The following is a 107546-nucleotide window of genomic DNA, read 5'->3' as shown; positions in this document are numbered from 1 at the left end:
CTCATCGCGACGATCCAGAGAAGCTGGCGCTCGTCCTGCCGGACGCCGAGGCGCTGGTCGCGCCCACTCATTGGAGCTTCGGCCAGCTCGCGAGCCTGGTCAGCGCGCCCGCGGCCTATCTGCGTCAGCTTCCGGCGCCGCTCGCCGGCATCAACCTGCAATACGGGTTGACCAACCACCGCGCCGAGCAGGTGAAGACGATGGAGGTCGCCAACGGTCGGACAGAGCTCCGCGCCGTTACTGGCCCGGACTATGGCCGCATTTACGATCACGAACTCGTCTCCGCCGTGCAGCGCATCGCCGGCGACGGCGTCGGCGACACACGCTGGAAGGTGCCGGGGGTGCTCGACTGGTCGACGGGCGTCTACAACCCGATGGTCGATGTCACCAAGGACACGACCACGCTCTACGCCTCCGACCGCGACGTCTTCCTCTTCCTGGTCGACGATATAAATCCTATCGAGGCGGGCACGCTCCCCGACGGCTCGCCCGATCTCTTCTTCCGGGGCTTCTATTGCTGGAACTCAGAGGTCGGCGCGAAGACGCTCGGCATCGCGAGCTTCTATCTCCGCGCCGTCTGCCATAACCGCAATCTCTGGGGCGTCGAGGACTTCCAGGAAATCAGCATCCGGCACTCCAAATATGCCGCCAATCGCTTCGCGCATGAGGCGGCCCCGGCACTGGCAGACTTCGCGGACTCCTCACCGCAACCTTTCGTCCAGGGCATTCGCGCGGCGCGCGAGAGGATCGTTGCGTGCAACGACGAGGACCGCACCGATTTCCTGCGCAAGCGCGGGTTCTCGAAGGCAGAGACCGGCAAGATCGTCGAGACCGTTCTCGCCGAAGAAGGCCGCCCGCCCGAAAGCATCTTCGATTTCGTCCAGGGCATTGCCGCCGTCGCGCGGGGCAAGCCGCAGCAGGATGCCCGGCTCACCATGGAGACCCGCGCTAAGAAGCTTCTCGAACAGGCGGCATGATCGCCTGATCTCCCGATCCCGCCTCCGACCGAGAGGCGGGATACAAGCTGAACCGCCATTGGGTGGTATGGTATGGGTGGATCATGGAGCAGATGCCCGACATTCTGATCGCAGCACTTGCCTTGGCCGGACCGCCGCTCATCGCCGTCTACGGAACGCGGATGTCTGCACGACCGGCGGCGCTGTCGACCAACCTGTTATGCCAGGCAATGCTCCTCGGCCTCGTGGCGCTTGTCCTGGTATTGTTCAACTTTGGTGGCAGGTACTCCCTGAGCTCGATCGGCTTTCAGGCACCTGACCTGGGGACGCTTCTTTGGGCAGCCGGCATGGCCGCCTTCTTCATCCTCGCGCTCGGTCCGCTTCTCATGCGGCTCCCGCATTGGCTTGGCCTCTCGGGCTTCGAAGCGACACTCTCCGATCTTTCGCGCCTTCCAGTCTGGTATCTGATCATTGCAGTTCTGATCGGCGGCGCTGCCGAGGAAATCCTCTATCGAGGAGTGGCACTCGCCATCCTCACATCTTTGCTTGGCGATGCCTATGTGGCGGCTGCCGTCATCGTTCTCGCTTTCGGGCTGGCGCATCTTCCGTTGTGGGGGCCTGGCCCTGCGCTGACGACGGTGATCTCCGGCGCTGCGCTGACCGTCTTCTTCCTCTGGCATGGCGATCTCTTCGCCAACATCATTGCCCATGTTGCAACCGACTTCGTGGGGATCGTTCTCGGGCCGCTCCGGGAGGCGTTGCGAAGACGAGAGTGAGAGGGAGGCGGAATTTTTCGTGACGGGTTTGGAGGTCAGAGAGAGTCTCGTGTTCCTCCGTGACGACGCCCCACCCGGGGCGTCGCCTGCCCATTCTGGGCATCCGTCGTCACCCCGTACACGGAGAAAACTCATGACGAAGTCCAAGAAAATTACCCTCAGCGCCTCGCGCGACATCCCCTTCAACAAGCTGGTGCTCAGCCAGTCCAACGTCCGCCAGATCAAAGCCGGCGTCTCGATCGAAGAGCTGGCCGAGGACATCGCCCGGCGCACGCTCCTGGCGAGCCTGACCGTTCGCCCCGTCCTCGACGATAAGGGCGCGGAAACCGGCGTGTTCGAGATCCCGGCCGGCGGCCGCCGCTATCGCGCACTCGAACTGCTGGTGAAGCAGCGCCGTTTGAACAAGACCGCGACGGTGCCCTGCATCGTGCGGACCGAGGGTCTGGCGGAGGAAGACAGCCTCGCGGAGAACATCCAGCGCGCGCCGCTGCATCCGCTCGACCAGTTTCGCGCCTTCCACGCGATGCGCGAGAAAGGCAAATCCGAGGAAGAAGTCGCCGCAGCCTTCTTCGTCTCGGTGGGTGTCGTCAAGCAGCGCCTCAAGCTGGCCGCCGTCTCTCACGTCTTGCTCGACGCCTATGCCGAAGAGGAGATGACCCTCGACCAGCTCATGGCGTTCACGGTCAATCCCGACCATGAGCGCCAGGAACAGGTCTGGGAGGCGCTCAAGCAGCACTACAACCAGCAACCCTTTGAGATCCGTCGCATGCTGACCGAGGGCGCCGTGCGCGCGTCGGACCGGCGGGCGCAATTCGTGGGTCTGGACAACTACATCGAAGCCGGTGGCGAAGTGCTGCGCGACCTCTTCCAGACCGACGATGGCGGCTGGCTGCAGGACGCAGCGCTCTTGGAGACCATGGTCACCGAGAAGCTGAACGAGGAGGCCGAAGCGATCCGCGCCGAAGGCTGGAAGTGGATCGAGGTCGCAACCGACTTCCCCTACGGTCACACCTACGATCTGCGGCGCATTCGAGGCGAAGCCGAGCCGATGTCGGAGGAGGAAGACGCGACCTACACCGCGCTCAAGGCCGAGTACGACAAGCTCGAAGAGGACTATGCCGAAGCGGACGAACTGCCCGAGGAGGTCGATGAACGCTTGGGAGAGATCGAGACGGCGATGGAAGCGCTCCAGAACCGTCCGATCCGATTCGAAGCGGAGAACCATGCTATCGCGGGTGCCTTCGTCAGCATCGACAGCTCCGGCGGTCTGCGCGTCGAACGCGGCTATGTCAGGGCCGAGGATGAGCCGGTGGTGGAGACCGACGTCGATCCCGAGGACGACGCCGCTGATCCGATGAGCCATGACGATGCCGTCGACGGCACGGGCCAGGCCACCGATCCGGACGAAGAAGAGGACGACGACGGCACCAAGCCGCTGTCGGACCGTCTCGTCTGCGATCTGACCGTCCATCGCACGATGGCACTGCGCAATGCGCTGGCGAGCGATCCCGAACTCGCGCGGCTCGCCTGTCTCCACGCGATGGTTCTGTCACTCTTCTACCATTACGGCCAGGACAGCTGCGTCGAGATCACGTCCAAGAGCACACAGTTCGGCGCGCAGGCGGACGGCCTTTCGGACATGCCCTATGTGCAATCGATCGATCTGCGCATCGAGACCTGGGCGGGCAATCTGCCCAAAGCGCCGGAAGATCTCTGGGAGGCGCTGACCGAATGGGACAGCAACAGCCGCGACGCGCTCTTCGCCCATTGCGCGGCAATGACGGTCAACGCCGTGCATGAGCCGCATTACCGGAAACCGCGCCAGATCGCCCATGCGGACGTGCTGGCGGGCACGCTCGGTCTCGACATGGCCAAAGCGGGCTGGACGCCGACAGCGGACAGCTATCTTGGCCGCGTGACCAAGGCGCAAATCCTCGCCGCCGTGCGTGAGGCAAAGGGCGACAAGGACGCCGACCGGATCGCCGGGTTCAAGAAGCCAGACATGGTCGAGGCTGCCGAAGAACTGCTGGCCGAGAGCGACTGGCTGCCCGAGCCGCTGCGCACACCGCCGCTGGTCGAACAGCCCGATGAGCCGGAGTTCGAGATCGTCGATGATGGCGACATTGCGCCGGATGCAGAACCGGCGGACGACAAGGCAGTCGCCCTCGAAGCTGCAGAGTAGTCGCATAGCGACAGGTGTCCGGCGGCCCTCGGTCGATGGTGGATTTCAGCCGATTGGGCGATGATCTGACTGTCGTCGGGGCCGCCTTCGCCCAACCCTCTCGGAAACCAGCGACCACAAACCGAGGGATATCTTCCCCCCAAACTCCCTCGGCCTCGGGCCTGTCGGACGCGGCAGGCCCTTTTTTGTCGCAAGCACTGGAGGCGCCCATGGACAGTTCGGCATCATCCCTGTCGCAGAAGCTCAGCCGCGAGGCGGAAAATGTCTGCCGTCACTATCTCCCGAACGGCAGGAAGATTGGTCGCTATTGGCTGGTCGGTGACGTCCAGAACACGCCGGGGCGCAGTCTCTATGTCCGGCTCACCGGACCTTCATCCGGCCCCGGCGCCGCGGGAAAATGGACCGATGCCGCCACAGGCGAGCACGGCGATCTGCTGGACCTCATTGCCGCCAACCTCAATCTCTCGACCCTTCGAGATACGCTCGACGAAGCGCGACGGTTTCTCAGCCTGCAGAGACCTGATCCTCCTCGGCACGAGACACTGCCGCCCGTACCGACAGGTTCACCAGAGGCGGCACGACGGCTCTGGGCTATCTCTTCGCCGATCACAAACACATTGGCCGAGCGATATCTTAATCAGCGCGGCATCGCAGACTTGCAGGGACTACCAATGCTCCGGTTCCATCCCCGGTGCTACTATCAATTGCCTGCCACTGCAGAACAGCTTGGGCGTCAGATGTGGCCAGCGCTCATTGCCAAGATCACCGACACGGACGGAACGCTTACCGGATTGCATCGGACCTGGCTCGATCCTGACACTGCCACGAAAGCCCCGCTCGATCCGAACCGCAAGGCGATGGGCCATCTACTCGGAAACGCCGTGCATATGGGTCCACGCTGCGACGTGATCGCCGCTGGAGAAGGTCTCGAGACCATGCTTTCCCTGCGGCAGGTTTTGCCGAGAATGTCCGTCGCAGCGGCGCTCTCCGGCAATCATCTTGCGGCCTACCAGCCCGCAGCTTGGGTGCGGCGCCTCTATATCGCCGTCGACGCCGACAAGACGGGACGTATTGCTGCGAACAGGCTGCGTGACAGGACGTCTGAAGCGGGTCTCGAGACAATCATGCTGCGGCCCGCACGCGGCGATTTCAACGACGATCTCCGCGCACTCGGCATCGACCGGCTGCGCGATAACCTCAGGGCGCAACTGGCGAGCAACGACACTCCAGAGCGAGTGCCTGAGCGCACCGGCTGATCTCAACGGGAACAAGCCGTTCGGGCCAGAGGAGGATCGCTCGCCTTGCATCAAGAGCCGCGCCCACGGCCTTCCGAGAGGGGCGAGACGGAGCGCAAACCGCCCGGTCCGGCAATGGCTGCGGCGGCCCCGTTTTCCGCCGCCGGACCAGAGGTTCGGCTTTGCATCGCGAGCCAAAACGGCGCCGCCTTCGCCATCCTCCGCTGACGCTCCGGTCCCGCGAACGCGGGATGCAAGCCCGATCGGCCTCCGCTTGCCCATCGCCCGTGAAGGCCGCGCGAGGCACGGTCAGACAGCGAAGGAGATCGATCCCATGACAATACACGAACCGCAAACCCGCTCGGCCACCGCCCTGGTGCTCGACGAACTTCAGCTCTTCGGACACCGACCTTTCGCCGATGAACCGGACCCGCGACCGCTGCCTGAACCGGACACTGTCCAAGCCGCCATGACGGACATCTTCGACGCCCTCGTGGTCGCCCTCGGAGACACTCGGCTGGAACCCGATCTTGAAGACCTGCTCTGGTCTACGACCAACGTCTTCCACCGCATGGCCACTCGGATCGACCGGAAGCTTGACGGCAATGAGCAAGCGCAGAGGCGCGGCCAACGCAGCCAGGATGGTTCGGAAGTTCGGTCGGTTGAGCTGGAGCAATTGGTCGCCGAAGGGCTCACACTCACCGAACAGCGCAACGCCTATGAAAGCATGCGCGATCTCGCGGCCGATCTCTTCGAGGCCCATCTCGGGCAGACCTGGCACCCGCATTCAGGCTCACAGGTCAACCGCAAGCACATGACCGCCGCTCTGATCGACAGCCGCGACTACCTGGATGCCAAGCGGAAGACAGATCTTGAACCGCTGATGCCAACCGGCACCAAGATCGCGTTCACCGGCGGGCAGGACGTCACCGACACTGCAAGCATCTGGGCCGCCCTCGACAAGGTGCGCGCCAAGCACGATGACATGGTCCTGCTGCATGGCGGTTCGCCCAAGGGCGCCGAACGCATCGCGGCTTGCTGGGCCGACAACCGCAAGTGCCAGCAGATCGTCTTTAAGCCGAACTGGACCCGCCACGGCAAAGCCGCCCCGTTCAAACGGAATGACCAGATACTTGAGACTTTGCCCATCGGGCTCATCGTCTTCCCGGGCTCGGGCATCTCCGACAATCTCGCCGACAAGGCCAAGACGCTCGGCATTCCGCTCTACGATTTCCGGCACAAGAAAGGCGGGTCGTCATGACCCGTGATGCGCATTTCGCATCGCGTTGCGCTGCATCGGAATATTCCGAGAACAGCGCAATTGTGCTATGCTTTGTCAGCGCCACGGCGTTGGTGGCGGCGCAATCCATGAGAGGAGACCGCCCATGTTTTTGTCCGCATTTCTGAGCATCATTGGACTGGGCGTCCTCGTCTACGTCCTGTTCAGCCTCGCCGTTTACGCGCTGCCTTTCTTTGTCGCCATGACCGTCGGCCTGTATCTCTACGACACCGAAACTGGTCTCATCGTGGCGATCCTTGTGGGCCTGTTCGCGGGCGTCTTCACGCTTCTGATTGGACAAGTCGTTTTCGCCAAAGTGCAGTCCGTTCCGATCCGTCTCGCTATCGGCACGCTCTACGCCGCGCCGGCCGGCATTGCAGGATTCTCCGCGATCAGAGGTCTCTCCGAGATCGGCGGGGCGAGCGAAAGCTGGACACTCGCTTTTGCGACCATCGGAGGTGTCATAGTCGCCGGAACTGCGTGGGTACGGATCGCAGGTCTTGCCGGGCCGCCGGGAGGGGATGATTTATTGCACTCAAAAGCACATCAATCCGCACCATTCGCGAATGACCGGTGAGCGGGACGATAGGGACATTGGACGGAGGTGTCGGAATAATCGCTTCAGAAAGATCAACGACCTTGGAGGCACGGGTCGTACGACCTGAGCTCACATCGTCGCACCACCGTTTACCAGCATATGCTGGCAGGTGATCCACGCGCCGCCATCACCCGCCAGAAACGAAACAACCTCAGCAGTGTCTTGCGGCTCACCGAGACGTCCAAGAGGCGAAGCTGCGGCGGCCTCTTCGCACAGATCCGGCCCGGCAAAGTTGAACATGCCCGGTATCGTGGGGCCGGGCGAGACGGTATTCACGGTGATCTGTCGCGACCCTAATTCCTCTGCCAACACCTTTGCCCAGGTGCGGACGATAGCCTTGCTGCCAGCATAGGTCGCCATGCCAGTGCTGGGAAAATCGACAAGCGAAGATGAGATCGCAATGATCCTGCCGTGATCGGCTACTGTTTTTGCGGCCTGTCGCAATACTTTGAACGTCGCCTTGACGTTGGTGCCGAGGGCCGCGTCCAAATCCTCGTCGGTGATGTTGTGGAAGGCGGCGGCGGGCGCTCCTGTGCCAGCATTCGCCACGACGACATCCAATTGACCAAAGCGGTTCAGCACGGTCTGGAACAGGACCTCCACCTGTTTGGTCCGGCGCAGGTCAGCCTGAACGGAAATGGCTGTCCCGCCGCTCTTCTCGATGGTGGCGACACAGTCGTCGGCCCCGACCCGGTTCGTACTCCAATGGACAGCCACTGCCATCCCATCCGCTGCGAGTTTCTGCGCGATGGCGCTGCCGATGGCGCCACTGGCTCCGGTCACGAGGGCGACACGCGTCACCCTCGTTTCTGCGTTCCTCGACTGTTCCATATCAGGAACCAGCCGGGATCGCGCCGACCTGCTGCATCAGGCCAAGAGCATCGACGAACACGTTGTCTTCGGCGATCTTGCCGTCGCGCAGCCGGTAGAGGTGCATGACGTTCCAGAACAGCGGCTTGTGGGTCGCCTCGAACGGTCCCAATGGTCCCTCATGCGTTCCGCCAAAGCGGTCATAGACCATCACGATGTCGCCTTCCGCGATCATGTCGAGCGTTTCCGCTTTGACGTCGGGGAGGCCGTTGTAGAACCCCTCATAGACGGCGCGCATGCCCTCGGGGCCGTGGGCTTCTTCGGCCGGAAACGCCGCCACCGGCTTCAATACGAAGTCCCGCGTCAGCACCTCGGGCAGCAGGTCAAGGTTGCGGCCATTGAACACCTCTTCCAGCAGGCGGGTGACGACGGCTTTGTTGGCTTCGAGTGCTGTGTTGGTCATTGGTCTTCTCCGTTTGCTGTGGTGTGAAGAAGATATGGACCATTTGACTAATCGTGATAATCTGGCACTCTTGTGAATGACTATTCAGAATTATGCATAATGAGATTACGCCTGTATGAGTGACCTCCGCGATCGACGCGCCTTTTGCCGGGTGGCGGAGTTGACCTCCTTCGCGGCGGCGGCCCGCGATCTGGGATTACCGACTGCGACCGTGTCCGCCTCCGTCAAGCGTCTCGAAGATACGCTTGGTGTTCGACTGCTGGAGCGCACCACCCGCAAGGTCTCGGTTACTGAGGACGGGCGCGCCTATTATGACCAGATTGCCCCCTTGTTGGATGACATCACGGAAGTGGAGTCGCGGGTGCACAGTCGCGCCGATACCGTATCGGGCCGGGTCAGGATCGCAGCCCCCCGACATCTGGCCAGCGCCTTGCTGGTGCCGAACATCGCGACCCTTGTGCGCCAGCACCCGGGGATCGAGCTGGATTTCACACTGGCCGACGCCGCAGTGGATATGGTGGGCGAAGCCGTTGACATCGCTGTCCGCATTGGTCCGCTGCCGGATACCTCCGCGAGTGCAATCCGCATAGGTGCATTCGAACAAGTGCTCTGCGCCGCCCCGTCATGGATCGAAACGCATGGCACCATCGCACATCCCGGTGAGATACCTGATACACTTCCAATGGCCTACAGGTTCCCGGGATCAGCGCGCGGCTACCCTTGGGTGTTTACCAAGGACGACGAAACGATCGAGATTAACCCCCACGCCACCATCCGTTTTGACGATCTTGACACCTACGTCGAAGCCGGGCGCGCCGGGCTTGGGCCGATCTGCGTCCTGTCGTTCCAGGCGGCAAGCTATCTGGCCGGTGGAGACCTCATTCATATGCTGACGGACTGGCGTGGGGCAACCATCGACGTCAATGCACTCACCCCCGAACGTCGCCATAGATCCCGACGCGTCGAAGTTGTGCTCGATTGGTTGAGACTATGCGTTGCAATCTGAAGCTGATGCCTCACCGCTTTGGACGGTCACTCGACGAGGAGGCGCGCTCGAAAGCTGGCGCTTGATTCCGTCAATTTGGGCATGTCGCGTCTAGTTTTGTTCGAAACCATCGACCGGGTTCGATTTCCGAACCTACCGCCAATACCCGCAATTGGGAGCGTTTTCGCATTCCCTTGGACCTCTGGCGATAAGCCCGCTCCAGCCGTTCTGCACGCGGCTGCCTGTCTCCATACGACAAACGGCGCCGGTGGATTGTTGGAACCGAGCATGACTGTCATTTCTCTTTCTAAGGCTCTCATCACCCGCGTCCGTTGCGGTCTCTCCATGGGCTGATCTGACCGGGATCGGCTGACGCCTCGACCGCCTCAGCCGCAACGCCGGGTTCGGACTTTTTTCCCCTGGGCTCTGCCCATTCCTCGCGGGACGACCCTGACGGGTCCAAGAAAGTCCGCCCACGGCGTCCTCCGCTTACGCTGCGGGCCAAGGGCTGCGTCGGCGGATCGTCCCGGTCCTGACGATCGCCATCGAGACCGCGACGGGCGTGGGATCGAAAGCCAAAGGAGAAATGACATGGCCACCATCGGAACCTTCAAGAAGACCGGCAACGAATACGTCGGAGAAATCGTCACCCTCAACGTGCAGGCGCAGAACGTCCGCATCGTCCCCGAGGACAGCACCTCTGGCGAGAACGCTCCCTCCCACCGGGTCTTCGTCGGCCGCGCCGAAATCGGAGCCGCCTGGTCCAAACGCTCGAACGAGGATCGCGACTATCTGAGCCTCAAGCTGGACGATCCGAGCTTCACCCAGCCGATCTACGCAAACCTTTTCGATGACACCGTGGTCGAAGGCGGCGAAGAGACCTTCAGCCTCATCTGGTCTCGGGCTCGCCGCAAGAACGGCGAGTGAGGATCGTCCGACACGCCTCGCCCGGTCAACCGGGCGGGGCGTTCTTGGTCTACCTTTGATCCTGCCACCAGAAGTGGCTTCGATTCCCCAAAAATCTTGACCATTGCCGCGCGGCCAAAGCCCGCTCGCGAGCCTTCGCATTCGCTGGTTTTTCTGCCACTTAGGCGGCAGAGTTCAGCGACTTCGTAGCATTCTCGACGGTGTCGGTCGTGAGATGCTCATGCACAATCCGCCATCCGTCACCTTCGCGCACCCAGACATGTGTGCCGTGCTGCGCTGCCGACACTTTGTCCCCGTTGGTGGAGATGCCCTCGCCAGCAAAAGCGAATGTCACGACGGCCAGGTCGCCCGATATGCGGATCTGGGGCTCTCCGATGGGCGCGATGGACCAGCTGCGGAACCCCGACAAGGTCCAAGTGCGCGCGTATTCATCGAAGCTTTTCAGGACAACGACCTTGTCGTCAAAATTGTCCACGACATGGATTTCGCCGGTCGAGAACAGCGGGCGCAGCTTCTCGACATCGAATGCGCTTGTGCCGATGTTCCAAGCCGCGAACCATGTGTTCATGCCTTCGGTAATTTGTGCGTGCGGTGTCATGGTTTCAGCCCTTTCTATTGTAGATTGTTTCAGCCAGCTTCGATCCAGTGGCCGAAGCGCGCCATCAGATGCGGCATGATCCAAAAGTTCAGAAGCGGGACAACGATCAACGTCAGAACAAACGTTCTTGCGATCAGCGGCCAGTCCCCGATCACTGGCCCGGTCAGGGCCAGCACCAAGGTGATGAGGGGGAAGACGGCTGCCCAGAGAAGGGCAGTGCGCCGTAGCGATGATCTGTTGATCAGAATTGGAGTCGTCATGGCCTTGCTCCTCAATTGCGGTCATCGCTGATCAGCGACCGTGTGGTCTCTGGGTCCGGGAAGGGAACCGCCGAAGAGCCGTGCTCGTGGATGATCCGCCACGCCCCATCTTCCTGTTTTTCAAAGATCAGGGTCACGCGGGCCTCCGGAAAGGCAATTGGATCCCCGTTGGGCATCGCGCCCGATCCCGACAGCGATACGGTGGTCCAGGCGATGTCACCCCGGACCGTGACGCGCATGTCGTCCGCCGGGACCAGCGTCCATTCTGCAGGCAGCGCCATGAAACCTTCATAGTAGCGCGATGCGGCTTCCCAGCCTTCTACGCCATTATGCGGCCGGCCGAAGTCGTAGGAAAACAGGCGTTCGTCCTGGACGTAGAGATCGGCGATCTGGTCAATCGAGAACGGCGCGTCTGGGCTGGTGCTCCATCCCGCCACCCAGGCGCCGGTCAATTGGCGCAATTGCGCGTCGTCCGGAGTGTCCTGCGCCTGTCCCAATCCGGTGACGCCAAGCGCGAGTACGGCTGCCAAGGCGGTGGTTTTGAAAAACTGTGTCATGGTCTTGCTCCTTTCGATGTGTGTCAGGCGGCCACGGATGCGGCTGCCGCTTTGGTAAGTTGTTTGGCCAGTTGTGAAAGCGTTTGCGCCGCGGCGGCCTGCCGGTCTGGCAGGTGTTCCTTGTCGACGGCGGTCAGTTCGACGGCCACTTGCGTGACGTCTCGGATGCCGATGAACTTCAGCGCATAATCGAGATAGCGCGCCTGGAAATCCCAGTCTTCGACGCCGGTTCCGGGGGCGACGGTGCCGCCGCGCGCGGTGATCACCACAGCGGATTTGCCGCTGAGCAGCCCCCAATTCTCATAAGGCGCATCCGCACGGGGCTGATAGGTGTAGCCGGGTTGCGCGATGATATCGATCAGGTGCTTGAGGACATAGGGCACGCCGAAGTTCCACATCGGGGTCGAGATCACGATCAGGTCCGCATCGGCGATGCGATCAATGACCTGCGTCACGCTTTTCCAGGCACGCGCCTGATCGGAGGTCGGATCCTCACCATTCAGCAGGGCATATTTGGCATCGATCAGCGCACCGTTGAACGCGGGCAAGTCCGTGGCCCACAGGTCCATCCGGTCGATTTCAACGTCCGGATTCGCAGTCTGGATGTCCTTGAGAAATTGCGTCGCCAGCGCGATGGAATGCGAGCGCTCCTTGCGTGGCGAGGCTTCGATATAGACGATCTTGTTAAGCGGTTTCATTGTCATTTCTCCGGTTTGATCTGTTGTCTGGTCCTCACAAACATCGCGCTGCCGGGCCTTGATTGCCAATTCGAATGGCCCGTTCTGTGATAGGCATTGCTTATTAAAAGCCGCTCTGGCAGATTTGGTTCATGTCAGGGTTCAGGAGATACGAGTGTTTTGTGGCGGTCGCGGAGACGCTGCATTTCCGCAAAGCGGCCGAACAGGTCGCGATGACGCAGCCCGCGCTCAGTCAACAGATCGCTGCCCTGGAAAAATCCCTGGGTGCGAAGCTCTTTGATCGGGATCGGCGCAAGGTCAGCTTGACGGAGGCTGGCAAGGTCTTATTGCCTGCTGCCCGGGACGCCCTGAAGCGATTGAAAGAGGCCGAAGCGGAAATCGGACGCCTTGCAGCGCAGGACGACACGCTGCTGCGGATCGGCTTTCTTGAATATCTCAAGGTCCCGCATCTGAGCCAGGTTCTGGGTGATCTGAGGCAGAAACACCCGCAGATCGACGTCCGGATGTCAGAGCTGCATTCCGACGCTGTGCTGCATGCGCTTGTTGCCCGTGACATCGAGATCGGTGTCGGATTCCTGCCCCCGGATCATCCCGATCTTGCGGGGCGCGAGACCATGAGCGGCGTCTGGATGGCAGCGATCCCGGAGGACCATGACTTGTCTGAGTTCGACGAGATCCCGCTGGACCGGCTCGCCAGCGACAGCGTGATCACCTTTGCCCGGCATCTCAACCCACCGCTTTATGACAGGGTGCTGCGTCTGATGCAGTCCGCACATCCCGAGGCGCACATCGCCTATCACGTGTCCCAACCCTCGACGGGGCCGGAGTATGTGCGCGACGGGCTTGGGTGTTTCCTGCATGCGTCCTATGTCTTGCCCGATCTGCCACCGGGGGTGACCCGTCGACCCGTGTCCGGCTTCGATCCGATCTCCATCGGCCTGATGTGGCGGTCGGACCGGAAAACAAAGGCGGTTCGGGCCTTTCTTGAGGCGCACAAGCGCGAGATTGCGAAAAGCCGTTGACGCGCGCGGGGCAGCGGACTCAGCCCCGGGTCACAACCGCGCGCCCGCGTTACGGTCACTCGCTCAGTCCGGCGACCTTTTCGACGATGTAACAATTGCCCTCATTCCAGGTGATCGTCTGCACCATCTTTGTGATCTTTCAGCTCGTTTCCCGCGCACGTCTTCAAACGATTGAATCTTGGACCGTTACAACGATGTTGCCGATCGCCTTGCCGTCATCGACCATCCGATGCGCGTCAACGATCTCCTCAATCGGTAAATGAGCTGCGATAAATGGCTCAATACAGTTATCTTCCAGAAGCCTTGTGAGTTCATCGCAGGCGCGTTCAAGGACGTCGCGCGGCAAATCATAGACCAAAAAGAACCCATAGGTGATCTGCTTCACGATCGAGAGGATTGCCGGAATCTTGGCGGTCATGGCGTCCGACCCGTAGACAGCGACGAAGCCATTTGGAGCCATCAGATCACCAAGTACGGGACCGTTGATGCCGAGATTGACCTCGATGAGGTGAGGAAACCTTCAGCCTCATCTGGTCCCGGGCTCGCCGCAAGAACGGCGACTGAGGATCTCGGCTACCGCCCCGCCCGGTTTCCGGGCGGGGTTTTTTTCGATCCAAATCAAGTAGAATGGCCGGCGCAGCGGTCGCTCAGGCAGACCTCGAACGGCCGGTTTGAGCCCGAAGCGGACCTAGGACAAGGTCCCAAAATTCCGTTGAAAAAGCACCAATGGGAGGCATCCACGCTACCTAGTTTGGTCTTCTCCACGAAGGTAATCGGCAATCAGATCGTTGAAATCGTCCGCTCTTTCGAGCTGAGGCCAATGACCGGCACCGCTGAACTCATGAAAGGAAGTGTTTGCGAGTTTGGATGCCAGGTTTCGTGAGGCGTCAACTGGCACAATCCCGTCCTGGGTGCCGTGGACGATTAGGGTTGCCATCTTCAGAGCTGCAAGCCGATCATCTGAGTATGTCGGTTCACCCGATTTAATCGAACGGGCCAAGGACGCGACGGCGCCGCCCGAGTTAACCTGCCTATGCTCAGCCAGCAGAGCTTCGATGACCTCGGGATCTGTCGGTGGATTGGCATACACCCTCGATAGGTAGGCTTCCATTTGGCCTATGGTCTTGGGAGAGGCGCCGGATGCGAGCATATCTGCCGTGACAGCTTCCGGCAGGCCGAAGACGAACGCCGGTGCGACCAAAACAAGACGCTCTACACGCTCGGGATAGCGCTCGGCGAAGAGCATGGATATCAATCCGCCCATGGAGCTACCGACAAGGGTGGCGTTCTCAATGCCCAAATTGTCCATCAAGCCAGCAATCTGATCGACATACATCGATACGCTGTAGTCCATATCGGGCTTGTCGGATCTGCCGAACCCAACAAGATCGGGTGCGATCACACGGTTGGTTTCAGACAGCTTGTCTATATTTGCATTCCAACGTGTGTGATCAGCGCCCAAGCCATGAATGAGAATAATCGCCGGGCCGGAACCTTGATCCACATGGTTGATTTTGTGGCCGTTGACTGCCGAGATCGAAGTCTCGGCAGCAACATTTGAGGCGAGAGCCAAGAACGAAGCGGCGGCAAATGCCAGAGTTTGCTTATTCATTTTACCTCTCCCAATGAATGGGGCGTGACCTTCTCATTCCGGTCTAGCCAGTTGTGCAGCTTGGCGGTCGCGAAGGGCATGATCAGATAGATCATGGTTGGAACCATGATGCCGGTTAGCAGGAGCGTCCGCAGCGGCATCGGCACCCCACCAAGGATGGGGTTGAGCAATGCCAGAAGCCCGGTGATCAGCGGATACACAACGATCCAGGTCAGGATCGCCATCTTGTGTTGTCGTGCGGAAGTCATGACGTATCTCCCTATTCTTCCAAGTCGTGGGCAAATTCGATGACGTTGCCCTGGTTGTCTTTGATGAAGGCGACACGGCGGCCAACATCCGGGAAGCTGGTTGCTGGGAAGAACGGCTCGACGCCCTTTGCGGCCAGTTCGCTCATCACCTCGTCAACATTGTCGACGACGAAGGCGAGGTGGCTGAAGCCGTTGTCCGAAAGGTGTTCCGGCAGATCGTTCGGAATGGAACGCTTCTGGAAGCTCTCTGCCTGGCCGACGATCTCGATCATGAAGCCGTTCTTTTCCAGATAGGCAAGGCGAACGCCTTCAAACTCCGGCACGGTCCACTCGATCTTGATGTTGAAACCGAGCATCTCGGTCCACCAGGACATCGTGGCATCGTAGTCCGACGTGCTCAGCAAAACGTGCTCGACATGCATTGTCGAAATGGCATTTGTTTCTTGGGGTTTAATCTGCATGTTCATTTTGTTTCTCCTTTGAGTTTGTGTGTTGCTAGGTTCATGATCTCTTAGATGCACAGCATTCGGTAGACGGATTTCCTGAGTTTTAGTTATTTGCCATGCGAATATAAAAGACGTGCGAGCATCATCCGAGGTGACGGGTCAAACCAGGTCCCAAGCGCTCCAGTTCTCTTCCAGATGCGCGATAGACGTGGTTCCTGCGATCACGACAATGTTTGGCGACCTCTTCAGGAGCCAGGCGAGTGATTGGCGAGGCTCAAGCTTTGCCCCCTGCTGCATGGGGTCTGCGCCCAAAGGCCCATATGGAATGAATGCGATGCCTTTGCTGGCTGTATAGTCAACAAAGTCGGAGTCCGACGTTTCGCTGACGTTGAAGCGGTTTTGCACGCTCGCGATTGGAGCGACCGTCAACGCCCGATCCAGATGGTCACGTTTGACGTTGGACAGACCGATATGTCGGATGCGTCCATCTTCCTGGGCCTCTGCCAGGGCAGCAATCGACTCCTCAATGGAGGTTTCAGGATCAACGCGATGGAGCTGAAACAGGTCGATCTGATCGCGCTTCAGGTTCACGAGCGCCTGATCGATCTGACGGTGCAAAGTGTCGCGAGAGCCGTCCACAACGATGCGGGTCGGTTCCGGTTTATCGACGCCACCTTTTGTGGCGATAATGACACCGCGTCCTTCAAGGCCCTCGCCAACAATCTGATCGGCGGTTTCAGGGCCGTATGAACGCGCGCTGTCGTAGAAACTGATGCCAAGATCAGCGGCGCGGCGCAGAAGCTTCAATCCGCCTTCCCAGTCTTTGTAAGGGCCAAAGTTCCCGGGGCGTCCGGTCAGGCGCATGGCTCCATAGCCAAGGCGATTGACCTCAAGGTCGCCGCCGATTTTGAAAGTTGTTGGTGTGCTTGTCATTTCTAAATTCCTCTCTTCGTGAACTGCGTTTCGTTGAGAGTAATGTGCACTGATCAGAATAATTCGGTAGACGAGTAATTTGACTATCTGTTATTTGTATCGAGCATGAGCAAGACACTTGATAGACTGACGCTGTTGGAGACCTTTATCCGTATCGCTGAGCGCGGCTCGATAAGCGCTGCCGCCTCAGACCTCGGACTGTCTCAACCTTCAGCAAGCCGCCAGTTGGCCGAATTGGAGACGCGCTTTGGCGTGCAGCTCATCCGGCGCACAACGCATTCCATGGCTCTCACCGCTGCTGGACAAGCCTTGTTGCGGGACGCCAGGGAGATCGTCTCTGCATGGAATAGCATCGAAGAACGCCACGGTTTGGCGGACGGTGTGGTCAAGGGACCGCTCAGAGTGGTCGCACCGGTGGCATTGGGGCAGCTCTACCTGGCTGAGACAGCTTTGCGCTTCCAATCAGACAACCCGCTTGTTTCCCTGGATTGGCAGCTCGAAGACGGTGTCATTCGAGTTGCGGAAGTGGGCTGTGATTGCTGGATCAAGATCGGTCCGATCCCCGATGACACCCTCATTGTTCGCAACCTTGGGAGCGTTGAACGACTTGTCGTGGCGAGCCCCAATTGTATTGGAACGCGGTCGCTCAAAACCCCGAGCGATGTTGAGAAACTACCGTTTATCGCTCTTGGGCCATTCGAGGGCGGTCGGATTGGTCTCTCGAACGCCATCGGCAAGAAAGTGGAGCTGACGCCCAAAGTCGCGGTCACCACAAACAACATCTTTTCTGTCCATCGCGCCCTTCTGATGGACACAGGAGCGGCGGTCATGCCGCGTTGGTTCGTAGAGGAAGACTTGGAGTCAGGGCGTCTTGTCGATGTTCTGCCCAAGTGGCGCGCAGCTCAGCTCAACATCAACGCAGCATTCCTGCCCGTCCGGCACCAACCAAAACGGTTGGAAGCGTTTCTCGAAGCTGTATCTCGTGAGGTTCCGAAAATTCCTGGTGTTATAAGCGCAGAAAGTAAATGAACCAATGGCGGCTTCGTCCCGCAAAGTTGCCGTCTACGTGCAAAATATCATGGTGAAGTGCGCCCGTGACTTATCCGTCGGCTTGCTCTTCGAGCAGCTTGTTCGGCGCCACATCCAGCGCCAGGGCCGCATGCCAAAGTGTAATGATCGTGACGTTCTGCTGACCGCGCTCCATTGAGCTGACATGAGCACGATCCACGCCCATCTTCACGGCGAGCGCCGCTTGGCTCATGTCCGCTAAAGCCCTGTAGTGTTTGAGATTGTTGCCAAGAGTCTGCCGGATATCCATCCGAAGACAAAGGACTATCGCGTATTTTAGTGCGACGTATTATAATACTCACTATGACAGTGCCATCCAGACAACCGAACGCAAAAATGCGGTCCCTCTGCTGTGCCACCGTTGCGGAAGGCCCTGCAAATAGGGCATTAACCATTCGGGCGCAGCGACGCCCGCTGGGGGACTAGATGGGCAATCAAATCAGTCAAAAACTTACGGATATTCCTGCACATAGCGACGCCCTGACAGACTATGATCGCGCACAGTTGAAACTGTATGCACGATTGCTCGACGCCGAAGCCGAGGGCGCGGCGCTGTCGGAAGTCGCCCAATATCTCTTCGGAATCGATGCTGATGACGAGCCGGAACGCGCGCGCCGCGTGCATGACAGCCATCTGGTTCGAGCGCATTGGATTGCGGAACACGGTTACCGTGAGCTTCTGAGATAGGCACCAGCACGTGCGACGCTGACGCCAAGGTTATGCTTCTCACGCATCACCCTATGCCCCTGACTCCTCTACGAATTCCCGCTTAACGCGAGCATATTGCCGTGTCCTCAGCGTCTGACGCTCGGCGCGTAGCAGTGGGAGAGCGGATATGCCGACGAATTGGCGAGACGAAACCAACTACGACTACATCGAAAACCTCGATGCGTCCGGGCTGGCCTGGGAATGTCTCAGGCGCAATCCCGACTACCGCGCCGCATTTCCAAACATGACCGAGAACGAGGCGGCCGCATGGGGGTTACGATTTCCCCGTCGATCCCGAGCTCAAGGCGACGGCGGCGAAGCTCTACTGGAGGCCATCCATTGCACCGGCCGTCACAACACTGATGACGGATACGGCGCTTAGCAACGCAGACCCAACCGACTTTCGCCGCGTGATCATCGACGTCCGAAGAGGTGCGCAAGGCCGGTATTGGACGTGCATCCGCAGCGGTCTGATCATCGTCTCAAACGATGCTTTGTTACCCGACCGGCCGCGCGCCATCGTCATTCCGATCACTCCCGACTGGTCAATCAGGATGTTTGCGGCGGAGCGCCTGAGAGCCGTATGGCGCGGTCAGACGCCGCGCGCCTTGTTCACGCTTCAGCGACGCCGCCGCATCGGTCATGCGCTGCGCACTGACGATGCGCGGCAGTCCGGTGCGCCGCTGCGCGATATCGCAGTAGCCTATTTCGGCGCACACCGAATCGCTACCGAACCATGGAAGACCAGCGCTTTGAAAGCGCAGATCGCGCGACTTGCAGCATACGGAAGAACGCTCGTCGGTGATGGCTATCGGCAATTGCTTCGAGGGAAATCAGCGGCCCGATCGCGTCGTTAGCAGCCGTAGTCGCCTAGCCTCGCGCAAGATCTGGCAAAAACTGCACCCCAGTAGGGGGTGACGATTTCTTCGATGAATCTTCGTCATCCCTCCCGGAGGCTCTTCTCCGCTTCTCTGACCATCAGCCGTCCTTCGCATCCCGCGAGGAACCCGCGATGACCAGAGGAGCCCCAAATGCCCGATCCCAATGCCGGCCTGCCGCCGCGCTATCTCAGAACCCCTGAAGCCGCCCGATTTCTTGGCCTCTCCGGTCGAACGCTGGAGAAGCACCGCACCTACGGAACCGGTCCGAAGTATTCCAAGATTGGCGGCCGCGTCGTCTACGCGGTCGATGATCTGCAAGCTTGGGTGAGTCGCGGTGAGAAACGATCCGCCTCCGACGACACCGGCGACACCGTGCTTCCCGCCAAGCGCCACGCGGCGATTTCGCCCGCCTATAGCGGTGGGAAGCGCTGATGAGCGCGCGCACGACCATTGAGCTGACCTGGATCGAAGGTCGCATCGAACGCTGGTTGCGCTTCGGCCAGATCGTTCAGGAGACGATCAAAAGCCGGTCGGTGCGCGTGGTTGGCGTCGATCCCGGCGGCATCTTCGCGTTCGTCCGCTGGGCCGCGAACGACTACGGCACAGTCGAGAGCCGGATCGACATCCTGCAAGCTGTCAGTCGAGGCGAGAACTATTCTACCGTGCCGTTTGTAACGCCCGGCGGTGTATCGCTCTTGCGGCTTTCGGGTTGGCCCAAGGTCGAAACGGTGTTGCTCGCCATCGACCAGATCGAGGCCGAACGCATCGCGCCGGAAGACGTCTGCCCGGATCACTGGCGGCACGTCCACAACCGCCTCAGCTCCAATCTCGAGCCGCGTCCCTACACGCCCTTCCGGCATGACGCCTGGCTCAAAAGACGGGCGCTAGCGGCATGACACGTGCGCGACCATCGCTCTTCATCGGCAGTGCCGGTATCGCCCTGATCGCATTCTCCGCGATCGTCCGCGCCAACCCGATCCTCGTCTGGAATGCGTCCGCGAGTGTGCCCATCGGGTTCTACGCCGTGCAGCCGCTCGACACGCCGAATGTCGGCGATCTCGTCGTCCTCGAACCGCCGTCACCGCTCGGCGACTGGCTTCTGGAGCAAGGCCATCTCGGCGCTGATGTCCCTCTCATCAAGCATGTTGCAGCACTTCCCGGGCAGCATGTCTGCCGCACCGAAGTCGAGGTCAGCATCGATGGCGTGACCGTCGCGATCGCAAAGGAACGTGACCGTTTCGACCGTCCCCTACCGATCTGGCAGGGCTGCCATCTGCTCTCCGACAATCAAGTCTTCTTCCTCAATCCCGACACTGAGGCGAGCTTGGACGGTCGGTATTTCGGACCGCTGCCGCGCGACACGATCGTCGGCCGCGTGGTTCCGATCTGGACACGGGAGGGCTGACCGAATGCCTGTTCCCCTTCTTTCCGGTCGTCGCTTCATCGCCGCTTTCGCGATATTGACGGCGCTTTCCGGCTGCGGGAATCCGCCGGTCGCTGATGCGCGGGATACGGTATCGCGGACCACTGAAGCCTTGGTCGCGACCACAGACATCGACGCTCATATTGCTGAGGCTTCACAGCGTTTCCGCATCCCGGAACGCTGGATACGCGCAGTCATGCGCGCCGAAAGTGCCGGCAACGACCGCGCCGTCAGCAGCGCCGGTGCGATGGGCCTGATGCAGATCATGCCCGGCACCTGGGCCGAACTGCGGACTGCACATGGCTTCGGACCGAACCCGTTCGACCGCCGCGAAAACATCCTCGCTGGCACCGCCTATCTGCGCCAGATGTACGACCAGTTCGGCGCGCCGGGGTTTCTCGCGGCCTACAATGCTGGCCCTCGACGGTATTCCGAACACCTCCGAACCGGCCGCACTCTGCCGCGTGAGACGCGCCGCTACGTTGCAACACTCTCGCAGGAGCTTGGTTTTTCGGATGCGGCGCCGTTGCAGTCGGTCCGCACAGTTTCTGCCGATCGGTGGCAGGCAGCACCGCTCTTTGCGCCCGTCACAGCTTCGCGTGAAACGCAACGCAGAGCCGAACCAGTCCGCACATCGGTCGATGTTCAGAGCGCAGGAGAACCGACCCAGCCGGGTTCACAGAACCGCCAACCGAATTCGCTTTTCGTCTCCAGAACCGGGGAGTCAGACCGATGAGAACATCGATCTTGCTCCGCGCCGTTCCGTCGTGCCGCATCGCATGGAGTGCGGCAGACGGAGGATTGCAGCCGACATCAACGACGGGAGGGCAAGATAAAAGGCCGGACGCGCGGGGGCGCTACGGCGTTGTTGTTGTTGGGGTTTTTGCGTGCTGCGCGCTTGGTCACAGTGCTGCACTCACAGCTATCGCTTTGATCACACTCAGCTTTCACCGTGCCATGCCTGATTTTGGGGAGGCACGAGCATGAGCCAGCGCGATAACGACATCCGCATCAAACCGGGGCGCATCCGTGACAAAGGCCCCTCGGCCAAACGGGCAAAAAGCTTCGTCGGACAGGTCATGCGCGCCGCGAAGAAGGCAGGGCATACCGGCAATCATTTCAGGACGAGCGGCAGTCGCGCTGGTCGGTCGACGTTTGGACGTGGACGCTTCGTGCGAGTCTCAAGAGGCCTCGCGCGAACCCAGCGCCGGGTTGTCGTGAATGCGCGGATCGTTAGACATCGCGGCCAGAAGTTTCGCTCGGCGCCGCTTGCCAAGCACCTCGACTATCTGAAGCGCGAGGGCGTCACCAAGGATGGCCGAAATGCGGTGATGTTCGACAAAGAACATGAGCAGGCCGACGACCGCGTTTTTGCCGCCAGCACCGAGGACGATCGGCATCATTTTCGCTTCATCGTCTCGCCGGAAGACGCCGGACAGATGGAGGATCTGCGCGCCTTCACCCGCGATCTTATGGCCCAAGCCGAGCGCGATCTCGGCACCGATCTCGATTGGGTCGCGGTCGATCATTGGAACACCGACAATCCGCATATTCATGTGATGGTGCGCGGCAAGGCCGATGACGGGAAAGACCTCGTGATCTCGCGCGACTACATCAGCCGCGGTTTGCGGGGCCGCGCAGAGGAACTCGTCGAGCTCGAACTCGGACCACGCAGCGAGAAGGAAATCGCCGCCGGTCTCGATGTTGAAGTGAAGGCCGAGCGCTGGACTGGCCTGGACCGGGCGCTGCGGTCCTATGCGGACGACACACTCGGGATTGCGGATATGCGGCCCGGCGCACCCGATCTCGACGACAAAAACCTCAAGCGAAGGTTGATCGGGCGCGCGCAAACCCTCGAAAGGTTTGGCCTCGCTGACAAACTTGCGCCCTCGGTCTGGCAGTTGAAGCCGGGGATGGAAGGCACGCTGCGCGAGATGGCCGTGCGCGGTGACATCATCAAGACGATGCACCGGGCGATGGGTGCTCAATCCCGCGGCCAAACTGACTTTGCAATCCAAGGTCAGCCAGAGAACCCGATCCTCGGCAAGCTGGTCGATCGCGGGCTGCACAATGAACTCTCCGGCGAGGCCTACGCGATCATCGATGGGGTCGACGGACGTCTTCATCATCTGCGCTTCCGCGATCTCGATCTCACGGGCGACACACCGGTCGGCGGGATCGTCGAGACGCGGAGTTGGGCCGGGAAGGATAGTGGGGCGCGACGCCTCGCGCTGGTCGGGCGGTCGGACGTTGCGCTAGAAAAGCAGATCGATGCCGATGGTGCCACATGGGCCGACCGACTGGCGCTCGCCAAGACCCGCGCACCGTTGGCGCAGAGCGGATTCGGTGCTGAGGTCCGCGACGCTTTGGAAAAGCGGGCCGAGCATTTGGTCGAACAAAGTCTTGCGACGCGGCAAGGTCGGCGCGTCACCTTCGCGCGCGATCTCTTGAAGACACTGCGCCAGCGCGATCTCGATATAGCCGCGAGCAAGATCGCCGACGACACGGGCCTGCCATTCCGCAAGTCCGGTGAGGGCGAGACCGTGGCGGGCACTTATCGCCAACGCCTTGATCTCGCGTCGGGCCGCTTCGCGATGATTGACGACGGCATGGGCTTCGAACTTGTCCCCTGGAAACCCCAGCTCGATAAACACCTCGGCCAGACCGTCTCGGGAACCGTCACAGCAGGCGGCGGCATCGACTGGTCGCTTGGCCGCAAGCGCGGCCTGTCGATCTGACCCGGAGACCCCTATGACCTCGAAGAAACACGCATCACCGGCCACCGCAATCCTCTGGGGTCAGATCTTCATCGTGTCGACCGTCGCTCTGCTCTTCGTCTGGGCCGCGACGCAATGGGTGGCCTTCCGGCTCGGCTTCCAATCCGAACTCGGCGAGCCGATGACGACCATCTTGGGTCTGCCGATCTACGCGCCGTGGAACGTCTTCATCTGGTGGTACTGGTACGACGCTTACGCGCCGCGCATCTTCATGGAAGGTGCTATCGTCGCCGGTGCGGGTGGTATCGCTTCTGTCTGCGTCGCGATTTTTCTTTCCGTCCTGCGCGCCCGCGAAGCGAGCAACGTGACCACTTACGGCTCCGCCCGCTGGGGCACTGAGAAAGATATGCGTGAGGCGGGATTGTTCGTGAACGATGGTGTGGTCCTCGGACGCTACCAATCCCGCTATCTCCGCCATGACGGACCCGAGCATGTGCTCTGTTTTGCGCCGACAAGATCCGGCAAGGGTGTCGGGCTGGTCGTGCCCTCGCTCTTGACTTGGCCGGGCTCGGCGATCGTCCACGACATCAAGGGCGAGAACTGGCAGCTCACGGCCAGTCACCGGTCGCGATTCAGCCGGGTGTTGCTCTTCGATCCGACCGATCCGACCTCGGCGGCCTACAACCCGCTGCTCGAAGTGCGGCGCGGCGACAGCGAAGTGCGCGACGTCCAGAACGTCGCGGATATCCTGGTCGATCCCGAAGGGCTGCTCGAACGGCGGAACCATTGGGAGAAAACCAGCCACTCGCTTCTGGTCGGTGCGATCCTGCATGTTCTCTATGCCGAAGCCGACAAGACTCTGGCGGGCGTCGCGGCCTTTCTCTCCGATCCGAAGCGTCCGATCGAGTCAACGCTCGCGGCGATGATGCGGACGCCACATCTCGGCGACCACCCGCATCCGGCCGTCGCACAAGCCGCGCGGGAACTCCTGAACAAATCCGAAAATGAACGGTCGGGCGTGCTATCGACGGCGATGAGTTTCCTCGGGCTCTATCGCGATCCGGTCGTCGCGAAGGTCACGCGTCGTTGCGATTGGCGAATCGACGATCTCGTGACCGGCGACAGGCCGGTGACGCTCTACCTCGTCGTGCCGCCCTCAGATATTTCGCGCACCAAGCCGCTGATCCGTCTCGTGCTCAACCAGATCGGCCGCAGGCTGACCGAAGACCTGCACGCGAAGCGCAGCCATCGCATGCTGCTCATGCTCGATGAGTTCCCAGCCCTCGGGCGGCTCGACTTCTTCGAAAGCCAACTCGCGTTCATGGCGGGCTATGGGATCAAGGCGTTCCTGATCGCGCAGTCGCTCAATCAGATCGAGAAGGCCTACGGGCAGAACAACGCGATTCTCGACAACTGCCATGTGCGCGTCGCCTTCGCGACCAATGACGAGCGGACGGCAAAACGGGTGTCCGATGCCCTCGGCACGGCGACGGAGATGCGCGCAATGAAGAACTATGCCGGCCACCGGCTGTCTCCATGGCTTGGGCATTTGATGGTCTCGCGACAGGAGACGGCACGGCCGCTGCTCACCCCCGGCGAGATGATGCAGCTCCCGCCGACCGACGAGATCGTCCTTGTCTCCGGCGCACCGCCGGTGCGCGCGGAGAAGGCGCGCTACTACATGGATCCGCAGTTCAAAGCGCGGATCGCTCCCCCGCCGGATCGCAGTGCGCAAGCTGGAGCAGCTAACGGTATGACAGACGATTGGAGCGGTCTCGAACCAATCGCTGCGCCGCCACCTAGGAAACGGAAGTCATCAAGCGACGAGGCCGATGGCGGCATTCGTCGGCAGCCCGACCTGCCGGAACACGAGGACATCGCTCCCGAACCGGCTCCGGCCCGCAGCGAGTTCGCAGATCTCGACGACGAACCGGAGGATGATGCGCAGCGGGCCAAGACGATGCGCGACCGGTTCGGTACGGTCGCGCGGCAGGCATCGCTCGACCCCGATGACGGGATCAAGCTCTAGGATGTGGCCATGAAGAAGGGGCGCCTGAATGTATACTTCGATCCGGCTCTAGCGGGCGAGCTGGAAGCGCTGGCAGCACGTCGGAAGGTCTCGAAATCGCAAATCGTAGAAGCGGCGCTCGCTGCATTTCTGTCACCAGATGGCGCGGATCAACGAGAGGCCGCAATCGTACGGCGCCTGGATCGGCTTACCCGCGCGGTCGAACGACTGGAGCGGGATGTGTCGATCGGTAATGAGGCGATGGCACTCTTTGTGAAGTTCTGGCTGACCACCACACCGCCATTGCCCGATGAGATGCGCGAGGTGGCGCAAGCGTCAGGCAAGGAACGCTATGATGGATTCGTGGAGGCACTTGGGCGGCGACTCGCAAAAGGCAAAACGCTTACCAAGGAAGTCTCGGAGGACATCCCAGAAAGAAAATCGACTGTCTGACACCATCGCGACTTCGTGCAAAATGCGCTTGTCCCTGCCTCTCCACGCCAGCCCACTACTACGCCCTCAAACCTGTTGCGACTGACCATTTAACGGTCTTCTTGATCGACCCCGTAACCAGATGCGGGGCCGCGAATGACCGTCCACACTCTCAAATCAGCAGCGATCGAGCGCGGTTCCCGCATGCTCCGCACGGCGCTTGGAGTCGATATCGCAACGTGGCTCGACGAGGACGCCGTCGTCGAAGTCATGCTCAATCCCGACGGACGGCTCTGGGTCGATCGGCTCGGCGAAGGCCTCTGCGATACCGGCGCTAAGCTGTCGGTGGACGACGGAGAGCGGATCGTCCGCCTTGTCGCCCATCATGTCGGGGCAGAAGTCCATGCCGACGCTCCGCGGGTTTCAGCCGAGTTGGCCGGAACCGGGGAACGCTTCGAAGGATTGCTCCCGCCTGTCGTCGCGGCCCCGACCTTCGCCATCCGCAAGCCCGCCGTCGCCGTCTTCACACTCGACGATTATGTCCAGGCCGGGATCATGAAAGGTGCCGCCGCCGAGGCGCTGCGCGAAGCCGTTGCGTCCCGCGCCAACATCCTCGTCGCCGGCGGCACGTCCACGGGCAAGACCACGCTCACCAATGCGCTGCTCGCGGAAGTCGCCAAGACCTCAGACCGCGTGGTCCTCATAGAAGACACGCGAGAGCTGCAATGCACGACCCCTAATCTGGTCGCGCTGCGCACCAAGGATGGCGTGGCGACGCTGTCCGACCTCGTTCGCTCGTCCCTGCGCCTGCGACCGGATCGTATCCCTATCGGTGAGGTTCGAGGAGCGGAAGCGCTCGATCTCCTGAAGGCCTGGGGCACGGGACATCCCGGCGGTATCGGCACGATCCATGCGGGCTCGGCCATCGGCGCGCTGCGCCGCCTCGAACAACTCATCCAGGAAGCCGTCGTCACGGTCCCGCGAGCCCTGATTGCGGAGACCATTGACGTGCTCGCAATCCTCCAGGGGCGCGGTTCGGACCGCCGCCTCGCTGAACTCGCTCGCGTCACCGGCCTCACAGCCGACGGCGACTACGCGCTCGAACCAATTCTCACCCCCGCGAAAGGAAATGCCCAATGACCAGCCGACTCAATCTCCTGTATCCCCGCTGGCCCATCTACGTCAGCGCCGCAGCGATCGCCTTCCTGCTTGCCGCCGGTCAGGCCGAAGCAGCCGGTTCCGGCATGCCTTGGGAAGCGCCGCTGCAAGCAATCCTGGAATCCATTGAAGGGCCGGTCGCCAAGATCGTCGCGGTCATGATCATCATCATCACGGGCCTGACCCTCGCGTTTGGCGACACATCGGGTGGCGCGCGCCGGCTCGTCCAGATCGTGTTCGGCCTATCGATCGCATTCGCCGCATCGAGCTTCTTCCTGTCGTTCTTCTCCTTCGGCGGCGGCGCACTGGTATGAGCGATCCCACCGACATCCCCGGCTTCACGGCACCCGTCCATCGCGCCCTCACCGAACCAATCCTGCTCGGCGGCGCGCCACGGACCATCGCGATCGCCAACGGCACCATAGCGGCCGCCGTGGGTCTGGGCCTCCGGCTCTGGCTGGTCGGGCTCGCCCTCTGGGCCATCGGTCACATGCTGGCGGTCTACGCCGCTAAGCGGGACGCCCAGATCGCCGACGTCGCGCGCCGCCACCTTCGCTACCCGACCTGGATGGGGGTGTGAGGAGATGATGCGCCTCGCCGAATACTGTTCCAAAGCCGCGCTGCTCGCCGACTTCCTGCCCTGGGCTGCGTTGATTGGCGAAGGCGTGATCCTAAACAAGGATGGGAGCTTCCAGCGCACGGCTCGGTTCCGCGGTCCCGATCTCGACTCCGCAACACCCGCCGAACTGGTCGCGACCGCAGCGCGGCTCAACAGCGCCTTGCGCCGTCTGGGCTCGGGATGGGCGGTCTCCGTCGAAGCGCAGCGCATCCCGGCGCGCGACTATCCGCTCTCGGAGTTTCCCGATCCGATTTCGGCGCTGGTCGATGCCGAGCGGCGCGCGCAATTCGAGGAAGCCTCATCCCACTATGAGAGCCGCTATTTCCTAACGCTCACCTGGATGCCGCCCGCCGACGATACGAGCCGGGCCAGTGGTTGGCTGTTCGAAGACGCGCCGAGTAAGGGGGCGAACCCGCACGAACAGCTCGCGGCGTTCCGATCACGCTCGGACCGGCTGCTCGATCTCTTCGAAGGCTTTATGCCCGAGGCGGTCTGGCTCGATGACGCGGAGACGCTGTCTTATCTCCATTCGACGATCTCGACACGGGCGCAGTCCGTCCGTGTGCCCGAGACGCCGATGCATCTCGACGCCTATCTGGCGGACGAGCCGCTGGTCGCCGGGCTCGCGCCAAAACTCGGCGAGGCGCATCTCCGCACACTGTCGATCGTCGGCTTCCCGACATCGACCTGGCCGGGCCTGCTCGATGAGCTCAACGCACAGGCCTTCGAGTATCGCTGGGCGACGCGCGCGATCTGTCTCGACAAGACCGACGCCACCAAGCTCTTCACCCGCATCCGCCGCCAATGGTTCGCCAAGCGCAAATCGGTCGCCGCGATCCTCAAGGAGGTGATGACCAACGAAGCCTCGACGCTTCTGGACTCGGACGCCGACAACAAAGCGCTCGATGCAGACGAAGCGCTACAAGAGCTGGGAAGCGATATCGTCGGCGCGGCCTATGTCACCGCAAGCATCACCGTCTGGGACGAAGACGAGCGCGCAGCGGACGCCAAGATCAAGCTCGCCGAGAAGGTCGTGCAGGGTCGCGACTTCACCTGCATCCCGGAGACGCTGAACGCGGTGGAGGCTTGGCTCGGCTCCTTGCCAGGGCATCTTTATGCTAATGTCCGTCAGCCGCCGATCTCCACACTGAACCTCGCCCACATGATCCCGATCTCAGCGGTCTGGGCTGGACCCGCGCGCAACGATCATCTGGACGGCCCGCCGCTCTTCTACGCCGAGACCGAAGGCGCGACGCCGTTCCGCTTTTCGACCCATGTGGGCGATGTCGGTCATACCCTCATGGTCGGCCCGACCGGCGCGGGCAAATCAGTCCTGCTGGCGCTCATGGCGCTGCAATTCCGGCGCTATGAGAAAGCGCAGATCTTCGCCTTCGATTTCGGCGGCTCGATCCGCTGCGCGACGCTGGCCTGCGGCGGCGACTGGGAAGATCTCGGCCTAGCGCTGTCAGACGAAGACGACGCGGTCCAGCTGCAACCGCTCGCGCGGATCGACGATGCCGCGGAACGCAGCTGGGCGCAGGACTGGCTCGCCGGATTGCTCGCCCGCGAAGGGGTCACCATCGATCCGGTGGCGCGCGACCATCTCTGGTCGGCGCTTACTTCGCTCGCCTCCGCTCCTGTCGAGGAGCGCACGCTGACCGGACTCTCGGTCCTGCTCCAATCAAACGATCTCAAGCGTGCTCTCGCGCCGTTTTGCCTCGGCGGACCGTTCGGTCGCTTGCTGGATGCGGAAAGCGAAGCGCTCGGCAGCGCCGACTTCCAGGCCTTCGAAACGGAGGGATTGATTGGGTCCGCGGCCGCGCCCGCCGTTCTCGCCTATCTCTTCCACCGGATCGAAGCGCGGCTTGACGGACGTCCCAGCCTTATCATTGTCGATGAAGGCTGGCTCGCGCTCGACGACGCAACCTTCGGCTCGCAGCTGCGCGAATGGCTGAAGACTCTGCGCAAGAAGAACGCCAGCGTCATCTTCGCCACCCAGTCGCTCGCCGACATCGAGGGCTCCGACAACGCGCCTGCCATCGTCGAGAGCTGCCCGACGCGAATCTTCCTACCCAACGAGCGCGCTTTCGAGCCGCAGATCGCCGCCACCTATCGCAGTTTCGGGCTCAACGACCGGCAGGTCGAAATCATCGCAAGGGCGACGCCTAAACGCGACTACTACTGCCAGTCGCGCCGCGGCAACCGGCTGTTTGCGCTTGGTTTGGGCGAGGTCGCGCTGGCCTTCACCGCGGCGTCTTCCAAATCCGATCACGCCGCCATTGACGCGATCCTCGACGAGCATGGGCGGGACAACTTCGCCGCCGCATGGCTCGCCCGCCGCGATCTTGGCTGGGCGACCGAGCTGCTCGGCCCGTCCGATGCCGTGATCGGGGCTGCCCCATCCCCCACCCCAGAAGCCAATGACGACAAGGAGAACACCCATGTTCAAGACCAACACACGTAAACTCGCCGGGCGCGCCGCCGCAGCCCTGCTGCTGTCGAGTGCGATCGCGCTCACCCCGACCACAGCACCACCAGCCCATGCGTTCTTTGGCGGTGGGTTCGGTGGGATCGTCTACGACCCGACCAACCATGCCGAAAACCTGCTGACAGCCGCACGAACCCTGGAGCAGATCAACAACCAGATCGCCCAGCTCCAGAACGAGGCGCAGATGCTAGTCAATCAGGCCCGCAATCTCGCGAGCCTGCCTTACTCTTCGCTCTCGCGGCTACAATCTTCGGTGCAGCAAACACAGCAACTCTTGGGCGAGGCACAGCGCATCGCCCATGATGTGGCGACGATCGACGAGGCCTTCACCCAGGATTACGGAGCCGCCGCCGCGCGGGGCGATTTCGACGACATGATTGCGGGCGCGCAGGACCGCTGGCGCACCTCGGTCGCTGGGTTCGAGGACGCGCTGAAGATCCAGGCCGGTGTAGTTGGCAATATCGAAACCGCCCGGACGGAGATGCAAGCGCTTGTGGGCCGCAGCCAAGCGGCCACCGGCTCGCTGCAGGCGACGCAGGCGGGCAACCAGCTGCTCGCCCTTCAAAGCCAGCAAATCTCCGACCTAACGGCCGCGATCGCCGCGCAGAACCGGGCGCAATCGCTCGAAGCCGCGCGTGTTGCGACGGCCGAAGCGCAGGCGCGCGAGAATCTCTCGCGCTTCCTCGATTACGGCTCCGGCTACGAGCCGTCCACCGTTCGGATGTTCCGGTAGGCGGCCATGAAACTGATCGCCGAGACCACCCTCAAAGGCATCGCCATCGCAATGGGTGCCGGTGCCGCGCTCATTGTGGCAGTGGAGTTCCAGACTGCCCTTGAGACGGAGCATGCGAAACGCCCTGCTGCCGTCGTCCCGGACGATCCATTGCGGGCAACCTTGCAACGCTGCCGGACGCTGACCCCGGAGGAATTGGAGACCGACACGACCTGCCAAGCGGCTTGGGAAGAGAATCGGCGGCGCTTCTTCGGCCTCACATCCGACGATCAGGACGCGGAGTAGGCCATGGGCGATGTCGGCGTCATCGATCGGTTCCTGGAGGTCTTCACCACCTATATCGACAGCGGGTTCGGGCTGCTCGGCGGCGATGTCACCTTCCTCGCCACGACGCTGATCGTCATCGACGTCACGCTCGCAGCCCTCTTCTGGGCTTGGGGGGCGGATGACGACATCATCGGACGGCTCGTCAAGAAAACGCTCTTTGTCGGCGTCTTCGCCTACATCATCAGTAACTGGAACACGCTCGCCCGGATCATCTTCGAGAGCTTCGCCGGACTGGGTCTTGTCGCGACCGGTGGCGCGCTTGGCGCAGGCGAGCTGCTGCAGCCCGGACGCATCGCGGCAGTCGGCCTCGAGGCCGGTCAGCCAATCCTCGAATCCGTCGCAGACCTGATGGGCTTCGTCGCCTTCTTCGACAACTTCATCCAGATCATGATCCTGCTCTTCGCCTGGATCGTGGTGCTGCTGTCCTTCTTCATCCTCGCGATCCAGCTCTTCGTCACCCTCATCGAGTTCAAGCTGGCGACGCTCGCGGGCTTCATCCTCGTCCCCTTCGGTCTTTTCAACAAGACGGCCTTCATGGCCGAACGCGTCCTAGGTCTCGTCATCTCCTCGGGCGTCAAGGTACTCGTACTCGCCGTGATCGTCGGGATCGGATCGACCATTTTCAGTGAGTTCACCACCGGCTTTGTTGGCGAACCAACCATCGGGGACGCCATGGCCGTCGTACTGGCAGCCCTCTCCATCCTCGCGCTCGGCATCTTTGGCCCCGGCATTGCCAACGGTATCGTCTCGGGCGGCCCGCAGCTCGGCGCAGGGGCAGCGGTCGGTGCGGGCCTTGCAGCAGGTGGCGTTGTCGCGGGCGGTCTGGCAGGCGCGAAGATGGCCGGGGCCGCCGGTGGAGCCGCCCTGCGCGGCGGTTCCGCAGTCGCAGGTGGCGCTTCGACCGCCTTCAAGATCGGCGCGGCCTCGGGCACGTCCACGGCCGGGAAAGCTGCGAGCGGTATGGCCAGGGTCGGTCAGGCCGGGATGTCGGCTGCCGTCAGCCCGCTTAAGCGCGCCGTCGGCGACAGCTATCGTTCCGGCTCGCGCGCCGCGTTCGAAGCCACCGGCGGCAAGTTCAGCAATTCCCCCTCGTCCATGCCGACACCCGCCAATGCCGGTCCACCCGCCTGGGCGCGCCGGATGAAGCGCCAGCAGAGCCTGCAGCACGGGACCGCCGTTGCCGCACACGCCATCCGCTCCGGCGATGGCGGCGGCGCGGGCACCACCATCAGCCTTTCGGAGAGATCATGAGATTCAAGCGACCCAGCGTGCGATACGCCAAGACCCCAGACCCCGTGACCCCATACCAGAAGGCGGCCCAGGTTTGGGATGAACGCATGGGTTCCGCCCGCGTCCAAGCCCGCAATTGGCGGCTTATGGCGATTGGCTGTCTCGCCACCACCGCGACCTTCGGCCTCGCGTTGGTCTGGCAGTCAACGCAAGGAACCATCGTGCCTTACGTCATCGAGGTCGACCAGCTCGGCGCGGCGCAGGCCGTCGCACCCGCCACTGCCAATTACCGCCCGACCGATCCGCAGATAGCCTTTCACCTCGCGCGTTTCATCGAGAACGTTCGTCAGGTCCCGGCCGATCCCATTGTCCTGCGCGAAAACTGGCTACGCGCTTATGACTTCGCCACTGATCGCGGGGCTGTCGCGCTCAACGATTTCGCGCGGGAGAACGACCCCTTCGCCCGCGTCGGCGAAGTTCAGGTCGCGGCCGAAATCTCCAGCGTCATCCGCGCCTCGGACTCAAGTTTCCGCGTCGCTTGGATTGAGCGCCGCTATGTGAACGGCCAACTCGCCGGGACCGAACGCTGGACCGGCATCCTCAGCGTCGTCGTTCAGCCACCTCGCGACGCCGACCGCCTCCGCAAGAACCCCCTCGGCGTCTTCGTCCACGCCATCAACTGGTCACGGGAGAACGCCCAATGAGTGATTGCATCACACGCCAAATCTGCATGCCAATCAAACTGTCCATCACCACTTTGCTCGCAACTTCGATGCTTGCCGGCTGCGCCACCTTCAAGCCGCCCGAGATCAGCTACGATGACCCGGTCGCCGCGACGCTGGTCGCCGAACCGGCGCGGCCTGTTCAGATCGTCGAGACACCCGAACCATTGCCGCTGCCGGGCCAGCTCATGCGGGTCGATGCCGATGATCGTCCGGCAGAAGCGACGGAACCAACTGAGCGGGTGACCAACGCCAACGCGGCGGCCCGGATCGAACCGGTACGCGACGGCTTCATCAACGCCGTCCAGCTCTATCCCTACAGTTCTGGCGCGCTCTATCAGGTTTACACGTCGCCTGGACAGGTTACGGACATCGCCTTGCAGCCGGGCGAAAGCCTTGTCGGCTCCGGCCCGATCGCGGCAGGCGATACCGCGCGCTGGATCATCGGCGACACCGAGAGCGGATCCGGCGACAGCCGTCGCATCCATGTGCTGGTCAAACCGACCCGGCCCGATCTCGTCACCAATCTCGTCATCAACACGGATCGGCGGACCTATCACCTCGAACTGCGCGCGACGCCGCAGGCCTACATGGCCTCGGTCTCCTGGCAATATCCCGAAGACGAGCTCATCGCCTTGCGCCGTCAGAACGATCGCGCCGAGGCCAGCCTTCCGATCGGCCGCAATGTCGATCTCGACGATCTCAACTTCCGCTACCGGATCACCGGCGACCGCGCGCCCTGGCGGCCACGCCGCGCCTTCGATGACGGACGGCAGGTCTTCATAGAGTTCCCGCGCGGGATCGGTCAGGGCGAGATGCCGCCGCTCTTTGTCATCGGACCGGAAGGAGAGGGTCAGCTGGTCAATTACCGAATCCGGCGCAATTACATGATCGTTCACCGACTGTTCGCCGCCGCGGAGCTGCGTCTGGGTGATCGCCAGCGCGTGGTCCGGATCGTCCGAACAGATGGACGCAACAGATCCGCCGAACGCACTACGACGGCGAGTAGTCGCGAGACGGATCGATGAGCGATGACCGGAACGAGGAAGAGCGCGCGGAGCCGTCGCGCTCAGAAAGCGAGATCGCCAAGGAATTGCGTCTGCGCCCGGACCCGCCGCGGGTCATGCGGCTGTCGCGCAAGGCGATCACGGTGCTCACCGTGGCGGGCGGCCTCGGCATCGGGGCGATCCTGATCGTCGCGCTGCGGGGTCCGGATCGGACCGATGGGCCATCCGAATTGTTCTCGACCGAACGGGTTCAGGAGGCGGAGGGCCTGTCGCGACTGCCGCGTGACTACGGATCGATCCCCCAGCTCGGGCCACCGCTCCCGGGCGAACTCGGCCGACCAGTCCTGTCAGCGCAACGCCGCGGAGAACCGGTGCCCGTCGTGACTGCAACCGGCCCAGCGGTCGATCCTATCGAGCAATTGCGCCTCCAAGAGGCCGAGGCCGCTCGTTTGGCGACCCTCTTTGCCGATGCGCAAACCAGCGTTGTGACGGCCAGCTCTCAACCGGCACGGGCAGCGCCGCAGCAATCATCAGTGCTGCAGGGGCTGTTTCCAGCCTCCGCCGGAACGTCGCCGCGACCGGATACCACGGAACGGCAAGAAGCATTTCTCGACCGCGAGGTGGATCGCAGGACGACCGCCATAGATCGCCTGCAATCGCCACCGAGTCCCTACGTGCTGCAGGCGGGCTCCGTCATCGAAGCCGCGCTTCTCACGGGGCTACGATCCGATCTGCCGGGGCAGATCACGGCGCAGGTTACTGCCAATGTCTACGACAGCCCGACAGGACAATTCCTCTTGATTCCTCAAGGCGCGCGCTTGCTCGGCGAGTATGACAGCCGCGTTGCCTCGGGTCAGCGGCGTTTGCTGCTTGCTTGGATCCGGCTTATCCTTCCGGATGGCCGCTCCATCGTCCTCGAGCGTGAGCCGGGCACTGACCAGGCAGGCTTCACCGGGCTTGAAGATGGCGTCGACAACCATTGGGACCGCCTGTTCCTCGCCGCAGGCCTCGCGACGATCCTCAATATCGGCCTGGAAACCGGCGAAGATGATGGTGACGAGATCGCCGAGGCCATTCGAGACGGAACACAGGACACAATCGGGCGCGCCGGGGAAGGGATTGTGCAGCGTCAGCTCGGTATTCCACCGACGCTGACGATCCGGCCAGGGTTTCCGGTACGTGTGATGGTGACGCGTGATCTTATTCTTGAACCGTATGGAGCCGCACGATGACCAAACTCAAACTCTCAGATATTCGCGACGACAAACCGGTGAAGCTGTCCATCGAACTTCCGGCGCAGACCCATCGCGACCTCGCGGCCTACGCCGAACTCCTCGGTCAGGAGAGCGGCCAGACGCTCCAACCCGCGAAACTCGTTGCTCCGATGCTGGAACGGTTTATGAGGACCGATCGCGGATTTGCAAAACTCAGGAAAGAGCGCCGCTCCGCTTCGCCTCGATCCTAGCCAGAGAGATGAACCGGCGGAGCGCGGGGTTGTCGTTTTCCGGACGCCAGATCATGGAAAAGGGGACGATTTCGTCATCGTTACCGATCGGGACGAACGTTACGTTTGGATACCTGACGCCCAGCCAATGATCAGCGACGAGACTAACGCCAAAACCAAGACCCACGAGAGACATGATACCTTCCCGGCCCATACTGTGCCGTCGCACTTGCACAGTACGTCCGAGGTCGCTCAGGTTTCGCACCAAATAGTCGTGGATCTCTGGCCCTGGTTCTTGAGTGCTTACGACGAAGGTCTCTTTTAGGACTTCGCTCCATCGCAATCCTTGTCGATCCGCTAAAGGATGGTCTGACGGCACAGCCAGATAAACGCGCTCATGTGCTAATATCAGCCCGTCACCACTCTCATGATCGGGTTTTCCGGGAGCGACCACCAAATCTAATCGGCGGTGGCTCAACTGAGTGAGAAGTTGGCCACGATCCAACTCAGCAATACAAAGATCGACGTAGGCGTGCGAATCAACAAAGCTTTCGAGCACCTGACGCAATGGTCCGCGAGACAAAGAGGCGATGACGCCAATCCTCAGATAGCCATTTTCTCCAAGCCCAGCTCCGCGCGCCGTGTCGGTCGCAGCTCTCAAATCATCCACGATGACGCGCGCTCTTGCCGCGAAACACGTGCCAGCAGTCGTTAGGCGTGCGCCCGTTGATCGCCGTTCGAAGAGTGAAACGCCGAGGATATCTTCCAACCGCTGAATCCGTCGGCTAACCGCGGGCTGACCGACGTTCAAACGGGATGCGGCCTTTCGAAAACTTCCCGTCTCCGCGACCGAAAGAAAATAGGTGAGATGCTGAGTCTCAATTTCAGTCTTCATGTCAGCCGTCCCGACCCGAACGTGAGAAGCATTGTCGAGGCTTGGTCGATCTGATTTTCGCCTAGAGAGGAGACATCAGCCTCCTCTCCAAACGAATTTGAAAGACCGATCAAAGCTACTTCCGGTCGCTCATCTTATTCATTGCCGTCCGGCGCCGACAGATGCTCAGCGAGAGATCGGCGGAAGGTGCGCAGGTCTTCTACATAGAGCTCAGGCACTTCGACCATGGGGAAATGCCCCCCCCGCGCGGGCGTCGTGTAGTGAATCAGACTCGGTCGGCTGCGTTCGACGTATTCCCGTGGCGGCAGCGGGAAGACTGGGTCCGGCCATGCCGTGACGCCGGCTGGATTGGCAATCACTTCACCTTCCGGGAGAACCGCATTTTCCTCAACACCCAGCATGAGATAGGGCCAAAGGGACGTGCGGAAGCTGTCGGTGAGGATGTAATACATCACCTCGTCAATCAGTCGATCTTTTGTGTGAATTTCCTCGAAGGCCGCACCGCTCTTGTCGGTCCAGTAATACCACTTGTCCCAGATCCAAGCGGCTTGACCGACCGGATTATCCGCTAGGGAGGCTGCCAGCGTCTCGCCACGCGCGACGTGCGTCAGAATGTATGCGAGTTGGCCGAAGGGCGCTGCCGCTTCCGCCTCGATCCAGGCTTTCTCTGCCTCTGTTGGCTCGGCGCCAATTTTGCCGGAGAGCCATGGTGAACTTGCGTGCCTTGGGAAGTGCATGTGGGTGTGGTGGCCCATAACCGCATCGGGATAATCATACGCCATCCATCCAGCGCTTAGGGCACCCTGATCCCCGCCGTGGGTGATGTAGCGGTCGTAGCCGAGCACCTCGGTCATCAACTTGTGATAGCGTCGGCCTGTCGAGCGCAAGCTCTCCGGCTCATCGGTCGCTTCGGAAAAGCCCACCCCGGGAATGGACACGACCACCACATCGAAGGCATCGGCCGCATCGCCGCCGAAGCGTTCGGGATGCGCCAATGGCTCGATCACGTCGATGAAGCTATACACCGAATAAGGCCAGCCATGGAGGATCAGCAGCGGTGTCGGATTGTCGCCCGAACCTCGCTCGTGAATGAAATGGAGCTGTTTTCCGTCAATCTCTGCGCGGAAATTGTCGAACCGGTTGAGGCGTGCTTCTGCGGCGCGCCAATCGTAGTCTTCCGCCCAATGGGCGCCCATTTCGGCGAGCCAGGATTGCGGAACGCCGAAGCGCCATCGCTCAAGCCCGGTATCGGGCAAGAATTCGTGTTCGCGGACCTGCGATATCACCTCGTCCAGCCGCTCTTGCGGGATTTCGATGGTGTAGGGCTCGGGCTGGCTCTGCGCTAAAGTCGGAACAGCCGCCCCACCGATGCCCAGTCCGACAATGGCTGTAGCAAGAAGCGTTCGGATCATAGTCTTCTCTCCTAGTGAGTTATACAAAAAAGAAATCAATTCAAGCTGGCATCTCCCGCTGGCTTCCACAGCTCGGCATGATCTTCGGCAAATTGGCGGAAGCTACGCGAGGATCGGCCCAACAATCGCTCGGCATCGGGTAGAACTTCAGCATAAGCACCGGTAGCGAAAAGCGCCTGAATCTCCGCAAGAGCATGCGCAGACCAATCGGGCATGCCGGTGACTTTTAGCGCCGCTTCCATCTCATCCGGCGTGATCGGCGTGTATTTCACCGGTGCAGCGCGCACGTCGCTCAGGATCTCGGCGACGTCGTCGAAGCTGAGGCTCTCGGGGCCTGTCAGATCGTAGGCTTTGCTAACATGACCGTCGGTCGTGAGGATGGTCGCGGTAATCTCAGCAATGTCCCGGACATCGATCAAGCTCTGCCGCGCCTCGCCAAGCGGCAGGGCAAAAGTACCGTTTTTGGCGATGCCTTGCACTTGCCCAAGCATATTCTGGTAAAAAGAATTCGGGCGAAGGATGGTGAAGGGTAGTCCGCTTTCGCGTAGCGCCTCGTCCGTTTCACCATGTTGGCGAATGACCTCTGAAGGGCTATTCACATCCGAACCAAGCCCGGAAAACTTAACGATATGAGTAACGTCCGCAGATTTTGCCGCGCGGAAGAAATTTTGGAACAGGTCGATCGTATTGGGTTGGATCGAGGTGACGATATAGGCCTTTCCAACGCCGTCAAACGCGGCAGCGAGACTTTGGAGATCGGCCAGATCGCCTTCGACGATTTCGACGCCATCGCCGAACTCAGCCGAAGCCGTATCGCGCACGAGTGCGCGCGGAATAATGCCATCATGCTTGCTCAATTCGTCGGTCAAAGCACGGCCGTTCGTGCCGGTAGCGCCAGCGATAAGAACCCTCATCATTGTGCGGCTCCTTTAGGTGCAGAAGGTTGGAAGGTGGTGCGCCGCGTCAGGACGGCCACGCCAGCGAGAGCGATAAGAGCGGCGGCGAGCAAGCCAGCTTCCGGGCGGTTCGCGAGCGTGCTGGCAGCAATGGCAAGAGCAATGCCGATGACACCGCCAACCTGTAGCGTCGTCTGCTGCAATCCGGCGGCCACGCCCTGTCGATCCCTCGGCACTCCGCGCACTGCACCCACGGCGAGCGGTGCGTAAGCGAGCCCCATGCCAAGACCGCCGGCCACTGTGGTCGCCGCGATCACGAGCCAGATCGGTGCCAAGCTGCCAGCACTGAAGAGCCAGACGGAAGCGAGCGCAATGAGGCCAAGGCCACTCGCCGCGACTCTATCAATATCAAAACGATCCATCACTCGCGGAGTGGCGATCTGAGCAACCGCCACACAGAGAAGCCCCATCGGTAGCAGCGCGAAGCCTGCCATGTCGGCAGCCATGCCGTGCCCTGTCTGCAGCGCAACGCTGACCAGCAGATTGAAGCCGAAGAAGGCCCCGAGAAGGGTCAGCGAAGCGAGGCTGGACCGACGCAACCCGGGAATACGCAGCATGGAGAGCGGCATCAAAGGCTCGGCATGGATCTTCTCAACCCAAATGAACAGGCAGCCAAGCAGAATGGCGGCGGCCACAAGGCCTAGTTCCAAGACCCCGAATCCATGCTCCGCGCCCAAAGTCAGTGCTAGCGTTAGAGTGCCAATAGCCGCCGCAACGGTCGCCGAACCAAACCAGTCGAGCTTAACAGGTTTGCGATCGCCCAGCGCGACCGGGATCACAGATATGCCAGCCACCACGATTAAACCCGAGGCCGGGAAGTTCAATCCAAAGGCCCAGCGCCAGCCGAGTTCGGCGATGAGTAATCCGCCGATGACGAGGCCAACCGAGAAACCTGCGGCGCCCGCCGCATTGAAAGTGCCGAGCGCGCGGTTGCGCGCCGGTCCTTCGGGAAAAGCGCCGGTCAGGATCGATATCGACGTCGGAATCATGAAAGCCGCCGCGGCGCCTTGGATTCCGCGCGCCGTGAAAAGCAGCCCCAACGATGGTGCAAGCGCGACGATCAGCGAAGCCAATCCGAAGAGAGCTGTCGAAATAAGGAAGACACGGCGTCGGCCGTAAAGGTCAGCAACCCGTCCTCCGAGCAGAAGCAGTCCGGCAAAACCGATGATAAATGCACCGTGCGTCCATTGCAGCACGGCTAGAGATACGTCGAAATCAGCCTTCATGTTGGGGATCGCGATAGCCGTGATCGACACAGTCATCGCCTCGAGGAACAGCGCCGCGGAGACTATCGGTGTCAGTCCGCGCTTCGCGCGTTCGCAGCTCGGCGCGTTGTCTGCGCCTGCCGTGAGCGTAGTCATAGGACTCATCCTTTCGTTTCGGTCTGGCCTCAAGCGACCTGTTCCTGACGGAACACAGCCACCCGTTCGGCGAGTTCGTCGGCGGAGAGGACCACGTTCCAGATCGGACTGGGCGGATCGAGCGGACGAGATTGTGCAAGCGTCCCCAGATCAACAGGAACAAGGCCTGCATCGCTGATGAGCTTCGCGACGATCTCACGATCTTCGGCAGCGTCCGCCGCCAGGGTCATGGCTACTTTCGGCGCATCGCGATCGCTCTTTTTCTCGACGTGACCCGTCCACAACGTGGTGAACCCCTTGGCCACCCGAGCACCGGGTAGCTTGTGGGCCATCATTTCGCCCGAAATCGCATCATCGGGGATCACTCGCTCGACACCACCGCCCGATACACGGATGAGCGGATTGGTGGCATCAATCACCAGCTTGCCGTTAATCGCGGGCGCAATGGCGGACACAGCTTCGTCTACCGTCGCATAGTTAACAGCCAAAAGGATGACGTCGCCAAACGCCGCCGCATCCTCCGGTGTGCCTGCTGTCGCGCCGATTTTGCGCGCCGCGTCTTCGCGAGTGTCGGACGACCTGGAAGCGATCATGATATCATGACCCGCTTCGCGCCACAGCTGGCCATAGAGCTTACCGATATCGCCGGCACCGATGATTCCGATTTTCATAGAATTTCTCCGTTATGGGCGTGGTCGCTAGCGGTTCTCGATTGCTTCAAAGTCATTCCAAGGCAGCCTCCGATCGCGCAGAATTGAGCGATGGTCTGCCGCCAGCGTTGATAGATTACAATGTATAGACTATGTAATTTCGGATAAATCCGGGTATCGAGGCTTCAGAATGGAATTTTTGTCATGAATAACTTGCCATCTCTGATCAGCATCGAAGCCTTCATCAGCGTGGCTGAGACTGGAGCTTTCAAGGACGGAGCCCGACGATTGAACCTCACGCCATCTGCAGCGTCGAAGGCCGTCACGCGCCTCGAAGAAACACTGGGTGTTAAATTAATTCACCGAACCACACGTAGCGTCAGCCTAACTCCGGAAGGCGAACGCTATCTGGAGGGCGCCAAGCGATTGATCGCGGACGCCCTGGCTTTAGGTGCGGAAGTCAGCGACACTGCAAGCGATCCTGTGGGGCGGCTAACAGTCAGTGCACCTGCCGCCTTTGGTCGTATGTGCTTAGTCCCGGCGCTTGACGCCTTTCATCGAGAATGGCCTCAAGTCGAAATCGAACTTTGGCTAGATGATCGTGCGGTTGATCTCGCCGGTGACGCGGTTGACATCGCGATAAGAGCGGGAGCGCTTTCCGACAGGGCCAATCTGATAGCGCGTCGGGTTTTCGATGATCAACTCGTACTGTGTGCATCTCCAGACTATTGGGATCTGCATGGCATGCCAGAACACCCGGACGACTTGGCGAAACACGATTGCCTCAATTTCCGCAATCGCCGCACAGGTAGAGTAATGCAGTGGCATTTCACACAGGATGGGGAAGTTGTGTCCAAAACCTACGAGGGTTCGGTCACAATCGATGATGGTGAGTCTGTAGGTCGCGCAGCTCGTGCCGGTCTCGGTGTAAGTCAGATGCCATCATTCATGGCGGCTGAAGGAATAAAACGGGGCAAGCTCGTGGAGGCGCTCGAGGAGTTCCGGCCGCCACCTACGCCCTTTACTGCGCTCTATCTCGACCGTCGCCTTGTCTCGCCGAGGATAAGAGTGTTCATCGACTTCATCTTGCAGGCGCAATCGAAATGGGACTGCAAGACTTGACGCCGATTAGTACTGGCCGTCTCAAGAGTTGCCTGAAAGTTCAACGGCAAGCCAAACCAGCCACACCATCCCTGAGTACTGCTCACGTTCGGCTGCTTGCGAAAAAAAACTCGCGTAAGCGCCACTGCCTCGGATGCGGCCCAACCTTAGTCACTAATATATAAAGAAAAAATTGGCGCACCCGACAGGATTCGAACCTGTGACCTTCGGCTTCGGAGGCCGACACTCTATCCAGCTGAGCTACGGGTGCTCAATGTATTCCTACTGCTTACGCAGTGCTTACGCGAACTTTTGGCCGGTTTGAAGGGCGATCCGAACATCTACCCAAGCCTTTGTTTCGCAACTTACTTTTGCCAGCACCTTTCGCGATCGCCAGACTTGACATCCGCCTTCGGAGCGATCAGCTATATGCTTCTCCAGCACTGAAAACGTGGAAACTCCTACCACCGCCCTGCCCCACAAACTGGCATCCATCTCGATGGTAGCGATAATGGGCCCCATTATCGTTACCGCTGAAGCGGGCAATTTCGGAGTGGCGACCCACCTATGCTGAACTGCTGAACTCAAGCAAAGGAGTTCAGCATGCCCCATCTCGATCACACAGCTTTCGTCAACTCGCGCCGTGATGAGCGCAGTCTCGGCCATCACACGCTCCGGGCCTACGCCCAGGATCTTCGTACCTTCGCGCGCTTCACCAAGGCGCACCACCTCAGCGACCCGTTGTCGAAAGACGACATCCTCGCCTACCACCGTCATCTGCGCGAAGAGTTGGGCGCCAAGCCCGCAACCATCGAACGGCGGCCCGTCAACCATGAATCGGATTGGCTTTGTATGCAGAAGTCTCAATCAACTGATCTAGCGTGTTGCTTGCAAGCGGATGGCTTTCGCCGAGAAGCAGGGGTGCAAAGGTGCGGTAACGCGGGACCAGAGTTGCGCGCAGTTGCAATGCAATGAAGCAAGCATAGCGAGGACCTGTTCTTTGCCTCCGCAGGGGTGGCAGCCCCAGAACTCTACCAACAACACCCCTGCGCTCAAGGTCAGTCGATTTGCGAGAGGGTGATTAACTCACGCAAAAGCCGCAAACAGCCCATTGGTCTTAAACGAAAACTCCGAGTCTTTGCCGATAATCACATGGTCATGAATAGTCACGCCAATTGCCTGACAAGCCGTTGTGACGGCCTCCGTCATCTCGATATCCGGTCTGCTGGGAGACGTGTCGCCAGACGGGTGGTTGTGCACAAGAATGATGGCGCTGGCGTTCAATTCCAGCGCGCGCTTAGCCACTTCTCTGGGATACACCGGCACATGGTCAACCGTGCCTTTGGCTTGTTCCTCATCTGCGATCAGCACGTTCTTGCGGTCCAGAAACAGGATACGGAATTGCTCAGTCTCACGATGTGCCATCGCCGTGCGGCAGTAAGTGATCAACTCATCCCAAGATGTCACAACTTCGCGTTCAAGGATTTTCGCCTGCCCCATGCGCTGCGCGAAGGCCTCCGCAAGCCGTAAATGATAGTACACCCATGGCGTTGCTCCCTCGACCTTCAACAAGCGGTGTTCTGACGCGGCAATGACCCCGTTCAGATCCCCAAAGGTCGCCAGCAATCGCTTGGCCAAAGGCTTCACATCAATGCGGGGGATTGCATTGAACAGCAGCAGTTCAAGGACTTCGTATTCCGGCATTGGTTTGTGGCCACCGGCGAGAAAGCGATTACGCAGCCGTTCGCGGTGTCCCCAATAGTGCGGAACCTTGTTGCCTTCAGCATCGATGACGAGCCCGCCGCCAGCAGAAGCCTTCTTTGAGAGCCGTTCCGTGTGCTTGTAGCTCGGCGCAAAGGCGGATTTCACTTCTGTGCCGGGAGGTGGCATCCTGGCATCCAGATCCTCTAGACCGCGCAACGCATCCTCGGAAAAGCCTGATGCTCTGGGAGAGCGTTTTTTCGTGACGGTGTTCGGGTCTGGTCTTTGTTTTTTGCCAAAGACGGATAATCCAGACGTAAGCCAATTTGTCATTCCAGCAGCCTCCTGCGCCCCCAAGGCGCACAGTCATTTCCCCTGAGACTTATGCTGCGGAATTTTGGTTAATGCTGGCTTAACGAGGCTGAATTACCTCCGATTGTATGGTTGATGTTTGTCAAATTCATCTGCTGAGGCCGCGTTATCCTCCCGAGTTCTGATAGTTCAAAAGGAGAGCCCGGATGTCGATGTCACCAATGCTTTTCATCTGCCTGTTTTTCGCCGGTTTTGGAGTGTTTCTGATGGGTGTCAGCGCAATCTGGTGGGTTTCTCTCCAGGATAAGCTAATCAAACAGATGGATGTACGCTGATTGCGTCGTGCACGATGTAAGGCAGACAACCAAAACTGAACTGCGTTAACCACTGGTTTACCTTGATCGAACCAAGGTCGCAGCACGTCAACATCAACACAATGGATCGACGCCCGGATGAAAAGCCGACTAAAATCACTGGCAACGCTTACTTGTCTTGCCATCTCTTCTCCGCTTTTCGCAGAAGAACCCGTTCCAGATTGCGGTCTCTACACCTACCGCGCCACCATCGTCAGGGTCATTGATGGTGATACCATCGTTGCGGATATCGACTTGGGCTTTCGTACCTGGCTTCACGGCGAACATCTGCGACTGTTCGGGATCAACACCCCGGAGAACAAGACAGACGAGGGCAAAGCCGTTACAGAGGCCGTCAGGGCGCGCATAGAGGGCAAGTCGGTGTTTTTGTGCACCATCAAAGCCAAGCGCTCGGAAGCGGAATCTACTGGCAGTTTTGGTCGGTATCTGGTCACAATCCATGAAGGCGGCGAGAACGTGAATGAATGGCTGCTGGCGACGGGTCAAGCCGAGGCGTTCATGGATTGACATTGTGATGCTCAAGGAGTTCGCCCGGGAATTCTGGCAGTTCACAACCTATTTGCAATCAGTGCTTATACTAGCGAATTTCACGCAATGAGGGATTGACCAGTCCCTCTTCCTCCAGCCTTTTTAGTGCGTCAGGATCGTCTCGGAGAGCTCGCAAGAGGCGGTTATTCATTTGCCCCCTTTCGAAAAGTAGCTGACTTGTTTGAGTTTGTAATTTAACCAAATCCGATAATGACTCTTGAAGAGCACGAGAGAACAGATCCTCATCAATTGGAACCCCGCCTCGCTGCGCCCATTGTTCCAATTCATCATTGGTCATTTCCACCCCGCTGAATCGGGCCAGCGCCTTCAAAGCGAAGCGTCTGGCGTGTATCGGTTCGCTGGCGTCCTCGGCCTCAAATTCACCCTTCAAAATGGCAAGACTCAACTTGACCATTTCGATATCCAATTCTCGGCTTTCCTTGAAGAAGGTTAGTGAAGCCGCTCCTATTGTCGCAACTGTTGTTAGGAAGGCTACGGTCGCTGTAGGCAAGACGCTTGCCCAAATCGACTTCCTTTCATGTTCCTCTTTTTCAGCATTCATGCAAATCACCCAATTGGTTCAAAAACAATTATTTTTCCAGGGTTACCCTTCATAAAATCAAACTAATTCACGGCTCCACGCCTGAGAGCAAAATAGGTATTTAGGCGCGCCTCACTTACGTCGCTGTCGTAGCATATCGGAGAATACCCTCCTGGCTTTGACCAAGCGCTTCTTTTCCCACACCTTCTGCCTGCACGGTCAGTATTGTAAGGACAAGGACAGGAGCCAGGGTATGAAGATAAGCTTTGCCGGATAATTGCATTGCGAGCCGCTTGTTTTTCGCGGCTCGTCGGCAGTGCGATTTGCCTTTTGCGACTGCTTTCGGGCCGTTGGGTTTCGACTTTCGGTTTTGTGGCCGCAAGATATTTGGCCGACATCCATCCGACGCCGTGTCGCGTTTCGATTTCCTTCCAACCGGCAGCAGCGGAAACCTGTTTTACCGCTTCGCCATGCACAAGTTGCCCGATGACACTGTGATTGGTTCCGGGACCCTTTCTAACATTCACCCTTGAGCCCGATACGAATAGCGTGGTTTTCTCTGCTGAGGATGTGACCGGCGCGTCTGGTGGGTTTTGAACCTTAGGTTTGTCGAAGCTGCTTTGGCCAAGGCTTTGTATCCCATCTGGCGCGAGGGTGACGCTGATCACAGGTGCTTCAGGATCTGAGCCAAGCGCCCAAACCACAAAGCAAACGAACCCAATGACCAATATCCACCGCATGAAAAACCACCCGAACCAATGATGTTATGGTAGCAAATTTTTACCATTCCGGCCATTGGCAATACTTACGTAGGGGGGGCGGCCATGCTATTTACGCACCAGCTCTGAAACCGCTGATGTGGTCCATTCGAGCAATCGTGCGAGTTCAGTCCTTCGGTCTTGTCAGCAATCTGTCAGATCAATTTCATGTCTTCGAGGTGCAACAGCTCCAGGTCGAAGGTCTCGACCAACCTTCGGGCAACGTCCATATTTGGCAGGTAGAATGCGTTCGCATAGTGGCCGGGTTGATTGTCCCCGGTCCAGGCATAGTTGCCCCAACCTAGTTCACGCAAAAGCCATTCGTGAATGGCATCGGCGTCCAGGATTCGATCCTCATCAGATGCTTTGGTACGCAGTCGTATTGGGAACTTCTGTTCAGCATTGCGTTTCAGTGGGCTTCGGGCACGAGTCGACATCGAGAACGAATAGCGAACATTAAATCAGTCTGTCAATTGGTTCGATCAACTCCGGATCATCATCGTCACGACCAAACTTGTTCACCTCATGGAACTTGAACCGGCCATCCCAGCCTGTGCCAAGGGCATCCTGTGAGGCAGTGGTCTCCATTTCGTCACTGATCCAGGGGGCAAGCTCATCTTGCCTCAGGATGACGGGCATCCGGGTATGGATATGTGCTATCTGCTCCGCTGGTTCACGCGTCAGTATCGTGCAGGTTCGTGAGCCGTCCTGAAGTGTTGAACACAATCCCGCAAAGAAGATCAGCGGCGCATTTGTCTCAAGCGTGATGTAATTTGGTTTGCGGTCGTTCTTCGGGCCAGACCATTCGTAGTATCCAACCGCCGGGATGATGCAGCGCGAAGTTTTCCATGCGGTCCTGAAGGTGGGTTTCTCTGCCGCCGTTTCGATCCGGGCGTTGAAGGTGGTCTGTTTCCAGTCTTTGACATCGCCCTTGAACCAATGCGGGACAAACCACCAGCGGGCCGATGTGCCAATGAAGGCTTCGGCGTCCTGACAAACCATGTGGATCTGCTGGGTGGGTTTGATATTCCATCCGCTGCACGCTTCAGGTGCAACGGCATCGGGCACAGGCGCTCCGTAGAGAAAGCCCTCCATGATGGCCAATCTGAGCCTGGGTGAGATTTCCGCCTACTATTCGTCCGCACATCAGGCGAGATTACAAAAAAACGAGCAATGGTAAATGCAGACAATGGTGTAGTTCGTCTGCTTGAAGCCAATTTGATCGATGCTGCACCAAGCACGAATGTCAGATCTCCCTAGCGCGGCTAAAAAAGTGACAAAATCAATGATTTTTAGATACTATGAGACGGTGGAGGCGGACATGAAATCTCGACCGCATGGAAGTCCACCACGGCAGACCCATCAACGCCGCCGTACGAGCGTCGCTGCAATAAAAAACTCGACCTCTCCGCTTCAACGTCTGGCGGATTCAAGTCCTACAACAAGAAAAATTGCGGAGCTTCAGGAGGTGGCGAACCAGGCAAACACTTTGGTTCAGCTAAAGAGATTCCCGACACAGTCGCTGGACGGCTTCAGATTTCAGAGTGGGGTGGAGGTATTTGATCCGAAACAAGAAAATATACAGAAAAATTATAGTTTTGTCATTCTCGATTCAAAGGGCCCAATTTATGTTGGGGGCGAAGGACCGGGAGGTCATCCGCAACTTTATCATACCGCCACTCAGGAATTTGAACTGGACTATGTCGAATCCATGAAAACGCCTGGTGTGTACTATGCCGGATTGATTGCAAAACTTGGATTTGACGACAATTGGGGTTGGACAAACTGGTCGGGGCACTTTCAACCAACTACGGAATTTCATGACCAAGCTGTTGAGTCGGGAATGCCTGAGGAGAACTATGTCACGCTAGAAGAGTATCAAAGTAGCGGATTTGACAGTTTGGATCGACAAGACCAGCCTCCAAGATTTGAACTTGGTGAAACAGAGGCGATTAATCTGCTTCCCGAACGTGAGGATCAGCAAGGTGAGCAGTCATTTGGCTGCTTTGGCGGCATATGCAACTGGTTTTCCAAATAGACTGAGTAAGCTTCTGTGCGGATCGGATGTGTCAGTCTAAAAAAAATCTACTACTTGAGACTCAACTGAACTGGCCTTCGTTGCTCATGTCTTTGCCTCAACTTGTAGCTTCCCCAGCCCTTGCTTCGTCAGCAAGCTTGAAAAGCCATATTCGCGAAATCGCGACGGCAATAGGGCGTTGCTTGCGAAGCGTTTCGCTTTCCCGAGGTCTTTTGGCTCGAAACGGACATTAGCAACCATCATCAACATCAACACTGCTGTGCCGCCTATGCGCGTTGCGCGCGCGGCTCAGTACTGTAGGCAAAAAAATAGCGGACTTATTGCGCAGTTTTTTGGGCGTCCGCCTCTTTTTTCGCGCCTTTTAACAATTTTGAGCCGTGGCGTATCGGGGCGATCGGGCTACCCGATGTCATTCGCCTAGTGTTGCAGAATTTGACCGAGAAATTCTTTCAGCCTGTCGTTCTCTGGATGGTCGAAAAAGACACCGGGGCTAGCCTGCTCAATTCGAGATCAATCGCCTGCCGTTCAGAATAACTTGCGTTGGCGAATAGGTCTTCATGGAGCTAACCAAGCAGGAGATAGTCTGGAGGAAGACAATCAGATTGCTTGAAGCGCAGTGTGCAAGGTATCAGCTGGAAGCGGTTTGGAGAACATGTAACCTTGACCGAAGGTAACGTTCAGATCGACCATGATTGCAGCCTGGCTATCGTTTTCGATACCTTCGACACAGATCTGAGCGCCAAGTGTCTCAGCCAGTACGCAGATCATCTTGACCATCGACTTCTTTCGGGGATCGTTCTCAACATCGTCCACAAACGCTTTGTCAATCTTGATCAGGTCAAATGTCAATTCGTTTAGATATTCCAAGGATGAATAGCCTGTCCCGAAATCGTCCAACGCAATTTTCACGCCAAGCTCCCGCAGCAAGCCAATCTGTCGAGAGGCCGAGGCGAAGTTACCCACCATCGAGCTTTCGACGATCTCCAATTTCAGGTTTTGGGCTGGAATATGCCGCGCGCGCAGGCCTTCACCAAGTTTTTGAGGAAAGTCCTGCTGCATCATCTGTTGCGCTTCGAGATTGACCGTCAGAAAGAGCTCTCCAAACGGCGCGCCCATATTTGCCCAAGTTGCAAGTTGATCGAGGGCTCTGGTCAACATGCGCTCGCCAATCGCGTCCATCACCCCTAATTCTTCCGCTATTGGAATGAACCGGGCCGGAGGTAATATACCCAGGTCCGGATGGGACATCCGGCAAAGTGTCTCAAAACCGAGCGTGCGCTCGCTTTTCATATCCACTATCGGCTGGAAATAAGGAACAAACCAGCCGCGTTCAAGCCCGCGGCGAACCTGCTCCTGCATATATGCCCTGTCGCGCGCAGCCTCAATCTGCTCTTCATTCAGTATGTTGCTGCGATGACCGGAGTTCCGTGCACACCGATAAGATGCCCATGCATCGCGCATTACATCCGACGGAGAACAATCAAATTCATGGACGGGCTGAGTTACACCAATGGCGACATCAAGCTGTATGTTCCGAAGTCCCGTCGAAAACGGGCGGGTGAAGGCATCGAGAACAGACTCCAGAACCTTTGCGTGCAGATCTTCCGCCCCGATGTCTTGAGTTAGGATGGCCGCGTAGTATTCCCCGGAAAGATGCGCCAAATCCGACACGAACGGAAGCGATGAAGACAAGCGATATGCAATGGCCTTGCGCAGTGCGGACAACTCATCCGATCCCAATTCCTCCTTCATCGAAATCACGCGAGGGACACCGATGACCATAGCCCGAAAGGGTATCTTGCGATTGATGATGTCTTCGAGCGTGGATTGTAGACTGTCCTCGTTAGGCAAGCCCGTTGATGCATCAATGGAGCGCAGTTGGTGAACGTCTGTTTGAGTGCCTGCCATCAGGATCGGACGCCCGTTCTGATCACGATGACACCTCCCTCTGCACCAAACCCAGCGATACGTACCATCCGCATGCAGGATCCTGTAATCTTCGGTCAGAAAGTGCGTCGTTCCCTGCAAATGTGCCCGAATGGCCGAACGCAGGCGCTCCTGATCGTCCGGATGAACCTTGAGAAGCCAATCGTCGATCTTGTTAAGCCGCTCATTATCAAGACCCATCAATTGCCGCCATCTCGGCGAATATTCGACGCAGTCATTCGGCAAGTCCCAAAGCCAGACGCCGTCATTGGAACTTTGAACGATGAGATCGAGTTTGAGTGTCCGCTCACGGACTTTCGTTTCAAGATCCTGGGCCAACTTGGACAGACTGCCAATGTTGCGCCGTACGTTCTCGAGGAGCGAATTGATCAGAACGGTAAGCTTTTGAACTTGAAGCGATTCTGTGACCCCCTCACCGTCGACTTGGATCTGGATGTCATAATTGTCCTCAACGATGGTACAGAGTTGATCTGCAATCGATTCCACGAGAGTGTCTGTGGGGTTTTGCGGTTTAATCATGTCGCTGATCCGCAAACTGCCCATGCCAACCCTACCGGTCGCACTTTCGAAATGCTGCTCAACCCCTGACTGGGCCGCGCCAGCGTCAACGCGGCGTTTTTGGGCCTTGATTTTCTTTTGTGCGCGAGCGGCTTTAGCCATGTGTCGACTTAAGCTCGTGATCATGTGTTTGCGGGGATGTAAAGAACGTCGGAGTCCCCGCGACACTCGTCCATTTCATTGTCATTCTGCAAGCGTTTGCGCCTTCGTGCGCGCATTCGTGAGATGCGAAAACAACCTCGTCTCCAAAGTGTTTAGCGGCGGCCCGGACCAAAGCCTCGTAAAAGCCGCAGAGTTGCAGCTGTGATTGGTAGTGAACTGTGATGTGGTGTGGCCCGTGATCCTCAATTCGGAATTTGTCGGCTGACTTCTGGCTGTCACCAGGTTTTCTGCTGCCTGCCGCGATCAATGCATGGATTTTGGCCTGTTTCCGCACGAGGTCTTCCGATGTTCTAGACATCCGAAGAAACTCGGGAAACACACCCTCCACAAACTCGAGAAAGGCCTCGGAAAGCAAATCGAAAAGTTCAGAGGTTTCCAGTCCGGTGACTTGGAGAACCGCTTCTATCAATCGCATCGTTTCGCCATCATCATAGTGTCGATCTATGCGGTAGATGCGGTCATTTGGGATCTTTGCGACAAAGAACACATCTTGCCGAAGCTCATCCCCGCCCAATTCAAGGAGGCTGTCCACAATGACTTTCTCGATTATTCCGATCATTTTTGTGCCTTCCAGCAACTTGCCAGAGCACACTTAGACCAACATGCTTAAAGTCTCCTTATCTTTACCCAAACAAACTTCTCCCAGGCATCACCCAACTTGGTGTCGCAACAGGCAGGAAATGATAGGCTGTGCAACTCACCTTTTGTGGCTGCTAGTCCTGGTTCAAAAAATGGAAAATTTCTTCTGCTGTAACCGCCCCGATGCCAAGCATTCTAGATCTGACATAATCAGATCCGCATTCGCGCAGCAGAAGCCGCAGCTCGCCCACGGTGTAAATATCATTCTTGGCCAGGGCACGCCTGGCTCGCATAGAAAGAGAGGTGTTTGAGATTTCTGTATCGTCCGTCATAAAAGACCTCAATCGGATTCCGCTTCAATGAGAAGAGGCCGTCTCTGCCCCATATAGGGACGCGGTTTTGGGATCGGTGTGAACCATAAAGCATCGCTGCCTATCCAGTTCTTGGAACAATGGGATCGCTACAGCCAACGCCCCGCAAAAGTGCCATTGCTTCATCGAGTTCGAGGGGTTTTGCAAAGTAGAAACCCTGGGCCAGGTGCACTCCGATATCCATTAGGAACTGCGTTTGCTCCCAGGTCTCAACACCTTCGATTGTCACCGTCTTATCTAGATCGTGGAACATTCGAGTGAGATGAACGAGCATTGCTCGATTTTGCTCGATCCTGGTTACGTCTCTTGCGAGAGAACGATCGATTTTGATCTCGTCGAAAGGAAATTCCAGTACGTAAGACAAGGATGAGTACCCCGTTCCGAAATCGTCAAGGGCAATCCGCACGCCTGCCTCACGCAGAGCTTTCAGGGCCTGACGCGCCATTTCCCAGTTTTGCATAAAAACGCTCTCGGTGATTTCGAGCGTTAACTGCGAAGACGAAAGCCCGGTCACCATTAGAACGTCGAGAACCCGCTCAACGAAATCTGACATGCGCAGATCAATCGTGCTGACGTTAACAGAGAGCCCGATCGGGGTCTGATTAGACCGGGAAGCGTCTGCGATAAAGGCCGCGGCCCGGTGCATGATGTGGAAATCGACCTGCTCGATCAAGCGACACTCTTCGGCCAGCGGAATGAATTCTGTTCGCGGCACTTCCTTGCCCTGAAAGCGCCAGCGAGCCAGGGCTTCGAATCCGGTGATATCGCCAGTTTGCAGGTCGATCTTCGGTTGCAGAACAGGTCGGACCTCGCCTTTGGCAAGGGCAAGCGGCAACTCAGAGGTGAGCTCCATCTTGCGGCCCATCTTTATTCGCAGCGTTTCATCAAAGATCTGGAAGCGTGATTTCCCGGCATCCTTGGCGGAATAAAGAGCCACATCAGAGGCCTTCATCAAGGCAGCGATGTCGGCGCCAACCACCTCGGAGAGCTGTGCTATGCCAACGGAACAGGCAGGCCGCAGGACCGATTGCCCGAACTGAAACTCTTGGTGGATCACGTCGACAAGCTTTTGTCCGAGGTGCGTCACGTTGAAATCAGTCTGTTTTGGAGCCAACACTACCGCAAATTCGTCACCACCGAAACGCGCGACCAGGCCGTCGAACGGATCAATCACGTCGCGCAGGCGTTCCGCGATAGTGACGAGAACAGCGTCACCTGCGTCATGGCCGATCGAGTCGTTGATCATTTTGAAATCATCGAGATCAACCAACGCGATCACCACGTCTGCCGCCTCACCGCCACCCACTTGCGCAATGTTCGCTTCCAGCTGATCGTGAAACATGCTCCGATTGGCCGACTTTGTGAGTGAATCATGGGATGCCAGGAACTTTGCTTGTTCCTCCGCCATTCGCTGCTTTTTGCTCAGCCGTAACCTGTCGTTTTAAGGCGGTGACGGTTTTGGCAGACCGCTTGGCTTGTGCCGTGATCAGGATAAAGACCAGAAACCCGACAAGAGGTGCGGTTGCAATTGCATAGACCGCGCCCTGCATCACTGTTCTGGTAAGGTCCGTCTCCACCACAAATGCGCCCATAACGTCGCCCACCTCGTAGATCTCTTCGCCGAGCGCTGCGTTGTGACATCCGACACAGCTGTCTGCGGAGGCGACCGAAGGCACGATTGTGCGACCAACGAACCTTCCCTCGGACCAGAAATGTTCATTGTGGCGCGTTGCTGTTCGCGCCTGCGCCATACCCGCTATGATCGACCGGATGCGTGTATCCTCTTCGATCGTGTTCAGCTCCAATCCAGGCGTGCCCGGCATGCGCATGGTGGACGCGGTTGCCCTTACGTCGACACTTTTCTTGACACTATCGGTGAATTCCTGGATGCCGATCCGACGAAAGGTGGCGGGGACGAGATTGTCTTCATCGCGGTGCACTGCGAATGCACTGGTGAAGGCATTGGTCATGTCAATCAGCTGTTGACGTTGCGAGGTCTCACGTGTCGTGACCTTGTAGTTATAGGCCAGGAAGTACACCGCGCCGACTACGAAGGCGCAGAGCATGCATACGACAATGCGCATCCTTTTTTCGTTTAACGACGCCAACGCAAAAAAACCTATTTCTGGTACCCCTGCGGCGTTGGTATACTGCGGTGGTTTCGAAGCTGTTGTTCGCCTTCCGCTAAATAAATAGAAATAGAAGAAAAAGCCTTGTGGTTTGCGGTGCTGATCCTCTCCCACTAATTTGATCCGCCCCCAAAGTTAGGAAACGAAGGATTTGATATGGCGAGGAAGCGACACTCAGACGAAGATATCCCGAAGCAAACCGATTTAGATCAATACTCACCAAATTTATTGATAGAACTTGACCCAACCATCCGCTCGTCGAACTGCTGGCTCGCGTGGCTGAGCAATATCCGTCCCCGCTACCTGTTTCATAGCGGAGATTTCTCCAATATACCCGCTGGAATTTTGCGAAGCGGTTTGGCTGTGCTTTGTCGGATGGGTATTGCACGCGTTCCCGCCATCATCGTGTCGGAAAAAACTTACCAACTCGCGCAGACGCGCCGCACGCTCAGCGAGTTGGGTCGCTGATGCAGCACCTTCTTCTGCCAGAGCGGCGGTTTGTTGCGTCGTGCGATCAATATCAACCACCGCTTGAGTAACTTCGCTAATCCCGGTAGCCTGCTCCTCTGACGCGCTCAGGATATCGCTGATGCTCGTAACTACATCCTGCACTCCTGCGACGATCTCGGACAGGGCTTCGCCACTGCGGTTGACCAATTCTGTACCTTCAGAAACTTGTCGGTTGCTTGTCGAGATGAGTTCATTTACCTCGCGAGCGGAATCCGACGAAAGTTGTGCCAGTGCTCGGACCTCGGAGGCAACAACGGCGAACCCTCGTCCCGCATTTCCTGCACGTGCCGCTTCCACTCCCGCATTGAGTGCAAGTAGATTGGTCTGAAAAGCTATTCCGTCGATAACTTCGACAATTTTACCGATCTCTGCCGTGTTTGCTTCGATCCGGTCCATTGCCGCGATGGCACTGGTAACGACTTCGCCACCCTTCTGCGCATGCCGTGACGCGCTTTCGGCAGCGGAGTTCGCTATCTTTGCGTTCGCGGCCGTACTTTTTACCGTTACGGAGATTTCCTCCATTGCGGCGGACGTTTCTTCGAGCGTTGTAGCTTGTCGCTCGCCTCGTGCGGACAGATCGGTTGAGCTTGACGCAATGGCCTGTGTCTCATCAGCGATTTCCTCCGACGCTCCGAGAATACCGACAACCATCTCCTCAAGCCGCACCATTGTGGTATTGAATGCCGTCTTAAGGGCTGCGAAATCTCCGGTCAGAGTATCTGGCAGGCGCACGGTGAGATCACCTTCCGATAATGCTGTCAATCCATGAGAGAATGCGTCCATAGCGTGTTTTCGATCAGTGAGTTCCGACGCGTATTTGACAACCTTATACGGCTCCCCGCTCGAATTCAGAATCGGGTTGTAGGTGGCCTGGATCCAGATTTCGCGACCTCCTTTGGCAATCCGCCGGTATTCCGCAGAGAAGAATTGTCCGTTTCGCAGTGTTCTCCAAAAATCGGCATATTCCGCAGATTGCACGTCTACTGGATCAACAAAGATGCTGTGATGCTTACCTCGAACCTCTTCAAGGCTATATCCAAGTGCCTTCAGAAAATTCTCGTTTGCATGAAGTATCGTTCCCTCAAGATCGAACTCGATGACTGCCTGGGATTTTGAAATCGCCTCAAGCTGTCCTGCTGCATCAGTGGTTACCGCTTTGGTTTCAGTGATGTCAGTGGCGAATTTGACGATCTTCACTGGCTTGCCGGCCGGATCAAGTATGGGATTGTAGGTGGCTTGGATCCAGATCTCACGGCCATCCTTTTTAACCCGCATGAATTCACCAGCATGGAACTTACCCGCACCAAGTGTTTGCCAGAAGGCACGATACTCGGCACTGGAAGCGTACGCTGGAGATACAAATATCTTGTGATGTCGGCCTTTGATTTCCTCTAGGGAATAACCGAGTGTTTGACAAAAATTTTCGTTGGCAGTCAGGATGTTGCCGTCCAGTGTGAACTCGATCACGGCTTGAGATTTGGAGATCGCATCAAGTTGGCCAGCGGAATCAGCTGCTAGCTTCTTCGCTTCCGTGACGTCGATCGCGAATTTGACAACTTTCACGGGTTTCCCGCGCTCATCAAATACCGGATTGTATGACGCCTCGATCCAAACGGTGCTGCCATCTTTGGCAATGCGGGCGAAGTCACCGCTGTGAGAATTGCCGAGACCAAGCTTATCCCAGAACTTCGCATATTCTGCACTGTCGGAGTAGGCTTTGGTCACGAATATCTTATGATGCTGACCTCTAATCTCATCAAGTGAATAGCCCATCGCTGCGAGGAAATTGTCGTTCGCATCGAGAATGTTTCCCTCCAAATCAAACCAGATTATGGCCTGAACTTTATCGAGTGCCGAAGCGACCGCCAATGTATCGAGAATATGATGGCCACGCTTTCTGATCGAACTGCTTACCCTGAACATTTTCATAATTTTCTCGCATTTTCTATTTTTTGTCAGATGGCCACCACAACAACCGCGAAGGCATTGACACATGAACCCTTAAAAAGGCGCTAAAAACAGAATTTCAAACTCGGTAGCGGCCAGCAGCTCTTGATCGAAACACTGATGATTTCCGCCGCGGATGGTGCAGTGCCAGAGACAGCCTCGCTAATGACAAGCGCGACGACCGGCATATTTGCCCGACGCAGTCGTGGCGTCGTTGGTGTGGAACCATCGTGCTTTGGGGGCAGCGTGTTAGAACCGCGCATCCGATGCGGGTGCTTATGGAGGGCTGGCCGACTTCTACCTTTCGCCCTCAGGATTCGTGATGCTACACGGCGCTTGGGCCATTTCACGGTCTCGCTCGGCAGGATTTAATCGCTGCATCTAAAGAACAGAGTTAGGAGGTGATCAAGGCGGATCAATCCGCATCTTCTTCTCTGGCTGAGAGATACTCATGCACATGGCTAATGCAAACGGACCCCTCACCGACACCTGACGCGACACGTTTTACCGAACCCGAACGGATATCACCAACCGCAAAAATACCGGAGATGGAAGTCGCGAACGGAGAGGTGCTATCTGCCTTCGCATCATGCCCTGTCAGCACGAAGCCTTTGTCATCCAATGCGACGCAATCGCCCATCCATCCAGTGTTTGGAATGGCTCCAATCATGACAAATAGGTTGGAAACATCCTTGACTTCTTCATCACCGGTTTGTCGGTTCCTAAACGTGAGCTGTTCCAGCATCCGATCACCTTGAAGCGCGGACAGCTCTGTATGGGTATGCAACGTGATGCGCGAAGACTGGTCGATCCGATTGACCAGGTAATTGGACATACTGTCCGCAATGCCGTCACCGCGCACCAGTATATGCACATGATTGGCGTGTCGTGCTAAAAACACTGCCGCTTGCCCAGCGGAATTGCCACCACCGATGACGGCAACCTCGGTTCCAGAACAAAACGGCGCTTCAAGCGCCGTTGCAGCATAGTGAATGCCCTGCCCTTCAAATTCCTCGTAGTTCGGCAAATCCAGCCTCCGGTAGGTCGCGCCACATGCCAGGATCACGGTTCGAGAGACAACGGTATTGCCACCCTCCAGCGTCAACCTGAAGGTACCACCATCTACGTCAATGCCGGTCGCACTGCGCGCGATGGCAAAAGTCGCCCCGAATTTCTGCCCTTGTATCCAGGCGCGTCCTGCAAGAGCCTGACCAGAAATACCCGTTGGAAAGCCAAGATAGTTTTCGATCTTGGAGCTGGTTCCAGCCTGCCCACCCGGCGCTTCTGCCTCAATGACGATAGTGTCCAGCGCCTCTGATGCACCGTATACACAAGCCGACAGGCCTGCGGGCCCTGCCCCAACAACGGCCAGATCATAAATATGGTCATCCATCAGTTCTTCGGTCAGCCCCAAGAGATCTGCAAGTTCCGCGGTGGCGGGGTTGTGGAAAGCCTGCCCGTCCGGGGTACAGATTATGGGCAGATCGCCGCCCTGCTGCTTTACGATCTGGTCACCTTCAGATGTGCCTGGCTCCAGGACGGTGAGTGGATAGCCATTGCGAGACAGAAACCGATTGATGCGGACTACATCTCGGTCGTTTTTATACCCAACCAAAGTGACGCCTGCCTCGGAATGGACAATGAACGCGGTGCGACGCAGGATGAAGGCTCGCATGACCAACTCACCAATGTCCTGTTCGGTGCTGGACATCCGCCGAAACTGCTCACGGGTCAGACGCACCAAACGGCTGTCCTCACCGGTACGACCGCCAACAAGAATCTTGCGCTGGTTGAACAAATCCAGTTCTCCCGTGAATTGATGGCGCGCATGGGTTGTGATAACAATTTCGTCTCCGTCGGGTGTACTATCGGTGATCTCGATGGAGCCATCCAGGATCAGAAAGAAATCCACCCCGCGTTCGCCACGGCTGAATAGAACGGTGCCTTTAGCAAGGTTTTCGACAGTTCCGTAACCTCTCAAGCGGGCAACCTGATCGTCATCCAGTACCGGAAACGTTTGCTGTTCGCGGACATAAGGATCGCTGGAGTCAACTGAGCGGCGAGCGGCCTCGATTGCGGTATCTTTTTTTGGCATTTTCGCCTCCAGATCGTGTTGGATTGGAAGCCGAATGGCACACCGGCTCATATTGAAATAAGAATGTAGGTCGTGATGTCTTGCGACCCAACTGGTACATCGGAGAAACTGATGAAGATCGAACTCGAAGACGGTGAAACTGGTGGGCGCTATGTCATTCGAACCCATGAGGGCGACGCCGAAATGACTTTCGTCAAAACCGGCGAGCGCATGATTATCATAGACCACACAACCATGCCGCAAACCATGCGACGCCGTGGCTTCGGCGAAGCCTTGATAAGGCGGATTGTCGCCGATATGCGAGAACAAGGAAAGAAAATCGCACCCCTTTGCCCGTTTGCGGCATCTCAATTTCGCAAGCACTCCGACTGGTCCGACTTGCTCGCTTAGAACTACAGCCCATTAAACGCCCCAAGCGCATTCGACTGCGACCAGAAATGATTTGTTGTCCTAAGAGTGTGCGCTGAGTCGGGAGAAGGGGTCGCCTTGTTTTTGTTTCGGATACGCCCTTCTCACAGTTTGAATTTGGTGCAGGACTTTGGTGAGAAGAGTACCCAGAGGTACAGTTCTTATAAAAATTTTGCTTGGTCCAGTGCCTCATACGGTGGCGCGGTGTGTACTACGCAGCGTTTGAAGATTTGCCTTCATGGCCCCGCGATCAATGAACCTGCAAACAATCTTAGCGATTGCTTCAATCAAGTGCCAAAGCAGCAGTGTCATCTAAGTTTGGCTCAGCAATGCGTTTTGCAAATTGTAAGTAGTCTAAATTCTCCTTGGCCAGATTTCTGATCTGTTTAAACCACACACTCATTGAGACGGTAGTGCGTATCCAGAACTCGCGAGCATTAGAGTCGCACTCAGCATTGTCCGAAACCATGACCATCAACAAGGCGGTTAAAACTAATGAGCGCAACCATTGCGGTAACGTCCTTCACTACCTTGTCAACCGCCGCTTTCGATGGTCCGCGTTTCTATCTCACCTTCGCTCCGTTTCAGTTTCGATGAGCCAGAAACACTATCTTATCAAATTGCCTTAATTGGACCCATAGGCGCTGCCTGCATTACGTCGCCATCACGATCCGAGGGGTAGGCGGCGCCCCGTCTGGGTTGTACGATCACCTAGCGGGATTGTAGTGGAGTTCCTTCGAGTGACCCCGAACAGATATATCTCACTTCTTATTCTGTCGGCTGTGTTGATCACAGGTGGTATTCTGGTTGCAACGGACAGCGCGCTGACCGGGAGAGTCCTGACGCGGGTTGAGGCGACCCACTTGGCAGACCGGACGGACGAACCCGGCCTTGCGATCCATGCCATCGAGGGGCGCGGCGATCACACCCGGGTCAGCTTCATCCGTGCCGATGATCCGGTACCGCTGGCCCCCCTTCTCATCAAACGATGCGATGCATCGCGGTGCCTGCGCGAACTGGTTACATCTCTCTGGGCGCGCGATGTGCAGCGCGAGATCGCCGATCATATCCTCAAGACATTCGACCGCTGTGGGCTGGCCCCGATTGCCGTTCCGGAGATCGCCCTGCGATGGGGAACGAACCCGCGAACGCAGGAACGGCCTGTCGGTGAAAGTCTGGATCTCGACGCGACGCTGCTGCTCGATGCAGCGCAGATCGAGGGCGATATCGCGGGATTTGAAACACTCGCCCGGACGTGCATGAAGAAACTGACGCAGGCGCCGACGGACAATCCCGGCTGGGCGTTGATCACCGATGACGTAGCGATTGTGCTCCGCGCCCTGCCATTGGCAGCGGGTCACGTACCGCCGCAGGAAAGGCCCGTGCTGCATCCCGGGCCTTACGTGGGGCAACGGCACGATGGGTCCCCGGTGAGAAAGTATGGTCCGACCATCGAGTATCGGTTGGCCATTGAGAACGGTCGGATGACGGCCAGACCAACGTCAATCTCAGTGCCCCCCGCGATGAAGGAAAACCACATCCGTGTGGCCCTGAAGCAACCGCTCCTGGCCTGGTTGGCAGAGACCAGACCGGATCGAGGTGCCGACGGTTTCACGTTCAGGGCCGGCGACGCGCAAGCTGTTGACGGGTCCGCGCATCTTGGCCGTATCTTCGTTGAGGTCACCGATACGCAGACATCGGAACCTGCGGTCGTCGCAGCACTAGTTGATCTCGAGACGCTGCGGGCGGAGGGGTTTGAACTGGTTTCCGAGTTCGGATTCGAGCCGGTCATCGACGTCCCATCCCTGCATTTCGATCTTGAAGACCTGCCCGATGAGTAGATGAAGTCGCGCTGCAGCTATCCAAGGTGGGATGTCAGATAGGTCTCGATCATCGCACCGGCGGAAAGGAACCGTTCCGTGACCTCTCCCGAGACGCGGTCTCGGCCGACGGCATTCTCCCCGAGCAAATCCACGGTCAGGAGGTCCATGCCTGTTTCACCGAGGATGACGTAATCTTTGTGATCCCCTCCCTCACGCCATGCCAGATTGGCTGCAACCAGGCCCTGCCAGAAACCCGCCGGACCGGGTGCGTCGGGTGACTTGTTTGCTCCATAGAGGATCAAACCGTTGAAGTCCGTGCCGTTTGAAAGAGACAGGTAAGTCAGAAATTCATCAGGCAGCCGCGCCGACAATCGGGTCTCGGCCTCCAACCGCAGTGCTTCGATTTGATCCGGCGCGGCAGCACCCTGAAGAGGTTCGCAAGCCTTGTCCTGCTCAGCCCCAACTCTTGCCAAAAGATCTTTCATCGCGAGTCCTTCAATCCGATCTCACAGCCCATAGCCCAGTCACAATTCGCCGCCTTGTCAGTGCAGATCTACAGACAGACGCCGCCGTAAAGAGCGTCGATCGAGCTCACTGTGCCATCGTCGTCCATTTCCCAAAATATGCGCCAGATGGTACGGCAGGGAAAACCGTTCTTCCAGAATGATGCCACGTTATGGTCGCTATCGATTGCAAAGCCCTGCGCTTCTAGCTCGGTGATGATGTCGGTAGCCGGGATCGGTGTCGGAAACAACGCACGAACCCGGGACCGAAGCTCTTCAGTCGCAGCATGATCTCGCGAAGGCAGCCCGCGGCCAAGCTCCGGCACGCGCTTGAAAGGCTCGAAAACGACAACAGCGAGTGCCAGCACCAACGCGGCGATAAGAAACATAGTGCCGATTACAACTTTACGTACCATGGCGGTGTCGTCCGGCAGGCCGGCGCAGACTGTACTGCCTTTTCGGCCCCAAAGGTGGACCTGGACCATCAGCGCCGGAGAACAAAGCCTGCCTCCGCCAGATCGAACGCCGCAAGATCCGTGCCGGAAGCGGCGGCGCCTTGCCTCCCGACCATCTTGATCTGTGACAAATAAACAGGGTCCGAAACGGCGGCCTCAGCCGCAACGCTGACCAGGATGGCCTGCGTTTGCCAATGGGCTGCACGCTGAAACCACGCTTTTGTTCTGGATCTGTTTGGCACGGGTAGAACTCCCTGCTTGATCGAACGAGAATGTGACGTGATGGCATCATCGGTCAAAGCTGTCCGGAAGAAAGTCACTAACGAAATCGGCGGTGTAGTTGGGCGAACTTACGCCGTTTAACCCTTAGGTCAGCGCTCTTTATTGACCTGCGCACAAAGTTCCTGCGTCAGTACGCGGATGTCGGAGAAGATCAGTCTGCCGCTATTCGATGGCGCTTCTGTAGAGCTTTTGAGTGACACTGTGGCACCGCCCGCCGCTGACGCTTTGCACAGGTTCATGAAGCTGGGCCAGGCTGACCGCTTGGCAGTCACACCGCACATCCATGCCTATTACCGCGACATGCATACCCATGCGGATGCTGCGCGGATTGACGAGAGAATGGCCACCCCCGCGCAACCGGAAGATATCTGGCGACATGTCCGCCCGCTGTCGATCACGATCAAGACCCGGCCGGTGGCGGCCGGGACAGGCGGTGGCAGCGCGCCCGTTGTTTACGTGCTTCTGGAAGCGCACTGCGACTGGGAGGACGAGCATGGATTGCAACTGGTCTGGAAGGAAGGCAACACGTTGGTCAAGGTCGGCGCATTTGATGACAAGCCGCTGCATGCTGATCACGTGCCGCCTGGGGCGATCTATCACTCGTCCTACGATGACACCTTCAGCACGTTTCAAGCGCCCTAGTCTGCCTCTCATGGGGTGCTCCGATCTTGGAAACCATCTGAAATGGAGATCTACACGATGAGAAGACACCCGATCCACCTGATCGCCGCGGCGGCCATCATAGGCCTTTCGGCGCAAACTGTGCCCGCTCAGGATTTCTCCATGCCAGTCATCCAGGTTGCGCCAAACTTCGCAATGTCGAATCTGAACAGGGAATTGCTGGACAGACGCAATGCCGAGGGCGCACAGGGGAATGTCTTGAGTTCGGACGGCCAGGCTTTGCCGGGCCTCGACAAGTCCGTCCTGAAGTTCACGGCCAACTCCGGGCGCCGGACTGATAACTTCAATAGTTTTGTCGAGCGGATCAGAGAAACCGATCCGGCAGGTGCCGCGCGTCTGCAAACCCTGTTCGCGACCTCGGATGTCATGGGGATGATTGCCGGCGCGATGGCGTCAATGGGTCTGGATGCCAACAATGTGGCGGATGCTTACACGGTCTGGTGGATCAGCGCCTATCAGGCCAGTCAAGGATCGGGCGACACACCGTCCCGTACGCGCTATCAGGCTGTCCGTCGACAAGCTGAAAACGCCCTTCTATCGAGCCGGTCGCTGACCAGTGCATCAGAGGCCGAAAAACAACAGTTCGCAGAGGCCTACCTCATCCAAGCGGCCCTGATAGATTCTGCGGTTCAGGAGATGCAGGCCAATCCGCAGCATCTAGATTCCCTGAAAGCGGCGGTGGCGCAGGGCGCGATGAAGTCTGGCCTTGATCTGGAACGCATGATCCTGACCGACAACGGCTTCCGAGCTCGGTAAATGGAGAGGGGCTAAATACCGCATACATCAGCAATCGCGACCTCGAAACCAGACCGTTGCATTAAGGCGGGGTCCATATACATCCACACAAGACATTCGCTGCCGAAGCGTAAGGTTAGCGCAAGTGAACTTAAATTGCACGAAACGACCCCGAAGTATCGCGCTGCCCGTCAGAAACCTCAAAGCATTTGCGCAGCCAATAATTCCTGAAACGACGTGAAAGGATCACACGACAAATCGTTGACAGCTGTAGTTTGCTTAACTGCGATTTCTCCGCATAATCACGCCAATCGAAAGTGCGACATTTTTCCTTGAATCGTACAGCCAAGTTGCCTGAAAGCCGTGAACACGATCAACGCTGCGCACACTCTCATGCAAGGGTTTCAAGCCGATCCGAAACAATAGCGCCTTGTCGACGTAAGCCAGGCTGATGACTTTGATCGAGGTTTCCGCATGGAATGGTGCATAGACGAAGCAGCGCGGCGCTTTGGCCGTGCCAATATGGGAATACGCGCACTTCGGGTGCATCTCTATTTGGTCTTTATGGGGCTCATTGGCCAGTTCGTGGGCGCCAGTGCGCTCTGGCTCTACGAGGCTCTTGCAAACGATGTGACAGCACTGACACGGCTTGGTGCACTGACGGGGCGACAGTATGGCGGCGTCAATTGGACACTCGTTGTGGCACTTGGTGCTGCTGCAGTCTTGATGGGCCAGGGCGTCGATGCGGTCGTTAAGACCGCGTCGCGATTGGGCATGGTGCGTATACTCTTCGGCCTCTTTCTTGTGGTCTGGTTCATTTTCGCACCCTTCTTCTTCTCTCCATCCTCCTTTGGCCTGATTGGGGATAGCGACTACTGGCCACTGCGCTTTCTGGCAGTTTTTTTGGGTGGGCTGACAATCTACCTCGTAGGTTTGGCATATGCTGTTTACGGGGTTCTTGGATTGCGCGACGCGCAGGTCCGGTCATGGCTCGAAGCTTCGGGTCTCGGGCGGTCCAGGGTGAAAACCCTTGCATTGTTATGCGTCGGTCCTTTGAACGGTGGGAACACCTCTTGGCGCTGGCTGAGTGGCATCCTCGTAGTATCTGCGGCATTTCTTTTGGGCTGGGGAACCTTCGTCCTGTACGGGATACCCCTGGGGGCGATGGCGACTATCTCCGTCTCCGAAAACCGCGTCGTGCTCGGCGGATCGATTTTGGAACTTCAAGCGGCGTCAGCAATCGCCAAGGCGTTTCTGGCATTCGCATTGATCACGATTGGCCGTTTGGTTTTGCGGCAGGCGCGCCTTGCGGCGACGCCAAGCGTCGCCCAGTCCATCAAAAACCCGCTTGCCGCACTTTATCTGCGCCCGTTCCGCTTTGATCGAACTGAATTCAACGCGCTGAAGCGAGGCATGGGGCCTCGTTTTTTCGATCTCGACACAGGCGCGCATGCCATCGAAGAGATTATTGTCGGTCGGTTTGCCAGCCAAGGGTCGGTGCTTGCTATCGGCGCTCCAAATCTGCCCGAAAGGCAGGACGGAACTCTTCGGATGCACCTGAATCCAGATGGCGACTGGAAGACGAGCGTAGAGGATCTCATGCCCACTGCTGGCGTGATTGTAATCGTACTCGGGGACTCACCAGGTGTTGTTTGGGAACTTGAAACGATTGATCGGCTCGAACTATGGCACAAGTCAATCGTCCTATTTCCAGTGGAAGATATGCAACGCCAATGGAGGACGGACGCTTTGGAACGCATCCTTGACCTGCTTGCAATTGATCCAAAAGAGCTGTCTTCCGACCCGGCACGAAGAATTGTCGCTGCGGCCGGCCTCGCTGAAGACACCACAACTCTTTACAGCACGACGCGCGTGTCCAGGGGCGCGTATCAAGCTGCGCTAGCCACTGCATTAGAGATACATACCGAGCCCAACAAAAGTCGTCCGAAAACGCACAAGTATTTAAGCGCTAGCCGGGGTACGCGAGCCGTTACGAAGACGGATTTCACATGCGGATGACGGCGTAACGGGCAAAGCTCGGATACGGTGCAGCATATTCACTTTGAGGATCGTACTGCCCTAACAGGATCGGCCCTTTCCTGCCGTTCGCTGGCCGGTAAGGATGCTGCGGTCGCAGCCCGCATTCCGGTCATTCGCTGCATGTGCAAGATTTGGCGTCTGGCTAACTCACAGTTCGCGGACGAAGTGTGAATTCGCTGCGGCTGCGCAAGAGGCTGCTTTCGCGCGCTTTCCAGACCTTCACTTTGGAGTGCAAACGAGTTGCACACCTCCAGTGGTTACGACCTTGGTCCAGTGAGACAGGCTGTCCATTCCTCTATAAGTCGCGAAGCGTTTGACTCGCGGTCAATGGCCAATAGCAATCTTCGGTAAACTTGGGGCGGTTCATATTGGCAAGGACAACGATAAGAAGTGTGGGGCGTTTGCCGCCCCACACAGCGTTTTCACTATGCGTGGTGTTTCGACATTTTCTGTAACAACACATAAAGGCCCGCCAGTACCAAAGCCGTTCCGACGACGCCGGCATTCCAGGCGGTCACAGGTTCGGTGAATCCGAACAGCCAAGGCGCCGCTACCAAAATCAAACCGTAGGAAACTCCCAGGTAGGTCTGGACCAGGTAGTGCTTGTTGTGGCCGTAACCCGCTACGGTCAAAGCCAAAAGCCCCGAGAGAATGAGTAGTCCTGCATCGCCAACGAGGGCATTGCTTAGAGCCGATTGGCCGCCGAGAAGCATGAATGGCGACAAGATGAGCCAAAGCCCTGACGCTGTGAAGGTCCATCTGAAAGCTTCACGATTCTGCATAGCGCGTACTCCAACCTTTGGTTTCAGGAGTCGATTTCAGGATCCGCGAGGTTGCCAAGCTCGACGGCGATAGCCATTTCCTCGTCGTCGACAAGCCCATCACCATTTGTGTCGATGTCGCCGAACACTTCCTCGGTGAGTTCAGGATATGAAACCTGAAGTTCAGCGAGGGATGCCTTGCCGTCGCCGTCAGTATCAATTTCGGCAGACATTGCGTTGGCGGAGAATGCGACGGATGTCATGAGGGCAGCTACGAGAGTTACATTTTTCACGTTTTTTCCAATCAAGGTAAGGCAATCCATCATGGATTGCGGTTCAAGTCCCGGCGTATTGCATTCTGCATTTGCGCAAACTGGCCCGCTTTTTCAGGCGGCCGTTATTTATTACGCAAGGGCTTTCCTGGCAGCGTCGAGTTCGTATTTCGTCTTAATGTCGTCATTCGCTTTGTGCGCGGCCTCAGCAGCGTTGTAATGTCTCCAGGCCTGCGTTCTTTTTTCACCGAAGGGTGCGCCTCCACAGCTGGCTTTGACGGACTTCATCTTCTCCGAGATGGTATTGGTGTTGAGTTTCATTGTGGTGTCCTTTCCTAGGTACTTCGAGAAAGAGCGGCGCGCGAAAGAAGGAACTCTTTTTGGGGAACTGCCACTTGCGCGCCGCTTTGAAACTCGAAAACACACTTCCTGCTGAATTTTCAGCGGGCATTTTCTAGCTAGCTTACATTCCAGTTTTCGACGCTTACACAGATCAGCTTGGAGCGACTTGATGTTAGAAAGAGGAGCCTTCAGACATGACCTGCTCAGGGGGCAGAGCGACCCAAAAAGCCGGGTCGCTGGTGCGAGCCGTTTTCAGAAATATGCTGCTCGCAGCTCATAAAGAGTGGTGCCAATGCCGCGAGCAGAAATTCGTTTCTACATCATGCCGCCCATACCACCCATGCTTTCCATGTCGGACATACTATGGCCGCCGGACTTGACAGGTTTGTCAGCCACCATCGCTTCGGTGGTAACGAGCAGGCCTGCAACCGATGCCGCATATTCAAGCGCGATCCGAACGACCTTGGTCGGATCAATGACACCGGCTTTCAACATGTCGCCGTAGTGGTCCAGTTGCGCATCATAGCCGAACGTCTTGCTGGTGTTCTCAAGTACTTTTCCAGCAACGACCGAGCCATCGACACCGGCGTTTTCAGCGATCTGGCGCAACGGCGCCTGGAGGGCTTTGCGGATGATCTTGATACCCGCATCCTGATCCGCATTGTCGCCTTTGAGCCCTTCCAGAACCTTGCCTGCATGGACAAGTGCGACGCCGCCGCCTGGCACGACGCCTTCCTGGACAGCCGCACGTGTTGCATTCAAGGCGTCATCAACCCGATCCTTGCGCTCTTTCACTTCGATCTCGGTCGCGCCACCAACTTTGATCACCGCAACACCGCCCGCCAGTTTGGCCAGCCGCTCCTTCAGTTTTTCCTTGTCGTAGTCAGAGGTGGTCTCTTCGATCTGTGCACGGATTTGAGTGACACGCGAAGCGATAGCTTCTTTGTCGCCTGCGCCGTCGATCACAGTTGTCGTGTCCTTGGTGATTGTGATCTTTTTCGCATCGCCGAGCATGTCCATCGTGACGTTTTCAAGCTTGATGCCCAGTTCTTCGGAAATCACTTGTCCGCCCGTCAGGACGGCAAGATCTTCCAGAATCGCTTTGCGGCGGTCCCCAAAACCAGGCGCTTTGACACCGGCCACTTTCAGGCCACCGCGCAGTTTGTTCACCACAAGGGTTGCGAGCGCTTCGCCGTCAATGTCCTCGGCCATCACCAAAAGCTGCTTGTTCGCCTGCATGACAGCCTCAAGCAAGGGCACCATAGGGGCCAGAGACGTCAGTTTCTTCTCGTGCAGCAGGATGACGCAGTCTTCCAGGGTCGCCGTCATCTTGGCGGTGTCTGTGATGAAATACGGGCTGAGATAGCCACGATCGAACTGCATGCCTTCGACCACTTCGGTCTCGGTATCCAGCCCTTTGTTCTCTTCGACGGTGATGACACCTTCGTTGCCGACTTTGGCCATCGCGTCTGCGATCTGCTGGCCAATTGCAGCCTCGCCATTGGCAGAGATTGTGCCGACTTTGGCGATTTCTGCGGTATCGCCGACAGGGCGTGACATCTTTTTGACTTCAGCGACAACAGCAGTGACGGCCTTGTCGATACCGCGTTTGAGGTCCATCGGGTTCATGCCCGCTGCGACTGATTTCATGCCTTCTTTGACAATGGCCTGCGCCAGAACTGTTGCAGTTGTTGTACCGTCGCCAGCCTCATCATTTGTGCGCGACGCGACATCTTTAACGAGCTGTGCGCCCATATTTTCAAAATGGTCGGACAGTTCGATTTCCTTGGCGACCGTTACGCCGTCCTTGGTGATGCGCGGTGCGCCATAGGATTTGTCGAGGACCACGTTACGACCCTTGGGACCAAGCGTGACCTTTACGGCGTTGGCGAGAGTATTGATGCCCTTGAGCATGCGGTCACGGGAGTCCGTGCCGAATTTGACGTCTTTTGCAGACATGTCGTTATTCCTTATTGAAAAATTTGTGAAAGATGACGCGTCGTTCAGGCCATGATGCCGAGAATGTCGCTCTCCTTCATGATCATCAGTTCTTCGCCGTCGATCTTGATTTCAGTGCCCGACCATTTGCCGAACAGAATTTTGTCGCCAGCTTTGACGTCCATTGCGATACGTGCGCCTGCGTCGTCTTTTGCACCGGCACCGACGGATACGACTTCGCCTTCCTGCGGTTTTTCTTTTGCATTGTCAGGGATGATCAGGCCGCCCGAGGTCTTTTCGTCGCCTTCAATACGGCGGACCAAGACACGGTCATGTAGGGGTGTAAACATCATGGAAATGCTCCTTTTAGGGATTTCCGGGTAGGGGTGGCATGCGTAGGGACGCATTGGCACTCGCCACACCTGAGTGCCAATGTATCAAAAGTGGCTATCCCGACGGAACTCTACAATAGGCTGTTGAACTATATTTCGCTCAAATCTGCTCTTCAGGAATCGCGGCCTGAACGGCTGCCTACTTTACCTATTTCCCACCAATCACCAGCGCAGGCGTTCCTGCGACGGAGTTGACTGTGGCAGAGACCTTCGGCTTTTCTTGATTGTGTTTCTTGGGCGCAGGCGAATGATAGAGGCGTCCTTGTGATAGAGCAGTCTGCGTTTCCTGTGACGGCGGGGAAGTTCCAAGCCCGCTACGCCCCATAAGACATCGGTCGGCGTGACGCGAGCGATGTCTAGACAGACCGAATTGACGGGTCCGGTACGGTACTGGGAAGACGGCGCCGGCACCGATAGAGATTAGCGGCGGCGAGATGCACCCAGGATGACTGGCACGGCGTTCCGCCAGGCGTTCAACCCCTTGCAGCGCCGACAGATCCGTTCTCCAAAGCCTTCACTCCAGAAAACAGCATCGCATCTCAGACAAGGACGGTTTCGAGGTACGTCGCCACAGGCCCTTCCGCTGGCGATGTCCGGAAATGCTACGTCGACCGAGGTTTGTTCGCGATCATATCGAATCCGCGCTGACTTCCGTGCGCATAGCCGACGTCCCTGTCGGTCGTGGAGGCATGCCCTCGTTTTCAGCAGCATGGATTGACGCAATGTCACGTGCACCTAGACGCGCCGGGTTTCGGTCCAGGATATCCCTGTCAGACTGGGGCGTTCGTTGCCCCGAATAGAGATGCCGCATATGTGCTGCAGAGACCCCGTCGGCCTCCATTACGAGGCGCACCATCGGATCAGCCAGCATTTCCTCAAGGAAGAAGTCGGTCAACGCTGTGCCTGTCAGCTTGTCCCTGGCGCGGGCATCGTCCAGATAGGCAAGGGAAACGGTCAGAGACCGTGCAAGCCCCGGATGCGATGTCCGGGGATGAAGTTTCACCATGACGGAGGCTTTCCAAGCTGCGGGATCCTGTTGATCCGGGGGTGAAACCAATTCCGTTTCGATCTCGTACTCTCCCGCCGGAAGCGTCTCGTTGAAGCCCGGAACGGTGAACGGGCGGGAAAAAACCGCAACGGTCTTGCTCGTCAGTTCTTCCATTGGCGTGATCCTTTCCCTTGGTGCTGCGGGTGGTCCGCGCCCCGATTCCGAACTGCGGGGGGCGTGGCCTTTTTTCGCCTCAAGATGTCTTGGATTTCGCTAGCGCATCCTTGCCGGCGTCCTTCGCCTCGTTCTCCTTGGCTGGGGTCTTCGTGGTCTCCGCGGACTTCGGCTTCATTGCGGCCGCAGCCCTGGCTGTCAGGTCCTTGAAGGACATATATCATCGATCCTTTGATTGGCCGGTGCCAACTCCTCGTCCATGACGGACCGGGATGCTTGGCGCCAGTACATACTATATGGGGATTGGCGACCCGGTTTACGATGGCGCATCGAAAAAGAACCCAAGGTCGGTCAGGCCAATTCATCCGTCCAGACCTTGAATTCCATCAAAGTGTTCTGGCCGAATGTCTGGGTCAAAGGGACATCGGCAGCATCGCGACCACGCGCGATCAGGATTCTCGCAAACCTCGGCTTGTTGTTCCGCGGGTCGAACATGTGCCATTCACCAGCGAGAAACACCTCCATCCACGCGGCAAAGTCGCCGGGTGGATAAGGGAGAGGCTCCCCGATGTCGCTCAGATATCCAGTGCAGTAGCGGGCCGGAATGTTCATGCATCGGCACAGGGCGATGGCGAGATGGGCAAAGTCGCGGCAGACACCCTGCCCCTCGGCGAGGGTCTGCGACGCGGTGCGCGTCGCCTTCGCCTGCATGTAGTTGAAGCGGACATGCCCATGCACGTAATCGCAGATTGCCTGAACGCGGGGCCATCCGGGGTCCGTGGTCTCGAAAAGACGCCACGCCTCGTCTGAAAGACGGTCGGTGTCGCAATACCGGCTGCCCTGCAGAAAGACGAGGGTCTCGAATGGCAGATCCTGAACCGCGTGCTGCCGCGCGCCGGGCATGGAGGGATCAGGCTGGCCCGTGTCGCGGAAGATGCCATCCGTCGACAGGCAGAAGTCGCCCGCCGGAGCCATGAGGCGCGTACACCAGTTGCCGAAGCCGTCGCGGTAGCTTTCGAGCGGTACGCTCGGCGACGTCACGAGGTAATCTGCACGCTCCAGATCGCCAAAGCGCGAGTAGTGGACGTTCAGCATCGCGATTAACGGTGTCGGCTGCGGGAAGCTGTAGCGCAGACGGCACCCGATGCTGACGCGCATGCCGGACCCGCCACGACGAGAAACATCCGCATCACCGTGCAAGGACGCACATCCCGTCCGAGAGCCGGAAGCCTCGATTGCAGCTCCACCGGTTGCCGAATCGGTCGAGATAGGCGTTTTCCGGCAGATCGAAGGCGACGCAGGCGCCATTCAGCGGCTCGTATCCGCGCTCGCAGCTCCAGCCCGGTCCATAGGATGCCTCGTCCAGATAGGCATGCGATGGCACGACAACGGCGTCGCATCGGTCGTCGATCTTGACGAAGCCTCGCTCGCAAACCCAGGCGGCGCCATAGTTTGCGTTGGTCAAATATGTGTTCGCTGGCATGGCAATCGGCAAACATGTCCCTGCAACAGCCTCATAGCCACGATCACAGGTCCATCCCGTCCCCGAGTTATCTTCTGTCAGGTAGGCACGCTCGGGAAGAACGATCGGCACGCTTGCCTCGTCCTCCTGCCGGAACCCGCGTTCGCATTGCCAATCGTAGCCGGAAGACCGGAGGAAGGCATTGGCGGGCACCGGGATGAAATTGCAGGATATCCCGTTTACCTCTTCATAGCCACGGTCGCACTCCCACCCTGTCCCGTAGGAGCGCCCGGTTGGATAGGCATGCTCTGGGATGTCGAGCGCAAGGCATTCGGTGCCCGCCACCCGGTAACCAAGATCGCAGACCCATCCGCCGCCATAGCTGCGCGGCTGGGCGTTCTCAGGCATTGGGCCCGTGCCATCCTGCGCGAGAACGGGGAAGGCGAAAGACGCTATCACACCGGCTATGACTGCCGTCTTCGCGATCAGCCTCGCGAGGGGATGCCTCATCGCCGCTTGCTCCTTGGCGGACCAGAGTCCGCCGTTTGCCGCGCGAGTCTTCGATAGCGCAAGCGTGAGCGTTCCAGTCAGCCGTCGCGTGGGCGCGGGCGGCGGCGGGGAGCCCCTGGAATTCGATCTCGATGGCATGCCTTCGTTCTCGGCCACCTGGATCGCGAAGTCCGGCGGAACTGTCGGATGAGTACTAACGGTCATCGGGGCGACAACTTGTGCAAGGCCGAAGCGGCAAGAGCATGTTCCTTCTGGTGGTAGTCGCCGCGGAACTTGCCATCGACCTTCACCTCCCAGATGCCGTTTCTTTCTTGCACCTGAACTCCACCGCGCTGCGGTGGCCTGTTCATGGAAGAATCCTGTCCACCTTTGCTTTTCGGTGGCACGGGTTGCTTGTTGGTCATTTCGGGCTCCTTCGCCTTGGGCACGCGCGCTTCTCCGAGGAGCATCACGGCGCGAATCAATTCTGCCGCGTAGTCGTCCGTTTCGCGGTGGTCGTGTTCGTGCCGGGTCCGTTTCATCGGTTCCACAAACCGCTCCCGCAGGTGGTCGACAAAACGCGGCTCGGTACGGGCCATGTAAGCGATCAGGGCCTGCAGGATCCGTTCATGGGCCAGCACGCGCCGTTCAAGATCGGTCGTCTCTGCGGCCGTCCTGGTACGATTTTTCACTGATGTCATGGCTTGTCATCCTTCACGCTGCGTGGTGTGACGCTGGATGTCGTGTGCTCGAGCGTGTGCAGGCAGGCCCTCACCTCATCGCGATACAACTCTTGCCATCTACCTACCAGCCAAGCGTAAATCGTGCGCTGACCCAGGTTAGGGGCACAGAAATTAAGTGGGTGTGTCTTGCCCAGAAGCGTAAAGAAACCGACCTCGGCAGTCCGAGTGTGATTGACGTGCTTCCGCCATGATTATGGCTGTCAGCCTTCGTTGAAGACTGATTCATTGTCAAAATAGAAGCCCAAAAACCTGCGCGAGATCTTGCCTGAGCGTCATCATGCTGCCTGCTTGCCAATCGCCCAGATGATTACGAGTGCAGACAACGAGAGGAGGAGAATGGCGGCCGCCTCGATCAGTATGTTTTCCGGCGCCATTTCCTTGCCCTGCAGGACGACCAGCCGTCCGACCGCAGTGATCGCAATAAAAATTGGATACACAAACACGGAATTGCGCTTGGCATAATACACCGCAACCATTCCGATCACTTCAAGATAGAGAAACATCAGCAGAATATCGGCCAGCAGGATGGTGCCAAGGCGATATATTGCCACGATTTCGAAGGCAACGGCGAGCAGCGTCATGGCCACGATGACAACCAGCAACAGACGCTCGATGAAGTGGAACAGACCCAGGGCAAACAGTCTTTCGCCGCGCCCCGCGCCATCGTCTTCCTTTGGGGGCAGCGTCTTGTCTCCCGCTGCCGCTCCCGCTTGATACCCTCTATTCATGATTGCTGCCTTTGGCCACGAAACTATCGGCCAACGCCGACATCTGAGCGTGTCACGATCGGCGTCGCGGGGTCTTGCGCTGGTCGGGGCCTGCCGATTGACGCCACGCCACCGTCGCCTGGGACGCTGCCCGGATCGCGGAGTGGGTCTGCCTCGCCCTGCATGCCGCGCAGGAACTGGAACAGATCGCTGTCCGTCGTCAGGACAAGCGTCGTGTCGTCCGAGATCATATCGCCGTAGGCCTGCATGGTTCGGGTGAAATCGTAGAATTCGACCGAAACGGCATCGACATTGTAAGCACCCGCATAGATTGCTGCTGCGGCGGCATCTGCGGCACCGCGGATTTCCTCGACGGCGCGATAGGCTTCGGACTGGATCTTGTTCAGATCCCGCACCCTGTTGCCTTGAATACGGGCCGCTTCACCGTTGCCTTCGGACAGGAAGCGTTCGGCGATCTGTCGCCGCTCCGAGATCATGCGTTCATAGATCTTGGGTCGCACACTTTCGTTGTAGTTGATGCGTTTGAAGCGGATATCGAGAAGCTCGATCCCGAAAACGCGCACCTTCTCAGCCGCCGCCTCGAAGATCTGCTGCTCGACCAGCGCCCGCCCCTTCGTGATGGGAACCAATGCGCCAATGTCCTGCGCAAGCTCCTGATCCGTCAGAAGCGTGTCCCGAAGCGGCGTTCGGCCCCTGGTCCTGCGCACGATCTCGATGAGTTCGTGCTTTGCGACGGCGTTCCGCGTCTCGCTGCCGAGGATATCATCGAGGCGCGACTGGGCGCTACGCTCATCGCGCAATCGCAAAAAGTACTGCAAAGGATCGGTGATCTTCCAGCGCGCGAAGAGATCGACTGAGATATAGAGCTTGTCCTTGGTGGGCATATCCGATGGCGAGCCATCCCACTCCAGAACCCGGCTGTCGATCCGGTTGACCTGCTGAACGAAGGGGAGTTTCAACTTGAGACCAGCCTCGGTGATCGGCGCGCCGACCGGCTTGCCGAACTGGGTGATGATGGCCTGTTCGACCTCGCCGACCGTGTAGACGGCGGATGACGCAGCGACGACCCCGGCAACCGCGACCCCCGAGGCAATAAGCGAAAGGGTCTTCATCGTTGCTCTCCTGTCTGTCGATCAAGGTTCAAAAGCGGGAGGATGCTTGCCGTGGACCCGTCGACAATGATCTTGGAACCAATTCCCGGCAGAACATCCTGAAGGGTTTCGATGTAGATCCGGCGCCGGGTCACTTCGGGCGCCAGACGGTATTCCGTCAGGAGGGCCGTGAATCGGGCCGCATCGCCCTCGGCTTCGTTGATCCGCCTTAGGCGATACCCATCGGCTTCGCGGATGCGCTGGTCCTTTTCGCCTTCGGCCAGAGGGATGACGCGGTTGTATTCGCGGCGGGCCTCGTTGATGATCCGCTCCTTCTCTTGTTGTGCCTGGTTGACCTCGTTGAACGAGGCTTGAACCGGCTGGGGCGGATTGATGTTCTTCAGCTGCACCTGGTCGATGCTGATGCCCATCGCGTATTTGGTCGCGAGCGCCTGCATCTTCAGGAGGGCTTCGCTTTCGATTTCCTGGCGCCCGACGGTGATCACCTCGTCGACTGTGCGGTCTCCCACGACTTCACGCATGACGGACTCCGAGACGTAACGCAGGGTCGCACTCGGCTCGCGCACTTCAAACAAGAACTTCCGGGGTTCGGAAATCCGGTACTGCACTACCCACTCCACGAGTGCGGCGTTGAGATCGCCAGTCACCATCTCGGTCTCGCGGCGACCGTCCGTCGGGCTCTGATAGGGGTCGGTGGCGCCCGGAGTCGTGAACCCGAACTCTTGTTTCAGCTGGCGCTTGACCGGGACCAACGTGGTCACGTCGATCCCGAAAGGGATCTTGAAGTGCAGCCCCGGAGGGACCTCGGCCGCGTATTTCCCGAACCGTTGAACAATCGCGACGGAGTCGCTCGGCACCGTGTAGTAGGAAGTCCACGCCCCAAGCGCCGCAAGCGCAATGGCGGCCCCAATTGCAAGACGCTTCACCGGTGGCAGACCGTCAGGCAGGATGCCGTGCAGCCGATCCCGGCCCCGCGTGAGAATTGCGTCAACCTCAAGGGGAACGCGGGTCTGCTTGTTTTTCCAAGGTCCGCGATCTTCCGGTCCATTGTCATCAGAAGGCATCGCAAGCTCCTATCTCGGTTTTGGCAGTCGGGGCGATGCGTGGCTCGCGCGTTTGACGGTGCGACCCGTTTTGCGCCATCACATCGTCGGCTCTGAACGGCATGACCTCAGAGGTCCAGTTCCTTCAGGCAGGCTTGCGCAATGTCTCGGTCTGGGGCATCGGTTCCTGGCATCGTCGCCCAGCCGGCGGTCATGAGAGCGTCGCGCTTCTGGTAGGTTGAAGCTGCCCGGATCGTTGCAAGCTTGTCCGCCCGCGCCGGGTCTGACCGCGCCATGTCGAGGCAGACCGGTACCATTGAGGCGACGACATCGTTACGAGACATCGCCACCGCCCGGTCATTCGAGGTGCCGCCGGTCACCCAGCCACCCCATGAAAATCCGACGACGCCGACAAAGACAGCACCGATCACAGCACCATAGATGCCGGGTTTGAGCCATTCGGGAGTATTCATTTCAAGTCCTCCTGCGGAGAAAGCGCCGCTTCGCTGTGGTTTTTCATCTCAGTCGGACCTTGATCCCGGCTCAGCGCCTCATTCAGGTCGCGCTCTGATATCGTGTGCAGTTCCATGCAACCCGCCCGGTCCCCTCTGCCAGGAACGGTCATATGGGTCGCCGTCCTCTGATACGTTTCGAAACCTCGACCGCGGAGAACTTCTTCCTGAATCAGGACTTCGTAGTGCCCGGCCGGTAGTTCGTCCGGAAAATCGGCTAGGCTGAACGGGTGCAGGAAAGTCACCCTCAAACTGGATGAACGCACGCTCATCTCTAGCCTCCACGATTTTGGCAGATCCGTCGCTCGCCACAGTTGACGGCCCCTTGGACTCCGGACCTGACCAGTCGAACGATTTCTCCTCTTGTACATCGGAACCGTTCGACTGGTGCTGACACATGTTAGTCCCGGGCGCCGCGCGGGTAGCGAACACCCTGGAGAGGTTTGCGGGCACTGACCTGTGTAAGGGCGCGGGGTCCGACCTGCGCGTACGCTTTGGGAAACAGGGATGACCTGCATTCCTGCAACCCTTGAAAGGATTGGCGATGGCCGACCCCAATGTTCTCAACCCGCACCCGCCCGAGTTCAATCGGTTTCTGCATGCGTCGGTCGGCGAGGACCGGAACGGCTATGCCGTGACTGTGCTCTCCACGCTCGCGCGGCTTGGCCTCGATCCATGGAAGGAAACCGCTGAACTGGTCATGCTGGGGCACGACGCCGCGCAGGCACGCTTGGGAACGCTGCTTGCCCGATTTCGGGACGTACCCGCGCTCGCCAGCGATCACGGCAGGATCGCGCGGGACTTGAGCGAGCTGCTTCCCGAAGGCCGGGCGTCAGGTAGCCTGAAGCGAGCTGCCTCGACGGTGACCGGCGACCGCCCGGGGACAAGCGGAGCGATCTGGGCGTTGCTCGCGATTGTCTTCCTTCTATTTCAGATGTTCATGGTTGGCGGGTCGGGGTCAGGCGAATGACTCTACCAACCGCGACCGCGAGGAGACCGGCCCATGCGGCACACAAGTCCGGCACGCTATCACCGGGTGAACAGGGCGTTCTGTGGGACATGGAGGAACACTTCTGGACCAGTGGCGCCGACAACGCGCGGGCGACGACAGCGACCAACGCAGTCATGGTCTTCCCCTATCCGCCCGGGATCCTCCAGGGTGACCAGATCTGGCCCCATCTTCGCGAAAGGACCGGCTGGCGTTCCGTCGTCATGGCCGAACGGCGCGTGACACGATGCGGTGACATCGCGATCCTCACCTATCGGGTCTCGGCGGAGAAGCCCGACGTGCCAATCTACAAGGCGCTCTGCGCCTCAACCTATCTTAACGATGACGAGACTTGGGTAAGGATTTCCCACCAGCAAACTGTGGTGACATGAGAAGCGCAGAGGCAATCGACCTGCCGCGGCCGCCAAGACTAACCTACGTCAGTACGGCGTGGCGCTAACATCGGTTAGGTGGGACGTGCCCGCCGAGTATTTGGCGGTGCATCTTTTTCCGAGTACCCGAGAAGCGTGTGGGCTTGCCGATCCCAAAAGGGTCGGCATGTCGGCGCGCTTCTTATTCTCGGAACGTCCAGGAAAGGACAATTCCAATGACTCCCGAACAGAACAAGACTGCCGAGAAGATGACCTCCGTGAAAGCCGCGTGGGACAAGGCGCCCTCCGGCCCGAAGAAGGACGCTGCTCTGAAGCATTACCAGGCAGCCGAGAAGGCGCATACGGCGAAAAACGACGCCGAGACCAACAAGGAACTCGATGCGGCGACCCACGCCCTCGCGTGAACGCCATCGTCTGATGTGATGCCTGGGGTCGCCTGCCGAGCAACGGAGGGCGGCCCTCTCACTTCAGGGGCGGGCCGCTCTGATCCAGATAGGCTGCATCAAACTCAGCCAGTTTCACCAACCCGGCATGATCTTCAAAGGACACGCGACCGTCTCGAAAGGTCACCAGCCCTCTTTCGCGCAGCTGTCGCAGGACGCGATTCACATGAATGGCACTTAACCCCAGCACATCGGCCAAGTGATACTGGGTCAGTGGGCAATCGTATCCTTCCCTGGATCCCATACCCACCAGTGCGAGCCTCGATCCCAGTTCCAACAGAAAATGCGCCATGCGGGCGTCCGCATCGCGCCTGCCGATCCCTACAAGGTGTTCGACCACCATTGCCTCGTCCCGCGACGCCGCCCAAAGAATGGCTATCGCAAGCCGCGGAGTATCCGAGAAGGCCGCCAGAAGGTCGCTCTTCAACACTTCGGCGGCCTCAATTTCCACGATGGGTTCGAAACTGTGGTCCGAGGTGCGCAACAGCACGCTGCGCAAGCCGAGGAAATCCCCGGGCACTTGAAAATCGACAATCTGGCGTGTCCCGTCAGGCTGGAGCTTGTAGGAACAGACCCAACCCGCGGACAGGATATAAGCAGCTTGATCCGACTGCCCCTGATGGACCATATCGCGCCCAGCGACGAAGGAGCGGCGGCGCTGGTGCAGGCGCTCGAGCACATCGAACTCCGCCTTTGACAAAGCGACAAAGGCCGAAAGCTTGCGGGTGAGCGGGCTGTTCGCGAATGGTGTCATAGCTTCTCCCTGACAGGTCCGTCAGCCGTGTGGAAATCGTTTCTTCGACTGCTCTCGATCAGTCCAGCATAGCTCATTTCGTGCGAGAAGTACGGATGGGTCAGGCGCGAATTCAGCCTAGATCGCGAAACAAGAAGGGAATTCCGAAGATGTCTACGGCGAACGAGCATTCAGGACAGGCCGCCCTTTCAATCTGCGAAGCACTTCTGCTTGCCATGAACGATGGCGGACTGCTGCCGGAGCATAAGATCGTGGGTGTTCTTCGCGACGCCGCAGCAACCCATGAGAACGCAAACGGATCGGAGGCCGAAACGGAAACGCACCGATCTGTTGCGGCACTCATCAACCAGATCATTGCTGGTGGCAACTCCGTTCGGAGGCCGCATGTGTAAACGCTCAATCACACAGGATTTCTATTGTCGATGAAGCTTTCGTCCCATTCAACCAACAGTCGTCGCCAAGGGCGAGATCGAGAAGAGATACCGGATCAGACCACCAACCGGGTCCGCAAAGCTCAGCCTCTGAGCGCGCCGCAGCCCCCAGTACAAGCGCGGACCTCGTCGATCACGGGTAAGGAGCCGGGCACGCGAAATGCTGCCGGTCAGACTGATCTGATGCGGGAAGAGCCCAATTTGGCTCCGTCAGACTGGTCGCGGGCGATGGCGAAATACCGACAGCCAATCCATTCGCGCAGCATCTTCGAGCTGACTGTGACAGTGGCCCCGTTCGTGGCAATATGGGCGGTCGCCTGGTGGATGCTCTCGATCAGTACTGCGCTGGCAATGGCCCTAGCACTGGTTAATGCGGCGTTCCTCGTCCGACTGTTCATGATCCAGCACGATTGCGGTCACGGGTCCCTGTTTCGCAATCGGCGCCTGTGCGACTGGATCGGTCGCCTGATCGGCGTGATCACGCTGACGCCCTATGACGTCTGGCGCAAAACGCACGCAATCCATCATGCCACGACCGGAAACCTCGACCGGCGGGGTGTCGGAGATATGCCGACACTCACAGTCACGGAGTACCGAGAAAAGGGGTGGCTAGGCCGGGCGCTCTATCGGCTTATCCGCAATCCAGTTTTCCTGCTCGGGGTGGTGCCATTCTATACGTTCTTTTTGCAGAACCGACTGCCCGTTCACTTAATGCGGTCTGGCTGGCGATACTGGCTGAGCGCGATGGGAACAAACGCCGCCATTGGTTCGGCGCTGACCTTGATCGTTTGGCTGGGTGGATGGGACGTTGTTCTGTTCGTCTTCCTGCCAACCATGTTCTTGGGTGCAGTAGCCGGCATGTGGTTCTTCTATGTCCAGCATCAGTTCGAAGAAACCAGTTGGCAGCACGAAGAAAATTGGAACATCCACGAAGAAGCACTTTACGGAAGCTCACATTACGAGCTTCCGAGCATTCTACGCTGGATCACTGGCAATATCGGTGTCCACCATGTTCATCATTTGGCCAGTCGAATTCCGTTTTATCGCCTGCCCGAGGTGATCGAGGATCACGAGATTCTGGCACAGACCAAACGCATAACGCTTCGGCAAAGCCTCCGCTGCGCGCACCTCCACCTCTGGGATGAGAGTCGCCGCAGACTTTTGTCGTTCGCCGAGGCACGCGCTCTGTCCGCCTGAGCCTTGCATGATATGATGTCTGGGCAAAGAGACGCGCGAGGGTGCCTACAGGGCTGTGATGTGAGAGCGGTGCATCTTCTAATTGGAAAAGGCACGCTCATCCCATGATCGACGATCCCCGGACTCTGCCTCATGAGGCCGCCGACAGAATAACAAAGCCATTTGTGCGCTTTCTGAAAATCGAAGCGGCGGCAGGAGGGCTCCTGCTTCTGGCGGTTCTACTGGCCTTGGCGCTGGCGAATTCACCTTGGCGAGAGGCCTTTCTGGGCTTTTGGGAGACGCCCATTGGCCTGAAATTCGGCTCGTTGGATTTCACCCGCTCGCTGCGACACTGGATCAATGACGGTTTGATGACGCTCTTCTTCTTTGTGCTTTCGTTGGAGCTCAAGCGGGAGATCGTGCTGGGCGAATTGCGAAACCCTCGACAGGCCGCCCTGCCGTTTGCAGGCGCAGTGGGTGGCATGGTTGTACCGGTCTCCCTGTTTCTTGCGATGATGTACGGGCAACCCGGGATGCACGGCTGGGGAACCGTGATGGCGACGGATACGGCGTTCGTGATCGGATGCCTGGCCCTTTTCGGAAACCGGATCCCGCCCACCTTGCGTCTGTTCCTGCTTTCCCTCGCTATCTTTGATGATGTCGGCGCGATACTCGTGGTCGCCCTTGGATACGGGGAAGCGTTGACTTGGTCGGCCCTCGGGTTGGGCTTGCTGGGAATTGGTATTGTAGCAACCGCCTCGCGCCTCGGGATCAGAAGCATCCCGGTCTATTTCTTCATGGGAGCGGCAGTCTGGCTGTGCTTCGATGCCTCTGGCGTTCACGCGACCATCGCCGGTGTCATTCTGGGCCTCATGACCCCTACCCGAATTTGGGTGAGCGATATTCGCCTGCGTGTGATCCTCGGGCGCGTACTCGCCGCTCCGAACGGCGACCATCGGCAAGGGGATGTTGCAGGCCATCATGACCTTCGTCAGGCGGGCCGAGCGCTCACCGAATCGCTCTCGCCAGTCGAACGTCTTGAGATAATGCTGCACCCTTGGGTCGGCTTTGCAATCATGCCGATCTTCGCGCTGGCAAATGCTGGCATCACGATTGGCGGTGCCGATTTTGGACAACCGGTTTCCGTGGCGATCATTGTCGGCCTGGTGCTGGGAAAACCGATTGGCGTCCTCGGGTTCAGCTGGCTTGCGGTCCGCTCAGGCCTGGCTGTGCTCGCGCCAGGGCTGTCGTGGCCATTCATCATCGCCGGCTCGTTTCTCACGGGAATCGGTTTCACGATGTCGCTGTTTATTGCGAGCCTCGCATTCGACTGGTCCGTCCTAAATGCGGCGAAGTTGGGCATTCTCAGCGGATCGGCTCTCTCCGCGATGCTCGGAGTCGCACTGCTGATCTGGCTGACACAGCGAAGGACGTGACAACAACTCACCGCTGGTACGATGCGCGACCTCGTTCATGTACCGCCAATGTCCATGGTCGATGTCGACGCTACGCGCTGGATGGGCATTGCCACCACGTGCCGCACGTCGCAACGGGCAGGAGTATCGAGTTCGAGAACACAGCATCCTTCTGATCCCGGGCGCTCAGTCCCCTGCTCCCGATCCGTGTCAGTGCAAGAAACAGCACGAAAAAGACAAATCCCGTCGCGACCAAGAGGTACATTCAGCCGAGGTTTGTGGCTGTCGCATGGAGCACTGCACGCTCGATCGCCGCAGGCATGATCGCGGCGGCTAGCACGAAGATGGCAACGACCGCCACCGAAACGGGAAAACGCCGACCTTCAACTCACCAACTCTTTGATGGGCACGACAAAGGACAAATGACTACGTGCCGTCGCAGACTTGGTGAGATCTCTAGGCCGTTCCAAGTCCAACTCGCTTCAATTTAGCCAAATCCACACAATCGCCAAACGCCCGACAGAGTGCGCCAGAACGCGATTTTTTGTTGCACATACGGTGCACACGGAATCAATTAAGATACTGAATTTACTGACTAACCCGTCCAGTCCATCACCGGACAGACGCAAAAAACATCCTCGAATGACCGCTTCGCACCTGTTGTCGGACCTTGGTACAGAGCGCAGCATCCGGAAAAATGGGCTCCTTGCGGTCATTCACCGCTCCGCAACATCACCGGTGATATAGGGAACGACAAAAGGCATTGACGGCCCAAAGGCGACATCCGACCGCTGACACCAATGCTGCAGTCGCAGCCCGCATAGCCGACCTTCGCTGCGGCTGCGCAAATGACTGCTTTGCGATGCCTTGTAACTGCCGGTAGATCAGAAAACGGTTTGGCAGCTACAGGTAAAGAGCCGGATTGTGCCGGACCTCCTCAGCCGAAATCGTCATGATGGGGAAGTGATCAACTCACACGGAGTGCGGTGTCAACTCTGCGCGAAGAGGCCATCGACTTCTGCCTCGGCTTCTGCGGGGATCTCGGGATGTTAACGTCCGATGCGCTTCGCTTGCTCCGTGTTGGGGACGCCGTTGCAGGAACGGCCCGTCAGATTTTCGTTTGCCGCAAGTTCAAAATACGAGAGCATGCTTTCATGAACGTCCAGTATCGTGACAGCAAAATCAGAGATTCAACTCGGTCAGCCCTGGATGCTCGTCCGGACGGCGACCCGAGGGCCAATGAAACAGACGCGACTGTTCCGTGATTGGCATATCGTTGATGCTGGCAATACGACGGCACATCCGCCCGTCTGCCGCAAAATCCCAGTTCTCGTTGCCATAGGACCGGAACCACTGCGCGTCGTCATCACACCATTCGTAGGCAAAGCGCACGGCGATCCGGTTTTGTGTCCATGCCCAAGGTTCCTTGATTAGACGATAGTGATGTTCGCGCTGCCATTTGCGCGTCAGGAATGCTTCGATTTCGATATGTCCAGTGAGGAGTTCAGACCGGTTCCGCCACTGGCTGTCGTCGGTATAGGCCTGCGTCACGCGCTGGGGGTCTCGGCTGTTCCAACCATCCTCGGCGGCGCGCACTTTTTGCGCGGCAGTTGTTTCGGAAAATGGCGGAAGCGGCGGGCGGCCCATAATGAAGCTCCATACAGATTTCATGAATTTGCTTGCGCCAAAAATGGCGGATTGCGCCGACCTAGCTGGGCATTTCCAATGGACGCAAAAAGTGACGGTCATAGCGCCTGATACAGTCTGTATCTTCGGCAAATTTATATGCTTTCTGGCATTCGCTGTCTGTCAGGCTCTTGATGCGATAGGTCTCATAATCCGCCAGAGAGGGGAACGAAAACAGGCAGACGGCAAGGTCGTTCGGGCTTTCGTGCGGCAAATAGTACCCGTGATGCGTTCCGCCAAATCTTTCGACCAAGGGGATCCATACACGCGCATATTCTTCGAATTCGGGAATTTTAGATGGGTTCAGTTCATATTGAACGTAACAGGTAATCAATTGCGTCTCCTAACATGGAATTTTCTGACTAAGGTTTCGCATTTGCGGGTGCCAAGGTGGTGTTGTTACGGCCGCTTCCCGGTCGATCGCAAAACAGAAAAACACTGCGCTATGGGGGAAGCCCCACACATGCCTCAACCTGATCAAGACATGAGGACCACGATGGTTGTTCAGAGACGAATGTCCTGTACTTTTTGACCACTTCCGGCTCCCCGCGCAGAGATCCCGCTGGAACGATCATTTTCATTCCGTCGCCGCTTGCCCAGGGAACGCCTGATCCGCATACACGGCAGAATGATTTGGAGATGTCTCGCGCCGACATTTTGTAGGTGGCAACTTCATCGGCGCCGCTCAGCCAGTTGAACCCATCGGCTGCTATGAACAGATTTGATGCAAAGGCCGATCCGGTGATCTGTCTGCACTGATCGCAACTACACAAGAACATTGTGTCGAACGCGTTGACGACCTCGAACGAGACCGCGCCGCACAGGCAGCTTCCGTTAAGTTTTGGCATTCTCTGAATCCTCTTTGAAGGGTTCCACACGTCGGCCAAGGCGCTGCAAGATTTCCCCGGCTTGTGAAGTCATGTCCTGAAGAGTGGCTTGCGCAGGCCCACGGTTTCGAATGAGGTCAGCAGCTTCGCCGACGATCACGGCGGCTACATCCGTGTCACCCGCTGCCGAAGCGGCGTTGAAACGGATTTGCTCTTCTGCAAGGTTTTCGCCCAAGCCGACAATATCCCCGCTCCACCGCCGCGTGAAGGTATTGCGCATCGTGCGCAGGTTCCAATCCGAAGGCCAATTGAGCCCACGTGCCATGTCGAATACGGAACTGCGTTCAGTATCGTCGCCCGAGCCGCGCAGAGCAGCTTGTTTGGCATTTTCACTGGCGAGGGATTCATCGCTGGCAAAGAAGGCGGTTCCACACAAGACGCCGGAAGCGTCAAGCGCCAGAGCCGCAGCCAGACCACGTCCATCAGCGATACCGCCTGCCGCGATGACTGGTATTGCTTGCGCGATATCCACAACCGCCGGGACGAGGGGCAACGTCGCTCTGGTGCCGCCGTGTCCGCCTGCCTCTGTGCCCTGCGCCACGACGGCATCAACGCCAGCATCGACAGCTTCACGCGCTTGTTCGAGCGTCTGCACCTGAACGATCAGTTTTATTTGGGCGTCCCTGATCTGACGGAGAAACGGTTTAAAATCACCGAACGAGAGCATGAATGCTGCCGGGTTGCGCGCGAGGGCAAGATCGAGCAATTGCGGCTGGCGCGCGAGCGACCAAGTGATAAAGCCGACCCCGATCCGCGCATCACCTGCTGCGTCGAATTCGCGTTTGAGCCAATCGGCGTCGCCATAACCGCCGCCGACCAGGCCCAAACCACCTGCCTTGCTCACGGCCGCAGCAAGCGCCCCGCCGCTGACACCTGCCATAGGTGCCAACAGGACGGGATGTTCGATGTCGAAGAGATCACAAAGGGATGTGCGGATGGCCATTCAGGTCAACCTGCCGCGTCGCGTCTATACTGGTCGACCGGTAGACCTCCGATCCCCCAATCCTCAAGCGCAACTTCGTCAATGACGACAAAAGTTGTCGCCGGAGACTTGTCGAGGATCCGCACCAGCAAGTCGGTGACGCCGTTGATCAACGCGGCCTTCTGATCCGGGGTGACACCTTCACGTGTTACTTTGATATTTACATAGGGCATATCGCTTCCTTTCAGTTCGCGCGTTCAGTGATTTGAAAGATTTTGGCCATGATCGACCATGCGCCGTCGGTTCGCACAAGCGTCAAGAAATCGATGAAATCCTTTGTCCCAATGGAACATCGCACACGGGCAAAGGCGGTGTTTTCACCTGCAAACTCTATGGAGTCGATCACATCACGCCGAGGTTCATTGCGCGAGGCCGGGGACACGCGCTTGGCCACTACCGCGAAATACTCATCCATCGTGCGATACAGCAGTGGTGCTTCATCCGCTGTCGCGTAGATCGCCTTTGGGTGAAACGTTTTAGCCAGCCTGTCCGTATCGGCGTGATAGAGACCGTCGAAATAGGTCTCTATCACCTCTGTTACTGCCGCAAATGCAGTCATGCCGCCTGCTCCATCAGGCCCTCGGCAATCATCGCTTTGATCGAGGCGGGACGTGCCGCAATACGTGCCACGTAAGCCTGGGTTTTCGGATGCGCGTCAAGGCTGAGCCCGACAAAGCCTGCCCAATTCAGCACTACAAATGCATATGCATCTGCGACGGTGAACGTGTCACCTAGCAGAAAGGGACGACCGTCTGCGAGACGTTGCTCAATATGCGCCGCGCGGCGCCCGACACCTGCCTCGACCCTCTTTCTTGCATCGCTATCAAGCTCCCGACCCGTAAAAAATGGGCTGAAGGATTTGTGCAGCTCTGACGAGATGAAATTCAGAGTTTCCTGAAGCCGGGTACGTGCCAACGTACCGTTCGGTGGCGCGAGACCAGCATCGGGTGACTGATCGGCCAAATACTGCAGCACGGCTGGATTTTCGGTGATGATGTCGCCTTCGTCGGTGATCAGAGCTGGAACATAGCTGTTCGGACTGATTTTGAGGAAATCATCGCCAGCCTCTGTTTTGTTTGTATCTGTGTCTGTCTTATCCAGATCGAACGGAATCTGAAGTTCATTCAGAATGATGTGGGATGCCAACGAGCATGCGCCGGGTTTGTAGTAAAGTTTCATTTGTCTTAGCTCCTGTTTGCTTTGGTGACAGTTCAGAGATGATGACTTTGCTAACCGTTGACAACTAGGTATCTAGAGGAAACTTGATTATCGAGTTACCCAAAGGAAACCTAGTCAACTGTCATGCCGCTCAAAGTCCGCAAAAACCAAAGCCCCGAACCGCCGCAGCCTTGTATGCTGACGCATTGTATGGCGGTGATCTCCGGCGCTTGGGCCGCCAATGTGATTTGGTCGCTGCGTGCTGGCCCGCGCCGCTTTAACGAGTTGCGTACCGACATTCCGCCAATTTCGGCCAAGGTGCTCTCCACACGGCTGACGGAGCTTGAGCAGCGCGGAGTGTTGTCCCGGAACGTGCAACCGACCTCACCCCCATCCGTCGAATACGCCCTTACAGATCTGGGCGGTGAACTTGTGCCTGCGCTTGAGGCCATTGTGAAAGTTGGCCATCGGTTGAAGATGCGCGACGAAGGGTAAAAGTCAGTCATGCTCTATTCCCGCTGATTGATCATCTCGCGATGAAAATGCAGTTTTCACTGTGATGTTCTTTAGTGGGGCAGTTCCTTTCCAGAGAGCGTTCAAAACACCTCACGCAAGGCACTGCTAAAGCGCGTCGAACATCAGTCCAGTCCAAATGTCCGTTGAGAAAAATCCCCCAGACCATTTGGCATCAAATTGGTCTAGCGGCCTAAGATCGACTACTTGCTGGCGCGTTTTTCCTTCACCTTTCAGTTTGCTGAGTTCATCGCGGGCATACTGAAGCATTGTGAGGTACTCCAAGAGGTCATCGCGGGATCCCAACGAGCCATGGCCCGGGATGATTTTGGTATGTTCATCGGTGTGGTCGCGTAGCATTTCAACGGCACTGATCGTGCCCTGCAAGGTACCGCCATTGTGAGTATCAATCACCGGATAGATGCCGTTGAAGAATACGTCCCCCGCGTGCACGACATTGGCCATCTCAAAAAATACCACCAAGTCTCCGTCCGTGTGTGCCCGGGGCGTATGGACGGCGCGCATTATGTCGCCATTTAGATGGAAGCTCATCGAGTCCTTAAAGGTGACAACGGGCAATCCATCGCTTGCCATCGGCTGAAACGACAAATCAAAAAGAGGAATATCACTTCCATCAGCAAGACGCGTACGGGCCATCTCGTGACTGAAAATCGTTGTACCAGTTCCGCCAAGAAGTTCATTTCCGCCAGTATGGTCAAAATGGAAATGGGTGTTGATCAGGAACCGGGGGGGCTCGCCCCCCAATTGGTTTATAAGCGCAAGCAATTCCGGCAAAGCAGGTGCCATCTGATCGTCGATGAGAAACGTGCCATCGTCCCCGATCATGACGCCGATGTTCCCACCATCGCCTGTCAGCATGTACAGGTTTTCGGCGACTTTCGTTGACATCAGGTGGGCCCCATCCGCCAACGCCGGTATTGGAACGGCGATCATGGCAGTTAAGAACGAGGTCAGAGCCAGAGACCTACTGAGTCTGTGAACCTGTTGTTTCTCAGAAGTGCGGTTGCTCGTCATGGTGTGTCTCGTTTCATAGATTGCCGTGCCCAAAGAGTTTGTGATCCACGTCAGCCGTGCCTCATCGCTTGTAGGCACGCCTAGGGTGCTTGGATGAGCTCAATATTGTAACCGTCAGGGTCTTTGATGAAGGCGATGGTTTCGTGTTCGCCGGTTTCATCCGGTGCGGCTTTCATCGGGCCCGGGTTTCGGGTGACTTCGACGCCCAGCCCGGCCAGATGAAGGCAGGTCTTGTGTATGTCGAGAACCTCCAATGCGATGTGTCCATATCCGGTGCCGTGCGAATAGCTGTGCTCGCCCCAGTTATAAGTCAGCTCAATCATTGCGCTGCTGTCGGGATAACCGACAAAGACCAGCGTAAATTCAGCAGCTGTAAAAGTCTCTCGACGCAATTCCTGCATCCCGAGTGCATCGCAATAAAAGCGCAAGGACCGATCAAGGTCTCGGACACGGACCATCGAATAAAGAATGGCGTGCGGTGTGTTTGGGGACGTTGACTGAGTGTTCATAATGATACGCCTGAAGGATCCAAAGGACCGGGGACAAACACTGCCTGTCCCCGGTAGCTTATTTTAGCGGCAGATTTCACCCTGGTAGCGGACCAGCCCAACAAGGTTGTCATCGTCGCGCAAATCGACAAGGCCATAGCTGTTGAATTGGCCTGAGTAGCCTTTCATCGTGCCGCGTGTGACGTCTGGCTGAATGTCGTAGGTGATTTCGATCATAAAGCGGCCCGGCTTGCCCGGCACGGCGGTCAGAACGCCCAGATCCTTTGTTTGGAATGCGCCGCCATCGTCACGGCCAAAGTAATGTTCCATGTCCATCTCAAGACCCGTTTCAGTCTCGCGGGTGGCCGTGATCTTGCCAGCCGCATTTTGAACAGCACCGGTCAAAACCGCCGAGATGATCATCGGCTGGCCTTCGCCTTCACCAAAGAAGTTAGGGATGGCGACGCCGCCCATTTCAAAACAATCGGCAGCCATTGCAGCAGTTGACGACATCGCAAGCGCCATGATGGCACCAGAAAGAGAGTTCAGTTTCATGTCATTTCCGTTCAGTTGAAGAGGTTAAAGGTAGTAGGGAGAGTTGAGGCCGCGGCTTGCGGCCTCGGTCACACGGGCATCGAAGACGCGCGTATAAAAGGCAGCGTTCATCGCGGCTGTCGTTTTCGGGAATTCATTGATGGCAAAGTCCAACGCATTTTCGACAGTGTCGAAGGCGTCCAAGCCACCCAGCGTGTTTGTGTTGTGTCCACTTAGCCAGATCTTGGACAACAGTCCCTTTTGCCTGCGCAAGACCGGATTTCGGTCCTGCCATGGTGCGTTTTCAAATGGAACAGCGACCTGCACTTCGGTGTAAACAAATGCGCGGGGCTCGGCTGTGACCCGTCCGCCAAAATGGGGCGCATCCATCGCCGCGCTGGCCTCTGCGGTTGCCTGATTATCAAAGACCCGCGTTGTTTGCGCCACGCCAAAGTCACGGGCCAGAGCAGGGAAAAAATCCGTGCAGTACAGCAGCGCATCATCGACGCTCGCAAACCCGTAAAGCCCGCCGACAGAATGGTTGCCCAGCCCGGAAAACCACGTTTTGTCAACAAACCCGGGTTGGGCCGCGATGGCAGCATTCAGCTTTTCCCAAGGAACATCCGTGAAGGGCACGGACGCTTGCAATTCTGTGTAAACGAAGGCGTTGGCAGGCATAGTTTGGTGTTCCTTTTGATTGGATTGCGCAGTTGCAGCTGACCTGTGAGCAGTCAGCCCTATTGCCGCGAGGGGAATGGCGGCCAGCCCTGCGGTAGCTTTGCGCCGTGACATTGGCGCAGTTCCACCGGGCGCGTGCCGGGGCACACGTGAAGCCATGTCGTCTTCTCCTTAAGATTGGGGCCACCTACCTTGGTGGTTGTCTTGGGGTGGGTAACGAAATATAACGATCCCTATATATCGCTATTCCGATTGGCGCCCGCCGTCAATCAAAAAATATAGTGGTCGTTATTTTATTAGCTAAAGGATTGGCTTGGCGTGAAAAAATCAGAATCCACCAAGATGAAACTGCTAGAGGCGTCTGGCCGGGCATTTCGAAAAGAGGGCTATTCAGGGATCGGGGTCGACTCAATCGCGAAAGACGCTGGTGTCACGTCTGGCGCTTTCTATGCCCATCTGAAATCCAAGAATGGTGCCTTCCGGGCGGCACTTGTCTCGGGTCTGGAAGACGTCCTTGCCGCATTGCCCGAGTATCGCAAGAAGCATGGCGCTCAGTGGCCAGCAGCCTTTGCAGACTATTATCTTGGAAAGGGTCACCGGATCGACCTAGAGGGCGGTTGCGCAATGACCAGTCTCACGCCGGACGTGATCAGGGCAGATCCAGCTGTGCAAACCGAATACGCGGAACTGATGAGCCGCATCATCAAAGAGATTGCAGACCACCTGCCGCAGGCGGGGTCTGCGGCCGAACGCGAGGCAATTGCATGGGCGTTCCTGTCGACACTGATTGGCGGGCTTACCCTCTCGCGGGCTGTGGGATCAGGTCCCGCCGCTGACCAGATCGCGCGCTCCAGCAAGGCGGCGGCACTCGACGCCATCGGCTGTTCTGCAGGCTAGGAGCGACAGGCGACAAAGCTGTCGCGGTGCGCCTTGCAATACGGGGTCAGAATGTCCCGAAAAGCACTCAATTTTCGCGATGGCCAGATATCAGGGTGCCCCACCACCCAGATATCTGCATCGGTTTGTGGCAGCAGTAGCGGCACTTGCACCAGATCAGCCGCTGCGCGTCCAGGAAGAATGGGCATCCGAACGACACCCAACCCAGCCTGAGCCGCGCCAACCTAGGCCACCATATCATCAAGCCGCAGATGGACCCGATAGCGGGGAAAGTCCGCTGCAATCCCCTTCGGCACGTCGGGATAGAAGAAATATACCCCATCATGCCTGCCATTTGTACTCCCTGCAGCATCCGTCACTCTGGGCTCGTAGCTGACCTCGGACGCCGCGCAGCATCCTGTGATACACTGCTTTGGTCAACGTCGGGTTGTCGTTGTGGGCGGGCATGGCGGATCGGAGGATCAGTCATGGAAACACGAAACTTACCAGCCATTCGCGCTCTGCGCCCAGCTTGGAACAAGGGCCGCATCGTTGGACAAAAACGACCACTGAAACCGAAACATGTCTGGGCGATCCGCGTCAGACTGGAACTGGCGGAGAACCATCGAGACCTCGCGCTCTTCAACATGGCGATCGACAGCAAGCTGCGTGGATGCGACCTCGTAAAGCTGAAAGTCGTCGACGTCATGGCATCTGGCCAGATCAAAGAACGGGCTTCCGTGTTGCAAAGCAAAACGCAAAAACCGGTGCGCTTTGAGATATCCGAAGGCACAAGAGCCTCGGTCGAGAAGTGGATGGAAGACGAACTCATGGTCGGCTCAGAGTACCTTTGGCCAGGCCGCTTCCATGAGCGTCTTCATATCTCGACTCGCCAGTATGCGCGGATCGTCCGCGATTGGGTCACTTCGATCGGGTTAGAGGCGAGCGCATATGGCACGCATTCGATGCGGCGGACAAAGGTGACTCAGATCTACAAGAAGACAGGCAACCTGCGTGCTGTTCAGCTTCTCCTCGGACACACGAAGATGGACAGCACGGTGCGATACCTTGGCGTTGAACTTGAAGATGCACTGGCGATCGCTGAGGCCATCGAAATCTAGAAATTTGGGCCGTCCTCGCTGGCGGCCCATAGCTGCCGTTCGTCCCAGATCTCGCATGCTGCGACGCGGCCCGCCAGACCGGACTTTCGCCGCGACCGCAAGATCGAGTTAGACCCAAACTCCACACATTAGCGGACATTGCGGTCACCCGAGTCAAATCATCGAGCTGACAGTTGTCCTCTGTTGCCCATCGCCTGAGAAAGATGGTCGGTAATAGTCCGAACCCGTGCCTCGACGAAGAGCTGTCTGGCCTCGTTTAAGCCGCCCCAAGGGTATTGCAGTTCCAATAGGCCCTAAGCATCGATTCAAAACACGCCCATATAGACTAGCAGACAGACCAGCAGAAACCCCAAAACTGTCCCCCAGCTTACGGCGGAATACAGCTTCAACGTTTGCCATTCCAAACCGGTTGAACCTGGCGGCTTCAAAACCGAGCCACCTGTGATCGGTTTGGCAAACGATGGAAGTAAAGACCAAAAGTCACGAATGCTATGCGTGGGAGGGGGCAATCCTTCCATTGCGTGTTTTATGGTCAGGTCGAATTTGACCCCATAGTCGCTTCGATAATCGTTGGCCAATTTCTCTGGCTCATCGACCGTACGCATAGTGGTTATTGTGGTCTGGTTTCCACCATCGGTCCACACCAACCCACCTCTCGGATCATAAGGCGGAAGCGATACATTGAATAGGGTCCTAAAAGATGTCCGAAAGGCCTCCCATGACGCCATGCGCGCCTTGTCTGGCCCCGCCGGATGGGCCGTAGGCACGTCTCCGGATACTGCAAGCACGTTGCGGGATCTCGGTGTCATGACGAACAGAACCTTTTCGAGCTGATGATTTGTGGCCAACCATGCGATCTCTCTTCTCAGTGACGGCGTATCGTCCGGTGCTACAATTATGACGCCCGCGGCGTTTGCGGCTGCGCAAAACGCCTCCCACCAGGTCGCTTCAGATGTTTCGATGAAGGCGACGCCATGATCTGGCCCAACGGGCAAGTTGAGCCCAAGCGCCAGTGGGAAATACCCTTCAGACCTAAGGCCGCGTTCAAGTTCTTCAAAGATAGAAAAACCTCCACCCAGATCGCTATATGAGCGATCTTCGTGAAATGCTCTCAAGAAAAGTGCGATTGGCAGGACGCTCTCCACCGCGTTCGCTTGTGCTTTGATTGCGCCCTCCAATCGCTTTGAATTCTCGCGCAGCACGTCTCGGATCATAACGTCGATCGTTGCATGACCCATGATGACAAGTGAGGTGAAAAACAGCGTTTGCCAGGCAGGATGATTGCCAGCCCACGTAAAGAATGCGCCTGCATAGGGCATTAAGATAAGAGGAAACAGGATTGGAGAGAGCAAGAACACGACCAAGCTCATCTTCGGGCTTAGCCAAATAGGGCGTGAAGACGCTTGGTGCGCCTCAAAAAGCTCCTCCGCTGATTTCTGGTCGTGTGGTCCAGTCATCTGGCTACTCTTTAGAGTTTGAGCTTTCATCATACTCGCATTGTCGGCTCAAAGCAGTGAGCAATCATGCATGCCTTAGGGTTGCGGCAAAAAGGCATGTCATCGTTGATGTTCAGCCGGAGCACGCTCGGTTCGGAACATTCGGTCCTGTGGGGCGTTAACGGGTATCGGTCATTGATAAGGCAATCATGGAAGTCACGACAATCACGACGGCGCTTATGGACAAGCTCACCGAATATGCCGATGCGCTTGTCGACGTCGGGCCGCGGCTGGTGGTCGCTGTCGTCGTGGTTCTGGCGACATGGGCCGTTACGTTGCTGGCCAAGGGAATTGTGCGGCGGCTCGGCAAGCGCTTCAGGATGCGCCAGAACCTTATCGATGTGCTCGCGATGATCGCAGGTGTTGGTCTGTGGCTTGTCGGGATACTGCTGGCGCTCACAATCGTTTTTCCATCCATCACACCCGGCAAGGCGCTGACAACGCTCGGTCTGGGTTCTGTGGCGATTGGTTTTGCCTTCAAGGACACGTTCGAGAATTTTCTGGCGGGTATCCTGATCCTGCTGCGGGAGCCGTTCCGCATCGGTGACCACATCGAATGCGACGACGTCGAGGGGCAGGTGGAAGAGATCACGATCCGCGACAGCCATGTCCGCCAGACGGACGGCCAGCGGGTGGTCGTGCCGAACCACATACTCTTTCAGAACGCCGTCGTCGTCCGAACCGACCGCGATCTGCGCCGCACGACCATCATGTGCGGGGTTGCCTATGGCGAGGATGTCGATGCCGCGCGCAGCATCATAGAGGATGCGGTGATCAGTGTGGATACCGTGCGCGATGATGTGAAGGATGTGGAGGTCTTTGCGCAGGCCTTCGGTGCATCCTCGATCGATTTCGAGGTCACCTGGTGGACGGGGTCCAGACCCATCGATATCCGCCGCTCTCGCGATCAGGTGATCGCGGCGGTCAAACGGGCGCTGGACGACGCAGGCGTGGAAATCCCCTTCCCCTACCGGACACTGACTTTCAAGGAACCGCTGAACGTGAAATCCGGCGCGCTCGGCAAAGAAGAGGCCCAGTCATCCTGAGGGCCCGGCGCCTGCAGAGCCTGCCAGAGCTTTAATGACGAACCAGGAGGAAACACAGAATGTCGATTGGAACAGGAGACAAGGTCAAGTGGGACTGGGGCAAGGGAACTGCCACCGGCACCGTCGACAAGACCTATACCCGCTCGGTGACCCGCAAGATCAAGGGCACGGAGGTCACGCGGAACGGGTCAGATGACGACAAAGCGCTCTACATCAAACAGGAGGACGGGGACGCTGTGCTGAAACTCGCCTCCGAGGTGACCAAGTTCTGATCATGCCAGGCATCGTCTACTATCCGGATGACCGTCCGGGCATCACGCGCCAACGATGGGGCCGAGGGTTCAGGTACCTCGCCCCGGACGGCACGGCGATAGATGATGCAGGCGAACGCAAGCGGCTGGCCTCGCTCGCCGTGCCTCCGGCCTATGATGACGTGTGGATGTGCCCCCTGCCCCACGGCCACCTGCTTGCCACGGGACGGGATGCGAAAAACCGCAAACAGTATCGGTATCACCCGGATTGGGCGGCAGAACGGGCCAGGACCAAGTTTGAGTTGCTGCCCGACTTCGGCCGAACCCTGCCGCGCATCCGGCGCCGGGTGCGGCGTGATCTTACCGAAAACGCCGGTGAAAAGACCTTTGCGCTCGCCAGTGCTGTGGCCTTGATCGACCGGGTCGCGATGCGGGTCGGCAGCGACGAATATGCCCGCGAGAACGGAAGCTATGGTGCGTTGACGCTCAAGCAGCGCCATGTCGCGCTGAACGGAACCTGTATCAATCTCAGCTACACTGCGAAAGGCGGGAAGCGCGTCCGCAAGCAGATGGCGGACCGGACCCTGGCGCGCATCCTGAACAAGATCGGCGATTTGCCCGGTGCCACGCTCCTAAGCTGGGTCGATGACGACGGCGCCCCGCAGACACTCAGCTCGCACGCTCTGAACGACTACATCGCGGCCACCTGTGACATGGACAGGATCACCGCCAAGACGTTCCGCACATGGGCAGGGACATTGGCGGCTTTCGAAGTTGCCCAGGCCGGTCCGACCACGATCAAGGAGATGTCACAGGCCGCGGCAACGAGGTTGCACAATACACCGACGATTGCCCGCAACAGCTATATTCATCCGAAGGTGATCGATTTGGCGCAACATGAGGCGACCCTGCCAGCGCCAACGGAGATTCCCGACCTGCGGGTGAGCGAGCAACATCTGCTCAGCTGGCTTGAAAGCTAGGGGACCCCGGGCAGCAGACGACAGGGCGTGACACTGGCTCAGATACGGTCGTGCCGTCTATGCTTCTATCTGCGCCCCGCCGAACCCAAGCCACAGGAGAAGAGACATGCCCACAGCCGACCTTCCAAAAGATCCGGATTCGAACGATCTGGCGAATGCGAGAACGGCCTGGGCCGAAGATCGCACGGTGCTTGCCAATGAAAGGACCTTTGCGGGATGGATGCGCACCGGGATGGCATGTGTCGCGCTGGCCCTTGGCCTCAAAGCGGTTTTCAATGGCACGGAGTATCCCCTGCTGGCCAAAGCGATCGCCGAGCTTTTTATCCTGTCCGGCATCCTCATCTTCTGGGCGGCGGCAATCAACTGTCGCAAGACCCAGACGCGCATGTCGGAACATGACGTGGAGACGCAATCCTACAAACGTATGACCCTGCTCGCCACGATCCTGACCTTCGCAGCGGCGTGCACCGGCGTCATTTTGTGGTTTCTCTAGCAGTCAGAGGCGCCACGTCATCCCGCGCCTCGGCCTTTGCCGGACCGGAGACCAACTCGCCTGCCGTGCCGGTCGGCACTCCGAATATCAGTATCTCCGTTCGAGAGAAGCCAATTCAGGTCCCGACAAACAGCGGACGGTGTCTGGACCAATCGCGCCACCCGGAGCAAAACCTGGACAATCACGTCCTGCCGACATCAGCCCGAGATATGCGAGCCTGCATCATCAGGCCGCTTCCGACAATCGCGCCTCCGGGAAAATGTCGATGTTCTGGGATTTTTCCAGATCGGTGGCTTCCGCAATCAGCTTCTCCCGCGCTTTGCAGGCCATGTCCCAGGATGTGTTCGGATCGGCGCAGGGCAGCGCGAACCACACGTCCTTGCCGAGCGCATCCTGCCCGGCGACCCGGACTTTCGCATCATCGAGATCGCCCAGCTCCTCCGGGTCCAGAGATGCAACCACCCGATCAAAGATCGTGCGCAGCTGATCGACATCCGCCTGATGCGCGCATTTCAGCTTGATGATCCGCAGCATCTCGGGCTCTTGCATCGTCCAGTTCTCGAAGGGCGTCGAGATGAACTCGTCAACCGGCACAACCAGACGCGTTCCGTCCCAGTCACGAAGCTGGACATAGGTGAAGTTGATGCGCTCCACATGGCAGAGATAGTCCTTGTAGACGATGCGGTCGCCAATCCTGGCAGATTGGTTCAAGGCGATCTGCATGGAGGCCATGATGTTGCCCAGGACCTGGCGGGCGGCAAAGCCGAGCACGAGGGTGAGTGCCCCTGCGGTGCCCAGCAATGTCAGACCGAGGTTCTGGAACACGTTGGTCTGCGACAAGAAAACACCGCCGCCGATCAGCACCACAGCAACGACCAGCGCCCGCCGCGCCGCGGCAACGCGGGTTGCGACGGTGCGCATATGGTGGGCCTGATATTTGGTCAGATCGGTCTCATCGAATTCCGTCAGCCGGTCGAGGATGACGTCGATACAGTTGACGGCGAACCAGAGCCCCGAGGCCATGAGCCCCAGCCAGGCCGCGGGAGTAACAACCGTGGAAATCTGGCCGGAGAACACGAAGAGGTTGGAGCCAATCGCCAGCGCAATCCCCGTGGCGCTGCCAATGGCGGCAGGGCCGCGGGCGGAGCGCAGGATTTCGCGCGTTATTGCTCTCTTGGCCCGACGCTTGGCGGCGGTCAGGCCGGTCCAGACAAAGCGGCTGCAAAGAAAGGCAAGCAGGATCACAATCGGCAATCCAAGTATCTCCCACCACATCAGGCCAAAGCGCGTGCTTGCTTTCAGCGCCTCGGGCAGTTGCGCCTCGAACCAGGTTGGGCCGTAGAGCGCAAAGAGCGCATCTGTGTTTTGCACCGTCTGACGGGAGAAGACCCAGACCGGATCGCCGCCGTCAGGACGGATCCGGTTGAGACGAATGCTGGCGGGATAGCGCTTGAGGTCGACGGTCCAGAGCAAAAGCGACTTGCGCGGCTGACCTGCCAGCGGCGCGTCTGCGGCTGCGGTGGCATCCATGCCGTCAGGTCGGTCTGGCAGGGCGCCCCAGCTGATCACGGCTTTGCGGCTGATGACGGTCTCGAGACGTTCCGCAAGACGCGCACCGATCCGGGCCTGGTCGCCCTCTGGCACGTCAGACAAATCAAGCAGATGGGCGGCATCAGACCAGTTCTGGTGCCGGGCGGCATTGAGGAAGCTTTCAATGGTTGCCCGCGGCGTGTCGCGATCCACGGTAGCAGAAAGCGTCGTCAAACCCGGGTTTAGAGTATCCGCGCAATACCAACGCTCGCGGTCACAGGTCTCCTCTTCCGCAAGGGAGACCGTTGCAACGAATAAGGCGGTCACCGCCGCCACGGCGTACGAAATGTAATTCAGCATTCGGGCAGAACGCGCTGCGCACCGTTTTGGTTCCACAGGCTGGTAAGGGTGTACGCGGGTTACGGGCGGCAGCACCGCCAAGTGTGTCTGCCCTGATGGTGCCATGGCACCGAAAAATCTGTCGTTCTACCATACAAAAAGGCGCCGCATGCGCGACGCCTTTTTACGATTGGACTGTGGTTATACCGGCGGGCGACCCTTGACCGCGCGTGCGATCATTGCGACCACAAACAGAACGAGGAACAGCACAAACAGAACTTGCGCGATACCTGCGGATGCCCCGGCAATCCCGCCAAAGCCCAGCAGTGCTGCCACGAGAGCAACAATCAAAAACGTCAAAGCCCATCCAAGCATGACATAACTCCTTTTGTCGGTTTAGTCTGCGATATTGAGTTAGAAACACCCTGCGCTTCCGGAAGGTTCCGAGGTTTTTCACTCATTTTTGCAGCTTGCGGTTTTGTTCCATGCTCTTGCCGGGTGAAACCATACCTGGAGCCGCCCGTCGCGGAGCGGAGCTGTATGACACCGCACTGCCCGCCACCCAACGCCGGGTGGCCACACATGGAACCACTGGACCTTGAGCGAGGTTACCGCTGTGCGCGCTATCGCGTTACGTCGATACGAACGCCGGATCATCGCATAGAGAGCGGGTCGGCCCCCTTACCCACGGCACCGAGCGCAGAGCTACGAACAGAGGCCAGCACACAGGGAGATTTACAGTGTCTGTCAAGCTTATGATTACGAAACTGGCCTTGGCCTTTGCCGCGAAAAAGGGAGTCGAGGTGTTTCGATCAATGGGCGGTCTGTCCGGTCTGAAATCATCCCTGCAGGGTCTGGGCGAACAGACCCGGCAGCCGGGCGGCATGCAAAGCCGCATCGGGGGCGCGACCGATGCACGGACCGGCGGGCTGGGCAGTATTCTCGACAGTCTCGGCATGGCGGGAGCATCCGGCCCGCGCGAAGCCGGCGCGTCGGGACAAATCAGCCCCGCGAACCCGTCGCTGGGCGCGCTCTTCGGTGGATTGGCAAATGCGCTTGGCCACCGCTCGGAGGCGGAAACCCCGGCGCGCGAATTCGAAGATCAATTCAATCTGCAGGACGTCGAAGCAGATCAGGATGCCAGGCCGATCCTGCGAGCGATAGTTCAGGTCGCACGCGCAGACGGTGCGATTGACACTGAGGAACAGCAGACATTGTTGGACATTCTGAATGACGCCTCCCCCGAGGAACGGGCAATTCTGCAGACGGCTTTGCGCGAACCGATCGACCCGCAGGCTGTCGCCGCGGCCACGCCACAGCATGCCCGCAAGGAGGCTCATTCGGCGGCGCTGCTGGTCGGGGATCTCGATAATGAGAGCGAGCGGCACTACCTGTCATCCTTTGCGACAGCTCTGGGTCTGTCTTCCCATGAAACGGCTGAACTACATCGCGCGATGGGCAAGGTGGAACCTGTCGCCTGAAGGCATTTGTCCTGCACCACCCATGAATGCGCGGCGTACCACGCCGCGCATTTTTCGTGTCCTGCTGGCCGGTCCGGATGAACGTCCGACGATAACGCATCTCGTCTGGGCAATCGATTTTGAATGATGCGTTCCGTGTACCTCACACCCCTGATGGTCGGCGTACCCTGCCCTCGCGACACTCCCTGACTTTAAGGCCACGCAGCCACCCTTCCAACTGATGCGCGAGATCGCGCCTGTGCCCCGCGCGCCTGTCAATCTATCTTGATACGCCGGAAATCCGCGCCGGTACTCTGAGCCTGGAACATGCAAGGAGGGTGGCCCGCATGCACAGTGTTTTCTACCTCATCGGCCTGGTCGTGGTCGTACTCGCGATTCTCAATTTCATCACTTAACCCGCAGGAGGCTCAGATGGCGACGCGCAGTCCCTCATCTCAGACGACGTCAGCAACACAAACGCAACCGGACCAGACCGGCACGGTCCAAAAAGCAAAAAAACAGGCCAAGGCGCTCGCCGAGACCGTCTCGGAGGAGGCAGGTGCCTACGCGAAAGACGCACAGCAAACGGCGATCTCCCAAGCGGAGGCGGCAAAGGACAACGTGGCCGCAGAAGGCAACAACATCGCCAGTGCGCTGCGCACCGCAGCGCAGGAAATGCGCAGCGGGTCGCCTCAGGAACGCACGCTGGGGCAGATCGCTGATGGTATTGCCGATATGTCAGACGCCATCCGCGACAAGGACCTCGGTCAGATCGTCTCAGACCTTAATGACATTTCGCGCCGCAATCCGGCGGTCTTTCTCAGCGCGGCAGCCCTCGTCGGTTTTGCGGCGGTGCGCTTTGCCAAGGCAACCAATACCGGTTCGGAAGACTCTGGATACGACGCCGCGCGATCTCACGCGTCACGTGGGACCACGTCGGTCGGCACGTCATCCGCCGACCCTGGCGCTTCGGCGGCCCATATCGACAAGGGAGGTCTTGTATGAACACGCATTCCGACAAATCGACAACCGGGCTTTTGAACGACGCGATGAGCCGCGTCAGTTCCTTGGTGCGCAACGAGGTCGATCTGGCGCGCGCCGAGATCAATGAAAACATCGCAAACGCCGGTGTCGCCATCGGGCTGCTGGCCGGGGCCGTGATCATTACGCTGACGGCGCTCAATGTGCTGGTGGCAGCAGTTGTCGCAGGGCTCACGGAAGCAGGGCTGCATGGCGGCTGGGCTGCGCTCATCGTGGGCGTGGCGCTTGCTGCTGTCGCCTATGGGATGGCGCACAAGGGCATGACCGATCTTAAACTCAGCAACCTGGCCCCCACGCGGACAGCCAAGAATGTCCAACGTGATGCCGCGGCCGTCAAGGAGGCATACAATGACGACTAAAACCCGAAGCCCCGAAGAAATCGAACGTCAGATCGAGCACGAGCGCGCCGGATTGACGGACACGCTGGAGGATCTGCAGGACAGGTTTTCGGTTGAGGCCGTCACCCGCAAGGTGACCGACCACCTGCGGGAAAACGGAGGCGATATCGGCAGATCGATCTCGCAATCGGTCAAGGACAACCCGATGGCAATCGCCCTGACCGGCATCGGGCTCGCGTGGCTGATTTTTGGCAGCGGAACCGGCAGCACCGCCGCCACGACACGGCGTTGGGAGCGTCGCGAACGGCACTATGGATATGACGATCAGTGGGAACGCGGCGACGTCAGACCGCGTCATATTCCCAGCGGGGACACCGAGCGCCATGCGCATGATCCGTCCTGGGCGCGGACGATGCATTACACGGACAGGGATGGCGATGGCGCTCAGTCAGATGCGCAGTCCGGGCATAGTCTGAAAGACAATGTCGCCGATGCCGCGAAATCCACGGCCCAAGCGGCATCCTCAAAGCTGCAGGCGGCGCGCGACAGCGTTGGAGGCGCCGTCGGCCAGTTGTCTGACACGGCATCGGACCTGCGGAGCCGTCTGGCGGAAGGCACGGAGGACTTCAGCGATCAGGCGCGGGATCGTATCATCGCCGCCCGCCAACGGGCCGTCGAGGCGCGAGACGCCGCCGCGCATCAGGCCCGACGGGGCCGCGACCGGGCGGTTGACCTTTTTGAAGAGCAGCCGTTGATTGCCGGGGCGCTTGCCCTGGCCGCCGGGGCCGCCGTCGCGGCAGCCCTGCCGCGCAGTCGCGTCGAAGATGACTACCTCGGTGAACGCAGCGACGCGGCGATGGCCGAAGCACAGCGGGTGTTCCGTGAGGAAAAGGAAAAACTCGGCAAGGTGGCGCAGGCAGCAGGTGATGAGGCCAGAAAAGCGGCCAGCGACATCAAGGCGGAGGCGGATCGAGACGCATCGGGCGAGACCGCCGCGACGACGGCCAAGCAGAAGGCGAAGACTGCGATCAAACGCGTCACCGACGCCGCAGAGGCCGAGGCCAAATCTCAGGATCTCGGCACATCCAAGTCGTAGGTGTTGCCCCGGACAACGCTGTCCCTGAAGGGGCTTGCGTCATGATCATGGCGGCGGACGGTGACGTCCGCCGCGGGGCTTGCTCGGGTCCGATCTATTGATCCTCTGGCACTAGCGCAGCAGCGCCTCGGCGGAAAGCCTGTCCATAATCCGGGCATCGGCGGGAAAATCGCTGCGATCAGCATAATCCCCCGGAAAAGCCACACAATCGATCCCGGCGCTGCGTGCGGCCTTCATGCTGACCGGCGTGTCCTCGATGGCAATACAATCCGACGCGGCAAGGGCAAGCACGTCAAGCGCGTGCCGGTAGATATCCGGTGCCGGTTTGCTATGATCGACCATGGTTGCGTCGCCAACGAAATCGAAATCACCCGCAGAAAGATCCCCCGCCAAGGCCGCAAACACCGCATCGACGTTCTGCCGCGACGTGGTGGTGACAAACCCCAGCCTGATGCCCTGTTCCTTGGCGGCAGTGACCACACCCGACACGCCCGGCCGCAGGGAGAGACCGCGCGCGGTGATGGCCGCGTCGAAAATCTCTGTCTTGCGTGCGTGAAGCCTCTCTGCATCCACATCGATATCGCGTTCGCGCGCATAGTCTTCGATCCGCCGTCGCCCGCCCGATTTCGCAAGGCGCGCCTTGTAGTCTTCCAGGTCCCAGTCCCACTCAAGACCTGCTTCGGCAAAAGCCTGGTTGAACGCCTGGCGCTGCAGTTCCGATGTCTCGACAAGAGTTCCGATGGATCCAAAAAATACTGCTTTGAGGGGCAATTTCACATCTCCCATGGTGGCACCGGCAAAGGACCGCGTGCCGGTTTGCGTTGTCGGTCCGATCTAGCAACGATCAGCACTGTCACCATCAATCTAGTGCAACGTCAGCCGGGAACGATTGCTTCAGTCTGACAGTTGAAGACATGTCGGCGCGATGGACTTTACCGGCGCAATGGCAATCCAGTTTCACCCTAGCAGGAGACCCGAATGACCAATCTTACCTTACCCTCCGTGAGAGAAATCCCGACACACAGCGACACGGTCTATGCCTTTGATGTGACCGGCCATGTGTCGGACGACGATGCAGAAGCACTTGCCAAATACATGAACGATGCCTTCGACCGGCGCGACAAGGTCAACATGTTGATCCGGCTCAGCGGCTATACCGGCAGCGACAAGGATGCGCTCTTCGATGGGGATGTGCTGGAATCGCGTTGGCGGGCCTTGTTCAAGGTCGACAAATATGCCGTGGTCGGCGCACCGGATGGTGCCAGCCGGATGATCTCCATCATGGACAAGGTCCTGCCGGTTGATGCGAAGACTTTCGAGACATCGCAAGAAGATGAGGCTTGGCGTTTTGTCGGCACCGCCGCGGCCGACGACGACATCGCGCAGGGCTGATCCGCCTGACGGATAGAACTCCCCCGCAAAAAAATGCGCTCCCCGAAGACCGGGGGAGCGCATCGTTACTCGTTACCAGGGATATGACAGATTTATACTGTCGGAGGGCGCTCTATCAGCCCTCGTATTCTGGCTGGCTTTCCAGATTTTCCTTGGTGGCGTCGATGTAGACACGCACGTCGCCGCCTTCGGCTGGCCGCAGGATCTTGAGTTCATCCATCGCGACCGCAATGCGATGCTCGCCAATGCCGAGGAAACCCCCGATGTCCAGAACCGCTTGCTGCAGCTTGCCGTTGTCATCAACGATCAGCTGGTCGATCTCGCCGATATCCTCATCCTTGGCCCCGTAGAGCCGTGCACCGGTGAGATCCTCGGTGGTCAGCTGATCCGGGGTTGCGACCTCATAGCCATCGCGTTCGACAGCCGGGGGCGCCAGCATCGGGCGGTCGGCTGACGTCACTGTATCGTTGGCCATGGCGACATCGTCCTGCCGCTCATAAGCGGGCGCGTCGGTCAGGGCCTCCTTGTTGGTCTTGACCACCAGGAAGAAATCACCCGGATCGTCATTTTCGTTCACGATCTTGATGCTGCTCATGTCCACGGCAACATCTTTTTCCCCGATGCCGATGAAACCGCCAACACCCAGGATCACCGCCTTGACCTGCCCGTCGCGGCTCAGGATCACATCGTTGATCTCGCCGATGTCGTCCCAGTTCTGTTCGGCATCGTCCTGCATGACGATGTCAGCGGTCAGCGCATCGTAATCCGCTTCGGCAGAGTAGATGCGCATGCCGATCAGGTTGGACGCATAGAGATCGCCGGTTTGTTCGGATTGATACGTCATCATCGCGCCTGAGTGCGCATCGGCGAACGCCGATGTCGTCAGCATCAAACCCATCGCGGTTGAGATGAGAAGTCTTTTCATGAAGCAGGTCTCCTTCTGAGATCGACAAAAATGCCCGCAATATGGCGGAGCCACAGGGCGCGGGCCTTCGGTTTTGCAGACAGGGATACGGTGGCAGCACGCCATTCGCCTTCTGTCTGTCGCCTGATCGTATCCAAGGCGGAGAAGGCCGATCTCAATCTATATTGAAACCGGCATGATCTTTACCTGCGCAGCATGAAAATCTGAACCGGGGCATCCTGAAACGGACCCAATTCATGGCAATCCTCTGACTTTGCGCCCTATTGGTGCTAAGCTCAGAGGAAACAGATTTGTCCGCTTCTGTGCGGACTTACGAAAGCGTGCCGTCCCCGGTTACACCAACTGCGGGAGCCGGCTTGGTGGGCTCACAAAGAGGAGGGTGACATGTCGACCCAGAGTAAAAGCTGCCTTGTGGAAAAGCTGTCCTACTACGTGGATCTGGACGACACTGCGGAAAAGCATCTCGCAGCGCTGGAGGAGCACGAGCGCAATTACTACCGGCATCAGGAGGTTTATAGCGAGGGAGACGAACTGCAGTACCTTCACGTCGTCAAGGAGGGCTGGTTCTATTCCTACACCGACATGCCCGATGGTCGGCGACAGATCATCCGGGTCCTACATCCCGGCGACATAATCGGCTTTCCCGACATCTCGTTCGAGGAGGCGACCTGCAATGTCCGGGCTTCCGAAGATGGCTGCCTATGCCCCTTTCCCAAGAGCAAGCTCGACGTCATTTTCCGGGAATCGCCCAAGCTGACCGCGCTGATGTTCTCCATCGCCAACCGCGATCATGCCTGCGTCATCGACACGCTGCGCGCCATGGGGCGCATGGATGCGCGCGAACGGCTGTCTTACTTCTTTCTCGACATCACTGCCCGGCTTCGGGTGACCAACAAGGCCATGAGCAACACGATCCGGATGCCGATGAATCAGCATGAAATCGGCGATGCCCTTGGCCTGACACATACCTATGTCAGCAAAACGATCCGGGAAATGGAAGACGCGGACCTGATTTCCCGGAACGGGGCTACGCTGACGCTGGGCTATGAAGACAAGCTGCGCGACATGGTCGACTTTTCAGACCGGTACGCAACGCTCGACACCTCGTGGTTCCCCTCCTGAGCCCCGCACATCGGGCGCGATCCGCGCTGCCTTCAAGATAGATTGATGCAGCCCTGCCCCGAGAGGGGCTTACTCGTTCGTGATGGGTGCGACCAATTCCGGTCACCATATGAAGGAGCGGCTTATGGACGTCTATTCGGCTGAAGATCTTCTGTCCCGCCGTCTCGGCGACATCCACTCCAGCGCATGCTTTCTGGCGCAGCATATCCCTTTTATGGTCTCGGCGGCTGAAAGCGACGGCTTGCGCAAGCTCCTCAACCTCTATCTCGATGTCGTGCGGGACAACGCCGACCGCACCGAAGAAGCCATGAGGGTCGTTGCCGACCAGTTGAGTGGACGCGACCCGACCGCCGTGCCCGCCATGGTCGATGATCTTTTCGATTTGATCGACCGGATAGACGAACCCGCCCTTGTGGATGTGGCGATTTTGCTTTCCAGCAACGAGATCGGATCTTTCGAGGCCCAGCGGCTGCAGCTGCTTTCCAATTTTGCCGAAACACTGGGGCGTACCGATGCCAGGAACGCTCTCCGGACAAGCAGTGAGTGCCTGGCCTCCATCTGCGCGCAGCTGAACGACATGATCACCGAAAACGGGGAAGACCAGCGTCTTCAGTGAGACCAATCCTCCGGACTGCCCCCTTGACAGCAGGGCCGCCCGCGCAGTCACCGCCCGTCCGGGGCATTTGAAAACCATGAGAACCGAAACCTGAACAGAAAGGAGAAATCATGAGTATGAACAGCCTGAAAGAGGTCTATGCCGATCAGTTGCAAGACATCTATAGCGCGAACAAGCAGGCCGCCGAGATGACAGAGGCGCTCGCCGATGCGGCGACACATGAAGATCTGCGCAGTTTGCTGCAAAAGGGTGTGGAAGGCATTCGCGACGGCATGGAACAGGTTGCGGCACTGGTCCGGCGTCACGACGCGGATCCGAACGGTGAACACTGCAAGGGCATGGAAGGTCTTGTCAAAGAGGCCAAGGCACATGCGATCGAGGAGGATTTTGGCGACGACGACGCGCGTGACGCGATGATCATCACACAGTATCAGCGCATGGTCCATTACGCGATTGCAGGCTACGGATGCCTCGCCGCCTTTGCCGGGCGCCTTGATCTGCCGGAGGATAAAGCCGTGCTGCAGACCTGCCTCGACGCCTGCTACAGCGGTGATCGGCAAATGACCGAACTGGCAAGTTCCGAGATCAACAAGGCGGCTGTGTAGCGCGTCCGATTGCAGGCAAAAGCGCCGCCCTGGTATCGGGGTGGCGCTCCCGGTTGACAGTTTCACTCAACCTGCGCGGTACAATGCGGTTGTTCCTTGCAGTCCACAGGGCTGATCTGGTTTACCCGTGCGAACCCCTGCTTTGGCCTGAGGGATGAGAGCCTTCCGTAGATGCGAACTGGAGGCTTACTGTACCAAAAAATAACAGATAATTGGCCCAAGCTTTCTCCCAGATTTACAGTTTAGGGCAAGATCTGTCTGTTCAGATCCCACCATCAAAGGCCACACATACATCCACACACTGCTTCTGCAATCCGCGACGGCGTCACACAGCAATCGACCGGAAATGGCCCGCCAGTTCAAACACTAGATCCAATAGGGCACTTTGAATTTCAGTCACGATAATACGGAAATAATCGTAAAACGGCCCACTCCCGCCGTTGGCTATGTTGTCGAGCGCTGCGATGCAGCTTCACCAGACCGGACTTTCGCTGCAGCCGATCACACGATGAAAAATACGACCGTCATCACAGCTCCTATGGCGATGATAACACCGCGCAGAATGTTTATCCGCGTCATACGGCGCACAAGGCGTGATGTGACATATGCCCCGCATATATTGGCAAGGGCCATGGGAATGGCTGCCTCCCATGCGATGAGGTCGGCTGTCATGAACGTGACAACGGATAGCGTGGATAGAATGGACGCGAGCAGGTTTTTAAGCCCATTCATCCCGTGAATGTTGCGATACCCCTGCAGCGCAAGCGCGGCGAGCATGATGATGCCCAACCCGCCGTTGAAATAGCCTCCGTATGTCGTGACCAACAAAAGCAGGATGGCGGCCATACCTGTCGAAGGTATGCCGATGCTGGCATCCTCAGTTAGTCTCTGAAGCCGGGGG

The 107546-nt window shown here is 58.4% G+C and carries 129 protein-coding genes and 1 tRNA gene (2 of these 130 only partly in view); 62 read left to right on the top strand and 68 right to left on the bottom strand.

Going from position 1 to position 107546, the window contains the following annotated elements; translation table 11 throughout:
• The 4 genes from Q1A63_RS13250 to Q1A63_RS13235 all read left to right on the top strand — a co-directional run.
• Positions 1–977: the 3' portion of a DUF932 domain-containing protein gene (locus tag Q1A63_RS13250; RefSeq protein WP_299632014.1), read on the top strand. 217 nt of this gene lie to the left of the window's left edge; 977 of the gene's 1194 nt are visible here — the last part of the coding sequence; its start codon lies beyond the left edge, outside the window; it ends in the stop codon at positions 975–977.
• A gap of 83 nt (positions 978–1060) precedes the next feature.
• Positions 1061–1732, top strand: a complete 672-nt coding sequence (locus Q1A63_RS13245; RefSeq protein ID WP_299632012.1) for a CPBP family intramembrane glutamic endopeptidase — start codon at positions 1061–1063, stop codon at positions 1730–1732.
• Between the two features lie 133 nt (positions 1733–1865).
• Entirely contained in the window at positions 1866–3914 is a 2049-nt protein-coding gene (locus Q1A63_RS13240; RefSeq protein WP_299632010.1) for a ParB/RepB/Spo0J family partition protein, read from the top strand.
• Positions 3915–4123: 209 nt separating this feature from the next.
• Positions 4124–5170, top strand: a complete 1047-nt coding sequence (locus Q1A63_RS13235) for a toprim domain-containing protein (RefSeq protein WP_299632008.1) — start codon at positions 4124–4126, stop codon at positions 5168–5170.
• Between the two features lie 50 nt (positions 5171–5220).
• Here Q1A63_RS13235 and Q1A63_RS13230 read toward each other — a convergent pair whose 3' ends face one another.
• Positions 5221–5367: a hypothetical protein gene (locus Q1A63_RS13230; protein WP_299632006.1), complete on the bottom strand. Its 147-nt coding sequence runs from the start codon at positions 5365–5367 to the stop codon at positions 5221–5223.
• A 116-nt stretch (positions 5368–5483) separates the two neighbouring features.
• Here Q1A63_RS13230 and Q1A63_RS13225 point away from each other — a divergent pair, with 116 nt between their 5' ends.
• Positions 5484–6410, top strand: coding sequence for a DUF2493 domain-containing protein (locus tag Q1A63_RS13225; RefSeq protein WP_299632004.1), 927 nt, complete (start codon positions 5484–5486; stop codon positions 6408–6410).
• A 124-nt stretch (positions 6411–6534) separates the two neighbouring features.
• Positions 6535–7005 (top strand): hypothetical protein, encoded by a 471-nt coding sequence (locus tag Q1A63_RS13220; RefSeq protein WP_299632002.1) that lies wholly within the window; start codon positions 6535–6537, stop codon positions 7003–7005.
• 90 nt (positions 7006–7095) lie between these two features.
• On the opposite strand, the gene Q1A63_RS13215 is transcribed toward Q1A63_RS13220, so the two are convergent.
• Entirely contained in the window at positions 7096–7827 is a 732-nt protein-coding gene (locus tag Q1A63_RS13215) for an SDR family oxidoreductase (RefSeq protein WP_299632000.1), read from the bottom strand.
• Between the two features lie 31 nt (positions 7828–7858).
• Positions 7859–8299: an ester cyclase gene (locus Q1A63_RS13210; protein WP_299631998.1), complete on the bottom strand. Its 441-nt coding sequence runs from the start codon at positions 8297–8299 to the stop codon at positions 7859–7861.
• A gap of 115 nt (positions 8300–8414) precedes the next feature.
• On the opposite strand from Q1A63_RS13210, the gene Q1A63_RS13205 reads away from it, so the two are divergent.
• Together Q1A63_RS13205 and Q1A63_RS13200 are read left to right on the top strand one after the other, a co-directional pair.
• Positions 8415–9305, top strand: coding sequence for a LysR family transcriptional regulator (locus Q1A63_RS13205; protein ID WP_299631996.1), 891 nt, complete (start codon positions 8415–8417; stop codon positions 9303–9305).
• A gap of 570 nt (positions 9306–9875) precedes the next feature.
• A complete protein-coding gene (locus Q1A63_RS13200) occupies positions 9876–10211 on the top strand; it encodes a DUF736 domain-containing protein (RefSeq protein ID WP_055086447.1) in 336 nt (111 codons plus the stop codon).
• A gap of 160 nt (positions 10212–10371) precedes the next feature.
• Here the strand turns inward: Q1A63_RS13200 and Q1A63_RS13195 are convergent, their stop codons facing one another.
• From Q1A63_RS13195 to Q1A63_RS13180, 4 genes are read right to left on the bottom strand one after another with little or no spacing between them, the layout of a single operon-like run.
• A complete protein-coding gene (locus tag Q1A63_RS13195; protein ID WP_299631990.1) occupies positions 10372–10809 on the bottom strand; it encodes a nuclear transport factor 2 family protein in 438 nt (145 codons plus the stop codon).
• A gap of 29 nt (positions 10810–10838) precedes the next feature.
• On the bottom strand, positions 10839–11069 hold the full coding sequence (locus Q1A63_RS13190; RefSeq protein ID WP_299631988.1) for a hypothetical protein: 231 nt from the start codon (positions 11067–11069) through the stop codon (positions 10839–10841).
• Positions 11070–11080: 11 nt separating this feature from the next.
• On the bottom strand, positions 11081–11626 hold the full coding sequence (locus Q1A63_RS13185) for a nuclear transport factor 2 family protein (protein WP_299631986.1): 546 nt from the start codon (positions 11624–11626) through the stop codon (positions 11081–11083).
• 23 nt (positions 11627–11649) lie between these two features.
• A complete protein-coding gene (locus Q1A63_RS13180; RefSeq protein ID WP_299631984.1) occupies positions 11650–12324 on the bottom strand; it encodes an NAD(P)H-dependent oxidoreductase in 675 nt (224 codons plus the stop codon).
• Between the two features lie 131 nt (positions 12325–12455).
• Between Q1A63_RS13180 and Q1A63_RS13175 the strand changes: the two genes are divergently transcribed.
• Positions 12456–13346 carry a LysR family transcriptional regulator gene (locus Q1A63_RS13175; RefSeq protein WP_299631982.1) on the top strand — a complete coding sequence of 297 codons (891 nt, stop codon included), beginning with the start codon at positions 12456–12458 and terminating at the stop codon, positions 13344–13346.
• A gap of 163 nt (positions 13347–13509) precedes the next feature.
• Here Q1A63_RS13175 and Q1A63_RS13170 read toward each other — a convergent pair whose 3' ends face one another.
• The 5 genes from Q1A63_RS13170 to Q1A63_RS13150 form a co-directional block, all read right to left on the bottom strand.
• Positions 13510–13764: a zinc-binding dehydrogenase gene (locus tag Q1A63_RS13170; RefSeq protein ID WP_366524355.1), complete on the bottom strand. Its 255-nt coding sequence runs from the start codon at positions 13762–13764 to the stop codon at positions 13510–13512.
• 324 nt (positions 13765–14088) lie between these two features.
• Positions 14089–14958: an alpha/beta fold hydrolase gene (locus Q1A63_RS13165; RefSeq protein WP_299631978.1), complete on the bottom strand. Its 870-nt coding sequence runs from the start codon at positions 14956–14958 to the stop codon at positions 14089–14091.
• Positions 14955–15206 (bottom strand): hypothetical protein, encoded by a 252-nt coding sequence (locus Q1A63_RS13160; protein ID WP_299631975.1) that lies wholly within the window; start codon positions 15204–15206, stop codon positions 14955–14957. The genes Q1A63_RS13165 and Q1A63_RS13160 overlap by 4 nt, the downstream gene beginning before the upstream one ends.
• Positions 15207–15217: 11 nt before the next feature.
• Positions 15218–15673: a VOC family protein gene (locus tag Q1A63_RS13155; protein WP_299631973.1), complete on the bottom strand. Its 456-nt coding sequence runs from the start codon at positions 15671–15673 to the stop codon at positions 15218–15220.
• A 138-nt stretch (positions 15674–15811) separates the two neighbouring features.
• The gene (locus tag Q1A63_RS13150; protein ID WP_299631971.1) at positions 15812–16585 is read right to left on the bottom strand and encodes an aldo/keto reductase; all 774 of its coding nucleotides are present in this window, start codon (positions 16583–16585) and stop codon (positions 15812–15814) included.
• Positions 16586–16690: 105 nt separating this feature from the next.
• Between Q1A63_RS13150 and Q1A63_RS13145 the strand changes: the two genes are divergently transcribed.
• Complete coding sequence (locus Q1A63_RS13145) at positions 16691–17614, top strand: LysR family transcriptional regulator (RefSeq protein ID WP_299631969.1); 924 nt, start codon at positions 16691–16693, stop codon at positions 17612–17614.
• Positions 17615–17684: 70 nt separating this feature from the next.
• On the opposite strand, the gene Q1A63_RS13140 is transcribed toward Q1A63_RS13145, so the two are convergent.
• Positions 17685–17903, bottom strand: coding sequence for a helix-turn-helix transcriptional regulator (locus Q1A63_RS13140; protein WP_299631967.1), 219 nt, complete (start codon positions 17901–17903; stop codon positions 17685–17687).
• A 176-nt stretch (positions 17904–18079) separates the two neighbouring features.
• On the opposite strand from Q1A63_RS13140, the gene Q1A63_RS13135 reads away from it, so the two are divergent.
• The 21 genes from Q1A63_RS13135 to Q1A63_RS13035 all read left to right on the top strand — a co-directional run bounded on the left by Q1A63_RS13135 (position 18080) and on the right by Q1A63_RS13035 (position 35571).
• A complete protein-coding gene (locus tag Q1A63_RS13135) occupies positions 18080–18340 on the top strand; it encodes a DUF2285 domain-containing protein (protein ID WP_299631965.1) in 261 nt (86 codons plus the stop codon).
• A 148-nt stretch (positions 18341–18488) separates the two neighbouring features.
• On the top strand, positions 18489–18743 hold the full coding sequence (locus Q1A63_RS13130) for a DUF6499 domain-containing protein (RefSeq protein WP_299631963.1): 255 nt from the start codon (positions 18489–18491) through the stop codon (positions 18741–18743).
• On the top strand, positions 18724–19218 hold the full coding sequence (locus Q1A63_RS13125; protein ID WP_299631961.1) for a DUF2285 domain-containing protein: 495 nt from the start codon (positions 18724–18726) through the stop codon (positions 19216–19218). Before Q1A63_RS13130 ends, Q1A63_RS13125 begins: the two co-directional genes overlap by 20 nt.
• Before the next feature lie 174 nt (positions 19219–19392).
• A complete protein-coding gene (locus Q1A63_RS13120) occupies positions 19393–19674 on the top strand; it encodes a helix-turn-helix domain-containing protein (RefSeq protein ID WP_299631958.1) in 282 nt (93 codons plus the stop codon).
• Positions 19674–20138: a DUF2840 domain-containing protein gene (locus tag Q1A63_RS13115; RefSeq protein WP_299631956.1), complete on the top strand. Its 465-nt coding sequence runs from the start codon at positions 19674–19676 to the stop codon at positions 20136–20138. Before Q1A63_RS13120 ends, Q1A63_RS13115 begins: the two co-directional genes overlap by 1 nt.
• Positions 20135–20647 carry a S26 family signal peptidase gene (locus Q1A63_RS13110; protein WP_299631954.1) on the top strand — a complete coding sequence of 171 codons (513 nt, stop codon included), beginning with the start codon at positions 20135–20137 and terminating at the stop codon, positions 20645–20647. Before Q1A63_RS13115 ends, Q1A63_RS13110 begins: the two co-directional genes overlap by 4 nt.
• Positions 20648–20651: 4 nt before the next feature.
• Entirely contained in the window at positions 20652–21401 is a 750-nt protein-coding gene (locus Q1A63_RS13105; protein WP_299631951.1) for a lytic transglycosylase domain-containing protein, read from the top strand.
• A gap of 247 nt (positions 21402–21648) precedes the next feature.
• The gene (locus Q1A63_RS13100) at positions 21649–23403 is read left to right on the top strand and encodes a DUF3363 domain-containing protein (RefSeq protein WP_299631949.1); all 1755 of its coding nucleotides are present in this window, start codon (positions 21649–21651) and stop codon (positions 23401–23403) included.
• A gap of 13 nt (positions 23404–23416) precedes the next feature.
• The gene (locus Q1A63_RS13095; protein ID WP_299631947.1) at positions 23417–25411 is read left to right on the top strand and encodes a conjugal transfer protein TraG; all 1995 of its coding nucleotides are present in this window, start codon (positions 23417–23419) and stop codon (positions 25409–25411) included.
• Positions 25412–25420: 9 nt separating this feature from the next.
• Entirely contained in the window at positions 25421–25843 is a 423-nt protein-coding gene (locus tag Q1A63_RS13090) for a CopG family transcriptional regulator (protein ID WP_299631945.1), read from the top strand.
• Positions 25844–26026: 183 nt separating this feature from the next.
• Positions 26027–26962: a P-type conjugative transfer ATPase TrbB gene (trbB, locus tag Q1A63_RS13085; RefSeq protein ID WP_299632105.1), complete on the top strand. Its 936-nt coding sequence runs from the start codon at positions 26027–26029 to the stop codon at positions 26960–26962.
• Positions 26959–27294 carry a TrbC/VirB2 family protein gene (locus tag Q1A63_RS13080; RefSeq protein ID WP_299631943.1) on the top strand — a complete coding sequence of 112 codons (336 nt, stop codon included), beginning with the start codon at positions 26959–26961 and terminating at the stop codon, positions 27292–27294. The genes trbB and Q1A63_RS13080 overlap by 4 nt, the downstream gene beginning before the upstream one ends.
• Complete coding sequence (locus Q1A63_RS13075; RefSeq protein ID WP_081533694.1) at positions 27291–27560, top strand: VirB3 family type IV secretion system protein; 270 nt, start codon at positions 27291–27293, stop codon at positions 27558–27560. Before Q1A63_RS13080 ends, Q1A63_RS13075 begins: the two co-directional genes overlap by 4 nt.
• A 4-nt stretch (positions 27561–27564) precedes the next feature.
• Positions 27565–30063, top strand: a complete 2499-nt coding sequence (trbE, locus tag Q1A63_RS13070) for a conjugal transfer protein TrbE (RefSeq protein WP_299631937.1) — start codon at positions 27565–27567, stop codon at positions 30061–30063.
• Positions 30041–30820: a P-type conjugative transfer protein TrbJ gene (gene trbJ / locus Q1A63_RS13065; protein WP_299631935.1), complete on the top strand. Its 780-nt coding sequence runs from the start codon at positions 30041–30043 to the stop codon at positions 30818–30820. Before trbE ends, trbJ begins: the two co-directional genes overlap by 23 nt.
• A gap of 6 nt (positions 30821–30826) precedes the next feature.
• Positions 30827–31105, top strand: coding sequence for a putative entry exclusion protein TrbK-alt (gene trbK-alt, locus Q1A63_RS13060; RefSeq protein WP_299631933.1), 279 nt, complete (start codon positions 30827–30829; stop codon positions 31103–31105).
• A 3-nt stretch (positions 31106–31108) separates the two neighbouring features.
• Positions 31109–32398 carry a P-type conjugative transfer protein TrbL gene (gene trbL / locus Q1A63_RS13055; RefSeq protein ID WP_299631930.1) on the top strand — a complete coding sequence of 430 codons (1290 nt, stop codon included), beginning with the start codon at positions 31109–31111 and terminating at the stop codon, positions 32396–32398.
• The gene (trbF, locus tag Q1A63_RS13050) at positions 32392–33081 is read left to right on the top strand and encodes a conjugal transfer protein TrbF (RefSeq protein ID WP_299632104.1); all 690 of its coding nucleotides are present in this window, start codon (positions 32392–32394) and stop codon (positions 33079–33081) included. The genes trbL and trbF overlap by 7 nt, the downstream gene beginning before the upstream one ends.
• A complete protein-coding gene (trbG, locus tag Q1A63_RS13045; protein WP_299631928.1) occupies positions 33078–34127 on the top strand; it encodes a P-type conjugative transfer protein TrbG in 1050 nt (349 codons plus the stop codon). Before trbF ends, trbG begins: the two co-directional genes overlap by 4 nt.
• Positions 34124–35338 (top strand): TrbI/VirB10 family protein, encoded by a 1215-nt coding sequence (locus Q1A63_RS13040; RefSeq protein ID WP_299631926.1) that lies wholly within the window; start codon positions 34124–34126, stop codon positions 35336–35338. The genes trbG and Q1A63_RS13040 overlap by 4 nt, the downstream gene beginning before the upstream one ends.
• The gene (locus tag Q1A63_RS13035; RefSeq protein ID WP_130405993.1) at positions 35335–35571 is read left to right on the top strand and encodes a DUF2274 domain-containing protein; all 237 of its coding nucleotides are present in this window, start codon (positions 35335–35337) and stop codon (positions 35569–35571) included. Before Q1A63_RS13040 ends, Q1A63_RS13035 begins: the two co-directional genes overlap by 4 nt.
• Here the strand turns inward: Q1A63_RS13035 and Q1A63_RS13030 are convergent.
• From Q1A63_RS13030 to Q1A63_RS13010, 5 genes are all read right to left on the bottom strand, one after another.
• Positions 35534–36445, bottom strand: coding sequence for a LysR family transcriptional regulator (locus Q1A63_RS13030; RefSeq protein WP_130405992.1), 912 nt, complete (start codon positions 36443–36445; stop codon positions 35534–35536). The two genes, Q1A63_RS13035 and Q1A63_RS13030, sit on opposite strands and share 38 nt — an antisense overlap.
• A gap of 134 nt (positions 36446–36579) precedes the next feature.
• Positions 36580–37857 (bottom strand): epoxide hydrolase family protein, encoded by a 1278-nt coding sequence (locus Q1A63_RS13025; protein ID WP_299631917.1) that lies wholly within the window; start codon positions 37855–37857, stop codon positions 36580–36582.
• A gap of 35 nt (positions 37858–37892) precedes the next feature.
• Positions 37893–38771 (bottom strand): SDR family oxidoreductase, encoded by an 879-nt coding sequence (locus Q1A63_RS13020; RefSeq protein ID WP_299632103.1) that lies wholly within the window; start codon positions 38769–38771, stop codon positions 37893–37895.
• Positions 38771–40174 (bottom strand): MFS transporter, encoded by a 1404-nt coding sequence (locus Q1A63_RS13015; protein ID WP_299631915.1) that lies wholly within the window; start codon positions 40172–40174, stop codon positions 38771–38773. Before Q1A63_RS13015 ends, Q1A63_RS13020 begins: the two co-directional genes overlap by 1 nt.
• Before the next feature lie 29 nt (positions 40175–40203).
• Positions 40204–40845, bottom strand: a complete 642-nt coding sequence (locus Q1A63_RS13010; RefSeq protein ID WP_299631913.1) for an NAD(P)-binding domain-containing protein — start codon at positions 40843–40845, stop codon at positions 40204–40206.
• 183 nt (positions 40846–41028) lie between these two features.
• On the opposite strand from Q1A63_RS13010, the gene Q1A63_RS13005 reads away from it, so the two are divergent.
• Positions 41029–41946: a LysR family transcriptional regulator gene (locus Q1A63_RS13005; protein WP_299631911.1), complete on the top strand. Its 918-nt coding sequence runs from the start codon at positions 41029–41031 to the stop codon at positions 41944–41946.
• 173 nt (positions 41947–42119) lie between these two features.
• Here the strand turns inward: Q1A63_RS13005 and Q1A63_RS13000 are convergent.
• Positions 42120–42196, bottom strand: a tRNA-Arg gene (locus tag Q1A63_RS13000).
• A 332-nt stretch (positions 42197–42528) separates the two neighbouring features.
• Here Q1A63_RS13000 and Q1A63_RS12995 point away from each other — a divergent pair.
• Positions 42529–42900: a site-specific integrase gene (locus Q1A63_RS12995; protein ID WP_299631909.1), complete on the top strand. Its 372-nt coding sequence runs from the start codon at positions 42529–42531 to the stop codon at positions 42898–42900.
• 111 nt (positions 42901–43011) lie between these two features.
• Here the strand turns inward: Q1A63_RS12995 and radC are convergent, their stop codons facing one another.
• Positions 43012–43959, bottom strand: a complete 948-nt coding sequence (radC, locus tag Q1A63_RS12990; RefSeq protein ID WP_299631907.1) for a DNA repair protein RadC — start codon at positions 43957–43959, stop codon at positions 43012–43014.
• A 431-nt stretch (positions 43960–44390) separates the two neighbouring features.
• Here radC and Q1A63_RS12985 point away from each other — a divergent pair, with 431 nt between their 5' ends.
• Entirely contained in the window at positions 44391–44819 is a 429-nt protein-coding gene (locus Q1A63_RS12985) for a thermonuclease family protein (protein ID WP_299631905.1), read from the top strand.
• Between the two features lie 70 nt (positions 44820–44889).
• On the opposite strand, the gene Q1A63_RS12980 is transcribed toward Q1A63_RS12985, so the two are convergent.
• From Q1A63_RS12980 to Q1A63_RS12970, 4 genes are all read right to left on the bottom strand, one after another.
• Positions 44890–45402, bottom strand: a complete 513-nt coding sequence (locus Q1A63_RS12980) for a hypothetical protein (RefSeq protein ID WP_299631903.1) — start codon at positions 45400–45402, stop codon at positions 44890–44892.
• A 62-nt stretch (positions 45403–45464) separates the two neighbouring features.
• Positions 45465–46121: an SH3 domain-containing protein gene (locus Q1A63_RS25670; protein WP_366524351.1), complete on the bottom strand. Its 657-nt coding sequence runs from the start codon at positions 46119–46121 to the stop codon at positions 45465–45467.
• 173 nt (positions 46122–46294) lie between these two features.
• Positions 46295–46576, bottom strand: coding sequence for a hypothetical protein (locus Q1A63_RS12975; protein WP_299631901.1), 282 nt, complete (start codon positions 46574–46576; stop codon positions 46295–46297).
• Between the two features lie 19 nt (positions 46577–46595).
• The gene (locus tag Q1A63_RS12970) at positions 46596–47234 is read right to left on the bottom strand and encodes an SOS response-associated peptidase (protein ID WP_299631899.1); all 639 of its coding nucleotides are present in this window, start codon (positions 47232–47234) and stop codon (positions 46596–46598) included.
• Between the two features lie 148 nt (positions 47235–47382).
• Between Q1A63_RS12970 and Q1A63_RS12965 the strand changes: the two genes are divergently transcribed.
• On the top strand, positions 47383–48177 hold the full coding sequence (locus Q1A63_RS12965) for a hypothetical protein (protein ID WP_299631896.1): 795 nt from the start codon (positions 47383–47385) through the stop codon (positions 48175–48177).
• A 597-nt stretch (positions 48178–48774) separates the two neighbouring features.
• Here the strand turns inward: Q1A63_RS12965 and Q1A63_RS12960 are convergent.
• The 7 genes from Q1A63_RS12960 to Q1A63_RS12930 form a co-directional block, all read right to left on the bottom strand.
• Positions 48775–50784: a GGDEF domain-containing phosphodiesterase gene (locus Q1A63_RS12960; protein WP_299631894.1), complete on the bottom strand. Its 2010-nt coding sequence runs from the start codon at positions 50782–50784 to the stop codon at positions 48775–48777.
• Positions 50777–51403 (bottom strand): heme NO-binding domain-containing protein, encoded by a 627-nt coding sequence (locus Q1A63_RS12955; RefSeq protein ID WP_299631891.1) that lies wholly within the window; start codon positions 51401–51403, stop codon positions 50777–50779. The genes Q1A63_RS12960 and Q1A63_RS12955 overlap by 8 nt, the downstream gene beginning before the upstream one ends.
• A 154-nt stretch (positions 51404–51557) precedes the next feature.
• On the bottom strand, positions 51558–51755 hold the full coding sequence (locus Q1A63_RS12950) for a hypothetical protein (protein WP_299631889.1): 198 nt from the start codon (positions 51753–51755) through the stop codon (positions 51558–51560).
• Between the two features lie 100 nt (positions 51756–51855).
• The gene (locus tag Q1A63_RS12945; protein ID WP_299631887.1) at positions 51856–53202 is read right to left on the bottom strand and encodes a bifunctional diguanylate cyclase/phosphodiesterase; all 1347 of its coding nucleotides are present in this window, start codon (positions 53200–53202) and stop codon (positions 51856–51858) included.
• The gene (locus Q1A63_RS12940) at positions 53165–54037 is read right to left on the bottom strand and encodes a hypothetical protein (RefSeq protein WP_299631885.1); all 873 of its coding nucleotides are present in this window, start codon (positions 54035–54037) and stop codon (positions 53165–53167) included. Before Q1A63_RS12940 ends, Q1A63_RS12945 begins: the two co-directional genes overlap by 38 nt.
• Positions 54038–54148: 111 nt before the next feature.
• The gene (locus tag Q1A63_RS12935; protein ID WP_299631883.1) at positions 54149–56356 is read right to left on the bottom strand and encodes a PAS domain S-box protein; all 2208 of its coding nucleotides are present in this window, start codon (positions 56354–56356) and stop codon (positions 54149–54151) included.
• Between the two features lie 439 nt (positions 56357–56795).
• Complete coding sequence (locus Q1A63_RS12930; protein WP_299631881.1) at positions 56796–58475, bottom strand: FAD-dependent oxidoreductase; 1680 nt, start codon at positions 58473–58475, stop codon at positions 56796–56798.
• A 111-nt stretch (positions 58476–58586) separates the two neighbouring features.
• Here Q1A63_RS12930 and Q1A63_RS12925 point away from each other — a divergent pair, with 111 nt between their 5' ends.
• Together Q1A63_RS12925 and Q1A63_RS12920 are read left to right on the top strand one after the other, a co-directional pair.
• Positions 58587–58865 carry a GNAT family N-acetyltransferase gene (locus Q1A63_RS12925; RefSeq protein WP_299631879.1) on the top strand — a complete coding sequence of 93 codons (279 nt, stop codon included), beginning with the start codon at positions 58587–58589 and terminating at the stop codon, positions 58863–58865.
• A gap of 758 nt (positions 58866–59623) precedes the next feature.
• Complete coding sequence (locus Q1A63_RS12920; protein ID WP_299631877.1) at positions 59624–60724, top strand: hypothetical protein; 1101 nt, start codon at positions 59624–59626, stop codon at positions 60722–60724.
• A 17-nt stretch (positions 60725–60741) separates the two neighbouring features.
• Here the strand turns inward: Q1A63_RS12920 and Q1A63_RS12915 are convergent, their stop codons facing one another.
• From Q1A63_RS12915 to Q1A63_RS12905, 3 genes are all read right to left on the bottom strand, one after another.
• A complete protein-coding gene (locus tag Q1A63_RS12915; RefSeq protein ID WP_299631875.1) occupies positions 60742–61191 on the bottom strand; it encodes a YrhA family protein in 450 nt (149 codons plus the stop codon).
• 68 nt (positions 61192–61259) lie between these two features.
• Positions 61260–61694 carry a hypothetical protein gene (locus tag Q1A63_RS12910; protein ID WP_299631873.1) on the bottom strand — a complete coding sequence of 145 codons (435 nt, stop codon included), beginning with the start codon at positions 61692–61694 and terminating at the stop codon, positions 61260–61262.
• Positions 61694–61906: a hypothetical protein gene (locus tag Q1A63_RS12905; protein WP_299631871.1), complete on the bottom strand. Its 213-nt coding sequence runs from the start codon at positions 61904–61906 to the stop codon at positions 61694–61696. The genes Q1A63_RS12910 and Q1A63_RS12905 overlap by 1 nt, the downstream gene beginning before the upstream one ends.
• Positions 61907–62084: 178 nt before the next feature.
• Between Q1A63_RS12905 and Q1A63_RS12900 the strand changes: the two genes are divergently transcribed.
• From Q1A63_RS12900 to Q1A63_RS12890, 3 genes are all read left to right on the top strand, one after another.
• Entirely contained in the window at positions 62085–62588 is a 504-nt protein-coding gene (locus Q1A63_RS12900; RefSeq protein WP_299631869.1) for a hypothetical protein, read from the top strand.
• 57 nt (positions 62589–62645) lie between these two features.
• Positions 62646–63383, top strand: coding sequence for a DUF6683 family protein (locus Q1A63_RS12895; protein ID WP_299631867.1), 738 nt, complete (start codon positions 62646–62648; stop codon positions 63381–63383).
• Between the two features lie 453 nt (positions 63384–63836).
• Entirely contained in the window at positions 63837–65381 is a 1545-nt protein-coding gene (locus tag Q1A63_RS12890; protein WP_299631865.1) for a hypothetical protein, read from the top strand.
• Between the two features lie 446 nt (positions 65382–65827).
• Here the strand turns inward: Q1A63_RS12890 and Q1A63_RS12885 are convergent, their stop codons facing one another.
• The 9 genes from Q1A63_RS12885 to Q1A63_RS12845 form a co-directional block, all read right to left on the bottom strand.
• Positions 65828–66184, bottom strand: coding sequence for an SPW repeat protein (locus Q1A63_RS12885; RefSeq protein WP_298976182.1), 357 nt, complete (start codon positions 66182–66184; stop codon positions 65828–65830).
• A 23-nt stretch (positions 66185–66207) separates the two neighbouring features.
• On the bottom strand, positions 66208–66489 hold the full coding sequence (locus tag Q1A63_RS12880; protein ID WP_298976180.1) for an EF-hand domain-containing protein: 282 nt from the start codon (positions 66487–66489) through the stop codon (positions 66208–66210).
• 78 nt (positions 66490–66567) lie between these two features.
• Complete coding sequence (locus Q1A63_RS12875; RefSeq protein ID WP_263845038.1) at positions 66568–66756, bottom strand: hypothetical protein; 189 nt, start codon at positions 66754–66756, stop codon at positions 66568–66570.
• A 336-nt stretch (positions 66757–67092) separates the two neighbouring features.
• Positions 67093–68736, bottom strand: a complete 1644-nt coding sequence (groL, locus tag Q1A63_RS12870; RefSeq protein WP_298976179.1) for a chaperonin GroEL — start codon at positions 68734–68736, stop codon at positions 67093–67095.
• Positions 68737–68780: 44 nt separating this feature from the next.
• On the bottom strand, positions 68781–69068 hold the full coding sequence (locus Q1A63_RS12865) for a co-chaperone GroES (protein WP_298976177.1): 288 nt from the start codon (positions 69066–69068) through the stop codon (positions 68781–68783).
• Between the two features lie 667 nt (positions 69069–69735).
• A complete protein-coding gene (locus Q1A63_RS12860; protein ID WP_298976174.1) occupies positions 69736–70269 on the bottom strand; it encodes a hypothetical protein in 534 nt (177 codons plus the stop codon).
• Positions 70270–70348: 79 nt separating this feature from the next.
• Entirely contained in the window at positions 70349–70486 is a 138-nt protein-coding gene (locus tag Q1A63_RS12855; RefSeq protein WP_299506264.1) for a hypothetical protein, read from the bottom strand.
• Positions 70487–70620: 134 nt separating this feature from the next.
• Entirely contained in the window at positions 70621–71427 is an 807-nt protein-coding gene (locus Q1A63_RS12850) for a transglutaminase family protein (protein WP_298976172.1), read from the bottom strand.
• A 31-nt stretch (positions 71428–71458) separates the two neighbouring features.
• Complete coding sequence (locus Q1A63_RS12845; RefSeq protein ID WP_298976170.1) at positions 71459–72241, bottom strand: hypothetical protein; 783 nt, start codon at positions 72239–72241, stop codon at positions 71459–71461.
• Positions 72242–72305: 64 nt separating this feature from the next.
• On the opposite strand from Q1A63_RS12845, the gene Q1A63_RS12840 reads away from it, so the two are divergent.
• Entirely contained in the window at positions 72306–72431 is a 126-nt protein-coding gene (locus Q1A63_RS12840; protein ID WP_298976169.1) for a hypothetical protein, read from the top strand.
• Between the two features lie 10 nt (positions 72432–72441).
• Here the strand turns inward: Q1A63_RS12840 and Q1A63_RS12835 are convergent, their stop codons facing one another.
• The 6 genes from Q1A63_RS12835 to Q1A63_RS12810 all read right to left on the bottom strand — a co-directional run bounded on the left by Q1A63_RS12835 (position 72442) and on the right by Q1A63_RS12810 (position 76630).
• Positions 72442–72921 carry a hypothetical protein gene (locus Q1A63_RS12835; RefSeq protein ID WP_299631859.1) on the bottom strand — a complete coding sequence of 160 codons (480 nt, stop codon included), beginning with the start codon at positions 72919–72921 and terminating at the stop codon, positions 72442–72444.
• A gap of 317 nt (positions 72922–73238) precedes the next feature.
• A complete protein-coding gene (locus Q1A63_RS12830; protein ID WP_298976166.1) occupies positions 73239–73691 on the bottom strand; it encodes a phosphate-starvation-inducible PsiE family protein in 453 nt (150 codons plus the stop codon).
• Between the two features lie 23 nt (positions 73692–73714).
• On the bottom strand, positions 73715–74803 hold the full coding sequence (hflC, locus tag Q1A63_RS12825; protein WP_298976165.1) for a protease modulator HflC: 1089 nt from the start codon (positions 74801–74803) through the stop codon (positions 73715–73717).
• Positions 74800–75867, bottom strand: coding sequence for an FtsH protease activity modulator HflK (gene hflK, locus Q1A63_RS12820; protein WP_299506255.1), 1068 nt, complete (start codon positions 75865–75867; stop codon positions 74800–74802). The genes hflC and hflK overlap by 4 nt, the downstream gene beginning before the upstream one ends.
• Positions 75868–75974: 107 nt before the next feature.
• Positions 75975–76319 carry a hypothetical protein gene (locus Q1A63_RS12815; protein WP_298976163.1) on the bottom strand — a complete coding sequence of 115 codons (345 nt, stop codon included), beginning with the start codon at positions 76317–76319 and terminating at the stop codon, positions 75975–75977.
• Positions 76316–76630 carry a hypothetical protein gene (locus tag Q1A63_RS12810; protein ID WP_298976161.1) on the bottom strand — a complete coding sequence of 105 codons (315 nt, stop codon included), beginning with the start codon at positions 76628–76630 and terminating at the stop codon, positions 76316–76318. Before Q1A63_RS12810 ends, Q1A63_RS12815 begins: the two co-directional genes overlap by 4 nt.
• A 272-nt stretch (positions 76631–76902) precedes the next feature.
• Here Q1A63_RS12810 and Q1A63_RS12805 point away from each other — a divergent pair, with 272 nt between their 5' ends.
• From Q1A63_RS12805 to Q1A63_RS12795, 3 genes are all read left to right on the top strand, one after another.
• Complete coding sequence (locus Q1A63_RS12805) at positions 76903–77328, top strand: hypothetical protein (RefSeq protein ID WP_298976160.1); 426 nt, start codon at positions 76903–76905, stop codon at positions 77326–77328.
• A complete protein-coding gene (locus Q1A63_RS12800; RefSeq protein ID WP_298976158.1) occupies positions 77325–77738 on the top strand; it encodes a hypothetical protein in 414 nt (137 codons plus the stop codon). The genes Q1A63_RS12805 and Q1A63_RS12800 overlap by 4 nt, the downstream gene beginning before the upstream one ends.
• A gap of 215 nt (positions 77739–77953) precedes the next feature.
• Entirely contained in the window at positions 77954–78142 is a 189-nt protein-coding gene (locus Q1A63_RS12795; RefSeq protein WP_298976157.1) for a hypothetical protein, read from the top strand.
• A 58-nt stretch (positions 78143–78200) separates the two neighbouring features.
• Here the strand turns inward: Q1A63_RS12795 and Q1A63_RS12790 are convergent, their stop codons facing one another.
• Positions 78201–78935, bottom strand: coding sequence for a Crp/Fnr family transcriptional regulator (locus Q1A63_RS12790; protein ID WP_299631855.1), 735 nt, complete (start codon positions 78933–78935; stop codon positions 78201–78203).
• A gap of 149 nt (positions 78936–79084) precedes the next feature.
• Between Q1A63_RS12790 and Q1A63_RS12785 the strand changes: the two genes are divergently transcribed.
• The 3 genes from Q1A63_RS12785 (at position 79085) to nhaA (ending at position 81978) form a co-directional block, all read left to right on the top strand.
• Positions 79085–79327: a hypothetical protein gene (locus Q1A63_RS12785; RefSeq protein WP_298976154.1), complete on the top strand. Its 243-nt coding sequence runs from the start codon at positions 79085–79087 to the stop codon at positions 79325–79327.
• Positions 79328–79549: 222 nt separating this feature from the next.
• Entirely contained in the window at positions 79550–80563 is a 1014-nt protein-coding gene (locus Q1A63_RS12780) for a fatty acid desaturase (RefSeq protein ID WP_299632102.1), read from the top strand.
• Positions 80564–80667: 104 nt separating this feature from the next.
• Positions 80668–81978, top strand: coding sequence for a Na+/H+ antiporter NhaA (nhaA, locus tag Q1A63_RS12775; RefSeq protein WP_298976153.1), 1311 nt, complete (start codon positions 80668–80670; stop codon positions 81976–81978).
• Positions 81979–83139: 1161 nt separating this feature from the next.
• On the opposite strand, the gene Q1A63_RS12770 is transcribed toward nhaA, so the two are convergent.
• From Q1A63_RS12770 to gstA, 7 genes are all read right to left on the bottom strand, one after another.
• Entirely contained in the window at positions 83140–83604 is a 465-nt protein-coding gene (locus tag Q1A63_RS12770) for a nuclear transport factor 2 family protein (RefSeq protein WP_299631854.1), read from the bottom strand.
• Positions 83605–83665: 61 nt separating this feature from the next.
• A complete protein-coding gene (locus Q1A63_RS12765) occupies positions 83666–83977 on the bottom strand; it encodes an NIPSNAP family protein (RefSeq protein WP_298970165.1) in 312 nt (103 codons plus the stop codon).
• Positions 83978–84086: 109 nt separating this feature from the next.
• Positions 84087–84491 (bottom strand): GFA family protein, encoded by a 405-nt coding sequence (locus tag Q1A63_RS12760; RefSeq protein ID WP_298970167.1) that lies wholly within the window; start codon positions 84489–84491, stop codon positions 84087–84089.
• On the bottom strand, positions 84478–85473 hold the full coding sequence (locus Q1A63_RS12755) for a nitronate monooxygenase (protein ID WP_298970170.1): 996 nt from the start codon (positions 85471–85473) through the stop codon (positions 84478–84480). The genes Q1A63_RS12760 and Q1A63_RS12755 overlap by 14 nt, the downstream gene beginning before the upstream one ends.
• Before the next feature lie 5 nt (positions 85474–85478).
• Positions 85479–85685 carry a 4-oxalocrotonate tautomerase family protein gene (locus Q1A63_RS12750; RefSeq protein WP_298970172.1) on the bottom strand — a complete coding sequence of 69 codons (207 nt, stop codon included), beginning with the start codon at positions 85683–85685 and terminating at the stop codon, positions 85479–85481.
• 11 nt (positions 85686–85696) lie between these two features.
• Positions 85697–86071 (bottom strand): nuclear transport factor 2 family protein, encoded by a 375-nt coding sequence (locus Q1A63_RS12745; protein WP_298970174.1) that lies wholly within the window; start codon positions 86069–86071, stop codon positions 85697–85699.
• Positions 86068–86691, bottom strand: a complete 624-nt coding sequence (gene gstA, locus Q1A63_RS12740; RefSeq protein ID WP_298970176.1) for a glutathione transferase GstA — start codon at positions 86689–86691, stop codon at positions 86068–86070. The genes Q1A63_RS12745 and gstA overlap by 4 nt, the downstream gene beginning before the upstream one ends.
• A 174-nt stretch (positions 86692–86865) precedes the next feature.
• Between gstA and Q1A63_RS12735 the strand changes: the two genes are divergently transcribed.
• Positions 86866–87165, top strand: coding sequence for a helix-turn-helix domain-containing protein (locus Q1A63_RS12735; RefSeq protein WP_298970178.1), 300 nt, complete (start codon positions 86866–86868; stop codon positions 87163–87165).
• Positions 87166–87291: 126 nt separating this feature from the next.
• Here the strand turns inward: Q1A63_RS12735 and Q1A63_RS12730 are convergent, their stop codons facing one another.
• From Q1A63_RS12730 to Q1A63_RS12715, 4 genes are all read right to left on the bottom strand, one after another.
• Positions 87292–88092, bottom strand: coding sequence for an MBL fold metallo-hydrolase (locus Q1A63_RS12730; protein WP_298970181.1), 801 nt, complete (start codon positions 88090–88092; stop codon positions 87292–87294).
• A gap of 206 nt (positions 88093–88298) precedes the next feature.
• Positions 88299–88727 (bottom strand): lactoylglutathione lyase, encoded by a 429-nt coding sequence (gene gloA / locus Q1A63_RS12725; RefSeq protein ID WP_299829864.1) that lies wholly within the window; start codon positions 88725–88727, stop codon positions 88299–88301.
• Between the two features lie 63 nt (positions 88728–88790).
• Complete coding sequence (locus Q1A63_RS12720; protein ID WP_298970182.1) at positions 88791–89261, bottom strand: hypothetical protein; 471 nt, start codon at positions 89259–89261, stop codon at positions 88791–88793.
• Positions 89262–89285: 24 nt separating this feature from the next.
• Complete coding sequence (locus tag Q1A63_RS12715; protein ID WP_298970184.1) at positions 89286–89918, bottom strand: YdhR family protein; 633 nt, start codon at positions 89916–89918, stop codon at positions 89286–89288.
• A 318-nt stretch (positions 89919–90236) separates the two neighbouring features.
• Between Q1A63_RS12715 and Q1A63_RS12710 the strand changes: the two genes are divergently transcribed.
• Entirely contained in the window at positions 90237–90815 is a 579-nt protein-coding gene (locus Q1A63_RS12710) for a TetR/AcrR family transcriptional regulator (protein ID WP_298970186.1), read from the top strand.
• Here Q1A63_RS12710 and Q1A63_RS12705 read toward each other — a convergent pair.
• Entirely contained in the window at positions 90812–91003 is a 192-nt protein-coding gene (locus tag Q1A63_RS12705) for a hypothetical protein (RefSeq protein WP_298970188.1), read from the bottom strand. The genes Q1A63_RS12710 and Q1A63_RS12705 overlap by 4 nt on opposite strands.
• A gap of 279 nt (positions 91004–91282) precedes the next feature.
• Between Q1A63_RS12705 and Q1A63_RS12700 the strand changes: the two genes are divergently transcribed.
• Positions 91283–91915 carry a tyrosine-type recombinase/integrase gene (locus Q1A63_RS12700; protein ID WP_299631848.1) on the top strand — a complete coding sequence of 211 codons (633 nt, stop codon included), beginning with the start codon at positions 91283–91285 and terminating at the stop codon, positions 91913–91915.
• A 305-nt stretch (positions 91916–92220) separates the two neighbouring features.
• On the opposite strand, the gene Q1A63_RS12695 is transcribed toward Q1A63_RS12700, so the two are convergent.
• On the bottom strand, positions 92221–93372 hold the full coding sequence (locus Q1A63_RS12695; protein ID WP_299631846.1) for a hypothetical protein: 1152 nt from the start codon (positions 93370–93372) through the stop codon (positions 92221–92223).
• A gap of 188 nt (positions 93373–93560) precedes the next feature.
• Here Q1A63_RS12695 and Q1A63_RS12690 point away from each other — a divergent pair, with 188 nt between their 5' ends.
• The 4 genes from Q1A63_RS12690 to Q1A63_RS12675 all read left to right on the top strand — a co-directional run bounded on the left by Q1A63_RS12690 (position 93561) and on the right by Q1A63_RS12675 (position 96181).
• Positions 93561–94457: a mechanosensitive ion channel family protein gene (locus Q1A63_RS12690; protein WP_298976238.1), complete on the top strand. Its 897-nt coding sequence runs from the start codon at positions 93561–93563 to the stop codon at positions 94455–94457.
• A gap of 59 nt (positions 94458–94516) precedes the next feature.
• Positions 94517–94729 carry a DUF2945 domain-containing protein gene (locus Q1A63_RS12685; RefSeq protein WP_298976237.1) on the top strand — a complete coding sequence of 71 codons (213 nt, stop codon included), beginning with the start codon at positions 94517–94519 and terminating at the stop codon, positions 94727–94729.
• A gap of 2 nt (positions 94730–94731) precedes the next feature.
• On the top strand, positions 94732–95688 hold the full coding sequence (locus tag Q1A63_RS12680; protein WP_298976236.1) for a DNA topoisomerase IB: 957 nt from the start codon (positions 94732–94734) through the stop codon (positions 95686–95688).
• Positions 95689–95794: 106 nt separating this feature from the next.
• Positions 95795–96181 (top strand): DUF202 domain-containing protein, encoded by a 387-nt coding sequence (locus Q1A63_RS12675; RefSeq protein WP_195818646.1) that lies wholly within the window; start codon positions 95795–95797, stop codon positions 96179–96181.
• 225 nt (positions 96182–96406) lie between these two features.
• On the opposite strand, the gene Q1A63_RS12670 is transcribed toward Q1A63_RS12675, so the two are convergent.
• Both Q1A63_RS12670 and Q1A63_RS12665 read right to left on the bottom strand, forming a co-directional pair.
• The gene (locus Q1A63_RS12670) at positions 96407–98071 is read right to left on the bottom strand and encodes a mechanosensitive ion channel domain-containing protein (RefSeq protein WP_299631842.1); all 1665 of its coding nucleotides are present in this window, start codon (positions 98069–98071) and stop codon (positions 96407–96409) included.
• A 180-nt stretch (positions 98072–98251) separates the two neighbouring features.
• On the bottom strand, positions 98252–98425 hold the full coding sequence (locus tag Q1A63_RS12665) for a DUF1328 domain-containing protein (RefSeq protein ID WP_298976230.1): 174 nt from the start codon (positions 98423–98425) through the stop codon (positions 98252–98254).
• A gap of 365 nt (positions 98426–98790) precedes the next feature.
• Here Q1A63_RS12665 and Q1A63_RS12660 point away from each other — a divergent pair, with 365 nt between their 5' ends.
• The 4 genes from Q1A63_RS12660 to Q1A63_RS12645 all read left to right on the top strand — a co-directional run bounded on the left by Q1A63_RS12660 (position 98791) and on the right by Q1A63_RS12645 (position 101985).
• Positions 98791–99531 carry a DUF533 domain-containing protein gene (locus tag Q1A63_RS12660; protein ID WP_298976229.1) on the top strand — a complete coding sequence of 247 codons (741 nt, stop codon included), beginning with the start codon at positions 98791–98793 and terminating at the stop codon, positions 99529–99531.
• 411 nt (positions 99532–99942) lie between these two features.
• Positions 99943–100515, top strand: a complete 573-nt coding sequence (locus Q1A63_RS12655; RefSeq protein ID WP_299631839.1) for a hypothetical protein — start codon at positions 99943–99945, stop codon at positions 100513–100515.
• Complete coding sequence (locus tag Q1A63_RS12650; RefSeq protein WP_299631837.1) at positions 100512–100910, top strand: phage holin family protein; 399 nt, start codon at positions 100512–100514, stop codon at positions 100908–100910. The genes Q1A63_RS12655 and Q1A63_RS12650 overlap by 4 nt, the downstream gene beginning before the upstream one ends.
• Positions 100900–101985, top strand: a complete 1086-nt coding sequence (locus Q1A63_RS12645) for a DUF3618 domain-containing protein (RefSeq protein ID WP_299631835.1) — start codon at positions 100900–100902, stop codon at positions 101983–101985. Before Q1A63_RS12650 ends, Q1A63_RS12645 begins: the two co-directional genes overlap by 11 nt.
• Before the next feature lie 111 nt (positions 101986–102096).
• Here the strand turns inward: Q1A63_RS12645 and Q1A63_RS12640 are convergent, their stop codons facing one another.
• Positions 102097–102756 (bottom strand): HAD-IA family hydrolase, encoded by a 660-nt coding sequence (locus tag Q1A63_RS12640; protein ID WP_299410687.1) that lies wholly within the window; start codon positions 102754–102756, stop codon positions 102097–102099.
• Between the two features lie 207 nt (positions 102757–102963).
• Between Q1A63_RS12640 and Q1A63_RS12635 the strand changes: the two genes are divergently transcribed.
• Positions 102964–103377 (top strand): STAS/SEC14 domain-containing protein, encoded by a 414-nt coding sequence (locus tag Q1A63_RS12635; protein ID WP_298976219.1) that lies wholly within the window; start codon positions 102964–102966, stop codon positions 103375–103377.
• Positions 103378–103492: 115 nt separating this feature from the next.
• Here the strand turns inward: Q1A63_RS12635 and Q1A63_RS12630 are convergent, their stop codons facing one another.
• The gene (locus Q1A63_RS12630; protein WP_298976218.1) at positions 103493–104302 is read right to left on the bottom strand and encodes a PRC-barrel domain-containing protein; all 810 of its coding nucleotides are present in this window, start codon (positions 104300–104302) and stop codon (positions 103493–103495) included.
• Positions 104303–104686: 384 nt separating this feature from the next.
• On the opposite strand from Q1A63_RS12630, the gene Q1A63_RS12625 reads away from it, so the two are divergent.
• The 3 genes from Q1A63_RS12625 (at position 104687) to Q1A63_RS12615 (ending at position 106645) form a co-directional block, all read left to right on the top strand.
• Positions 104687–105424 carry a Crp/Fnr family transcriptional regulator gene (locus Q1A63_RS12625; RefSeq protein ID WP_298976217.1) on the top strand — a complete coding sequence of 246 codons (738 nt, stop codon included), beginning with the start codon at positions 104687–104689 and terminating at the stop codon, positions 105422–105424.
• A 124-nt stretch (positions 105425–105548) separates the two neighbouring features.
• A complete protein-coding gene (locus Q1A63_RS12620; protein WP_298976216.1) occupies positions 105549–106040 on the top strand; it encodes a DUF892 family protein in 492 nt (163 codons plus the stop codon).
• Positions 106041–106150: 110 nt separating this feature from the next.
• A complete protein-coding gene (locus Q1A63_RS12615) occupies positions 106151–106645 on the top strand; it encodes a DUF892 family protein (RefSeq protein ID WP_298976215.1) in 495 nt (164 codons plus the stop codon).
• A 501-nt stretch (positions 106646–107146) separates the two neighbouring features.
• Here Q1A63_RS12615 and Q1A63_RS12610 read toward each other — a convergent pair.
• A protein-coding gene (locus Q1A63_RS12610) for a sulfite exporter TauE/SafE family protein (protein ID WP_298976152.1) crosses the window boundary here: on the bottom strand, positions 107147–107546 show its 3' portion. The gene runs 350 nt beyond the window's last position; only the last 400 of its 750 coding nucleotides appear in the window; its start codon lies beyond the right edge, outside the window — the gene reads right to left on this strand; it ends in the stop codon at positions 107147–107149.

The sequence above is a fragment of the uncultured Roseobacter sp. genome, from assembly GCF_947499265.1.
In the GTDB taxonomy this organism is placed as follows: Bacteria; Pseudomonadota; Alphaproteobacteria; order Rhodobacterales; family Rhodobacteraceae; genus Roseobacter.
Note: the sequence above shows the minus strand (reverse complement) of the source record. Positions and strands in the feature narration are given on the sequence as shown.

Bases quoted from the DNA above. Each gene is read 5' to 3' on its own strand.
- Q1A63_RS13220 (WP_299632002.1), top strand. From the start codon at position 6,535: ATGTTTTTGTCCGCATTTCTGAGCATCATTGGACTGGGCGTCCTCGTC.
- Q1A63_RS12715 (WP_298970184.1), bottom strand. From the start codon at position 89,918: ATGCCTGCCAACGCCTTCGTTTACACAGAATTGCAAGCGTCCGTGCCC.
- Q1A63_RS12910 (WP_299631873.1), bottom strand. From the start codon at position 61,694: ATGGTCCAGGTCCACCTTTGGGGCCGAAAAGGCAGTACAGTCTGCGCC.
- Q1A63_RS12830 (WP_298976166.1), bottom strand. From the start codon at position 73,691: ATGAATAGAGGGTATCAAGCGGGAGCGGCAGCGGGAGACAAGACGCTG.
- Q1A63_RS12700 (WP_299631848.1), top strand. From the start codon at position 91,283: ATGGAAACACGAAACTTACCAGCCATTCGCGCTCTGCGCCCAGCTTGG.
- Q1A63_RS13225 (WP_299632004.1), top strand. From the start codon at position 5,484: ATGACAATACACGAACCGCAAACCCGCTCGGCCACCGCCCTGGTGCTC.
- Q1A63_RS12675 (WP_195818646.1), top strand. From the start codon at position 95,795: ATGCCCACAGCCGACCTTCCAAAAGATCCGGATTCGAACGATCTGGCG.
- hflK (WP_299506255.1), bottom strand. From the start codon at position 75,867: ATGCCTTCTGATGACAATGGACCGGAAGATCGCGGACCTTGGAAAAAC.
- Q1A63_RS13150 (WP_299631971.1), bottom strand. From the start codon at position 16,585: ATGACAAGCACACCAACAACTTTCAAAATCGGCGGCGACCTTGAGGTC.
- Q1A63_RS12865 (WP_298976177.1), bottom strand. From the start codon at position 69,068: ATGATGTTTACACCCCTACATGACCGTGTCTTGGTCCGCCGTATTGAA.
- Q1A63_RS12695 (WP_299631846.1), bottom strand. From the start codon at position 93,372: ATGACTGGACCACACGACCAGAAATCAGCGGAGGAGCTTTTTGAGGCG.
- Q1A63_RS12860 (WP_298976174.1), bottom strand. From the start codon at position 70,269: ATGGAAGAACTGACGAGCAAGACCGTTGCGGTTTTTTCCCGCCCGTTC.
- Q1A63_RS12755 (WP_298970170.1), bottom strand. From the start codon at position 85,473: ATGGCCATCCGCACATCCCTTTGTGATCTCTTCGACATCGAACATCCC.
- Q1A63_RS12970 (WP_299631899.1), bottom strand. From the start codon at position 47,234: ATGGAGGGCTTTCTCTACGGAGCGCCTGTGCCCGATGCCGTTGCACCT.
- trbL (WP_299631930.1), top strand. From the start codon at position 31,109: ATGGGCGATGTCGGCGTCATCGATCGGTTCCTGGAGGTCTTCACCACC.
- Q1A63_RS13245 (WP_299632012.1), top strand. From the start codon at position 1,061: ATGGAGCAGATGCCCGACATTCTGATCGCAGCACTTGCCTTGGCCGGA.
- Q1A63_RS12635 (WP_298976219.1), top strand. From the start codon at position 102,964: ATGACCAATCTTACCTTACCCTCCGTGAGAGAAATCCCGACACACAGC.
- gstA (WP_298970176.1), bottom strand. From the start codon at position 86,691: ATGAAACTTTACTACAAACCCGGCGCATGCTCGTTGGCATCCCACATC.
- Q1A63_RS12760 (WP_298970167.1), bottom strand. From the start codon at position 84,491: ATGCCAAAACTTAACGGAAGCTGCCTGTGCGGCGCGGTCTCGTTCGAG.
- Q1A63_RS12615 (WP_298976215.1), top strand. From the start codon at position 106,151: ATGAGTATGAACAGCCTGAAAGAGGTCTATGCCGATCAGTTGCAAGAC.
- Q1A63_RS12965 (WP_299631896.1), top strand. From the start codon at position 47,383: ATGTCAGATCTCCCTAGCGCGGCTAAAAAAGTGACAAAATCAATGATT.
- Q1A63_RS12975 (WP_299631901.1), bottom strand. From the start codon at position 46,576: ATGTCGACTCGTGCCCGAAGCCCACTGAAACGCAATGCTGAACAGAAG.
- Q1A63_RS13205 (WP_299631996.1), top strand. From the start codon at position 8,415: ATGAGTGACCTCCGCGATCGACGCGCCTTTTGCCGGGTGGCGGAGTTG.
- Q1A63_RS13145 (WP_299631969.1), top strand. From the start codon at position 16,691: ATGAGCAAGACACTTGATAGACTGACGCTGTTGGAGACCTTTATCCGT.
- Q1A63_RS25670 (WP_366524351.1), bottom strand. From the start codon at position 46,121: ATGCGGTGGATATTGGTCATTGGGTTCGTTTGCTTTGTGGTTTGGGCG.
- Q1A63_RS13005 (WP_299631911.1), top strand. From the start codon at position 41,029: ATGAATAACTTGCCATCTCTGATCAGCATCGAAGCCTTCATCAGCGTG.
- Q1A63_RS12900 (WP_299631869.1), top strand. From the start codon at position 62,085: ATGTCGGAGAAGATCAGTCTGCCGCTATTCGATGGCGCTTCTGTAGAG.
- gloA (WP_299829864.1), bottom strand. From the start codon at position 88,727: ATGAACACTCAGTCAACGTCCCCAAACACACCGCACGCCATTCTTTAT.
- Q1A63_RS12835 (WP_299631859.1), bottom strand. From the start codon at position 72,921: ATGACATCAGTGAAAAATCGTACCAGGACGGCCGCAGAGACGACCGAT.
- Q1A63_RS12805 (WP_298976160.1), top strand. From the start codon at position 76,903: ATGGCCGACCCCAATGTTCTCAACCCGCACCCGCCCGAGTTCAATCGG.
- groL (WP_298976179.1), bottom strand. From the start codon at position 68,736: ATGTCTGCAAAAGACGTCAAATTCGGCACGGACTCCCGTGACCGCATG.
- Q1A63_RS12645 (WP_299631835.1), top strand. From the start codon at position 100,900: ATGACGACTAAAACCCGAAGCCCCGAAGAAATCGAACGTCAGATCGAG.
- hflC (WP_298976165.1), bottom strand. From the start codon at position 74,803: ATGAAGACCCTTTCGCTTATTGCCTCGGGGGTCGCGGTTGCCGGGGTC.
- Q1A63_RS13015 (WP_299631915.1), bottom strand. From the start codon at position 40,174: ATGACTACGCTCACGGCAGGCGCAGACAACGCGCCGAGCTGCGAACGC.
- Q1A63_RS12810 (WP_298976161.1), bottom strand. From the start codon at position 76,630: ATGAGCGTGCGTTCATCCAGTTTGAGGGTGACTTTCCTGCACCCGTTC.
- Q1A63_RS13105 (WP_299631951.1), top strand. From the start codon at position 20,652: ATGCCTGTTCCCCTTCTTTCCGGTCGTCGCTTCATCGCCGCTTTCGCG.
- Q1A63_RS13195 (WP_299631990.1), bottom strand. From the start codon at position 10,809: ATGACACCGCACGCACAAATTACCGAAGGCATGAACACATGGTTCGCG.
- Q1A63_RS12655 (WP_299631839.1), top strand. From the start codon at position 99,943: ATGGCGACGCGCAGTCCCTCATCTCAGACGACGTCAGCAACACAAACG.
- Q1A63_RS13190 (WP_299631988.1), bottom strand. From the start codon at position 11,069: ATGACGACTCCAATTCTGATCAACAGATCATCGCTACGGCGCACTGCC.
- Q1A63_RS12680 (WP_298976236.1), top strand. From the start codon at position 94,732: ATGCCAGGCATCGTCTACTATCCGGATGACCGTCCGGGCATCACGCGC.
- Q1A63_RS12980 (WP_299631903.1), bottom strand. From the start codon at position 45,402: ATGAATGCTGAAAAAGAGGAACATGAAAGGAAGTCGATTTGGGCAAGC.
- Q1A63_RS13180 (WP_299631984.1), bottom strand. From the start codon at position 12,324: ATGAAACCGCTTAACAAGATCGTCTATATCGAAGCCTCGCCACGCAAG.
- Q1A63_RS13165 (WP_299631978.1), bottom strand. From the start codon at position 14,958: ATGAATAAGCAAACTCTGGCATTTGCCGCCGCTTCGTTCTTGGCTCTC.
- Q1A63_RS12880 (WP_298976180.1), bottom strand. From the start codon at position 66,489: ATGATGGATTGCCTTACCTTGATTGGAAAAAACGTGAAAAATGTAACT.
- Q1A63_RS12955 (WP_299631891.1), bottom strand. From the start codon at position 51,403: ATGATCGGAATAATCGAGAAAGTCATTGTGGACAGCCTCCTTGAATTG.
- Q1A63_RS12785 (WP_298976154.1), top strand. From the start codon at position 79,085: ATGTCTACGGCGAACGAGCATTCAGGACAGGCCGCCCTTTCAATCTGC.
- Q1A63_RS12890 (WP_299631865.1), top strand. From the start codon at position 63,837: ATGGAATGGTGCATAGACGAAGCAGCGCGGCGCTTTGGCCGTGCCAAT.
- Q1A63_RS12815 (WP_298976163.1), bottom strand. From the start codon at position 76,319: ATGAATACTCCCGAATGGCTCAAACCCGGCATCTATGGTGCTGTGATC.
- Q1A63_RS13155 (WP_299631973.1), bottom strand. From the start codon at position 15,673: ATGAACATGCAGATTAAACCCCAAGAAACAAATGCCATTTCGACAATG.
- Q1A63_RS12780 (WP_299632102.1), top strand. From the start codon at position 79,550: ATGCGGGAAGAGCCCAATTTGGCTCCGTCAGACTGGTCGCGGGCGATG.
- Q1A63_RS13235 (WP_299632008.1), top strand. From the start codon at position 4,124: ATGGACAGTTCGGCATCATCCCTGTCGCAGAAGCTCAGCCGCGAGGCG.
- Q1A63_RS13035 (WP_130405993.1), top strand. From the start codon at position 35,335: ATGACCAAACTCAAACTCTCAGATATTCGCGACGACAAACCGGTGAAG.
- Q1A63_RS12735 (WP_298970178.1), top strand. From the start codon at position 86,866: ATGCTGACGCATTGTATGGCGGTGATCTCCGGCGCTTGGGCCGCCAAT.
- Q1A63_RS12705 (WP_298970188.1), bottom strand. From the start codon at position 91,003: ATGCCCATTCTTCCTGGACGCGCAGCGGCTGATCTGGTGCAAGTGCCG.
- Q1A63_RS12620 (WP_298976216.1), top strand. From the start codon at position 105,549: ATGGACGTCTATTCGGCTGAAGATCTTCTGTCCCGCCGTCTCGGCGAC.
- Q1A63_RS13170 (WP_366524355.1), bottom strand. From the start codon at position 13,764: ATGACCGCCAAGATTCCGGCAATCCTCTCGATCGTGAAGCAGATCACC.
- Q1A63_RS13110 (WP_299631954.1), top strand. From the start codon at position 20,135: ATGACACGTGCGCGACCATCGCTCTTCATCGGCAGTGCCGGTATCGCC.
- Q1A63_RS13185 (WP_299631986.1), bottom strand. From the start codon at position 11,626: ATGACACAGTTTTTCAAAACCACCGCCTTGGCAGCCGTACTCGCGCTT.
- Q1A63_RS12845 (WP_298976170.1), bottom strand. From the start codon at position 72,241: ATGAGGCATCCCCTCGCGAGGCTGATCGCGAAGACGGCAGTCATAGCC.
- Q1A63_RS13160 (WP_299631975.1), bottom strand. From the start codon at position 15,206: ATGACTTCCGCACGACAACACAAGATGGCGATCCTGACCTGGATCGTT.
- Q1A63_RS13120 (WP_299631958.1), top strand. From the start codon at position 19,393: ATGCCCGATCCCAATGCCGGCCTGCCGCCGCGCTATCTCAGAACCCCT.
- Q1A63_RS12750 (WP_298970172.1), bottom strand. From the start codon at position 85,685: ATGCCCTATGTAAATATCAAAGTAACACGTGAAGGTGTCACCCCGGAT.
- trbJ (WP_299631935.1), top strand. From the start codon at position 30,041: ATGTTCAAGACCAACACACGTAAACTCGCCGGGCGCGCCGCCGCAGCC.
- Q1A63_RS12850 (WP_298976172.1), bottom strand. From the start codon at position 71,427: ATGCGCGTCAGCATCGGGTGCCGTCTGCGCTACAGCTTCCCGCAGCCG.
- trbB (WP_299632105.1), top strand. From the start codon at position 26,027: ATGCTCCGCACGGCGCTTGGAGTCGATATCGCAACGTGGCTCGACGAG.
- Q1A63_RS12790 (WP_299631855.1), bottom strand. From the start codon at position 78,935: ATGACACCATTCGCGAACAGCCCGCTCACCCGCAAGCTTTCGGCCTTT.
- Q1A63_RS12650 (WP_299631837.1), top strand. From the start codon at position 100,512: ATGAACACGCATTCCGACAAATCGACAACCGGGCTTTTGAACGACGCG.
- Q1A63_RS13210 (WP_299631998.1), bottom strand. From the start codon at position 8,299: ATGACCAACACAGCACTCGAAGCCAACAAAGCCGTCGTCACCCGCCTG.
- Q1A63_RS13175 (WP_299631982.1), top strand. From the start codon at position 12,456: ATGTCAGGGTTCAGGAGATACGAGTGTTTTGTGGCGGTCGCGGAGACG.
- Q1A63_RS13100 (WP_299631949.1), top strand. From the start codon at position 21,649: ATGAGCCAGCGCGATAACGACATCCGCATCAAACCGGGGCGCATCCGT.
- Q1A63_RS12730 (WP_298970181.1), bottom strand. From the start codon at position 88,092: ATGTCAACGAAAGTCGCCGAAAACCTGTACATGCTGACAGGCGATGGT.
- Q1A63_RS12855 (WP_299506264.1), bottom strand. From the start codon at position 70,486: ATGTCCTTCAAGGACCTGACAGCCAGGGCTGCGGCCGCAATGAAGCCG.
- Q1A63_RS13125 (WP_299631961.1), top strand. From the start codon at position 18,724: ATGACGGATACGGCGCTTAGCAACGCAGACCCAACCGACTTTCGCCGC.
- Q1A63_RS13115 (WP_299631956.1), top strand. From the start codon at position 19,674: ATGAGCGCGCGCACGACCATTGAGCTGACCTGGATCGAAGGTCGCATC.
- Q1A63_RS12665 (WP_298976230.1), bottom strand. From the start codon at position 98,425: ATGCTTGGATGGGCTTTGACGTTTTTGATTGTTGCTCTCGTGGCAGCA.
- Q1A63_RS12985 (WP_299631905.1), top strand. From the start codon at position 44,391: ATGAAAAGCCGACTAAAATCACTGGCAACGCTTACTTGTCTTGCCATC.
- Q1A63_RS12895 (WP_299631867.1), top strand. From the start codon at position 62,646: ATGAGAAGACACCCGATCCACCTGATCGCCGCGGCGGCCATCATAGGC.
- Q1A63_RS12685 (WP_298976237.1), top strand. From the start codon at position 94,517: ATGTCGATTGGAACAGGAGACAAGGTCAAGTGGGACTGGGGCAAGGGA.
- Q1A63_RS12875 (WP_263845038.1), bottom strand. From the start codon at position 66,756: ATGAAACTCAACACCAATACCATCTCGGAGAAGATGAAGTCCGTCAAA.
- Q1A63_RS12745 (WP_298970174.1), bottom strand. From the start codon at position 86,071: ATGACTGCATTTGCGGCAGTAACAGAGGTGATAGAGACCTATTTCGAC.
- trbE (WP_299631937.1), top strand. From the start codon at position 27,565: ATGATGCGCCTCGCCGAATACTGTTCCAAAGCCGCGCTGCTCGCCGAC.
- Q1A63_RS13240 (WP_299632010.1), top strand. From the start codon at position 1,866: ATGACGAAGTCCAAGAAAATTACCCTCAGCGCCTCGCGCGACATCCCC.
- Q1A63_RS12960 (WP_299631894.1), bottom strand. From the start codon at position 50,784: ATGGCTAAAGCCGCTCGCGCACAAAAGAAAATCAAGGCCCAAAAACGC.
- trbG (WP_299631928.1), top strand. From the start codon at position 33,078: ATGAGTGATTGCATCACACGCCAAATCTGCATGCCAATCAAACTGTCC.
- nhaA (WP_298976153.1), top strand. From the start codon at position 80,668: ATGATCGACGATCCCCGGACTCTGCCTCATGAGGCCGCCGACAGAATA.
- Q1A63_RS13010 (WP_299631913.1), bottom strand. From the start codon at position 40,845: ATGAAAATCGGAATCATCGGTGCCGGCGATATCGGTAAGCTCTATGGC.
- Q1A63_RS12625 (WP_298976217.1), top strand. From the start codon at position 104,687: ATGTCGACCCAGAGTAAAAGCTGCCTTGTGGAAAAGCTGTCCTACTAC.
- Q1A63_RS12935 (WP_299631883.1), bottom strand. From the start codon at position 56,356: ATGTTCAGGGTAAGCAGTTCGATCAGAAAGCGTGGCCATCATATTCTC.
- Q1A63_RS12945 (WP_299631887.1), bottom strand. From the start codon at position 53,202: ATGGCGGAGGAACAAGCAAAGTTCCTGGCATCCCATGATTCACTCACA.
- Q1A63_RS12720 (WP_298970182.1), bottom strand. From the start codon at position 89,261: ATGAAACTGAACTCTCTTTCTGGTGCCATCATGGCGCTTGCGATGTCG.
- Q1A63_RS12630 (WP_298976218.1), bottom strand. From the start codon at position 104,302: ATGAAAAGACTTCTCATCTCAACCGCGATGGGTTTGATGCTGACGACA.
- Q1A63_RS13140 (WP_299631967.1), bottom strand. From the start codon at position 17,903: ATGGATATCCGGCAGACTCTTGGCAACAATCTCAAACACTACAGGGCT.
- radC (WP_299631907.1), bottom strand. From the start codon at position 43,959: ATGACAAATTGGCTTACGTCTGGATTATCCGTCTTTGGCAAAAAACAA.
- Q1A63_RS12950 (WP_299631889.1), bottom strand. From the start codon at position 51,755: ATGACGGACGATACAGAAATCTCAAACACCTCTCTTTCTATGCGAGCC.
- Q1A63_RS13130 (WP_299631963.1), top strand. From the start codon at position 18,489: ATGCCGACGAATTGGCGAGACGAAACCAACTACGACTACATCGAAAAC.
- Q1A63_RS13020 (WP_299632103.1), bottom strand. From the start codon at position 38,771: ATGAGGGTTCTTATCGCTGGCGCTACCGGCACGAACGGCCGTGCTTTG.
- Q1A63_RS13080 (WP_299631943.1), top strand. From the start codon at position 26,959: ATGACCAGCCGACTCAATCTCCTGTATCCCCGCTGGCCCATCTACGTC.
- Q1A63_RS13090 (WP_299631945.1), top strand. From the start codon at position 25,421: ATGAAGAAGGGGCGCCTGAATGTATACTTCGATCCGGCTCTAGCGGGC.
- Q1A63_RS13200 (WP_055086447.1), top strand. From the start codon at position 9,876: ATGGCCACCATCGGAACCTTCAAGAAGACCGGCAACGAATACGTCGGA.
- Q1A63_RS12690 (WP_298976238.1), top strand. From the start codon at position 93,561: ATGGAAGTCACGACAATCACGACGGCGCTTATGGACAAGCTCACCGAA.
- Q1A63_RS12795 (WP_298976157.1), top strand. From the start codon at position 77,954: ATGACTCCCGAACAGAACAAGACTGCCGAGAAGATGACCTCCGTGAAA.
- Q1A63_RS13135 (WP_299631965.1), top strand. From the start codon at position 18,080: ATGGGCAATCAAATCAGTCAAAAACTTACGGATATTCCTGCACATAGC.
- Q1A63_RS13025 (WP_299631917.1), bottom strand. From the start codon at position 37,857: ATGATCCGAACGCTTCTTGCTACAGCCATTGTCGGACTGGGCATCGGT.
- Q1A63_RS12770 (WP_299631854.1), bottom strand. From the start codon at position 83,604: ATGGGCCGCCCGCCGCTTCCGCCATTTTCCGAAACAACTGCCGCGCAA.
- Q1A63_RS12885 (WP_298976182.1), bottom strand. From the start codon at position 66,184: ATGCAGAATCGTGAAGCTTTCAGATGGACCTTCACAGCGTCAGGGCTT.
- Q1A63_RS13095 (WP_299631947.1), top strand. From the start codon at position 23,417: ATGACCTCGAAGAAACACGCATCACCGGCCACCGCAATCCTCTGGGGT.
- Q1A63_RS13230 (WP_299632006.1), bottom strand. From the start codon at position 5,367: ATGGCGAAGGCGGCGCCGTTTTGGCTCGCGATGCAAAGCCGAACCTCT.
- Q1A63_RS12800 (WP_298976158.1), top strand. From the start codon at position 77,325: ATGACTCTACCAACCGCGACCGCGAGGAGACCGGCCCATGCGGCACAC.
- Q1A63_RS12670 (WP_299631842.1), bottom strand. From the start codon at position 98,071: ATGCTGAATTACATTTCGTACGCCGTGGCGGCGGTGACCGCCTTATTC.
- Q1A63_RS13075 (WP_081533694.1), top strand. From the start codon at position 27,291: ATGAGCGATCCCACCGACATCCCCGGCTTCACGGCACCCGTCCATCGC.
- Q1A63_RS13040 (WP_299631926.1), top strand. From the start codon at position 34,124: ATGAGCGATGACCGGAACGAGGAAGAGCGCGCGGAGCCGTCGCGCTCA.
- Q1A63_RS13030 (WP_130405992.1), bottom strand. From the start codon at position 36,445: ATGAAGACTGAAATTGAGACTCAGCATCTCACCTATTTTCTTTCGGTC.
- Q1A63_RS12915 (WP_299631875.1), bottom strand. From the start codon at position 61,191: ATGAAAGATCTTTTGGCAAGAGTTGGGGCTGAGCAGGACAAGGCTTGC.
- Q1A63_RS12930 (WP_299631881.1), bottom strand. From the start codon at position 58,475: ATGCCAAAAAAAGATACCGCAATCGAGGCCGCTCGCCGCTCAGTTGAC.
- Q1A63_RS12925 (WP_299631879.1), top strand. From the start codon at position 58,587: ATGAAGATCGAACTCGAAGACGGTGAAACTGGTGGGCGCTATGTCATT.
- trbK-alt (WP_299631933.1), top strand. From the start codon at position 30,827: ATGAAACTGATCGCCGAGACCACCCTCAAAGGCATCGCCATCGCAATG.
- Q1A63_RS12995 (WP_299631909.1), top strand. From the start codon at position 42,529: ATGCCCCATCTCGATCACACAGCTTTCGTCAACTCGCGCCGTGATGAG.